Origin of the sequence: Mameliella sp. CS4 (assembly GCF_019392335.1) — a bacterium.
Classification (GTDB): domain Bacteria; phylum Pseudomonadota; class Alphaproteobacteria; order Rhodobacterales; family Rhodobacteraceae; genus Antarctobacter.
The window spans coordinates 112,546-211,469 of the sequence record NZ_JAHXRQ010000007.1 but is presented as its reverse complement, the minus strand read 5'-3'; the positions used below and the strand labels follow the sequence as shown (position 1 = coordinate 211,469).

At 66.2% G+C, this 98,924-nt stretch carries 101 protein-coding genes and 1 other RNA gene (1 of these 102 running past the window's edge); 47 read left to right on the top strand and 55 right to left on the bottom strand.

The genetic code is table 11. From position 1 onward, the window contains the following. The 14 genes from KZZ07_RS11465 to bchF form a co-directional block, all read right to left on the bottom strand. Nucleotides 1-419, bottom strand: a 419-nt coding sequence (locus KZZ07_RS11465; RefSeq protein WP_219514256.1) for an aminotransferase class I/II-fold pyridoxal phosphate-dependent enzyme, incomplete at its 3' end; no start/stop codon positions are given. Next, complete coding sequence (gene puhE, locus KZZ07_RS11460; RefSeq protein WP_219514255.1) at nt 409-1,224, bottom strand: putative photosynthetic complex assembly protein PuhE; 816 nt, start codon at nt 1,222-1,224, stop codon at nt 409-411. The genes puhE and KZZ07_RS11465, both read right to left, overlap by 11 nt. 61 nt (nt 1,225-1,285) lie before the next feature. After that, nucleotides 1,286-2,437, bottom strand: a complete 1,152-nt coding sequence (acsF, locus tag KZZ07_RS11455) for a magnesium-protoporphyrin IX monomethyl ester (oxidative) cyclase (protein ID WP_219514253.1) — start codon at nt 2,435-2,437, stop codon at nt 1,286-1,288. Further along, a complete protein-coding gene (locus KZZ07_RS11450; protein ID WP_219514251.1) occupies nt 2,434-2,730 on the bottom strand; it encodes an O2-dependent cyclase accessory protein in 297 nt (98 codons plus the stop codon). Before KZZ07_RS11450 ends, acsF begins: the two co-directional genes overlap by 4 nt. 17 nt (nt 2,731-2,747) lie before the next feature. Then, nucleotides 2,748-3,221, bottom strand: coding sequence for a photosynthetic complex assembly protein PuhC (gene puhC, locus KZZ07_RS11445; RefSeq protein WP_219514249.1), 474 nt, complete (start codon nt 3,219-3,221; stop codon nt 2,748-2,750). 10 nt (nt 3,222-3,231) lie between these two features. Further along, complete coding sequence (puhB, locus tag KZZ07_RS11440) at nt 3,232-3,873, bottom strand: photosynthetic complex putative assembly protein PuhB (protein WP_219514248.1); 642 nt, start codon at nt 3,871-3,873, stop codon at nt 3,232-3,234. 22 nt (nt 3,874-3,895) lie between these two features. Continuing rightward, complete coding sequence (puhA, locus tag KZZ07_RS11435; protein WP_219514247.1) at nt 3,896-4,663, bottom strand: photosynthetic reaction center subunit H; 768 nt, start codon at nt 4,661-4,663, stop codon at nt 3,896-3,898. Between the two features lie 42 nt (nt 4,664-4,705). Then, nucleotides 4,706-6,142, bottom strand: a complete 1,437-nt coding sequence (locus tag KZZ07_RS11430; protein ID WP_219514246.1) for a PucC family protein — start codon at nt 6,140-6,142, stop codon at nt 4,706-4,708. Continuing rightward, nucleotides 6,139-6,819: a magnesium protoporphyrin IX methyltransferase gene (gene bchM / locus KZZ07_RS11425; protein WP_219514245.1), complete on the bottom strand. Its 681-nt coding sequence runs from the start codon at nt 6,817-6,819 to the stop codon at nt 6,139-6,141. The genes KZZ07_RS11430 and bchM overlap by 4 nt, the downstream gene beginning before the upstream one ends. Beyond that, nucleotides 6,820-7,719, bottom strand: coding sequence for a ferredoxin:protochlorophyllide reductase (ATP-dependent) iron-sulfur ATP-binding protein (gene bchL, locus KZZ07_RS11420; RefSeq protein WP_219514244.1), 900 nt, complete (start codon nt 7,717-7,719; stop codon nt 6,820-6,822). A gap of 106 nt (nt 7,720-7,825) precedes the next feature. Further along, the gene (locus tag KZZ07_RS11415; protein ID WP_219514281.1) at nt 7,826-11,398 is read right to left on the bottom strand and encodes a magnesium chelatase subunit H; all 3,573 of its coding nucleotides are present in this window, start codon (nt 11,396-11,398) and stop codon (nt 7,826-7,828) included. Further along, on the bottom strand, nt 11,388-12,917 hold the full coding sequence (gene bchB, locus KZZ07_RS11410; protein WP_219514243.1) for a ferredoxin:protochlorophyllide reductase (ATP-dependent) subunit B: 1,530 nt from the start codon (nt 12,915-12,917) through the stop codon (nt 11,388-11,390). Before bchB ends, KZZ07_RS11415 begins: the two co-directional genes overlap by 11 nt. Then, a complete protein-coding gene (locus KZZ07_RS11405) occupies nt 12,914-14,191 on the bottom strand; it encodes a ferredoxin:protochlorophyllide reductase (ATP-dependent) subunit N (protein WP_219514242.1) in 1,278 nt (425 codons plus the stop codon). The genes bchB and KZZ07_RS11405 overlap by 4 nt, the downstream gene beginning before the upstream one ends. Continuing rightward, nucleotides 14,188-14,676, bottom strand: a complete 489-nt coding sequence (gene bchF, locus KZZ07_RS11400) for a 2-vinyl bacteriochlorophyllide hydratase (RefSeq protein ID WP_219514241.1) — start codon at nt 14,674-14,676, stop codon at nt 14,188-14,190. Before bchF ends, KZZ07_RS11405 begins: the two co-directional genes overlap by 4 nt. A 323-nt stretch (nt 14,677-14,999) precedes the next feature. On the opposite strand from bchF, the gene KZZ07_RS11395 reads away from it, so the two are divergent. From KZZ07_RS11395 to KZZ07_RS11375, 5 genes are all read left to right on the top strand, one after another. Further along, a complete protein-coding gene (locus KZZ07_RS11395) occupies nt 15,000-15,797 on the top strand; it encodes a cobalamin B12-binding domain-containing protein (protein ID WP_255564291.1) in 798 nt (265 codons plus the stop codon). Nucleotides 15,798-15,843: 46 nt separating this feature from the next. Next, the gene (ppsR, locus tag KZZ07_RS11390) at nt 15,844-17,307 is read left to right on the top strand and encodes a transcriptional regulator PpsR (RefSeq protein ID WP_219514240.1); all 1,464 of its coding nucleotides are present in this window, start codon (nt 15,844-15,846) and stop codon (nt 17,305-17,307) included. A gap of 66 nt (nt 17,308-17,373) precedes the next feature. Then, complete coding sequence (chlG, locus tag KZZ07_RS11385) at nt 17,374-18,285, top strand: chlorophyll synthase ChlG (RefSeq protein ID WP_219514239.1); 912 nt, start codon at nt 17,374-17,376, stop codon at nt 18,283-18,285. After that, nucleotides 18,282-19,571, top strand: coding sequence for a BCD family MFS transporter (locus KZZ07_RS11380; RefSeq protein WP_219514238.1), 1,290 nt, complete (start codon nt 18,282-18,284; stop codon nt 19,569-19,571). The genes chlG and KZZ07_RS11380 overlap by 4 nt, the downstream gene beginning before the upstream one ends. Before the next feature lie 3 nt (nt 19,572-19,574). Then, complete coding sequence (locus KZZ07_RS11375) at nt 19,575-20,753, top strand: geranylgeranyl diphosphate reductase (RefSeq protein WP_219514237.1); 1,179 nt, start codon at nt 19,575-19,577, stop codon at nt 20,751-20,753. Nucleotides 20,754-21,013: 260 nt separating this feature from the next. Here KZZ07_RS11375 and KZZ07_RS11370 read toward each other — a convergent pair whose 3' ends face one another. From KZZ07_RS11370 to KZZ07_RS11340, 7 genes are all read right to left on the bottom strand, one after another. After that, the gene (locus KZZ07_RS11370) at nt 21,014-21,709 is read right to left on the bottom strand and encodes a DUF4336 domain-containing protein (RefSeq protein WP_219514236.1); all 696 of its coding nucleotides are present in this window, start codon (nt 21,707-21,709) and stop codon (nt 21,014-21,016) included. Nucleotides 21,710-21,838: 129 nt separating this feature from the next. After that, on the bottom strand, nt 21,839-22,609 hold the full coding sequence (locus KZZ07_RS11365) for an ATP-binding cassette domain-containing protein (protein ID WP_219514235.1): 771 nt from the start codon (nt 22,607-22,609) through the stop codon (nt 21,839-21,841). Nucleotides 22,610-22,837: 228 nt separating this feature from the next. Continuing rightward, nucleotides 22,838-23,950 carry an ABC transporter permease gene (locus KZZ07_RS11360; protein ID WP_219514234.1) on the bottom strand — a complete coding sequence of 371 codons (1,113 nt, stop codon included), beginning with the start codon at nt 23,948-23,950 and terminating at the stop codon, nt 22,838-22,840. Between the two features lie 85 nt (nt 23,951-24,035). Continuing rightward, nucleotides 24,036-24,947, bottom strand: coding sequence for a sugar ABC transporter substrate-binding protein (locus KZZ07_RS11355; protein ID WP_219514233.1), 912 nt, complete (start codon nt 24,945-24,947; stop codon nt 24,036-24,038). Between the two features lie 267 nt (nt 24,948-25,214). Further along, nucleotides 25,215-26,495: a flavin-dependent oxidoreductase gene (locus KZZ07_RS11350; RefSeq protein WP_219514232.1), complete on the bottom strand. Its 1,281-nt coding sequence runs from the start codon at nt 26,493-26,495 to the stop codon at nt 25,215-25,217. A gap of 254 nt (nt 26,496-26,749) precedes the next feature. Beyond that, on the bottom strand, nt 26,750-27,625 hold the full coding sequence (locus KZZ07_RS11345) for an amidohydrolase family protein (protein ID WP_219514279.1): 876 nt from the start codon (nt 27,623-27,625) through the stop codon (nt 26,750-26,752). A gap of 26 nt (nt 27,626-27,651) precedes the next feature. Continuing rightward, on the bottom strand, nt 27,652-28,452 hold the full coding sequence (locus KZZ07_RS11340; RefSeq protein WP_255564290.1) for a crotonase/enoyl-CoA hydratase family protein: 801 nt from the start codon (nt 28,450-28,452) through the stop codon (nt 27,652-27,654). A gap of 171 nt (nt 28,453-28,623) precedes the next feature. Between KZZ07_RS11340 and KZZ07_RS11335 the strand changes: the two genes are divergently transcribed. The 7 genes from KZZ07_RS11335 to KZZ07_RS28075 all read left to right on the top strand — a co-directional run bounded on the left by KZZ07_RS11335 (nt 28,624) and on the right by KZZ07_RS28075 (nt 34,416). Then, nucleotides 28,624-29,793 (top strand): pyridoxal phosphate-dependent aminotransferase, encoded by a 1,170-nt coding sequence (locus KZZ07_RS11335; protein ID WP_219514231.1) that lies wholly within the window; start codon nt 28,624-28,626, stop codon nt 29,791-29,793. A 13-nt stretch (nt 29,794-29,806) separates the two neighbouring features. Then, nucleotides 29,807-30,754, top strand: coding sequence for a 2-hydroxyacid dehydrogenase (locus KZZ07_RS11330; protein WP_219514230.1), 948 nt, complete (start codon nt 29,807-29,809; stop codon nt 30,752-30,754). A 115-nt stretch (nt 30,755-30,869) separates the two neighbouring features. After that, nucleotides 30,870-31,403, top strand: a complete 534-nt coding sequence (locus KZZ07_RS11325; RefSeq protein ID WP_219514228.1) for a flavodoxin domain-containing protein — start codon at nt 30,870-30,872, stop codon at nt 31,401-31,403. A gap of 74 nt (nt 31,404-31,477) precedes the next feature. Next, on the top strand, nt 31,478-32,554 hold the full coding sequence (locus tag KZZ07_RS11320; protein ID WP_219514226.1) for a PLP-dependent cysteine synthase family protein: 1,077 nt from the start codon (nt 31,478-31,480) through the stop codon (nt 32,552-32,554). 209 nt (nt 32,555-32,763) lie between these two features. Further along, a complete protein-coding gene (locus KZZ07_RS11315) occupies nt 32,764-33,066 on the top strand; it encodes a hypothetical protein (RefSeq protein ID WP_219514224.1) in 303 nt (100 codons plus the stop codon). A gap of 18 nt (nt 33,067-33,084) precedes the next feature. Next, nucleotides 33,085-33,393, top strand: a complete 309-nt coding sequence (locus KZZ07_RS11310) for a PAN domain-containing protein (protein WP_219514222.1) — start codon at nt 33,085-33,087, stop codon at nt 33,391-33,393. A gap of 15 nt (nt 33,394-33,408) precedes the next feature. Continuing rightward, a complete protein-coding gene (locus KZZ07_RS28075) occupies nt 33,409-34,416 on the top strand; it encodes a helix-turn-helix transcriptional regulator (protein ID WP_219514220.1) in 1,008 nt (335 codons plus the stop codon). An 11-nt stretch (nt 34,417-34,427) separates the two neighbouring features. Here the strand turns inward: KZZ07_RS28075 and KZZ07_RS11300 are convergent, their stop codons facing one another. From KZZ07_RS11300 to KZZ07_RS11280, 5 genes are all read right to left on the bottom strand, one after another. Further along, nucleotides 34,428-35,183, bottom strand: coding sequence for an SDR family NAD(P)-dependent oxidoreductase (locus KZZ07_RS11300; protein ID WP_219514219.1), 756 nt, complete (start codon nt 35,181-35,183; stop codon nt 34,428-34,430). A gap of 102 nt (nt 35,184-35,285) precedes the next feature. Then, on the bottom strand, nt 35,286-36,248 hold the full coding sequence (denD, locus tag KZZ07_RS11295; RefSeq protein ID WP_219514218.1) for a D-erythronate dehydrogenase: 963 nt from the start codon (nt 36,246-36,248) through the stop codon (nt 35,286-35,288). Further along, on the bottom strand, nt 36,245-37,171 hold the full coding sequence (locus KZZ07_RS11290; protein WP_219514217.1) for a sugar kinase: 927 nt from the start codon (nt 37,169-37,171) through the stop codon (nt 36,245-36,247). The genes denD and KZZ07_RS11290 overlap by 4 nt, the downstream gene beginning before the upstream one ends. After that, on the bottom strand, nt 37,168-38,562 hold the full coding sequence (locus KZZ07_RS11285; RefSeq protein WP_219514216.1) for an FAD-binding oxidoreductase: 1,395 nt from the start codon (nt 38,560-38,562) through the stop codon (nt 37,168-37,170). The genes KZZ07_RS11290 and KZZ07_RS11285 overlap by 4 nt, the downstream gene beginning before the upstream one ends. Further along, entirely contained in the window at nt 38,552-39,160 is a 609-nt protein-coding gene (locus tag KZZ07_RS11280) for a LysE family translocator (protein WP_219514215.1), read from the bottom strand. Before KZZ07_RS11280 ends, KZZ07_RS11285 begins: the two co-directional genes overlap by 11 nt. A 216-nt stretch (nt 39,161-39,376) precedes the next feature. On the opposite strand from KZZ07_RS11280, the gene KZZ07_RS11275 reads away from it, so the two are divergent. After that, the gene (locus tag KZZ07_RS11275; protein WP_219514214.1) at nt 39,377-40,300 is read left to right on the top strand and encodes an NAD(P)-dependent oxidoreductase; all 924 of its coding nucleotides are present in this window, start codon (nt 39,377-39,379) and stop codon (nt 40,298-40,300) included. On the opposite strand, the gene KZZ07_RS11270 is transcribed toward KZZ07_RS11275, so the two are convergent. Then, entirely contained in the window at nt 40,297-41,301 is a 1,005-nt protein-coding gene (locus tag KZZ07_RS11270; protein WP_219514212.1) for a LacI family DNA-binding transcriptional regulator, read from the bottom strand. The two genes, KZZ07_RS11275 and KZZ07_RS11270, sit on opposite strands and share 4 nt — an antisense overlap. 100 nt (nt 41,302-41,401) lie before the next feature. On the opposite strand from KZZ07_RS11270, the gene KZZ07_RS11265 reads away from it, so the two are divergent. Further along, the gene (locus KZZ07_RS11265) at nt 41,402-42,292 is read left to right on the top strand and encodes a phytanoyl-CoA dioxygenase family protein (protein ID WP_219514210.1); all 891 of its coding nucleotides are present in this window, start codon (nt 41,402-41,404) and stop codon (nt 42,290-42,292) included. Nucleotides 42,293-42,428: 136 nt separating this feature from the next. Here KZZ07_RS11265 and KZZ07_RS11260 read toward each other — a convergent pair whose 3' ends face one another. Together KZZ07_RS11260 and KZZ07_RS11255 are read right to left on the bottom strand one after the other, a co-directional pair. Continuing rightward, nucleotides 42,429-43,127 carry an RraA family protein gene (locus tag KZZ07_RS11260; protein WP_219514208.1) on the bottom strand — a complete coding sequence of 233 codons (699 nt, stop codon included), beginning with the start codon at nt 43,125-43,127 and terminating at the stop codon, nt 42,429-42,431. Then, nucleotides 43,124-43,645 (bottom strand): hypothetical protein, encoded by a 522-nt coding sequence (locus tag KZZ07_RS11255; RefSeq protein ID WP_219514206.1) that lies wholly within the window; start codon nt 43,643-43,645, stop codon nt 43,124-43,126. Before KZZ07_RS11255 ends, KZZ07_RS11260 begins: the two co-directional genes overlap by 4 nt. Nucleotides 43,646-43,792: 147 nt before the next feature. Here KZZ07_RS11255 and KZZ07_RS11250 point away from each other — a divergent pair, with 147 nt between their 5' ends. After that, nucleotides 43,793-45,574, top strand: coding sequence for an IlvD/Edd family dehydratase (locus KZZ07_RS11250; protein ID WP_219514204.1), 1,782 nt, complete (start codon nt 43,793-43,795; stop codon nt 45,572-45,574). Nucleotides 45,575-45,698: 124 nt separating this feature from the next. After that, nucleotides 45,699-46,436, top strand: coding sequence for an SDR family oxidoreductase (locus KZZ07_RS11245; protein ID WP_219514203.1), 738 nt, complete (start codon nt 45,699-45,701; stop codon nt 46,434-46,436). Between the two features lie 115 nt (nt 46,437-46,551). Here KZZ07_RS11245 and KZZ07_RS11240 read toward each other — a convergent pair whose 3' ends face one another. The 8 genes from KZZ07_RS11240 to KZZ07_RS11205 all read right to left on the bottom strand — a co-directional run bounded on the left by KZZ07_RS11240 (nt 46,552) and on the right by KZZ07_RS11205 (nt 55,837). Further along, nucleotides 46,552-47,463, bottom strand: coding sequence for a DMT family transporter (locus KZZ07_RS11240; RefSeq protein WP_219514202.1), 912 nt, complete (start codon nt 47,461-47,463; stop codon nt 46,552-46,554). A gap of 247 nt (nt 47,464-47,710) precedes the next feature. Continuing rightward, on the bottom strand, nt 47,711-48,433 hold the full coding sequence (locus KZZ07_RS11235; protein WP_219514201.1) for an SDR family oxidoreductase: 723 nt from the start codon (nt 48,431-48,433) through the stop codon (nt 47,711-47,713). Continuing rightward, on the bottom strand, nt 48,430-49,500 hold the full coding sequence (locus KZZ07_RS11230) for a Gfo/Idh/MocA family protein (protein WP_219514200.1): 1,071 nt from the start codon (nt 49,498-49,500) through the stop codon (nt 48,430-48,432). The genes KZZ07_RS11235 and KZZ07_RS11230 overlap by 4 nt, the downstream gene beginning before the upstream one ends. Nucleotides 49,501-49,573: 73 nt before the next feature. Continuing rightward, entirely contained in the window at nt 49,574-51,070 is a 1,497-nt protein-coding gene (locus tag KZZ07_RS11225) for a UxaA family hydrolase (protein ID WP_219514199.1), read from the bottom strand. A 92-nt stretch (nt 51,071-51,162) separates the two neighbouring features. Continuing rightward, nucleotides 51,163-52,113: a phytanoyl-CoA dioxygenase family protein gene (locus tag KZZ07_RS11220; RefSeq protein ID WP_255564288.1), complete on the bottom strand. Its 951-nt coding sequence runs from the start codon at nt 52,111-52,113 to the stop codon at nt 51,163-51,165. A gap of 145 nt (nt 52,114-52,258) precedes the next feature. Continuing rightward, nucleotides 52,259-53,854: a TRAP transporter large permease gene (locus KZZ07_RS11215; protein ID WP_219514197.1), complete on the bottom strand. Its 1,596-nt coding sequence runs from the start codon at nt 53,852-53,854 to the stop codon at nt 52,259-52,261. Beyond that, nucleotides 53,854-54,669 (bottom strand): TRAP transporter small permease subunit, encoded by an 816-nt coding sequence (locus KZZ07_RS11210; protein ID WP_219514196.1) that lies wholly within the window; start codon nt 54,667-54,669, stop codon nt 53,854-53,856. The genes KZZ07_RS11215 and KZZ07_RS11210 overlap by 1 nt, the downstream gene beginning before the upstream one ends. A 157-nt stretch (nt 54,670-54,826) precedes the next feature. Next, a complete protein-coding gene (locus KZZ07_RS11205; protein ID WP_219514195.1) occupies nt 54,827-55,837 on the bottom strand; it encodes a TRAP transporter substrate-binding protein in 1,011 nt (336 codons plus the stop codon). Between the two features lie 201 nt (nt 55,838-56,038). On the opposite strand from KZZ07_RS11205, the gene KZZ07_RS11200 reads away from it, so the two are divergent. Continuing rightward, a complete protein-coding gene (locus KZZ07_RS11200) occupies nt 56,039-56,719 on the top strand; it encodes a GntR family transcriptional regulator (RefSeq protein WP_219514194.1) in 681 nt (226 codons plus the stop codon). A 46-nt stretch (nt 56,720-56,765) separates the two neighbouring features. Beyond that, complete coding sequence (locus KZZ07_RS11195; protein WP_219514193.1) at nt 56,766-57,611, top strand: fumarylacetoacetate hydrolase family protein; 846 nt, start codon at nt 56,766-56,768, stop codon at nt 57,609-57,611. Between the two features lie 85 nt (nt 57,612-57,696). On the opposite strand, the gene KZZ07_RS11190 is transcribed toward KZZ07_RS11195, so the two are convergent. The 3 genes from KZZ07_RS11190 to KZZ07_RS11180 all read right to left on the bottom strand — a co-directional run bounded on the left by KZZ07_RS11190 (nt 57,697) and on the right by KZZ07_RS11180 (nt 60,481). Beyond that, entirely contained in the window at nt 57,697-58,449 is a 753-nt protein-coding gene (locus KZZ07_RS11190) for an SDR family NAD(P)-dependent oxidoreductase (protein WP_219514192.1), read from the bottom strand. Between the two features lie 99 nt (nt 58,450-58,548). After that, nucleotides 58,549-59,604: a transketolase family protein gene (locus tag KZZ07_RS11185; RefSeq protein ID WP_219514191.1), complete on the bottom strand. Its 1,056-nt coding sequence runs from the start codon at nt 59,602-59,604 to the stop codon at nt 58,549-58,551. A 25-nt stretch (nt 59,605-59,629) separates the two neighbouring features. Further along, a complete protein-coding gene (locus KZZ07_RS11180) occupies nt 59,630-60,481 on the bottom strand; it encodes a transketolase (RefSeq protein ID WP_219514189.1) in 852 nt (283 codons plus the stop codon). A gap of 162 nt (nt 60,482-60,643) precedes the next feature. On the opposite strand from KZZ07_RS11180, the gene KZZ07_RS11175 reads away from it, so the two are divergent. The 5 genes from KZZ07_RS11175 (at nt 60,644) to KZZ07_RS11155 (ending at nt 67,214) form a co-directional block, all read left to right on the top strand. Beyond that, complete coding sequence (locus KZZ07_RS11175; RefSeq protein ID WP_219514188.1) at nt 60,644-61,804, top strand: acyl-CoA dehydrogenase family protein; 1,161 nt, start codon at nt 60,644-60,646, stop codon at nt 61,802-61,804. 57 nt (nt 61,805-61,861) lie between these two features. Then, nucleotides 61,862-63,976, top strand: coding sequence for an acetate--CoA ligase family protein (locus KZZ07_RS11170; RefSeq protein WP_219514187.1), 2,115 nt, complete (start codon nt 61,862-61,864; stop codon nt 63,974-63,976). Continuing rightward, complete coding sequence (bcoG, locus tag KZZ07_RS11165) at nt 63,966-64,877, top strand: 3-dehydrocarnitine:acetyl-CoA trimethylamine transferase BcoG (RefSeq protein WP_219514186.1); 912 nt, start codon at nt 63,966-63,968, stop codon at nt 64,875-64,877. The genes KZZ07_RS11170 and bcoG overlap by 11 nt, the downstream gene beginning before the upstream one ends. Nucleotides 64,878-64,938: 61 nt before the next feature. Then, entirely contained in the window at nt 64,939-66,039 is a 1,101-nt protein-coding gene (locus tag KZZ07_RS11160) for a Gfo/Idh/MocA family protein (RefSeq protein ID WP_219514185.1), read from the top strand. Nucleotides 66,040-66,056: 17 nt separating this feature from the next. Next, nucleotides 66,057-67,214, top strand: coding sequence for a Gfo/Idh/MocA family protein (locus KZZ07_RS11155; RefSeq protein WP_219514184.1), 1,158 nt, complete (start codon nt 66,057-66,059; stop codon nt 67,212-67,214). Nucleotides 67,215-67,394: 180 nt separating this feature from the next. On the opposite strand, the gene metF is transcribed toward KZZ07_RS11155, so the two are convergent. Next, entirely contained in the window at nt 67,395-68,264 is an 870-nt protein-coding gene (metF, locus tag KZZ07_RS11150; protein WP_219514183.1) for a methylenetetrahydrofolate reductase [NAD(P)H], read from the bottom strand. A gap of 107 nt (nt 68,265-68,371) precedes the next feature. Here metF and KZZ07_RS11145 point away from each other — a divergent pair, with 107 nt between their 5' ends. After that, complete coding sequence (locus tag KZZ07_RS11145) at nt 68,372-69,277, top strand: LysR family transcriptional regulator (protein ID WP_219514182.1); 906 nt, start codon at nt 68,372-68,374, stop codon at nt 69,275-69,277. 63 nt (nt 69,278-69,340) lie between these two features. Beyond that, complete coding sequence (locus KZZ07_RS11140; RefSeq protein WP_219514181.1) at nt 69,341-70,678, top strand: SH3 domain-containing protein; 1,338 nt, start codon at nt 69,341-69,343, stop codon at nt 70,676-70,678. Between the two features lie 3 nt (nt 70,679-70,681). On the opposite strand, the gene KZZ07_RS11135 is transcribed toward KZZ07_RS11140, so the two are convergent. Both KZZ07_RS11135 and KZZ07_RS11130 read right to left on the bottom strand, forming a co-directional pair. Beyond that, a complete protein-coding gene (locus KZZ07_RS11135; protein ID WP_219514180.1) occupies nt 70,682-70,987 on the bottom strand; it encodes a hypothetical protein in 306 nt (101 codons plus the stop codon). 246 nt (nt 70,988-71,233) lie between these two features. Then, on the bottom strand, nt 71,234-71,440 hold the full coding sequence (locus KZZ07_RS11130) for a cold-shock protein (protein ID WP_219514179.1): 207 nt from the start codon (nt 71,438-71,440) through the stop codon (nt 71,234-71,236). 228 nt (nt 71,441-71,668) lie between these two features. Here KZZ07_RS11130 and KZZ07_RS11125 point away from each other — a divergent pair, with 228 nt between their 5' ends. Together KZZ07_RS11125 and KZZ07_RS11120 are read left to right on the top strand one after the other, a co-directional pair. Then, nucleotides 71,669-71,986 (top strand): arsenate reductase family protein, encoded by a 318-nt coding sequence (locus KZZ07_RS11125; RefSeq protein WP_219514178.1) that lies wholly within the window; start codon nt 71,669-71,671, stop codon nt 71,984-71,986. A gap of 19 nt (nt 71,987-72,005) precedes the next feature. After that, nucleotides 72,006-72,374, top strand: a complete 369-nt coding sequence (locus KZZ07_RS11120; protein ID WP_219514177.1) for a hypothetical protein — start codon at nt 72,006-72,008, stop codon at nt 72,372-72,374. 4 nt (nt 72,375-72,378) lie between these two features. Here KZZ07_RS11120 and KZZ07_RS11115 read toward each other — a convergent pair whose 3' ends face one another. The 4 genes from KZZ07_RS11115 to KZZ07_RS11100 all read right to left on the bottom strand — a co-directional run bounded on the left by KZZ07_RS11115 (nt 72,379) and on the right by KZZ07_RS11100 (nt 74,988). Next, nucleotides 72,379-72,945 carry a DoxX family membrane protein gene (locus KZZ07_RS11115; protein WP_219514175.1) on the bottom strand — a complete coding sequence of 189 codons (567 nt, stop codon included), beginning with the start codon at nt 72,943-72,945 and terminating at the stop codon, nt 72,379-72,381. An 8-nt stretch (nt 72,946-72,953) separates the two neighbouring features. Beyond that, the gene (locus KZZ07_RS11110; RefSeq protein WP_219514173.1) at nt 72,954-73,700 is read right to left on the bottom strand and encodes an HvfC/BufC N-terminal domain-containing protein; all 747 of its coding nucleotides are present in this window, start codon (nt 73,698-73,700) and stop codon (nt 72,954-72,956) included. 57 nt (nt 73,701-73,757) lie between these two features. Next, entirely contained in the window at nt 73,758-74,606 is an 849-nt protein-coding gene (bufB, locus tag KZZ07_RS11105) for an MNIO family bufferin maturase (protein WP_219514171.1), read from the bottom strand. Between the two features lie 73 nt (nt 74,607-74,679). Then, complete coding sequence (locus KZZ07_RS11100; RefSeq protein WP_219514170.1) at nt 74,680-74,988, bottom strand: BufA1 family periplasmic bufferin-type metallophore; 309 nt, start codon at nt 74,986-74,988, stop codon at nt 74,680-74,682. Between the two features lie 434 nt (nt 74,989-75,422). Between KZZ07_RS11100 and KZZ07_RS11095 the strand changes: the two genes are divergently transcribed. Beyond that, the gene (locus KZZ07_RS11095) at nt 75,423-75,839 is read left to right on the top strand and encodes a VOC family protein (RefSeq protein ID WP_219514169.1); all 417 of its coding nucleotides are present in this window, start codon (nt 75,423-75,425) and stop codon (nt 75,837-75,839) included. 104 nt (nt 75,840-75,943) lie between these two features. Here KZZ07_RS11095 and thrS read toward each other — a convergent pair whose 3' ends face one another. Continuing rightward, nucleotides 75,944-77,893: a threonine--tRNA ligase gene (gene thrS / locus KZZ07_RS11090; protein ID WP_219514168.1), complete on the bottom strand. Its 1,950-nt coding sequence runs from the start codon at nt 77,891-77,893 to the stop codon at nt 75,944-75,946. 112 nt (nt 77,894-78,005) lie between these two features. Here thrS and KZZ07_RS11085 point away from each other — a divergent pair, with 112 nt between their 5' ends. From KZZ07_RS11085 to KZZ07_RS11030, 12 genes are all read left to right on the top strand, one after another. Further along, nucleotides 78,006-79,247: an MFS transporter gene (locus KZZ07_RS11085; RefSeq protein WP_219514167.1), complete on the top strand. Its 1,242-nt coding sequence runs from the start codon at nt 78,006-78,008 to the stop codon at nt 79,245-79,247. Between the two features lie 56 nt (nt 79,248-79,303). Beyond that, the gene (locus tag KZZ07_RS11080) at nt 79,304-79,975 is read left to right on the top strand and encodes a DNA-3-methyladenine glycosylase I (RefSeq protein WP_219514166.1); all 672 of its coding nucleotides are present in this window, start codon (nt 79,304-79,306) and stop codon (nt 79,973-79,975) included. 97 nt (nt 79,976-80,072) lie between these two features. Beyond that, on the top strand, nt 80,073-80,813 hold the full coding sequence (locus KZZ07_RS11075; RefSeq protein WP_219514165.1) for an alpha/beta hydrolase: 741 nt from the start codon (nt 80,073-80,075) through the stop codon (nt 80,811-80,813). Continuing rightward, nucleotides 80,810-81,775: an alpha/beta hydrolase gene (locus KZZ07_RS11070; protein WP_219514162.1), complete on the top strand. Its 966-nt coding sequence runs from the start codon at nt 80,810-80,812 to the stop codon at nt 81,773-81,775. Before KZZ07_RS11075 ends, KZZ07_RS11070 begins: the two co-directional genes overlap by 4 nt. Nucleotides 81,776-81,800: 25 nt before the next feature. After that, a complete protein-coding gene (locus KZZ07_RS11065; RefSeq protein WP_219514161.1) occupies nt 81,801-82,235 on the top strand; it encodes a VOC family protein in 435 nt (144 codons plus the stop codon). Between the two features lie 30 nt (nt 82,236-82,265). Next, the gene (locus KZZ07_RS11060; protein WP_219514160.1) at nt 82,266-82,877 is read left to right on the top strand and encodes a hypothetical protein; all 612 of its coding nucleotides are present in this window, start codon (nt 82,266-82,268) and stop codon (nt 82,875-82,877) included. A gap of 120 nt (nt 82,878-82,997) precedes the next feature. Then, nucleotides 82,998-83,960, top strand: a complete 963-nt coding sequence (locus KZZ07_RS11055) for an ester cyclase (RefSeq protein WP_219514159.1) — start codon at nt 82,998-83,000, stop codon at nt 83,958-83,960. After that, nucleotides 83,957-84,553, top strand: coding sequence for a class I SAM-dependent methyltransferase (locus KZZ07_RS11050; RefSeq protein ID WP_370631126.1), 597 nt, complete (start codon nt 83,957-83,959; stop codon nt 84,551-84,553). The genes KZZ07_RS11055 and KZZ07_RS11050 overlap by 4 nt, the downstream gene beginning before the upstream one ends. A 73-nt stretch (nt 84,554-84,626) precedes the next feature. Then, nucleotides 84,627-85,337, top strand: a complete 711-nt coding sequence (locus tag KZZ07_RS11045; protein WP_219514158.1) for an alpha/beta fold hydrolase — start codon at nt 84,627-84,629, stop codon at nt 85,335-85,337. A 47-nt stretch (nt 85,338-85,384) separates the two neighbouring features. After that, an RNA gene (rnpB, locus tag KZZ07_RS11040) (RNase P RNA component class A) lies at nt 85,385-85,810 on the top strand. A gap of 107 nt (nt 85,811-85,917) precedes the next feature. Then, complete coding sequence (gene rpmG, locus KZZ07_RS11035; RefSeq protein ID WP_043144134.1) at nt 85,918-86,085, top strand: 50S ribosomal protein L33; 168 nt, start codon at nt 85,918-85,920, stop codon at nt 86,083-86,085. A 93-nt stretch (nt 86,086-86,178) separates the two neighbouring features. Continuing rightward, nucleotides 86,179-86,685 carry a GNAT family N-acetyltransferase gene (locus KZZ07_RS11030; protein ID WP_219514157.1) on the top strand — a complete coding sequence of 169 codons (507 nt, stop codon included), beginning with the start codon at nt 86,179-86,181 and terminating at the stop codon, nt 86,683-86,685. Here KZZ07_RS11030 and KZZ07_RS11025 read toward each other — a convergent pair. The 3 genes from KZZ07_RS11025 to KZZ07_RS11015 all read right to left on the bottom strand — a co-directional run bounded on the left by KZZ07_RS11025 (nt 86,682) and on the right by KZZ07_RS11015 (nt 88,355). After that, the gene (locus tag KZZ07_RS11025; RefSeq protein ID WP_219514156.1) at nt 86,682-87,143 is read right to left on the bottom strand and encodes a cupin domain-containing protein; all 462 of its coding nucleotides are present in this window, start codon (nt 87,141-87,143) and stop codon (nt 86,682-86,684) included. The genes KZZ07_RS11030 and KZZ07_RS11025 overlap by 4 nt on opposite strands. A gap of 100 nt (nt 87,144-87,243) precedes the next feature. Next, nucleotides 87,244-88,029, bottom strand: a complete 786-nt coding sequence (locus KZZ07_RS11020) for a Bax inhibitor-1/YccA family protein (protein WP_219514155.1) — start codon at nt 88,027-88,029, stop codon at nt 87,244-87,246. 128 nt (nt 88,030-88,157) lie between these two features. Further along, nucleotides 88,158-88,355 carry a hypothetical protein gene (locus KZZ07_RS11015; RefSeq protein ID WP_219514153.1) on the bottom strand — a complete coding sequence of 66 codons (198 nt, stop codon included), beginning with the start codon at nt 88,353-88,355 and terminating at the stop codon, nt 88,158-88,160. A gap of 125 nt (nt 88,356-88,480) precedes the next feature. On the opposite strand from KZZ07_RS11015, the gene KZZ07_RS11010 reads away from it, so the two are divergent. Beyond that, the gene (locus KZZ07_RS11010; protein ID WP_219514151.1) at nt 88,481-89,326 is read left to right on the top strand and encodes a LysR family transcriptional regulator; all 846 of its coding nucleotides are present in this window, start codon (nt 88,481-88,483) and stop codon (nt 89,324-89,326) included. A 3-nt stretch (nt 89,327-89,329) separates the two neighbouring features. On the opposite strand, the gene KZZ07_RS11005 is transcribed toward KZZ07_RS11010, so the two are convergent. Both KZZ07_RS11005 and KZZ07_RS11000 read right to left on the bottom strand, forming a co-directional pair. Next, complete coding sequence (locus tag KZZ07_RS11005; RefSeq protein WP_219514149.1) at nt 89,330-89,728, bottom strand: hypothetical protein; 399 nt, start codon at nt 89,726-89,728, stop codon at nt 89,330-89,332. 55 nt (nt 89,729-89,783) lie between these two features. Further along, entirely contained in the window at nt 89,784-90,803 is a 1,020-nt protein-coding gene (locus KZZ07_RS11000; protein ID WP_219514148.1) for an alkane 1-monooxygenase, read from the bottom strand. Between the two features lie 164 nt (nt 90,804-90,967). Between KZZ07_RS11000 and KZZ07_RS10995 the strand changes: the two genes are divergently transcribed. Together KZZ07_RS10995 and ftsY are read left to right on the top strand one after the other, a co-directional pair. Continuing rightward, nucleotides 90,968-92,653, top strand: a complete 1,686-nt coding sequence (locus KZZ07_RS10995) for an NAD(P)H-dependent oxidoreductase subunit E (protein ID WP_219514147.1) — start codon at nt 90,968-90,970, stop codon at nt 92,651-92,653. A gap of 192 nt (nt 92,654-92,845) precedes the next feature. After that, nucleotides 92,846-93,964: a signal recognition particle-docking protein FtsY gene (ftsY, locus tag KZZ07_RS10990; protein WP_219514146.1), complete on the top strand. Its 1,119-nt coding sequence runs from the start codon at nt 92,846-92,848 to the stop codon at nt 93,962-93,964. 5 nt (nt 93,965-93,969) lie between these two features. Here ftsY and KZZ07_RS10985 read toward each other — a convergent pair whose 3' ends face one another. Beyond that, complete coding sequence (locus tag KZZ07_RS10985; protein ID WP_219514145.1) at nt 93,970-94,452, bottom strand: MgtC/SapB family protein; 483 nt, start codon at nt 94,450-94,452, stop codon at nt 93,970-93,972. A 71-nt stretch (nt 94,453-94,523) separates the two neighbouring features. Between KZZ07_RS10985 and KZZ07_RS10980 the strand changes: the two genes are divergently transcribed. Continuing rightward, nucleotides 94,524-95,426, top strand: coding sequence for a DMT family transporter (locus tag KZZ07_RS10980; RefSeq protein WP_219514144.1), 903 nt, complete (start codon nt 94,524-94,526; stop codon nt 95,424-95,426). A gap of 39 nt (nt 95,427-95,465) precedes the next feature. Further along, nucleotides 95,466-96,071, top strand: a complete 606-nt coding sequence (locus KZZ07_RS10975; protein WP_219514143.1) for an inner membrane-spanning protein YciB — start codon at nt 95,466-95,468, stop codon at nt 96,069-96,071. 318 nt (nt 96,072-96,389) lie between these two features. Here KZZ07_RS10975 and KZZ07_RS10970 read toward each other — a convergent pair whose 3' ends face one another. Continuing rightward, nucleotides 96,390-96,830 (bottom strand): Lrp/AsnC family transcriptional regulator, encoded by a 441-nt coding sequence (locus tag KZZ07_RS10970; RefSeq protein WP_219514142.1) that lies wholly within the window; start codon nt 96,828-96,830, stop codon nt 96,390-96,392. Nucleotides 96,831-96,936: 106 nt separating this feature from the next. Here KZZ07_RS10970 and KZZ07_RS10965 point away from each other — a divergent pair, with 106 nt between their 5' ends. Together KZZ07_RS10965 and KZZ07_RS10960 are read left to right on the top strand one after the other, a co-directional pair. Next, the gene (locus KZZ07_RS10965) at nt 96,937-98,058 is read left to right on the top strand and encodes a type III PLP-dependent enzyme (protein ID WP_219514140.1); all 1,122 of its coding nucleotides are present in this window, start codon (nt 96,937-96,939) and stop codon (nt 98,056-98,058) included. 106 nt (nt 98,059-98,164) lie between these two features. Beyond that, on the top strand, nt 98,165-98,924 hold the start of the coding sequence (locus KZZ07_RS10960; RefSeq protein ID WP_219514139.1) for a xanthine dehydrogenase family protein molybdopterin-binding subunit. It continues 1,538 nt past the right edge of the window; 760 of the gene's 2,298 nt are visible here — the first part of the coding sequence; its start codon is at nt 98,165-98,167; its stop codon lies beyond the right edge, outside the window.

Genomic DNA, 98,924 nt, shown 5'->3' with positions numbered 1-98,924 from the left:
TTTGACGCGTCCGAGAGGATCACCGCATCCGCCAGTCGGCTGCCGAGCGTCGAGAGCGCGGCCCAGTTCGAGACGTAGCCGGAGGTAAAGAGCAGCGCCGCCTCCTTGCCGTGCAGGTCGGCCAGTTCCGCCTCCAGCGCGACGTGGTGGGAATTGGTGCCCGAGATGTTGCGCGTCCCGCCCGCCCCGGTGCCGCACTGGTCCACCACTTCCTTCATCCGTGCCCGCACCGCCGCGTGCTGACCCATCCCAAGGTAGTCGTTGGAACACCAGACGGTGACCTCGTCCGGGGCGTCGGCGTCATGGCTGCGCGCGGCGGGAAAATCCCCGCAGCGGCGCTCGAGTTCCGCGAAGATCCGGTAATTGCCCTCACTCTTGAGCGCGTCGAGCTGGGCGGTGAAAAGGGCGTCAAATTCCATGAGGTTCCTCCGGGGGTCTTGTCGTCGTGGCAGGTCGGGGCGCGGGCAGCATCCAGCGCCAGAGTTTCGCGTCGGGCAGGGGCAGCACCATCAGCCAGTGTTCCAGCAGCGCCAGCGCGGTGATGGCGGTGAGCAGGGCAAATCCCGTGGCCTCCCCCGGTGTCGGCGCCGCCACCAGCCGTTCCAGCCAGCAGGCGGTGGCCAGGCTCAAGCCCGTGACAGAGACCGGGAACAGCCAGTTGAGCCGCTGGATGCGGAAATGGCTGGCAAGATGCGACAGCGCCTCGGGGATGAACTCGGTGTTGATCCGGGGCACGCCGAAATAGAGGTTCAGCTTGGCCGAGATGCGGGCGAAATAGAGGATCGTGAAGGTCCAGAGGCCCACGCCATTGGCGGCGTCATATCCGTGCAGCCAGATCAGGATCAAGGCCCCGACCAGCAGCATCTCGTGATAGGCGATGGTGCCCCAGGCGCGGATGAACCGCTCCCATTCGGGCAGACCCCCGGGGCAGGCATAGGGGTTCGGCCCGGTGATCGCGCCAGTCATGAAGGACAGCTCGATCCAGCCCCAGACCGCCAGCGCCGACAGGAAGGCCCAGTAGGCGGCCCCGGGGCCGGTCAGGCCCTGCGTGGCGTGCATGCCCCAGGCCCCCAGCGCCAGCAGCGGCAGGCCTGCCAGCGTGACCGCGCGCCGTGCGCGCGCGCCCCGCCGGTCCGCCATCCGGACGACAACCAGGATCGCCCCGGTGGAAAACCACCAGAGGAACAGCGCGGCCAGCGCGGCGATCCAGGGAGCGCCCGTCATGACGGGCACACCCCAGGTGCACGCAGGGCGCAACCGCGACGGGGGATATGCGCCCGGCTATTCAATAGGCCGGCTCCAGCCGCGTGCTTTCCGGCTGGCGGTGCTTTTTCGAAGGGATGAAATAGAGCCCGGCAAAAGCCGTCACCGCTCGCATCTGCGCCGAGATCCGCCGTGCCAACCCTGTTACGCCGCCCTGTTTGCGGGCGCGGTCAAGGTCGGCATTGGCCTTTTGCAATCGTTTCAACCCGGCTGACCAGCGCGGGCTGTCGATGTCCAGTGTGATCGGAAAGATCTGTTTCGACAGGGTGCTTGTCTTGGCAAAGACCTCTTGCCCGTACCAGTCCGGATCGACGCCCAGGGCCTTGTGAAAGGCCGGGCGCTGGTGGTCGCGGACATACATGGTCGCAAAGACCGCCGTGAGAAAGAACTTGATCCACAGCACATTGACGCCCGAGGTCAGTTTCGGATCGGTCTTCATCAGCAGGGCAAAGGCCTCGCCGTGGCTGAACTCGTCGTTGCACCATTCATGGAACCACTTGAAAATCGGGTGAAAGCGGTGCTCTGGGTGCTTTTCGAGGTGGCGGAAAATCGTGATGTAACGCGCGTAGCCGATCTTTTCCGACAGGTAGGTGGCGTAGTAGATGAACTTGGGCCGGAAGTAGGTGTATTTCTTCTTTTGCGTCAGAAATCCTAGGTTCACAGCCACGCCCGCCTCGCGCAGGGCATCGTTGATGAACCCGGCGTGCCGCGCCTCGTCCCGCGCCATCAGCTGGAACAGCTGCGTCACGTCCTTGTTGGTGCCGCGCCGCTTCATCTCCTTGTACAGCACACAGCCCGAGAATTCGGCGGTGCAGGAGGAGATCAGGAAGTCGATGAACTCTTTGCGCAACTGCGGCTCCATCCCATCCCAGTCGACATGGTCCCAGTCCTCGGTCTTGCGGAAATGGCCCTTGTTCGGGTCGCTGACCATCTGCGCAATCAGTTGGTCCCAGTCGTCGCGCACCGGGCTGACGTCGATGGCGTCCAGCTCGTCGAAATCGGTGGTGTAAAAGCGTGGCGTCAGCAGCGTGTTCTGCATCGCCGTTTCGGTCGCGGCCTTGCTGTCGAATTTCGCCTGTTCCTCCTGGATGGCCAGGCCTTCCTCGGCGGTGGTGGCATCGGCGGTATGTGTCGCCCCGGCAGTGCGCAGGCCGGTCTGGTTCTGGGCGTTCATAGCGTGACCTCCTCGGAGAAGGAGAATTCACAGAGCTCCATCACCTCGAAATCGCCGGTCAGGCGGGTCCAGAGCCGTTCAAGCCCCGAGGCGCGGGTGATCGTCGCCTCGCGCGCCTCGCGGATCACCTCGCCATAGGGCGCCATGATCTCGGGTCCGTGGACCCGCACGCTGTCGCCGGGGTAGACGGTGGTGCCGTTGTCGAAACGCACATGCGCGTGAAGGCTCTCGAACTTGTGCGAGATCTCTACCGTGCAGGGCGCCCTTTCCAGTTCATGTGTCAGCCATCCCATTTATTGGCCTCCTTCCCTCATTGCGCCAGGAGTTGCCCGAAGGCCCTGGCATTGTCTGCGCCGAACCCCATCAGGTCGGCGCGCCACCCGGTGCTGCTGTCGTGCAGCTCGAGTCTTCCGGTATCCCTCTGCAAGAGCGTGACGGGGGCGTCAGGCGCGACACCATGTTTGCCACGCTCATGCAGCAGGACCCGGTAGACACCGGAGATGAATCCACCCTCTTCGGGCGTCAGATCGGCGATCAGAACGCCCTCGGGCGTGTGGACCCGCGCGGCGCCCGCCATGTCGCCGGACAGCACGATCTCGCGGCTGAGGGTCACGGCGCCGCCGGGCGGCACTGCGTCCAGCGGGCGGTCGGTCAGGCGGGCGGCGGTCACCAGCGCCAGCACCGTCAGCATCAGCGCCCCGACCAGCCGCACCATGACACGCGGGACAAGCTCCTTGTCGTCGGCGGGGCGTCTCAGGCGCGGGGGGGTGGCGGTGCGGGACATTGTCAAACCTCTATTCGGCGGCCAGGGTCGCGGCACGGGCGGGGGTGCCGCGTGCCACGCGGGGCGTCGCGATCTCGGCCTCGGCCTGGTCTGCCAAAAGGCGGGCGACGGTTTCGGCCTCGGGGATGCAGCGCAGGGCGGGTTGGGTGCGGCGCAGGACCCAGGGGCGCACATGCGGCCAGCACACCAGGTAGGACAGGCGCACGTCCCCGGGCAGCAGGTCCAGGGTGATGGTCCCCGTGCCGCGGCGGCGCAGCGACAGGTCGGCGCTGCGGATCTGGCTGTAGGGCAGGTTCAGCGTCACGGTCAGCGCGGCGCCGATCCGCATCGCCACGCGGCGGTTGGTGATCGTGTAGACCGTGGCGTGGGCCTGTACGGCCCCCACGATCATCAAGAGCGCGCAGACGATCCCGCCCAGGATCAGAAAGGGCGAGGAGGCGGCAAAGGCCTGACCCGCGCTGCCCTGATCGACCAGGGTGACAAAGCGCCAGACCGACAGCCCGGCAAAGTAGAGCGCCACCCATTTCAGGTTCAGCGCCTCCACCGTCAGCGCCCACCAGTCCGGGCGCCCCTGCCAGAGAATGTGCTCTCCCTCTGGCGGGCGTTCGGGCAGGCCGGGGACCGGCTCGAAGGCGAAATCGTCGTGGCTCATGGCGCTCTTCCTTTTTTCGGTCTCAGCCCAGTTGCGGTTCTTGCCGCGCGGCGCTGGCGTAAAGCGTGCCGCCGCCGAACCAGGCGCAGATCTTTTCCTCTTCCAGCAGGGTCACCTGCCGGGGCGAGGCATGTTGCGGCACGCCGGGGAACTGCGCGCCAAAGATCGAGCGCACCTTCACGCCGTCCTTGCGGATGCGGGCCATCGTCATCGGGATCAGCCGCTTGCCCGCCTCGTCGTCCAGCGTCACTTCCAGGTAGCGGACCAGTTGTTCCGGCGCGTCGATCCACATGTCGGAAATCTTCCCCACAACGGCACCGTCACCGGCCACCACCGGCAACCCGCGCGGGTCGCGCCCGGCGGCGACGTGAAAGGTGCCGGTGGCATTCATCGGCACGATCTTGGGGTGGCCGTGACCATCCAGTTCCGGCACATCGCGCCGCGCCGCCCAGGAGGCGGGGCCGACGCCATCGGCCATCGGATCGCCCGTCGGCTCGAACGGAAAGCCGTCAGAGGCGGCGGTGCGCGCCAGCGCGAGGTCGGCCCGTTCCCTGTTCTGACCCGACGGGACGGTGACGGTGCCGCGCCCGTGAGGCAGTGTGAAAGTCTTGTCGTCGGGAACCGGGAACATGCCCTGGTTGGGTGCCAAGTCGCCGTCGTCGTTTTCCAGCGGATAGCCTTCGCGCATGTTCTCGCGCTGGATGTAGAAGATCAGCAGCGCGAAGAAGACGAGAAACAACCAGAGCGCCAGGCTCGCCAGGTCGAAATTGCCGAAGAAGGGGTCTGCCATTGGTCTGTCCTTTCCAGGGTGTCCGTGGTCTCGTCTCGGGTCTCAGGTGGGGAAATCCGCAAGTCCGATGCGGGTCTCGGTTTGTGGGGTGGGGGCGGACCTGCGCAGGCGCACCAGCGGGCCAAGCGCCGCCAGGGTCACAAAGAGCAGTCCGATTTCCAGGTGGTAGACAAAGGCATAGCCGGTGGCGGGCGATTGCAGCGCCTCGCCCAGCCTGCCCGAGGTGGCCAGAGCGCCGATCCAGTCGCGCAGACCGCCGCCCAGGGCGATGGCCAGTCCCGCGCCGGTGGCCTGTGCGGCCCCCCATGCGCCCAGGGCCAGGCCGTGCCCGGCCCGGCCCGTGGCAGGCATCCGCATCGCCGCCAGCAGGGTCGAAACCGCGAAGAGCCCGCCGCCGAACCCGATCAGACCGGCCCCGGCAAAGAACAGCGCGGGCGCCTGCATCGGAGCGGCAAAGATCACCACGCAAAAGGCGGCGATCCCGGCCAGCATGCCGCTGCCCGCCATGCGCATGGCGTCGCGACCACGGGCAAGCGCCCGGCCCGCCAGGGCGAAGCCGGCCAGCGCGCCCGCCGCCCAGATGGCGGTCAGCAGCGTCGTGGCCGAGACACTCAGGCCCAGGATCTCGCCGCCGTAGGGTTCCAGCAGGATGTCCTGCATGTTGAAGGCCAGCGTGCCCAGGAAGACCACCGCCAGCAGCCGCCCGGCCTCTCCGCCGGCCAGCAGGTCGGCCCAGGCTTCGGCAAAGCGTGGCCGGGGCGCGGTGCGTTCGGCACGCGACATCGGGCGCATGTGCTCTTGTTTCCACAGCGCGACCAGGTTCAGCAGGATGCCGACGACCGCCGCACCCTGGACCACGCGGACCAGCACCAGCGGGGTGAAGTCCTGCAACAGCCAGCCGATGACCACCGCCGAAACGCCCATGCCCAGCAGGAACATGACGTAAAGCAACGCGACCACGCGCGGACGGGTGTCTTCGTCGGCGCGGTCCGTGGCCAGCGCCAGCCCGGCGGTCTGCGTCATGTGCAGCCCCAGACCTGTCATCAGGAAGGCCAGCGCCGCCAGCACCTCTCCGGCAAATGGCACGTCATGAACGGCGTCACCCGACAGCACCAGCAGCGCGAAGGGCATGACGGCCAGCCCGCCCATCTGCCAGAGCGAGCCGAACCAGAGATAGGGGATTCGCTTCCAGCCGATGGCGCTGCGGTAGGTGTCCGATCGGAAGCCAAGCAGCGCCCGGAACGGCGCGATCAGCACCGGCAGGGCGATCATCACGGCGACCACCGTTGCCGCCACCGAAAGCTCGACGATCATCACCCGGTTCAGCGTCCCCAGCAGCATCACCGTCGCCATGCCAACCGACACCTGGAACAGCGACAGCCGCAGCAGCTGGCCCATCGGCAGGCCGGGGCTGGCAGCATCCGCAAAGGGCAGCAGCCGCGCCGTCAGCGCCTTGAGATGAGCCGGGCGCAGGATCATGAGGCCAGCTCCATCGCCTGGCTGATGTAGAACCCGACAGAGACCCGCTCGAGCACAGCCAGTTGCCCCGGCGCCCCGGCGCCCCCCAGCGCCCGCGACAGGCGGGCCGGGGCATGCGGCACCATGACCGGAGAACGGTCATTGCGCGGGAACAGCTGCCCCATGCGCCACATCGCCATCAACAGCGGTGTGCGCGGGGCCACGGTAAAGACCACCCGGCCTTCGGTGCGGCGGGCCAGCCCGTGCAGGGCGCCGGCGATGTCGGCCTCGGCATAGTAGATCAGGCTGTCCATCGCGGTCACATGGTCAAACCGGCCAAGCGCCGGGTCCAGCATGTCGCCGCTGGCGAAATGCACCCGCCCCTGCAGGTCGATGGGCAGGCGGGTGCGCGCGATCCCGACCAGGGCCGGGGAAATATCGACGGCCACCACCTCGGCGCCCCGGGCCGCCAGTTCGGTGGTCATCTGGCCGGTGCCACAGCCCGCGTCCAGCACCCGCGCCCCGTGCAGATCGGCGGGCAGGCGCGACAGGATCTGCGCCCGCATCGCGTCCCGTCCCCGCCGCACGGTCTCGCGGATGCGGCTGACCGGTGCGTCACTGGTCAGCCGCTCCCAGGTGCGGGTGGCGGTTGTGTCGAAATAGGTCTCGACCCGGGATCTGGTGGCCTCGTAGCTCATTCAGTCGAACCCCAGCATTTCAAAGATGTCGCGGTCTTCCATCGGCGCCGGGGCCAGCGGCTCTGTCCCGCGCCACAGCGTCTCGGCCAGCCGCAGGTATTCGGCGCGGCATGCGACAATGTCCTCTTCGTCGTCCATTTCGAAGAGCGTCTTCTTTTTCAGCCGCGAGCGGCGGATGGCGTCCACGTCGGGCATATGCGCGATGCGGTCGAAGCCGACCCTGGCGCAGTAGCGATCCACCTCGTCGGTCGCCTTCGACCGGTTGGCGATACAGCCCGCCAGCCGCACCTTGTAGTTGGCGGACTTGGCCTGAACCGCCGCGATGATCCGGTTCATCGCGTAGATGCTGTCAAAATCGTTGGCGGTCACGATCACCGCCCGGTCGGCATGCTGCAGGGGCGCGGCGAACCCGCCGCAGACCACGTCGCCCAGCACGTCAAAGATCACCACGTCGGTGTCCTCCAGCAGGTGATGCTGTTTCAACAGCTTCACCGTCTGGCCCACCACATAGCCGCCGCAGCCGGTCCCGGCGGGCGGGCCGCCCGCCTCGACACAGTGCACGCCGCCCCAGCCCTCGGTCACGAAATCCTCGGGGCGCAGTTCCTCGGCGTGGAAATCCACCTCCTTGAGGATGTCGATCACCGTGGGCTGCAATCGGCCGGTCAGGGTAAAGGTGCTGTCATGCTTGGGGTCGCAGCCGATCTGCAGCACCCGTTTGCCCATCTTGGCAAAGGCCGCCGAAAGGTTGGACGAGGTGGTCGACTTGCCGATCCCCCCCTTGCCATAAACGGAAAAGACCTTTGCCCCCTCGATCTTGGCGTCGGCATCCTGGTGCACCTGCACCGATCCCTCGCCGTCCTGACCGCGCCGCAACTGCGGGATGTCGTCTCTCGGGCTCATGAAGTCCTCCAAACGGGGCGCAGCGCCCCTTGTTTCTTTGGGCTGCAAATACTCCGGGGTCCGGGGCAGAGCCCCGGTCCGACCGTGCCGGATGCGCAACGCCCACTCATTCCGCGGCCACGCCTTCCATCCGGTCTTCCAGCGCGTCCGCAGCGTCGCGCAGTGCGGCGAGGGTTTCGGCGCTGGTCTGCCAATAGGCGCGGTCATGCGCCTCCAGCAGGCGGTTCGCCATTCGCGACGAGGCCGCCGGGTTCAGCGCCGCCAGCCGGTTGCGCATCTCTTCGTCCAGCACGAAGGTCTCGGAAATGCGCTGATAGACCCAGGGCTCGACCGCGCCGGTGGTGGCCGACCAGCCCATCGTGTTGGTGACATGGCTCTCGATCTGGCGGACGCCCTCGGCACCATGTTTCAGCAGGGCTTCGTGGAATTTCGGGTTGAGCGAGCGGGCGCGGGTTTCCAGCGCCACCTGGTCCGACAGGCTGCGCACCTTGCCGGCGCCTCGTGTCGTGTCCGAGATGTAGACGGCGGCGCTCTGGCCGCCGCGTGCGCGTTTCACTGCGCGGGAAATGCCGCCCAGCGTGTCGAAATAGTGGTCCACCGTGGTCACGCCCAGCTCGACGGATTCGAGGTTCTGATAGGCCAGGTCCACCCGCGCCAGCGCGCGCTGTAACAGCGCCGGGCTGGCCTGTGCCTTGCCATCGGTGCCATAGCCGAAACTCTTGCGTGTCTCGTAGGCGTCGGCCAGCTCGTCCTCGTCGCCAAAGGCCGAGGAATCCACCATCAAGTTGACGTTCGACCCATAGGCGCCCTCGGCGTTGGAAAAGACCCGCAGCGCGGCCTGTGCCATGTCGCAGCCGGTCTCCTCGATGCAGGCCAGCGCATGAGCGCGGATGAAATTGCGGTCGGCGGGTTCGTCGGCCTCGGCCGCCTTCAGCGCCGCCTCGGCGAGCATCCGGGTCTGCAGCGGCAGCAGATCGCGGAAGATGCCCGACAGGGTCATGATGACGTCGATCCGGGGGCGGCCCAGCTCTTTCAGCGGGATCAACTCGGCGCCGCAGAGCCGTCCGAACCCGTCGAACCGAGGCCGCGCGCCCATCAGCGCCAGCGCCTGCCCGATCGGCGCGCCGTCGGACTTGATGTTGTCCGATCCCCAAAGGACCACGGCGATGCTGCGCGGCATTGTCCTGTGCGTGTCCAGCAAAAGGTCCGCCTGCGCCGCGCCGTCGCGGCAGGCCAGGGCGCTGGGCATCCGGAAGGGATCGAAGGCGTGAATGTTGCGCCCGGTCGGCAGGATCTCGGGTGAACGGATCAGGTCGCCGCCGGGCACCGGCGGGGTATACTTGCCTGCCAAAGCGTTCATGAGCGCGGGCAATTCGCTGTCGCAGCCCAGCTGCGCCGCGATCCGGTTGCGGTCGGCCTCCGGCGGCAGCAGGTCCAGGTAGCTGTCGCGCGCCTCGGGCGACATGGCGCGACCGACCACATGCAGCCCCTCGGGGATCAGCGCCTCTTCCATTTCCAGCAGGCGCAGCCACAGGGCCTCGGGCTCGGCCCCCTTCATGTCGACGGCCTCGGCCTGATCCGCGATCAGCGTGGCGATCTCGTCCCGGGCGGGATCGCCGGGCGCGGCGCCGCGCCAGCGGGTCAGGCTGTCCTTCAGCTCGGCCAGCCCCTTGTAGAGTCCCGCCGTCGCCAGCGGCGGCGTCAGGTGGGTTACGGTCACGGCCCCGCTGCGCCGCTTGGCCAAGGTCGCCTCGGAGGGGTTGTTGGCGGCATAGAGATAGACGTTGGGCATGTCGCCGATCAGCCGGTCGGGCCAGCAGGCGGGGCCGGGGCCGGCCTGTTTGCCGGGCATGAATTCCAGCGCGCCGTGCATCCCGAAATGCAGCAGAACATCGGCGCGGAACTGCCCCCGCAGCCAAAGGTAGAACTGCGTAAAGGCATGGGTGGGGGCAAAGCCGCGCTCGAAGAGCAGGCGCATCGGGTCGCCCTCGTAGCCGAAGGCGGGTTGCAACCCGACAAAGACCTTGCCGAACGTAGCCCCCAGGATGAACACCCCGCGCCCGTCGCTCTGGACCTTGCCGGGGGCAGGGCCCCATTGTGCCTCGATCTCGGTCAGCCAGGGGGTGTCGGTCACGATCCGTTCGGCGCCGACGTGGTCGGCCACGTTGGCCTCTTGCCCGTACTGGCGGGCATTGCCCCCCAGCACCGCCTCGCGCAGCGCCTCGACGCTGTCGGGCGGGGTCAGGTCATAGCCGCGGTCCGCCATCGCGTGCAACGTGTTGAAAAGCGACTGGAACACGTCCAGATAGGCCGCCGTTCCAGCGGCGCCCGCATTGGGCGGAAAGCCGAACAGGACGATGCCAACGCGCCGTTCGGCGGCCTTCGAGCGGCGGAGTGCCGCCAGCCGGTCGACCCGGGCGGCCAGCGCCTCGATGCGGTCGGGGCAGGGGGCCAGCGCCTTGACGGTCGAGGCCGCCTGGCAAGCCCGCGCGCAGCCGTCGCAGCCCGACGGCCCGTGCCGCCCGGCAAAGATCGTCGGGTTGGTCGCCCCGTCCAGTTCCGGCAGGGCGATCAGCATGGTCGTCTCGATCGGGCCCAGCCCCTGCGCCGAAGCGGCCCATTCCCCCAGCGTCTGAAACTCCAGCGGATGCGCGGCGACATAGGGGACGTCCAGTGCCTGCAACAGCGCGGTGGCGGCGGCGTTGTCGTTGTAGGCCGGTCCTCCGACCAGCGAAAAGCCGGTCAGCGACAGCAGGGCGTCGATCTTTGCGCCGTGCTGGTCCTGGAAATAGTTCTCGATGGCCGGGCGCCCGTCCAGCCCCCCGGCAAAGGCGGGCAACACCCGCAGTCCCCGTGCCTCCAGCGTGCGGATCACCGCGTCGTAATGCGCCGTGTCGCCGGACAAGACATAGCTGCGCATCATCAACAGGCCCACGGTGGCGCGCGGCGCATCGGGGGCGGGCAGAGTGGCGGGATCGGTGGTGATACGCGCGGGCAGATCCGGGTGGTACAGCCCGACCTCGGGGTAGTCCTGTGGCGCCGGGGCTTCGGCCCCGCGCCAGTCCGCGTGACGGCAATAGCGTGAGAGCAGGAAGCGGATCAGCGCCTCGACATTGTCGTCGGACGCGCCCAGCCAGTACTGCATGCAAAGGAACCAGGCCCGCAGGTCCTGCGCCTTGCCGGGGATCAGCCGCAGGATGCGCGGCAGGCGGCGCAGCATCCGCATCTTGCGGGCGCCGTCCTGTACTCCGGACTTGCCGCCGCCGCGCAGTTTTTTCATCAGCTTCGACACGCCGCTGTCGGGGGCGGCCATGTCCAGCCCGCCCATGCGTGTCAGCTTGACGATGCGCGCGTCCGAGATCAGCCCGACCATCGCGTCGCAGGTTTCGCGCCGCGCCTGCAGGTCGGGCAGGATTGCGCGGATGTGCTCGTCGAGGAACAGCAGGCTGGTGACGATGATGTCGCCCGAGGCGATGTCGCGGCGGGCGGCCTCCAGCGCCTCGGGGTGTTCGCCCCACTCGGCGGCCGCATGGATCGCGACGCGCAGGCCCGGGAACTCGCCCCGCAGCCGCTCGGCTGCGCGGGCGCAGGGGCCGGCGGCATGGGCGTCCAGCGTCAGGATGACGACGCTGTAGCCGTCCGGGGCCCCGGGGCCGCCTATGAACCCGTCATCGCGCATAATGGGCCTTTGCGTCATACAGCGTGTCCAGCCCGATCCGGGTCAGCCCGCGTTCGCTGGCATAGGTCTCGGTGTTGCGCCGTGCCTTGCCGCGCACGAAGAAAGGCACCTTGCGCAGCTCGCGCTCCGCCTCGTCCAGCCAGATGACCTCGGCGCCGGTTTCGGGCGCCTCGGCGGGAGCGGGGGCGGGATCGACAACGCGCGGCGTGGCGGCGCCGCCGTGGTGGCTGGCCCCGGCATCGTCGTGAAACTCGAAATCCTCGCGGAACATGGTCAGCAGGTGTTCCTCCAGCCCCATGACCAGCGGATGCACCCAGGTGTCGAAGATCACGTTGGCGCCCTCGATCCCCATCTGGGGCGAGTAGCGCGCGGGAAAGTCCTGGACGTGCACCGGCGCGCTGATGACGGCGCAGGGAATGCCCAGGCGCTTGCCGATGTGGCGCTCCATCTGGGTGCCCAGGATCATCTCGGGGGCCAGCTCGGCGATGCGGGACTCGACTTCGAGGTAGTCCTCGGTGATGAGCGCCTCGACGCCGTAGTCGCGCGCCAGTCCACGGATCATCCGGGCCTGTTCGCGGTTGTAGCAGCCCAGTCCCGCCACCTCGAACCCCATCTCGTCGCGGGCGATGCGGGCGGCGCAGGCCACATGGGTGCCGTCACCGAAGATGAAGACGCGCTTGCCGGTCAGGTAGGTGCTGTCGACGCTGGCGGAATACCAGGGCAGGCGCAGGCGGCTTTCGTCCAGCGCGACGCTCCGACCGGTGAGGGCTGCAACCTCGCCCAGGAAATCGCGGGTGGCACCGACGCCGATGGGCACGGTCCGTGTATAGGGCTGGCCCAGCTCACGCTCCATCCAGCGGCAGGCGGCCTCGCCGGTCTCGGGGTACATCAGCACGTTGAAATGAGCGGCCCCCAGCCGGGTCAGATCCTGCGGCGTGGCGCCGTAGGGCGCGCAGACGTTCACGCCGATCCCCATGTCGCCCAGAAGGGCGGTCAGTTCGGTGATGTCGTCACGGTGCCGGAACCCCAGCGCCGTGGGGCCGATCAGGTTGCAGGTGACATGGGCCGACCTGTCCATCGGGCGGGAGAGGGCGCGCACGAGTTGAAACAGCGTCTCGTCGGCGCCAAAGTTCTCTTTCCTCTGGTAGCTGGGCAGCTCCAGCGGGATCACTGGTACCGGCAGGCCCATCGTCTCGGCCATACCGCCGGGATCGTCCTGGATCAGCTCGGCGGTGCAGGAGGCGCCGACGATCATCGCCTGCGGCTGGAAACGCTCATAGGCGGCCAGGCAGGCGGTCTTGAACAGTTGCGCCGTGTCGGCGCCCAGGTCACGGGCCTGGAAGGTGGTATAGGTCACGGGCGGGCGATGGTTGCGCCGCTCGATCATGGTAAAGAGAAGATCGGCATAGGTGTCGCCCTGCGGCGCGTGCAGGACGTAGTGCAGCCCCTTCATCGCCGTCGCGACCCGCAGGGCGCCGACATGCGGCGGGCCTTCGTATGTCCAGACCGACAGTTTCACTCTGCCGCCTCCAACCTGAGGGCTGCACGGCGGCGCAGAGGGCGCGAGAAGAGCCCGGCCAGGTCGCCCGCCTGTTCGTAGAAATGCACCGGGGTAAAGACCAGTTCGATGGCCCACTTGGTGGCCAGCCCTTCGGCCTCCAGCGGGTTGGCAAGGCCAAGGCCGCAGACCGTCAGATCGGGGCGCGCGGCGCGGCAGCGGTCCAGCTGGCGTTCGACGTCCTGTCCCTCGGCCAGCAGCGGGCCGCGATCCAGCAGGTCCAGTTCCGGCCCGACGACACCGCGATGGATATAGGGCGCGCCGACCTCGATCGCCCGCATCCCGCATTCGCGGGTCAGGAAACGGGCCAGCGGGATTTCCAGCTGGCTATCGGGGAAGAAAAAGACCGACTTGTCGCGCAGGCCCTCGGCGGCCTGTGCCACGGCGCGGGTGGCGCGGGCACGGGGCGCGGCGGTCACGGCATCGAAATGCGCCTGATCAACGCCGAATTCCCGCGCCACGGCGGCCAGCCACGCGGTGGTGCCTTGCTCGCCAAACGGGAATGGCGCGGGAATGTGCCGCGCCCCGCGCCGTTCAAGGGCGGCAAGCGTGCCTCCCAGGAACGGCTGTGTGAGGGCAAAGACGGTGTTCGGTCCCACCGCCAGGCCGCTGTCGGCGTGGCGCGCGGGCAGAACGGCGACGTCCTCGATCCCCAACTTGCTCAGAAGGTCCAGCGCCTGATCCTCGACCACGTCGGGCAGGGCGCCCACCATGATCAACTGCCGCCGGTCGGTGTCCGGCAGGGCCGGGGCCATCGCGGCAAGACAGGCGTCTTCGCCTTCGGTGAATGTCGTCTCGATCCCCGAGCCGGAATAGTTCAGCACCCGCACCTTGGGCGCGTGCCGCGCCGAGAGCCGTTCGGCGGCGCGCGACAGGTCCAGCTTGATGACCTCTGACGGGCAACTGCCCACCAGGAACAGCTGGCGGATGTCCGGGCGCCGTGACAGCAGGCGGTCGACCTCGCGTTCCAGTTCCTCCTGCGCGTCGGCCAGCCCGGCGAGGTCCGTCTCTTCGAGAATCGCGGTGCCAAAGCGCGGTTCGGCAAAGATCATCACCCCGGCGGCGCTTTGCAGCAGGTGGGCACAGGTGCGGCTGCCGACCACCAGGAAAAACGCATCCTGGATCTTGCGGTGCAGCCAGATGATGCCGGTCAGCCCGCAGAACACCTCGTGCTGGCCGCGTTCGGCCAGCACGGGGACGTCGCGGCATCCGGTGGCGGGGGCGGGTGCACTCATGCCGGCACCGCCGATTGCAGCCGGGCGGCCCGCAGTTTCAGCAGGAATTGTCCGGCGTTGATGACGTAGGCGGCGTAAGCCGCCAGCGCCAACAGCATCAGCCCGCCGGGCGCCAGGCTGTCCGCCAGCAGCGCCCAGACATAGGCGCTGTGCAGGGCGATGACGACAAAGCTGAAGACATCCTCCCAGAAGAAGGCGGGCGCGAAGAGATACTGGCCAAAGACGACCTTTTCCCAGATCGCGCCTGTGACCATGATCAGATAGAGAAAGCCGGTCTTGACCAGGATCGAGAGGGTTGCCGCCTCATAGCCCGCACCCGTTGCCATGTAGCGCAGCACCAGCACCAGCGAGACGAGAAAGGCCAGGAACTGCAGCGGCGCCAGGATGCCCTGCACCAGGGTCCAGGCGCTCTCGTCGCGGCGTTGCTTCTGCGCCTGCGTGTAGAGCGTCTCGCGGCCCGGGTCCTCTTGGATCTGTCGCAGCATCTTCGCCCTCCCCAGCGGAGAAATCACCCCCGATGCTAGGGTCCGACATCGCGAAGTGTCAATTAAAACTTACACTGAGAGTGACAGATTTTTCGGACATCGGTGGGCGGTCCCGAGAAGGCGCGATGCGGGACTTGCCCTGTGAAAAAGCGCGCTATCTCACATAATGTTCGGTCTTATCATCTGCTTGACGATCGTGAGGGGAGCTTGATGTCAATAAAAATTGACAGCTGTCTGTGTCGCCCGCACACTCATAGGATGCGTTGGCGACTCGTTTCAGGCGAAAGCCGCCACCGCCACCATCCGGGAGGGGGGATGGTCGCATGGAGCACAACATGAGTGGGTACGACCAGTCCGACGACAGGGATACGGCGATACGGTTCCTCGTGGAGGCTGCGCTCAAATCCGTGGCGGACAAACGCAGGACAGAGTCTCCGAAAACCAAGGATGACTGGATCGACCGTCTCTGCGAAGAGATCATGTCAGAGTCCGAAACCAGCCACCACGCGGTCATCTCGTCGCTGATGGCAACCGGCGTCAGCTCGGACGAGGTGCTTGGCGACTACGTGCCCGCCGTGGCGCGGAGGATCGGCGAGCTCTGGGTTCAGGACAAGGCCACCTTCGTCCAGGTGACGATCGGTGCTGCGCGTCTGCAGGCCCTTTTCCAGAACCGGACCGACCTGCCCAGGGGCACCTGGCTGGACCGCACGGTGCCGCTGGGCCAGTCGCTTCTGATGATTCTCCCCGCGGTCGAGGACCATACGCTGGGCGCCTTCGCGGCTGCCGACCAGTTCCGCCGGCATGGCCTTTGGGTGCGCATGGCGATCCGTCTTTCGAACGCCGAATTGCTGCATGTCGTCGAAGAAGGCCGATTCTCGATGCTGGGGATCTCGATGGCCACATACAAATCTGTTGAAAACGTTAAGGAAATAATCAAGAATCTGAAGTCCGGCCTGGAAAGGTGCCCGCCCATCGTCGTTGGCGGCAAATATGTTGCTGATTCCGACGGTGTCGAGATTCTGACCGGGGCTGACCTTGCGGTTCGGTCCGCGCGTGAGGCAATAGAGGCATGCGGCCTGGCGTCTGTGGCCAAGTCGCTTGCCGTCGACTCGCTTACGTAGCTACTGCGTTGGGGGCTGACGCATGTAAGACAAGTGAGGGTGAACATTGACACGGCAGGATGCGTCATCGGAGTTCGAGCACGTCGGCGTCTTGCCGGACGCGGCTTCGGTCGACCAGATCATCGAACATTCCTCCGACATTGCCGTGCACGTCGACGCCCAGGACACGGTGATCGGCATCTTTGTCAGTCCTGAATGCCCGGCCTTCGGGTGCCTTGATCACTGGGTGGGGCGCAAGTTCGAGACCTTCCTGAACGTCGAGAGCAAGGTCAAATACGCCGCTCGCCGTAAGAACCTGGCCGAAAGCCCGCATCATTTCGGCGGCCCGCTCGAACTCAATCACTTCGACAACGCCGACTGGGAATTCCCGGTGCGTTACGTCCCGCTGCCGGTGAACGGGGGCGAGACACTGTTGCTGATCGGGCGCGACATGCAGCCGGTGGCCGAGGTTCAGCAGCGGCTGGTCAATGAGCAACTGGCCCGCGAACGGGACAAGCAGCGCATCCGCAGCGCCGAAACCTTTTTCCGCGTGGTGCTGGAGGCATCCGAGACGCCGCTGATCCTGGTCGATCCAGAGGCCGGACGCATTCGTGACGCCAACCGCGCCGCCGCCGCCCTGTTGGGGGCCAAGCCCGACACGCTGACCGGCAGCGCGCTGAACCAGGCCTTCGAGGGCCGCCGCCGGTCCGAGTTGATGGAGGCGCTGCAGGCAGCCGGGTCCCAGGACGACCGTCCCGGCGTCGACCTGGTGGCACGCCGCAACGACAAGCCCGTGGTTCTCTACCCCGAGTATTTCCGCGCCGCCGGAGAGCTGGGCCTGCTCTGCCGCCTTGCCTCGACCCGGGAGGAAAGCGCGGACGGAACCGAGGTGGCAGTGGCGCTGTCGACGCTCTTCGATGCGACCAGCGATGCCATCGTCCTTCTGGACTCCAACGGCATGATCCGTGAGGCGAACGAGGCCTTCCTTGTCATGGCCGATGCGGCGCAGCTGCGTGATGTCAGGGATCGTCCGTTCTCGGATTTCCTGGTGCGCGGCGGGGTGAACAGCCGCCTGCTGATGGACAGCACCCGGCGCGAGGGACGTATCCGCAGTTTCATGGCGCAGTTCCGCAGTGTCGTGGGCTCCCGGACGACCGTCGATATCTCGACGGCCCAACTGACCAAGGGCGGGCGTGACCAGGGGGTCGGGCTGATCCTGCGCGATGTTTCGGGCGGCGATCTGGCGGTCGAGGGCGCGGCAGGTGCGGCGGTCAGCGAAGAGGCGCTCAAGAACGTCATGGACCTGGTCGGCACCGCCTCGCTCAAGGAATTGGTCTCGGCCACGTCGGACGTGATCGAACGTATGTGCATCGACACCGCGCTGCAGCTGACCAAGAACAACCGCGTCGCCGCGGCTGAAATGCTGGGCCTCTCGCGGCAGAGCCTTTACGTCAAGCTGCGCAAGTACGACATGCTGAACGGCGAACCCTCGGACACCGGTTCGGGTGACCAACCGGGCCGCTCCGTCTAGGGCGCGCAGGCCCGCGGGCAAAGAAAACCCTTTCTCCGACTCGATGTGTGTAGTTTACTTGACGGTATGGATGTATCGTCAAGTTTACACATTGCGCGCCGAACTCCGCAGCCTCGGGCGGTGCTGACCCTGGTCAAGCCGATCACCTGGTTTCCGCCGATCTGGGCCTATCTCTGCGGCGCGGTCTCCTGCGGGGTTGCCCTCACCTCGGCGCCGGGGCAGGTAATCCTGGGCATGGTGCTGGCCGGACCCGTGGTCTGCGGCATGAGCCAGGCCGCGAACGACTGGTGCGACCGCCACGTCGATGCCATCAACGAACCTGACAGGCCGATCCCTTCGGGCCGTATCCCGGGCAGATGGGGGCTGTGGATCGCTTTGGCGATGACCGTGCTGGCGCTCTGGATCGGCTCCTTTCTTGGGCCTTGGGGCTTTGGCGCGACCGTCTTTGGCGTGCTGGCCGCCTGGGCCTATTCCGCCGAACCCGTGCGGTTGAAACGCTCGGGTGTCTGGGGGCCGGGGCTGGTGGCGCTCTGCTACGAGGGCCTGCCTTGGTTCACCGGCGCCGCCGTTCTGTCCGCCGGGGCGCCCTCGGGCCGGGTGATCCTGATCGCGGCGCTCTACGCGCTGGGCGCACACGGGATCATGACGCTCAATGATTTCAAGGCCCTGAAGGGCGACCGCCAGATGGGCGTGAACTCCTTGCCCGTCACCCTGGGGCCAGAGCGCGCCGCCCGCGTGGCCTGCATCGTCATGACGCTGCCGCAGGTGGCGGTGATCGCGCTGCTGACGCTCTGGGGCGCGCCAGTCTTTGCGCTGGCCATCGCGGCGCTGCTGGTGGGACAACTCTGGGCCATGACCGTCCTCTTGCGCGACCCCGAGGGCCGCGCGCCCTGGTACAACGGCACCGGCGTGCTGATGTATGTCAGCGGCATGATGGTCGCCGCCTTCGCGCTGCGCATGGTCGAGGGCGGCGCATGACCCTGGGTTGGCTGTCGATTGTCCGGCTCGGTCTGGTGCAGATGTGCCTGGGCGCCATTGTCGTGCTGACGACCTCGGTCCTGAATCGGCTGATGGTGGTGGAACTGGCCTTGCCGGCGGTGCTGCCGGGGCTGCTGGTGGCGCTGCACTACGGCATCCAGATCACCCGTCCGAACTGGGGCTTCCTGTCCGACATCGGCGGGCGGCGGACGCGCTTCATCATCGGCGGCATGGCGGTCCTGGGTCTGGGCGCCATCGGGGCGGCGCTGGGCGTGGCCCTGTTTGAAACCGCCTTTGCCGCCGCCTTGGTCCTGTCGATCCTGTCCTATGCGCTGATCGGGCTGGGGGTCGGGGCCTCGGGCACGTCTTTGCTGGCGCTGCTGGCCACGGCGACAGAGCCGCGCCACCGCGCCGCCGCTGCCACCATCACCTGGTTGATGATGATCGCGGGCATCGCCCTGACAGCGGGCGGCATCGGCGCGCTTCTGGATCCCTATAGCCCGGCGCTGCTGCTGCGCATCGTGGCGGGTGTCACGCTGGGCGCGCTGGTGTTGACTGCGCTGGCCACCTGGGGAATCGAACGCCGCCTGGGGCCGCCCGTGCCGCAGCCCGCGCCGCCCTCTCTGATCGAGGGCCTGCGCGAGGTCTGGGCCGAACCGGATGCCCGTGACTTCACGCTGTTCGTCTTTCTCTCGATGACGGCCTATTTCATGCAGGAGCTGATCCTCGAACCCTATGCGGGTCTCGTTTTCGGCTTTACGCCCGGCCAGTCCACCACCTTGAGCGGCGCGCAGAACGGCGGTGTCTTTCTGGGGATGCTGGCGGTGGGCGTGGCGGCGACCGGTCTGCGCATCGGCAGCCTTTGCACCTGGGTCGTGGCGGGGTGCCTCGGGTCGGCGGCCAGCCTGGCGGCGATAACCCTGACCGGGGCCACGGGCAGCGCGGCGGTGCTGATGCCCGCTGTCGTGGCTTTGGGCCTGTTCAACGGCATGTTCGCGGTGGCGGCCATCGGGTCGATGATGGCGCTGGCCGGGCAGGGGCGCGGCGCGCGCGAAGGCACACGCATGGGCCTCTGGGGCGCGGCGCAGGCCATTGCCGCGGGCTTTGGCGGGCTGACAGGGGCGGCGGCGGTCGATCTGCTGCGCCTGACCCTGGTCCCGGATGCCTCTGCCTTCGGGTTCGTCTTCCTGGCCGAGGCCGGGCTTTTCATCCTTGCCGCGCTTATGGCGCTGCGGGTCATCCCGGACCGTCGCCGCACGGCGGTCCAGCTCACTCCGGGGGAATAGATCATGTTCGACGTCATCGTGGTGGGCGGCGGTCCCGCCGGGGCCACCGCCGCCGAGGATCTGGCCCGCTCGGGCCACCGGGTCGCGCTGCTGGACAGGGCCGGGCGGATCAAGCCCTGCGGCGGGGCCATCCCGCCCCGCCTGATCGCGGATTTCGACATCCCCGATGACCAGCTTGTGGCGCGGATCACCACGGCGCGGATGATCTCTCCCACCGGGCGGCGGGTGGATATCCCGATCGAGAACGGCTTTGTCGGCATGGTCGACCGCGAGCATTTCGACGCCTTTCTGCGCGCCCGTGCCCGCCGGGCCGGGGCGAGGCTGCTGTCCGGGACCTTTCGCCGGATCACCCGCGACGCTGAGGGCCCTCAGGTCGTCTACCGCGACAAGGCCAGCGGCGAGGAACGCCGCCTGGCAGCCCGGCTGGTCATAGGCGCCGACGGCGCGCGCTCACTTGTGGCGCGGGCCGAGGTGCCTGGCGGGGACCGCATTCCCTATGTCATGGCCTACCACGAGATCATCGCCGCACCAGAGGCCACCGGGCAATACGATCCGGGCCGCTGCGACGTGGTCTATGACGGGCGGATCTCACCGGATTTCTATGGTTGGGTCTTTCCGCATGGGGCCTCTGCCAGCGTCGGCATGGGGTCGATGGTGCAGGGGGTGGACCTGAAACAGGCCACCGCCGATTTGCGCGCCGCCTCGGGGCTGAGCGGCTGCCGCACCCTGCGCCGCGAGGGCGCGCCGATCCCGTTGCAGCCGCTGGCGCGCTGGGACAATGGGCGCGATGTGGTGCTGGCGGGCGATGCCGCCGGTGTGGTTGCCCCCAGTTCGGGCGAGGGGATCTATTACGCGATGGTCGGGGGCCGCGTGGCCGCCACCGCCGCCGCCGCCTGCCTGGCGAGTGGCCGGGTGCGCGACTTGCGGCTGGCCCGGCGTCTGTTCATGCGCGAGCACAAGACGGTGTTCCGTGTCCTGGGGTCGATGCAGCGGGCCTACTACCGCTCGGACGAGCGGCGCGAGCGTTTTGTCTCGCTCTGCCATGACGTCGATGTGCAGAACCTGACCTTTGAGGCCTACATGAACAAGAAGCTGGTCAGTGCCCGGCCCCTTGCACATCTCAAGATCGGGCTGAAGAACCTCGCCCATCTGACCCGGCTGGTGCCGTCCGGTTATACTTGACGTGAAACAGCGCCTTTGCCCGCCATCGGCGCACTGGCCGGGCGGGGGAAGGGTCCTGTTCAGGGAATTCTGAAAACGGCGGCCGCCGGACGGATCGTGCCGAACCGAGGTGTCAGTCCCGGTCCTTTCGGGGCGTCGCCCCCTTGTTCCGCGCAGATCAAAAGGCCCCCGATCGGGGTCGTGATCCGGGTTTTCAGTGCTAGCGGGGCAGAGGATGCGACGGGCGGATTGACGAAAGATGAGCGCAGCGTTCGGTGCGCTTAGCGGGCCCAGTCAAAGGCTCGCGTCAGCAACCGCGCCGCGTCGCGCGTGACCACCGGCCCATGCGCCATGACGACCTGGCGCACCGGCCAGGTCCGCATGTGCGTCAGCGTGCTGCGCAGGGCGCGCCGATTGGTAAAGGCGACGCGGAACTTGCGCGGCACCGAGGGCGCGGGCGCGGTCATCAGGTCGATGCGCGCCACTGCCCCCCGCCAGCCGCGGTTCATCCCCTCGGGCAGTTGCTGCAAGAGATCGGTGAAGATCGCGGTGCCGCTGGGGCGATGGAAAAAGACCACTTCGGTGGTGATCCTGTTGCCGGCAAAGATCAGTTGATTAAAGGTGCCGGCCCAGTCCGCCGGTGTGTCTCCGTCCAGCGGGTGGTCAACCACCACGCCGGCGGATTTCGCCTGCACGCCCGATGCCGCGTGGACCCGCGCCACCGGGTAGGTCGAGGCCCAGTCGGCCAGAAAGCTGTGGTGCAGGTCGTTGGGCGCCACCAGGTGCCGCACCGGGCCAAGCGCGGCCAGCTCCTTGGCCAGAGCGGCATCTGGCGCGATCGGAGAGTGTATCCACAAGCCGCCTTCGGGCAGGCGGGCGACACACATGCGGGTGGGGAAATCGAAACCGGCGGCGCCCCGGATCGGCGGGCCATCGACGGTCCAGAGGTCCTCCCCCAGCGGGATGAGCCTTGTCATCACTTGCCTCTAGCGGATGAAATCAGCGAATGGCTCAGCCTATGGATGTATGATTGACTTTGCAACGGTGTTGCGGAGAAGGTGGCAGGGACCCGCCACTGTGCGGGCGGGTTCCTGCCGGGGGCGGCGTCAGATTGCCGCCAGTTCGCCTTCGAGATCCTTCATCTCGGCCCCGCCGGCCATCAGGCGGCGTATCTCGTCATGGCTGAGTTCGCCCGCCTTGCCCGCGCCGATCACCTGTCCCAGCGCGAGGAAGGTGTAGCGGTCCGCCACCAACTGAGAGTGGATCTCGTTGTGGGTGATGAAGATGATGGCGATGTCGCCGCGCTTGCGCACGCGCTTGATCGTCTTCAGGACCTCCATCTGCTGTTTCTGCCCCAGCGCGCTGGTCGGTTCGTCGAGGATCAGAACCTTGGCGCCAAAGTAGATGGCGCGCGCGATGGCCAGCGTCTGGCGCTGGCCACCGGACATGGTGCCCACCGCCTGGGTCGGATCGCTGAAGTCGATGCCGATCTTCAGCATCTCGTCATGGGCGATCTTGTCCATCTCGGCCATGCGCAACGTGCCCAGCGGGCCTTTCAGCTCGCGCCCCATAAAGAAGTTGCGTGTGACGCTCATCAGCTGGTTCACGGCAAGATCCTGGTAGACCGTGCCGATGCCTGCGTCCGAGGCATCCCGGGGCGAGCGGAAGTTGACCGGCTTGCCCTCGATATAAAGCTGGCCGGAGCTGGGTTGGTGCACGCCCGCCAGCGTCTTGATGAGGGTGGATTTTCCGGCCCCGTTGTCGCCCAGCAGGGCGTGGACCTCGCCCGGGTAGACCTCGAGGTTGACGCCGTTCAGGGCCATGAAGGGGCCGAATTTCTTTATGAGGTTTTCGACGCGGAGATAGGGTTCAGCCATTTTGGGCGCCCTCCGTGATCCGGGGTTGGGTTAGCAGTGAGACCTTTGCCGTTCCGAGCAACCGGCGCGCATGTGCCAGCCCCGACCTCCCCCCCGGGAGGGGCTTTTGGCGAGAAGGTCCTGGCTCATGCCGCGCCCGGGCTATTGAGTGGGGCCGCCGATAGTGGCTCGACCGCCCTCCCGAGGTCGGGGCCGGCGCCTGCGCGCCTTGGCAATCGTTGGCCATCATCAGATCCCCCCCGTGATGCGCTTGCGGATGCGTTCGTTGGCAAAGACCGCCGCCAGCAGGACCAGCCCCACGAAGACACGGTAGAACGACCCGTCGAGCCAGGGGATGTAGAAGACCGCGTTGGCCACGAGGCCGAAGGTCACGGCGCCGAAGGCTACCCCGATCACCGAGCCGAAGCCGCCGGTCATCAGCGTGCCGCCCACGACGGCGATGGCGATGGCGTTCAGTTCCATCAGGTTGCCCTTGGCCGCGTCCGCCGTGTTGGTGTCGAACACCTGACAGGCGGCGAACATGGTGGCGCAGAAGGCGGTGAACATGAACAAGCTGATCTTGACCTTGTTCACCGGCACGCCGTTGGCGCGCGCGCTGTCCTTGTTGTCGCCGGTGGCGTAGATCCAGTTGCCTTTCTGCGTGCGCGCCAGCACGAACCAGGCGCAGAAGGCGATCACCAGCCACCACAGGAAGCGCGAGTCGAATCCGTCGACCCATTGTTCTCCGCGGCGGTTGATGTTGCCGCCCAGCTGGAACCAAAGGTCGTAGACCCAGCCGAAGACCTCGCCGCCCAGGATCCAGGCGACCCAGCTTTCCTCCTTGAAATCGGGCAGGCCCGAGATCTGGGTGGACTGGTTGATGAGGCGGAAACAGACCTCTGTCACGCCGCGCAGAAAGAACAGGAAGGCCAGCGTCACGATAAAGCTGGACAGGCCCGAGCGCACGACGATGGTGCCGATCACCCAGCCGATGAACAGCGTCATGCACATGGTCAGGATGAAGGCGGTGAGCGGCGTCGCCTCTCCCAGGCCGAAGGGCAGGCCCCATTTCAGCATCATGGCCATCGACATGCCGGCAAAGCCGATCATCGAGCCGATGGACAGATCGAATTCCCCGGCGATCATCAGCATGGCGGCCCCGGTGGCGATGATGCCGAACTGCGAGATGATGGCGATGTTGTTTTTCAGCCCCAGGGCGTTGAACGCCTTGAAGTCAGAGGCAAAGGTGATCGCGGTCACGACGACGAGCATGACGATGAAGGCCCCGGCCTCGGGACGGCGCACAAGGCGCATGAAGGCGGATTCCTGAGTCAGCCGGTCCGCTTCGCTGCGGTCAGACATAAGACCCCCCATTATGTAAGGATATATCGAAAAAGGGGACAGGTGTTGCCGCCTGTCCCCGCGATGTTTCCGAAACTGCCCGCGATCAGCGGTTCACGCCCGCCTGCGATTTCACGTCGGCGGCGTTCGAGGCATCCACGAAGCCCGGGCCGGAGGTCACGTTGGCACCCGGCAGCATCCCTGCGTTGGTGTTGTAGAGGTGCAGGACGATGACCGGCATGTAGCCTTGCAGGCGCTGCTGCTGGTCGATGGTGAAGGAGACGTGGCCCGCCTCGATCAGGTCCATCACACCGGGCGAGAGGTCAAAGCAGGACAGGTGCACGTCGGCACCCACTTCCTCGACCGCTTGCCAGGCCGCTTCGCAGACATGCGGGCCAACCGCCAGCAGACCGTCGATGGTCTCGTCCGCCTGCAGGGCGGCGGCGGTGCGGGTCTTGATCTGGGTGACGTCGTTGGACACGTCGATCTGGTTCAGCTCCTGCCCGAAGGCATCGAAATAGCCGGTGCAGCGGTCCACCAGCGCGGTGTTATAGGCTTCCTGGTTGAGGCAGAGACCGTTGGTCACGCCTTCTTCCTTGGCGCGCTCACCGGCGGCCTTGCCAGCGTCGTATTCCGGCTGGCCGACGTGCATCAGCGCGCCGACGTCCTTGGAGGATTCAAGACCCGAGTTGATGGTGATGACGGGGATGCCCGCGTCGACGGCGTCGCGGATCGCGCCGCCAAGCGCATCGGCATCGGGCAGCGAAACGATGATGCCGTCCGGATCGGTTGCGGCGGCAGCCTCGATCAGCTTGGCCATGGCCGACATGTCGCCCGAGGGGTCGAAATTGTACTCCAGCGTTGCGCCGACGGCGGCGGCGGCATCCTTGGCGCCTTTCTCGACCACCGGCCAGAACGGGTCGGTGCCCTGGGTGTGGGTGATCATGACATAACGTTCGGCGGCAGCGGCAGAGGCCATCGCCGCAAGGGCTGCGGTGGCAAGCAGGATCTTTTTCATGGTGTCTCCTCCATTGGACAATTGCCCGTTTTTCCGGGCATTTGGTGCGGACCGGCTCTCTTCCGGAGCTGTATTCCGGTTGAAAGCCTAGCAACGCCCCGGGGAGTTGTCAGCAATGGATTGATGCCTCCTCCCGTCCCCCCGCGGCGGGTGTCGTTATCGCTAACGACCGGGACGGGTTGCGTCGAGGATTTCGACCGTTTCGGCGGCAAAATTCCCTCATGGATGAGGGGCTGTGACCCCGCATCCTGAGAGAATCCCATCATTTTAGGCAGAGGTGGCGGAAATCCTTGCCTCGGGCCCGATGATCGGCGGCGCGGCGTTCAGGGTCTCGATGGCGAAACCGGCCGCGGCCTTGTAATCGGCCAGAAAGGCCTCGCGCTCCTCGGGCGGGATCACCGCGTCGATGTCATCGAAATGCCCGCCACAGCGTTCGTCGACGAGGTTCAGCAGGCCGAAGGGGCCGGCGCCGCGATTGCGCAGGATCAGCTTGGACACCGGCGCGCAGAGCTTGTCGTCATAGGCCTTCAGCGCGGCGGGGCCGCTGCCGTGTTCCAGCAGGCTGGCGCCCAGCGTGCGGGCGTCGATCACCGCCTGGCTGGCCCCGTTCGAGCCGGTGGGATACATCGCATGCGCCGCGTCCCCCATGAGCGCCACGCGGCCCTGGACCCAGGTGGGGATCGGGTCACGGTCGATCATCGGGTTTTCGAAGGCGCGCGAGGCGCCCCGGATCATCGCGGGCACGTCCAGCCAGTCATAGCGGAACTGGTCGAAGTGATGCACGAAACTGTCGATCGGCACCTCGCGGAACCAGCCGGTTTCGGTCCAGTCCTCATCCTCGCCCAGGGTGCGTTCGGCGATCCAGTTGATCTCGGCCAGCCCGTTCTCGTCGGGGGCGGAGATCGGGTAGATCACCATGCGGTGCCGGTGCGTGCCCAGACCGACAAAGCTGGACCCGGTGCGGATCGGTTTCGCCCGCGTGGTGCCCCGCCACATCAGCGCACCGCCCCAGTGGATCGGCGGCTGGTCGGGGTGCATCTGGGCGCGGATCGCCGAGTGGATGCCCTCGGCCCCGATCAGCAGGTCGGCGGTGTCGGTGCGCGCGCCATCGGCGCATTCCAGGTGCAGGGTCGCGCTGTCCTCGTTCTGGGTATAGCCCGCCGCGCGACAGCCGGTCTGCACCGCGTCGGGGCCCAGCCGGTCCAGCACGAGGTCATAAAGCGCCATGTGGAACCGGCCCCGGTGGACGGCGTATTGCGGCCAGTTGTAACCGGCTTCCAGCCCGCGCGGCTCGGCATGAATGTCGGCACCGCTGAGGCCCACCAGCGCCCATTCGCGGGCCGGGACGCCGCAGCGGTCCAACAGCTCTTCGCCGATGCCGAGGTCGAAGAGTTCGCGCACCGCGTTGGGTTGCAGGTTGATGCCCACGCCCAGCGGTTTCAACTCGCGCACCGCCTCGTAGACGGTGCAGGACAGGCCGATCTGGTGCAGCGTCAGCGCGGTTACCAGACCGCCGATGCCGCCGCCTGCGATGATGACACGGGTCATTGCGCTCTCCGTTGCTGGGCGATGATCTGGTATGCCAAAATGCCTGTGGACGCAATTGTCAGCTGGCCTCGGGCGAGCGGGGCGCCACAGGTGCATCCGATGCGTGTGCCGCCATTGGCTCTGTCTTTGCCAGCCTCTCCCTTCTGCCGACCGCCGGAGCCTGTCGGCCCCGCGGAGGGGGCAGGGCCAAAGGCGCAGGCCGCGCCTTTGGGGGCTCGGGGGCATTTGCCGCCAAGAAGAAGCGCAGGGGCGCGTCAGAGGCTCAGCAGGCGCTTGGCGTTTTCCTTGAGGATCAACGGGCGCACCTCGTCACGGATGTCGAGGTCCTCAAAGTCCTTCAACCAGCGATCCGGCGTGATGGCGGGCCAGTCCGAGCCGAAAAGCATCTTCTTCTTCAGGATCGTGTTGGCGTATTGCACAAAGATCTTGGGGAAATACTTGGGCGACCAGCCGGACATGTCGATGTAGACGTTGGGCTTGTGCTGCGCGACCATCAGCCCCTCTTCGGTCCAGGGGAACGAGGGGTGGGCCAGCACGATGGGCGTGTCCGGGAAATCCACCGCCACGTCATCCACATGCACCGGGTTGGAATATTTCAGCCGCATCCCCATGCCGCCGCGCATCCCCGATCCGACGCCGGTCTGGCCGGTGTGGAACAGCATCACGGCGCCTTCCTCGGCAATCGCCTCATACAGCGGATAGGCCCAGCGTTCGTTGGGGTAGAACCCCTGCATCGTGGGGTGAAACTTGAACCCCTTGACGCCGAACTCCTTGACCAGGCGCCGCGCCTCGCGGGCGCCAGCCTTGCCCTTGGAGGGGTCGATGCTGGCGAAGGGGATCAGGATGTCGTCGTTCTCGGCGGCGATCTGGGCCACTTCCTCGTTCGAGTAGCGGCGAAAACCGGTCTCGCGTTCGGCATCGACGGGGAAGATCACCGCGCCGATCTTGCGTTCGCGGAAATACTCGGCCGTCTGCTGGACCGAGGGCAGCATCCCGGAGGCGCCCGCCGGGTTCTTGAAATACCTGGCCATGCCGGCCTGGAACTCGTCATAACCGTCGTCGCGGGGGCCGCAGCAGGGTTCCTCGGCATGGGTGTGGATGTCGATGGCAACCAGGTCGTCGACGTTCATCATGGTCTCTCTCCTTTGGCCTTCGGTCAGCTTGTCGGGGCCTGCACCTTGGCGGCGCGCTTTTCCAGGAAGTCCTTGAGGCGCTGTTTGGCCTCGGGCGTCATGGTGGCCAGCGAGGCAACCATCGCCTCTGTGAACAACCCGTCGTCGGCGGACATGTCGCTGATGCGGGGCAGGGCGTTGAGGATGGCGTAATTGGTGAATTCGGCGTTTTCCGCCATGCGGTGCGCGATCTCACGCGCGCGGGTCAACGCCGTGCCGTTTTCGACGACGTAGGACACGCCGCCCCAGCGTTCCATGTCACTGGCCGAGACAGAGCGCCCGGTCAGCATCATGTCCCCCATGCGCGCGGGGCCGATCAGCCGGGAAATGCGGACAGAGCCGCCGCCGCCGACGAAGATGCCGCGCGTGCCTTCGGGCAGGGCGAAAAAGGCGCTCTCTTCGGCCACGCGGATATGCGTGGAGGCGGCCAGTTCGAAGCCACCGCCCACCGCCGCGCCGGTGATGGCGGCGACGAAGGGGATCTCTCCCATCTCGATGGTTTCGAAGGTGCGGTGCCAGAGGCGCGAGCCCTTGACCGCCTCGAAGAGCGGTTTCTCGGAATGTTCGGCCAGGTCCAACCCGGCGCTGAAGTTCTTGCCGTGACCGTGGATCACGCCCGCGCGGGCCTCTGCCGTGGCGCGGGCCACCGCCTGGCCCAGCGCGATCACAAAGCGGTCGGACAGCGCGTTGCGCTTGTCCGGGCGATTCAGCCCGATGACGGCAATGTCGCCGTCCAGTTCATAGGTGATCAGGCCGTCGCCCATTGTTTCCGGTTGCGCGGTCATGTCGGAAAACTCCTCCCCAGGGTGCCGCTTGGGCGGCAAATTCGTTTCCAAGTAAACAATTATCGCGGTCGGAGTCAATCGGGCTTGCGCTGTCGGGCGGTGGCATAACCGCTTTTCCTTGCGGGGCTTCTGGTATACCAAAATGACGAAACGAGGCGCCGGGGAGGACGCATGAGTGATCTGAAACTTGCCGCGGGCATGTCGCGGCTGGGCACCGAATCCGCATTCGTGGTGCTGGCACGCGCCGGAAAACTGGCCGCCGAGGGGCGCGACATCATCAACCTCGGCATCGGCCAGCCCGATTTCGCCACGCCCGACCATATCGTCGAGGCGGGGATCAAGGCGCTGCGCGATGGCCACCACGGCTATACGCCCGCCAATGGTATCCCGGCGCTGCGGCAGGCGGTGGCCGCCGACCTGCACCGCCGGCATGGCGCCGAGGTGAACCCCGACAACGTGGTGGTGGTGCCGGGCGGCAAGCCGACCATGTTCTTTGCGGTGCTGATGTTCGGCGAACCGGGGGCGGAGATCATGTATCCCAATCCGGGGTTCCCGATCTACGAAAGCGTCATCAAGTATTCCGGCGCCACGCCCGTTCCCATCGCGCTGAAAGAGGAAAACGATTTCGCTTTTTCCGCCGAGGAAGTGCTGGGCCAGATCACCGACAAGACCCGGCTGATCATCATCAACTCGCCTGCCAACCCGACGGGCGGGGTGACGCCCAAGGAAGAGATCGACAAGCTGGTCGCCGGTCTGGCCGATTTTCCGCATGTCGCCCTGCTGTCGGACGAGATCTATTCCAACATGCTTTACGGCGGGCGCGAACATGTCTCGCTGCTGAACTATCCCGAGATCCGTGACCGGCTGATCCTGCTGGACGGCTGGTCCAAGACCTATGCCATGACCGGATGGCGGATCGGCTACGCGGTCTGGCCCGACAGCCTTGTCGAGCACGCCACCCGGCTTTGCATCAATGACCATTCCTGCGTGAACGCCGCGACCCAATATGCCGGGATTGCCGCCCTCGAAGGGCCACAGGACGCGGTGCGCGACATGGTCGCCGCCTTTGACGCCCGGCGCGAGGTCATCGTACGCGAGCTCAACGCGCTGCCCGGGGTGCGCTGTGCCGATGCGGCGGGCGCCTTCTATGCCTTCCCGAATGTGGTGGGCACGGGGTTGACCTCGAAAGAAGCCGAAACACGCTTTCTCGAAGAGGCAGGCGTTGCGACGGTGGCGGGGACATCGTTCGGCGCCTGGGGCGAGGGCTACCTGCGGTTCTCCTACGCCAACTCGACCGAGAACATCCTGGAGGCGCTTTCGCGCATCCGTAAACTTTTGTGAAAGGGCCCATGTCATGAGCGATACGCAACTGCTGATCTGCGGCAAAAGCTTCAAGCAAGACGAACGTGACCGGCTGAGCACGGCCTTTCCGGCGGTCTTTGTCGACGGGCCGGACGATATGGCCGGTCTGGATTCGACCCTGCGCGCCAGCATCCGCGCGGTGGCTTACAAGGGGCACGCACCCTTTGGCGCCGAGCAGATGGACTTGTTTCCGCAACTGGGTGTGATCGCCAATTACGGCGTCGGCTATGACGCCATCGACGTCGAGGCTGCCAGCACACGCAGCATCGCCGTGACCAACACGCCGGATGTGCTGTCGGACGACGTGGCCGATCTGGCGGTGGGCCTGATGATCGCTCAGGCGCGGACGATGATCCGGGGCCATGCGCATGTCGCCTCGGGGCGCTGGGCACAGGAGGGGGAGATGCCTCTCAACCGCAAGGTTTCGGGCTCGACCGTGGGGATCGTGGGACTGGGCCGCATCGGGCGCGAGATCGCGGACCGGTTGGCCGCTTTCAAATGTCAGATCCACTATTCCTCGCGCTCCGAGAAAGAGACACCGGGCTGGACCTATCACCCGGATGTGGTGTCGCTGGCGAAAGCGGTGGATTTCCTGGTGATCGCGCTGGTGGGTGGCCCCGAGACCAAGGGCCATGTCACGCGCGAGGCGATCCAGGCGCTGGGGCCGCGCGGTGTGGTCATCAACATCTCGCGCGGGACAACCGTGGACGAGGGCGCCTTGCTGGACGCGCTGGAAGCGGGCGAGATCGCCGGGGCGGGGCTGGACGTCTACGAGAACGAGCCCAACATCGACCCGCGTTTTCTGAAGCTGGATACCGTGGTGTTGCAGCCGCACCAGGGGTCGGGCTCCGTCGAGACGCGGACCGCGATGGCGGAGCTGCAACTGGCCAATGTGGCGGCATTCCTGAAGGGGGAGCCGCTGGTCACGCCCGTGAACTAAGGGCTGTCAGCCAAGGGGCCGGGCGGCGGGGCAAGCCCCGCCCTACGCCATATGACCTGGGTCAAGGCAGGGCCACGGGCGTTTCGGCATCCTTCGCGCGACAGGAGGGACGCCCATGAAATTGCTCATCGCCTATGCCTCGACCGAGGGGCAGACCCGCAGGATCGCCCGTTTTCTCATGGACCGGCTGGCCGATTTGGGCCATTCGGTCGAGCTGTTGCCCGTCGGCGAGGCCGGGGACATCGACCTGGCGCGGTTTGACCGGGTGATCCTGGCGGCCTCGGTCCATCTGGGCCACTATCAGAAAGACATGGGCGAATTCGCGGCCCAAAACGGCGCCGCGCTGGACCGTCTGCCGGTGCTTTTCGTCTCTGTCTCGCTGGCGGCCGCCGGGCATGATGCCGAGGATTGGGCCGACCTCGACCGGATCGTGGCGGATTTCGCGCAGGCGACCGACTGGCACCCGAAGAAGGTTGTGCAGGTTGCGGGCGCCTACCGGCCCTCGGAGTACGACATCTTCCGTCGCTTCGTCATGCGCCGCATCGTGACGGCCAAGGACCCGGAGGCCGATCCGGACAAGGATCACGAATACACCGACTGGGCGGCACTGGGCACGGCGCTGGATGACTGGTTGACCGCGAAGGGCTGACCACGAAGAGACAGAATCTGTTAGTCTTCCTTGCAATGGCCCGCGCCAGTCGGGCGAACCAGGGGAGGAAGACAATGACACAACGCAGCACCGAGGGTCGGGGGCGCCGCTATGACAGCGTGCTCGACACCATCGGCGATACACCCGCGATCCGCATCAACCGCATCGCGCCGGACCATGTCACGGTCTACGTCAAGTTCGAGGCCTTCAACCCGGCGGGATCGGTCAAGGACCGTCTGGCCATCGGGATCATCGAACAGGCCGAACGGGACGGTACCCTGAAACCGGGGCAGACCGTGGTCGAGGCGACCAGCGGCAACACCGGCATCGGGCTGGCGATGGTCTGCGCCGCCAAGGGCTATCCGCTGGTGGTCACGATGGCAGAGAGTTTCTCGGTCGAACGCCGCCGGTTGATGCGCTTCCTTGGGGCCAAGGTGGTGCTGACGCCCAAGGCGCTCAAGGGCTTTGGCATGTATTCCAAGGCCAAGGAACTGGCCGAGGCGAACGGCTGGTTCCTGGCCAGCCAGTTCGAGACCGCGGCCAATGCCGACATCCACGCCAGCACCACCGCGCGCGAGATCATGGGCGATTTCGACGGTGAGCGGCTGGATTACTTCGTGACCGGCTACGGCACCGGAGGCACCGTGACCGGTGTCGCGCGGGTCCTGCGCCAGGAACGCCCGGACACCAGGATCATCCTCAGCGAACCGGCGAATGCGGCGCTTGTCGGATCTGGCTATACCAACACCCGCAACGCGGCGCATCAGCCGACCGAAAGCCATCCGAATTTCGAGCCGCACCCGATCCAGGGCTGGACGCCGGATTTCATTCCCTGGGTGTTGCAAGAGGGGCTGGACATCAACTGTTACGACGAACTGGTGCCGGTGCCCGGTCCCGACGGCATCGCCTGGTCGCGGCGGCTGGCGGCGGAAGAAGGGATCTTTACCGGCATCTCCGGCGGCGCCAGCTTTGCCGTGGCGATGAAGGCGGCAGAGAACGCGCCCGAAGGCTCGGTCATGCTGGTCATGCTGCCCGACACGGGCGAACGCTATCTGTCGACGCCTCTCTTCGAGGGGGTGCCGGAGGACATGACCGAAGAGGAACGGACAATCTCGCTGTCGACACCCACAGCACAGATGGCCGCGGAATAAAAACGCGACGCGCGCCCCGGGCAGGACTCGGGGCCGCCCGGATACGGTGAGGTCCCGGCGCGGGGGCCGGGACTGGGGCGTCGGCGGATTGCCGCAGACCTTGGCCAAAAGGCGCGGTTTGTCCAAGTCTGAGGCGAGGCCCGTCCAAGACGGCCTCTTGGCCGCCCGAATATGCTCTGGGAACCAACTCATCGTTCCCAGGAGTATTCATGCAACGATTTTCGATACTTGCCGCCGCGACCCTGATCTGTTTGTCCGGCGCGGCCCTGGCGCAGGACGCGCCTGAGAACTGCTGGCAGTCGGCGGTCAGTACCATCCTGTCCAATGACAACGACAATCACACCGGATACGAGACCTGCCTTGCGGCCTGCGAGGCGGATGAGGCCTGCGCGGCCTGGAACTTCCGGCCCCACAGCTTTGACTCCTCCATGGCCGGGCACTGCCAGCTCTTGGGCGATGTCTACAAGACCGAGGACTCCGACCGCGCCTTTTGCGGCAAGATTGCACGCTGAACCGAAAGGAACCTGACCATGTTGCGCACGCTTTTCATGACGGCGGCGGTCTGCTTGACCGCTGTACCTGCCCTCGCCGAGGACTACGAACACTGCAAGCTTCTGCCCGGCTCCACCTCTGCGGTTTTCAACTACGAGCAGGTCGGCCCTGCCGCCTGCGAGCAGCTTTGCCGGGATACCGAGGGCTGTATCGCCTGGTCCTACACGCCGCACAATTTCAATCCCAAGTCAGCGCCCGGCGAGTGCCGGACCCTTGCGGACGTCTCGGATGACGAGGGCAGCGACAAGGACTACTGCGGCTTCCTCGACCCTGATGCCAATATCTGAGACGGGGACCGCCCGGTGTCGTGGTACTGTGGCACCATGACAGAGAGTCGGCCCGACACGAAGCTGGCCGGGGCGCCATATGTGCGGTTCTCGGCCAGTCACCTTCCGCCCTCGCACCGGATGGAGATCTGGCGCGAGGTTTTTGGGCGCGAGGTGATCCGGCTCGATATGGCGCCGCTGGAGGACGGGCCGATCTTTCACGACGCGGTGTTTCGGGACTTCGGCTCTGCCGCGCTTGGGCTGGGCGTGGTTTCCTCGATCAGTTGTGAACGGACAGCCGAACTCTTGGGCGATGGCAACAACGATATCATCCTGCTGATCCCGATCGAAGGCACCGTCAGCCTTCAACAGCGCGGGGCGGAACTGGTCGCGCATTCCGGCGATGTTCTTGTCCGGCGGTCCGACGACGCGGGGCGCACCCTGTCCAGCAGCGGTCGCTACATGACCGTCACCCTGCCAGCCAGAGTGATGGAATGCCGCGTGGCCGACATTGACAGGCTGACGATGACCGTGCTGCCCCGTGGCACCAACGGGCTGAGCCTGCTGACCGGCTATGTCCGGATGCTGATGGCAGAAGAACGGATCGACCCCGCGATGCTGGAGATGATCAGCCTGCATATCGCGGATCTGGCCGGCTGCGCCATCGGTGCCCGCCGCGAGGAATGGCATGTTGCCAACCAGCGTGGCCTGGCGGCGGCCCGCCTGCGCCAGATCCATGCGGCGATCCGTTTCGGCGCGGCGAACGAGGGGTTCTCGATCGCCGAGGTGGCAGGCGCCATGCGCGTGACGCCAAGCTATATCCGCAAGCTGTTGGCCAGCGAGGGCGATACCTTTACCGCGCTTGTGCTGCAGCGCCGCCTGGACCTGGCGTTCGAGGCCCTGTCGGACCCGGCCCGGGACACCAGCCCGATCAGCCGGATCGCGCTCGACGCCGGGTTCGGGGATGTCTCTTGTTTCAACCGGGCTTTCAGAAAGCGCTATGACGCCACGCCGCGCGATATCCGCGCGGCGCGCGAGGCCTAGGGCTCAGGCGATCAGATGGACCCTGCCTCGACCATGAAATTCGACGCGGTGCACATGGCGCTGTCGTCGGAGGCCAGGAACAGCGCCATGCGCGCCAGGTAGACCGGTTCGATCAGATCCGGAAGGCATTGCCGCTGGCGGTGCTTGTCGATGGCCTCGGGCGTCACCCAGAGCTCTTTCTGCCGTTCGGTCATGATCCAGCCGGGGACGATGGCATTCACGCGGATATTGTGTTCGCCCAGGTCGCGGGCCATCGTCCGGGTCAGCCCGTGCACGGCGGATTTTGCGGTGGTGTAGGCGGGCATGCCGCCGCCCGCTTCCCACCAGCTGTTCGATCCCATGTTGATGATCGACCCGGTCCCGGCCTTGATCATGCCCGGCGCGACGGCCTGGATGGCAAAGAACTGGTGCCGGATGTTGGTGGCCATGCGCTCGTCCCAGTAGTCGGGCGTCACGTCCTGCCAGTTGTGGCGGTCGTCGCGGGCGGCGTTGTTGACCAGCACCGTGGCGGGGCCAAGCTTTTTCGCAAGACGGGCAAAGCTGGCCTTGAGCTGGTCGATCTCGCGCAGGTCGCAGAAGTCGAAGAGGACCTCTCCGCCGGTCTCGGCGGCAAGTTTTTCGCTGGCCTCGCGGTCGAAATCGACAAAGCCGGTCCGGGCGCCCTGCGCGGCGAAGGCGCGGACCATCTCGGACCCGATGCCCGAGGCGCCGCCGGTGATGAAGACGGTCTTGCCCTTGAGGCTGGGGTAGATTGCGAAATCAGGCATGCTGTTCTCCGTGGTTGGGGGGCAGGGGGCTTTGCCCCCTCTGCGCGTGCCGCGCATTCACCCCCAGAGGTATTTGAAGCCCAAAGAAACCCGGGGCCGGTCTCAGGCGGGCAGGTCGTCCTCGAGGAAGTAGCGGATATTGTCCTCGAAGCTGGCGTCGGGTTCGAGGCCGAGGCGGGCGGCTTTTTGCGGGCGGATGTCGTTGCGCCAGCCCTTGAGGATGTGGTCGATCTCGGGCTGCGGTTCCCAGGTGATGAGCTTGGCGGGCTCCGGCCCGGCGACGGCGGTCATGGCGTCGATCATCTGGCGGATGGTCCACATCCGGCCCGGCATGGTCATGCAATGGTTCATCCCGAGGTCCTCGCGCGGGATCTCGGCGCCCTTGACCAGGTTTTCGACGCATTTGCGGGGGCTGAGGTAGAAATGGTGGAAGTCCGGGTCCACCGGGCAATTGGCGGTCTGGCCCTGCAGGGGTTCACGCAGGATCGAGGACATGAAGCCCGAGGCGGCGCGGTTGGGTTTGCCGGGCCGGACAGAGATGGTCGGCAGGCGAAAGCCGCGTCCGTCGATGAAGCCGCGGCGCGAGTAGTCGTTCAACAGCAGCTCTCCGATGGCCTTCTGCGTGCCGTAGCTGATCTGGGGGTTGAGGAAACTGTCGTCGGTGAAGGGCTGGGGCACCTCGCCGCCGTAGACGGCGATGGAGGAGGTGAAGACCACGACAGGCTGGGTGCCGAGCGCGCGGGCGCGTTCCAGCACGTTGAGGTGCCCGTGCATGTTGACCTTGTAGCCGAAGTCGAAATCCTCTTCGGCATGGGCCGAGACGACCGCCGCCAGCAGGTAGATCACGTCGGTGTCCGGCGCGATGGCCTCGGCGGCGGAGGCCGGATCGGTGATGTCGGCGGTCTGGTACTGCACGTCGAAGGGCGCGTCGATTCCGGCCGGGGTGACGACATCGGCCAGGGTCAGGCGGGTGATCGGCTTGCCGCGCAAGGTGCCGCGCGATGCCAGCAGGCGGGCGAGTTTCTGGCCGATGAGACCGGCGCCGCCGATGATGAGGATGTTCATGGGGTCTCTCCTTGGTCGAAGATCTGCGGCGCCAGTGCGCCGGGGTGCTGGATGACCTCTGCCGCCAGGTGGGCGGCGCGGGACATGGCGGTGCCGAGGCTGGCGCCGGTGGCGCGGGCGGCCAGGAAACCGGCGCCGAAACTGTCGCCCGCCGCGGTGCTGTCGGTGATCCTGTGCACCTCGGGCGGTGTGGTGGTGACGGTTCCGTCCGACTCGGACCAGCCGTGGCAGGGGGCTGCGCCGTTCTTGATCACCACGCAGCTGGCCCCGGCGGCGCGGTAGCGTTGCAGCGTGTCCTCGGGCGTGGCGTCCTGAAAGGCTAGCTGTTCCTCGTCGAAGCTGGGCAGGACGGTATCCGAGACGGCGGCGCCCATGAGCAGGCCCGAGCGCATGGCCTCGGCGCTTTCCCAGAGCGCCGGGCGCAGGTTGGTATCAAAGGCGATCATGGCCCCCGCCGCGCGTGCCCGTCCCAGCGCGGTGCAGAGCGTCCGGCGCGCCTCGGGCGCGAGGATGGCCAGGGTGATCCCCGAGAACTGGATCACGTCGCGTTCCGCCATGATCTCGTCCAGCCAGTCCGGGTCATCGGCGAGGGTCCTGGCCGCCGACTGGCCGCGCCAATAGGAGAAGCTGCGCTCTCCCTCGCGGGTCTGGATCATGTAGAGCCCGGGCGTTCGGGTTGGGTGGCGCCGGATTGCGTCGTTGGACATACCCTGCGCACCGATGAAGCGGGCCAGGTCGTCGGACATGGCGTCCTCTCCCAGAACGGTGCCATAGCTGACGGTCCATGTGGCGGGCAGCAGGCGGCGCGCGTACCAGGCCGTGTTGAAGGTGTCCCCGGCATAGCCCAGGCGGAAAAGCCCGGGATTCTGCGGCGCCGGGGCCATTTCGACCATGATTTCGCCAAGGGAAAGAAAGCGTGTCATTCGGCGGCCCTTGCCTGCGGTTGGGCGGGCAAGAGCTTGCCCGGGTTGAGGATGCCCTTTGGGTCGAAGGCCTGCTTGATGGCCTGCATGTAGGCCAGCGCCGCGCCATGTTCGGCATCCATGAAGCTCTGCTTGCCGATGCCGATGCCATGTTCGCCCGACACGGTGCCGCCCAGCCGCAGCGCGGTTTCACCCAGGGCATGGGTAAACTCATGCGCGCGGGCCATTTCGTCGGGGTCGTTCGGGTCGACGGACAGACCGGCGTGGAAGTTGCCGTCGCCGACATGGCCGACGATGGTGGCGGTCAGGTTCAGGCGGTTTGCGTCGGCCTGGCTTTGCGCCACGGCTTCGGCCAGGTGAGAGATCGGCACGCAGACATCCGTGGGCCAGATGTGCTTGCCCTTGCCCAATGCGGCAGAGGCGTAATGCGCGTTGTGGCGCATCGCCCAGAGCGCGTTTCGGTCCTCTGTCGTGCTGGCCGTCTGCCAGCCCTCGGCGCCGAACTCGGCCGCGATCTCCTCGAATGTCTCCATCTGTTCGGCCACGGCCTTTGGCGCGCCGTGGAATTCCAGGAAGAGATGCGGTTTTTCCGGCAGGCCCGCGTCCGCATAGGCGTTGAAGCCGCGCACCATCATGTGGTCCAAGAGCTCGATCCGGGCCATCGGGACGCCGCATTGGATGGTGGTGATGACGCAGTGCACCGCCTGTTCGACATCCTCGAACCGGCAGGTGGCGGCGGTCACGGTCTCTGGCGTCCCGTGCAGGCGCAGGGTCAGCTCGGTGATGATGCCCAGTGTGCCTTCGGAGCCGATCATCAGGTGCGTTAGATCATAGCCGGTCGAGGATTTGCGCGCGCGGCTCCCGGAGCGGATCACCGTGCCGTCGGCCATGACCGCCTCCAGCGCCAGCACGTTGTCGCGGATGGTGCCATAGCGCACGGCGGTGGTGCCCGAGGCGCGGGTGGCCGCCATGCCGCCGATGCTGGCATCCGCGCCGGGATCGACCGAGAAGAAGAGGCCCGTGGCGCGCAATTCCTCGTTCAGGGCCTTGCGGGTCAGGCCGGGTTGCACGGTGCAGGTCAGATCCTCGGGCTGGACCGACAACACGCGGTTCATGCGGCTCATGTCCAGGCTGATGCCGCCATGCAGGGCCAGGTGCTGGCCCTCCAGCGAACTGGCGGCGCCATAGGCCGTGACCGGACAATCCCGGGCGTGGCAGATTTTCAGGATCTGCGAGACCTCTTCGGTCGTCTCCGGGTAGGCGACGGCATCGGGGGGCGTGTTGGGGTAATAGGTTTCGTTCTGACCGTGCAGGGTGCGTTCGGCGTTCGAGGTGCTCAGCCGGTCGCCCAGCAGGTCCTGCAGGCTTCGGATGGCGGTGTCATGGGGCATTGGCGGCGTCTCCGGCGGCGAAGATGGCAAGAACCACGACCGCCAGCATCGAGGCGGCCATGACGTAGTTGATCCGGCGCTGGGTGGTGTCGGGCAGGTTCAGCCGGTGCAGCGTGGCCCCGGCCAGCAGCCAGCCCAGATGGATCGGAATCCAGATCGTATTGACGATGATCAGCTTGGATACCGTCTCGAACATGATGTTGTCGGGCGCGTAGGGGAAACCGGCAAAGAGCGTGGTGTTGACCGCGTAGGCCTTGGGGTTGATCGCCTGAAGCAGGATGCCCGAGAGCACGGCGGGCGGGGCCTTGGCCTCGATGAAGGCGATCTTGCTGCCGGCAAAGGCGATCCGCGCGGCGAGGTAAAGCAGGTAGGCGATAGAGGCCACCATCAGAACCGTGCGCACCACCGGCACCGATAGCACGATGGCCGCCACGCCCGAGATCACCGCCAGCGCCACCAGGTTGGTGCCGATAAAAAGCCCCAGCACATAGGCCAGCCCGGGGCGAAAGCCATAGGCCGCCCCCAGCCCGGCGGTCGACAGCACGCCCGGTCCCGGCGTGATGATCAGAAAGAAGACGGCCAGCGCAAAATTCAGCATGGGGCAGGCGCCCGTGTTGCTGTCATGTTCTCCTCCCGGTCAGGCTGATGCCCGGCCTGCTTGCGTGGCGGCCGGTTTGGTATACCATCTGCAATCAAACCAGCCGGGGCGGGAATGTCAACGGCGTGCGGGACGGCGAAAGGCCGTTTGCGGCCAGGTGCCGCCTTGCCCCGTGCGCCGTCCCGCCCCGGCGCGCGAAAGAACGGGAGGAAGCGCATGTCTGACAAGGTCAAGGTCGGGTTCATCGGGGTTGGTCTGATGGGCCACGGGATGGCAAAGAACCTGCTGGAAAAAGGCCACCCGCTGGTCGTCAAGGGCAACCGCAACCGCGCACCGGTCGATGACCTGGTGGCGCGCGGCGCGGTCGAGGTGGCGACGCCGCGCGAGATGGCCGCAGCCTGCGACGTGATCCACATCTGCCTGTCGAACGCGCCGCAGGTCGAAAGCGTGTTCCGCGGCGAGGACGGGATCCTTGCCGGGATGCGGGACGGGCTGATCGTGGTGGAATGCTCTACCTCCGATCCCAACGTGACGCTGGCGCTGGCCGCCGAGATGGGCGAACGCGGCGGGCACATGGTGGACGCGCCGCTGGGCCGCACGCCCAAGGAGGCCGAGGCCGGCACGCTGGACGCGATGGTCGGCGCCGACCCGGAGGTGTTCGAGCGAATCCTGCCGGTGCTGGACTGCTGGGCGGGCAACATCAACCATGTCGGCCCCGTCGGCGCGGGTCACAAGATGAAGCTGATCATGAACACCATCGCCATGAGCTATGCCGCGCTCTACGGCGAGGTGACATCGCTGGGGGCCAAGGTGGGCATCCCGCCCGCCACGATCCAGCGCGTCATCGGCTCGTCCCGGCTGGGCAACGGGTTCTTCGACACTTTCATGGATTACGCGGTGAATCGGAACCGCGACGCGCACAAGTTCACGGTGGCCAATGCCTCCAAGGACGTGCGCTATGCCCTGTCGATGGCCCTGGAGGCGGGGGCGCTGACGCCAATGGCTTCTGCCACGCGGCAGTATTTCGCCCAGGTCGAGGCACAGGGCCATGCCCAGGATTACGTGCCCTGGATTGCCGATCACATCGCGCGGATGAACGGGCTGGACCTGGAAGAAGAGGCAAAGAAGGGGCGCGACTAACCCGTCGCCCGGCGGATCAGCTGGTAACCCAGGTCGATCCGCCTGCCCCGAATGTCCTCGCCGTCGCAGGCGGCGAGGGTCAGGCGCGCGGCCTCGCGTCCGATGGCCGCGCCGTCGATGCGGATGGTCGTCAGGTCCAGCGCGGCGGCCCCCGCCACGTCGATGTCGCCAAAGCCGGTCACGGCCAGCGCGCCGGGCACGTCGATGCCCCGGCGGCGCGCCTCGCAAAGCGCGCCCACCGCCAGCGCATCGCTGACACAGATCACCGCGTCCGTATCGGGCCAGCGTTGCAGGACCTGCGCCAGCCCCTCGGCCCCGTAGTCCGGCCCGCCCTGGTCCTCGCGGGGCGGCAGCGAATGGATGCGCGGCGCGTGCCCCTCCAGCGCATCCAGATAGCCTTTCTCGCGCATGTCGGCGCGGGTGTCGCTGGCGCGGTCTGTCCGCAGGAAGACAGGCGCGCGGCGTCCCGAGGCGATCAGATGGCGCGCCATGTCATGCCCCGCTGCCCGGTTCGAAAATCCGACGGCGGCATGGATTGGCGTTTCCGGCAGTTCCCAGAGTTCGATCACCGGCAGACCGGCGCCGGACAACAGGCGGCGGGTGTCCTCGGTGTGGTCGCTGCTGGTCAGCACCAGCGCATCCGGGCGGCGGCCCAGCAGGGTCGAGACCATCAGCGCCTCTTTCTCTGGCTGGTAGCGCGTGCTGCCCAGCAGCAGCTGCAGCCCGCCCGCGCTCAGACCCTCTTCCAGTCCCCGGATGGTGGAGGCAAAGACCGGCTGTTCCAGCGTCGAGACCAGCGCCCCCACAACCCGAGAGCGCTGGGACGACAGGGCGCCCGCGGTCTCGTCGCGGACATAGCCCAGCGCCACCACCGCCTTTTGCACCTTTTCCAGCGTGTCGGCGCTGACCTTGGACGGGGTGCGCAGGGCGCGGCTGACAGTGATCTTGCCGACCCCAGCCGCGCGCGCCACATCGCCCATCGTCACCCACTTGCGGTCCATGTCGATCCCTTCATTTGACAGCACTCAGGATAGGGTGGTACCGATACCATGCAAGTGGTGGTATCGATACCATAGGGCGCGCAGCAGGGGAGGACAGGCGATGCTGAGCCGCGAACAAAAGGACTTCTACGCCGATAACGGTTATCTCAAGGTCGACCAGGTGGTGACGCCCGAGGAACTGGCAGAGCTGCAATCCGTCACCGACGGGCTGATCGACGCCTCGCGCGCGGTGACCGAAAGCGACGAGCGTTTCGACCTCGACACCGGCCATTGCGCCGAAACCCCGCGCCTGACCCGGATCAAGCTGCCGCACAAGCAGCACCCCGTTTACGACCGCATCCTGAAGCAGTCGAAGGTGACGGAGGTGCTGAACGACCTCCTCGGCCCGGACACGGTGCTGAACACGGCCAAGCTGAACTGCAAGGCGCCGGGCGGCGGCGCGGCGGTGGAATGGCACCAGGACTGGGCTTTTTACCCGGCAACGAATGACTCTCTGCTGGCCTTCGGCCTGATGCTGGAGGATGTGACCGAGGACAACGGCCCCCTGCTGGTGATTCCGGGATCCCACAGGGGACCGGTGCTGAGCCACCACGCGAATGGCGTGTTCTGCGGGGCCATCGACCCGGACGATCCGCTATTCGAGAAGGAAAAGATCGTGACGTTGACCGGCAAGGCCGGGGACATGACGGTGCATCATGTGCGCCTTCTGCACGGATCGGCACCCAATGTCTCGGACCGGGCGCGCAAGATCCTGTTCTACGAATGCGCCAGCGCCGATGCCTGGCCGCTCTTGGGCGGGTCGAGCTATATTCATTCCCTGGGTCAGCGCAGGTTCTGGGAGGATTTCCAGGACCGGATGATCACCGGCGCGCCGGTCTTCACGCCGCGACTGGCGGATGTTCCGGTGACGCTGCCCTTGCCGCCAGCGCCGGACAATACCTCGATCTTCAAGACCCAGATAAGCGGCGGCGCCAAGAGCGCCTTTGCCTAAGTCCGCAGCGGACCTCCCGCTGTCTTGTTTTTTGAGTATTTCCGGAGAGAAGAAACCCGGGGCGGACCTCCTGTTTCTTCTCTCCGACAAATATCTCCGGGGGTGAAGGCCGCAGGCCGAGGGGGCAGCGCCCCCTTTACCCGATTTCCACCGCAGAACCGTCCGCCAGCATCGCCTCGATATCGAGCGGCGTCTTGAAGCCATCCTTGACCTTGGCCTCCAGCTCGGCCTCGAGGTGCTGGACCTCTTGCACGGCGGCGATGACTGCGTCGATCTGCGCGAATGGGATCACCACGACGCCGTTGCGGTCGGCCACGATCATGTCGCCGGTGGCCACCTGGCAGCCGCCGACCACGGCTTTTCCGCCCAGCGTGCCCGGCCCCGAGGTATAGGGCGAATTCGGGTTGAGGCCGGTGCACCAGGCGGGCAGGCCGGCGGCGACGATACCGGCGTAATCGCGCATCGGGCCGTCGGTGACGAAGCCGGCGGCGCCCGCGTTCTTGAGCATGCCGGACAGCTGGTCGCCGATGGTGGCGCGGTCCTGGTTGCCGTGGCCGGCATGGACCACAACGTCGCCGGGCGTCAGCAGGTGGACCGCCGCCAGCGTTGCGATGATGTCCGCCGGGCCGCTGTCGGCCACCAGTGCGGGACCCACCGCGTGACAGTCGAGGTCACGGCCAAAGCCGATCGGGGCTATCGGTGTGGCCATCGCTCCCATGCCGCCCATCGCGTCACAGAGAAAGGCGGTCTCGACTCCTTTCAGGGCGGCGATCTGGGCCTCGGTGGGGCGGGGGGCGCCCTTGACGATAGTCAGGCGGGGCGGTTCTCCGATCATTGGTCAGTCTCCTTTGCAAGCGGGGTGTCGGGATCGGGCAGGCGCCAGAGCAGGCGGATATAAGCCAGCCCCGAGGCGGTGGCAGTACAGCGGGCTTTCTGAAGCTGGATTTCCTCGGCGGACAGTTCGCGCAGCAGCGCCAGCTCTTCCATCCGGTCGCATTGGACCAGGGCCGACAGCAGGTCGTATTTCACCTCGATCCCGGCGAGCGCGGCGATGCGTTCCGGGGCCTTTTCGCCCAGGTCCGCCATGCGCGCGGCGATGGCGTCGGACCATTCCTGCCGCGTCTCGGCAAAGCACAGGCCGGCCACTGCGGGGGTTTCTGTCGAGACCTGCAGGCAGGGCGCATGTGCGTCGTCGACGCAGGTGGTGGGTTTCCGGCCAAGCTCCGCCGCCGTCTCGACGCAGCTGCGCACAGCGTCCAGATCCAGGCGCGGCTCTGCCTGTGCGGGGGGCGCCAGCACAAGTGCGGCCAGCATCATCGGCGCCGCGCGGTGCGCCGCGGATCGTGTGGTCATGGGTCTTGTCCTCCCGAAACGGGGCGGTTTCCGCCTTCTCTCGCCCGGCCTCCCGCCGAGCGGCTTGCATTTGGTATACCAAATTGGAATGCTCGCACAAGTGAACAGACCTGCCAGAATCGGCAGGCGTGCCAGGGGAGGAAGGATATGTCCGATACACGGGCCAACAAGCGTTTCCGCTCGCAGGAGTGGTTCGACAACCCAAACAATCCGGGCATGACGGCGCTTTATGTCGAGCGCTACCAGAACCAGGCCTTTACCCGCGAGGAACTGCAGGGCGAAAAGCCAATCATCGGCATCGCCAATACCGGCAGCGACCTGGCGCCCTGCAACAAGATCCACGTCTTCCTGATGGACCGGATCAAGGCGGGCATCCGCGAGGCGGGAGGCATTCCGATGGAATTCCCGGTCCACCCGATCCAGGAAACCGGCAAGCGCCCAACGGCGGCGCTGGACCGCAACCTGGCCTATCTGAGCCTCGTCGAGGTTCTGCACGGCTATCCCATCGACGGGGTCGTGCTGACAACGGGCTGTGACAAGACCACGCCCGCCATGCTGATGGGGGCGGCCACGGTCGACATCCCCGCCATCGGGCTGAACGGCGGGCCGATGCTGGACGGCTGGTGGAAGGGCAAGCGCGCGGGCTCTGGCACCATCGTCTGGGAAAGCCGCCGCCTGCTGGCCGAGGGCAAGATCGATTACGAGGAATTCATGGGCCGCGTCTGTTCCAGCGCGCCCAGCCTGGGCCATTGCAACACGATGGGCACGGCGAGCACCATGAACGCCATGTCAGAGGCGCTGGGCATGACCCTGACCGGCTCCAGCGCCATCCCCGCGCCGTTCCGCGAGCGCATGGCCATGGCCTATGAGACCGGGCAGCGCATCGTCGAGATGGTCTACGAGGATCTCAAACCGTCGGATATCCTGACACGCGAGGCCTTTGAAAATGCCATCGTGGTCAATACGGCCATCGGTGGATCCACGAATGCGCCGCCGCACTTGCAGGCTATCGCGCGCCATGCCGGCGTGGAGCTGAACGTGAAGGACTGGGAGACCATCGGGTTTGATGTGCCTTTGCTGGTCAACATGCAGCCCGCGGGCGAATACCTGGGTGAGAGCTTTTTCCGCGCGGGCGGCGTGCCTGCGGTCATGGGGGAACTGATGGCCGCCGGGCGGTTGCACGCCGGGGCGATGACCGCGACGGGCAACAACGTGGGCGTCAACCTTGCCGGGTGCGACAGTCTCGATACCGACGTGATCAAGCGCTACGACGCGCCCATGCGCACAAATGCCGGGTTCAAGGTGCTGTCGGGCAATCTTTTCGACAGCGCCCTGATGAAGACCAGCGTGATCTCGGACGAATTCCGGCAAAGATTCCTGTCAGAACCGGGCAACGAAGGCGTGTTCGAGGCGAAGGCCGTGGTTTTCGAAGGACCCGAGGATTACCACGACCGCATCAATGATGCCTCGCTGGAAATCGACGAACGCACGGTTCTCTTCATCCGCAACGTGGGATGTGTCGGCTATCCGGGCTCGGCCGAGGTGGTGAACATGCAGCCGCCCGATGCGCTGATCCGGGCGGGGGTGACCCACCTGCCGACGGTGGGGGACGGGCGGCAGTCCGGAACCTCGGAAAGCCCGTCGATCCTCAACGCCTCGCCGGAATCGGTGGTGGGCGGCGGACTGGCCTTTCTGCAGACCGGCGACCGGGTCCGGCTGGACCTGAACGCCAGCCGCATGGATGCGCTTGTCCCCGACGAGGACTGGGCGGCCCGGCAGTCGGCCTGGGAGGCGCCGGAGATCGTCAGCCAGACACCCTGGGAAGAGATCTATCGCACCCATGTCGGACAGTTGGGCGACGGCGGCTGCCTGGAACTGGCGACGGCCTACCAGCGCATCGCCAAGGATCTGCCGAGGGACAACCACTGAGCGCGGGTGCGGGCGGAGGGGCCGGAAGGGGGGCATCATGCCAGAGGCATGCTCTTGAAACGCCCCCCGCCGTCGGCGCCTCCCGGGACAATTCTGCCAAGAAGAAACATGGGGGAGGGACACCATGAGCCAGACAATCATCATCACCGGCGGCGCGCGCGGGATCGGCAAGGCCTGCGCAGAGGCCTTTTTGGCGGCGGGCTGGAAGGTCGGGATCGTGGGGCGCACCGAGGCCACGGTGGCCGAGATGGCCGACAGCCACGAGAACGCGCTGGCACTGCCCTGCGACGTGGTGGACGAGGGGCAGGTGGATGCCGCCTTCGACACCGCGCTGGCGGAATGGGGCCGGATCGACGCGCTGTTCAACAATGCCGGGGTCTCGGTCATGGGCGGGACCATCGACGAGACCAGCGTCGAGGATTTTCGCCGCTGCATCGAGATCAACCTGACCGGATCATTCATCTGCGCCCGCGCCGCCTTTGCGCGGATGCGCAGGCAGGACCCGCAGGGTGGGCGGATCATCAACAACGGCTCGGTCTCTGCCCATGTGCCGCGCTGGGGGTCGGCGCCTTACACGGCCTCGAAACATGCGATCACCGGGCTGACGCGGTCGCTGTCGCTGGACGGGCGGCCCTACAACATCGCCTGCGGGCAGATCGACATTGGCAACACGCTGACCGACATGGCCGAGAAGATGACCAAGGGCGTGCCGCAGGCGGATGGGTCCATCGCGGTTGAACCGGTGATGGATGTGTCGAACGTGGCAAAATCGGTGCTGCACATGGCGTCCCTGCCGCTGGAGGCGAATGTGCAGTTCATGACCGTCATGGCAAGCGCGATGCCCTATATCGGGCGCGGCTGATCTCTGGGTGAGGCCCATGTTTCTTTGGGCCTGAAATACCTCCGGGGGTCCGGGGGCAGAGCCCCCGGCGGATCGCCGGACCGCAGGTCCGGCGAAACCCGATAAGGTGTTCTATCTAACGGGTATGCGGCAAAGGACGGCGGACACGACCGCGCAAGGCGCGCTCGCGCTGCCAGATGTAGAGACCCGAGACGATGATGATCGCCCCGCCGCCCAGGGTCCAGACGGTGGGCCAGGTGTCGAAGAGCAGGATGCCCGCGACGGCGGCCAGGAAGATCTGGATGTAGATCACCGGCGCGAGGATCGAGGCGTCGGCCCAGCGGTGGGCGGTGACCGCTGCGATATGGCCCGATGCGCCGAAACAGCCGATCAGGACGAAGGCGATCCAGGCATTGCCTTCGGGCCAGACCCAGTTGCCCAGCACGAAGGGCATCAGGGCGCAACTCGCCACTCCGCTGGACCAGACCTGTTGCGTGGCATTGCCCTCGATGCCCGCCAGCAGGCGCGTCATGATGAAATAGAGCGCCGCCATGCAGAGCGCCGCAATCGACAGGAACATGGCCGGGTGAAAATCGACGCCCCAGGGCTGCATCACCACGATCACGCCCAGAAAGCCGACGCAGACCGCCACGATCCGGCGCAGTCCGACCTTTTCCCCCAGGATCGGGATCGCCAGCAGGGTGACGACGATGGGACCGGCGAACATGATCGTCGTCGTCACGGTGATCGGCAGGTACTTCAGCGCGGTGAAATTGCAGACCGTGCTGCCCAGCAGGAAGAGGCTGCGCAAGAGCTGGCGGAGGGGGGCGTTCGAGACAAAGGCCTGCCGGCCTTCCTGGACGCCGTAAAGGACCACGGCGATGATGAAATGTCCGGCGTAGCGGGCAAAGACCACCTGCAGCGCGGGCAGGCCCGCGAGGATCAGCCACTTGGCCGAGCTGTCGATGCAAGTAAAGCCGAGGACGGCCAGCGCCATCATCAGCACGCCGGAGGCTGTGCGGTCTTCGCGGGGTTTGGCTTCGGACATGGTGCGTTCTTGGGACCTGGACGGGGTGGCGTCAATGGGGGTGTCCACGCGTGGACAGGAGGATGACGCAACAACATCAAGAAGTTACAGGAAATATTTGCCTTTCGTCAGGACTTGTCGCGTTGCGGCGGGGATCGGGAGCGGCGGGGTGAACCCCGCCCTACGGCGCTCCGTTCGGGCCGGGGCTCTGCCCGTTCACGCCTCAACCTCTCCACTGGAGAGGTTGCCGCCTCCGGCGGATCGGCATTTAGCCAACCGCCCAGCCGCCGTCGATCACATGGGCCTGGCCGGTGGTAAAGGCGCTTTCGTCCGAGCCGAGGTAGATCGCCAGATGCGCGATCTCTTCGGGCGTGCCGATGCGGCCCATGGGCTGACGGGCGTTGAACGCCTTGCGCGCTTCCTCGTAGTCGCCCATCGCCCGCAGCCGGTCGTGCAAAGAGGGACTGTCGACGGTGCCGGGACAGATGCAGTTCACGCGGATGCCTTTGGTGACATAGTCCAGCGCCACGGATTTTGTCAGGCCGATGACCGCCGCCTTGGAGGTGCCATAGATGCAGCGGTTGGGCGCGGCCACGATGGACCCGGCGATAGAGGCGATGTTGACGATGGCGCCGCCGCCGCGCTCGATCATGCCGGGCAGGGCGGCCTGCATGGAATGGAACTGCGACCGGACGTTCAGCATCATGGCGAAGTCGAAATCCTCGTCCGTCGCCTCGAGCAGGGAGCCCGCGTGCACGAAGCCCGCACAGTTGACCAGGATATCGGGCTGCGCGGTTTCGATGGCGCGGGTCAGCACCGGTTTGTCGGTCACGTCCAGCGCGAAGGTGGTGCCGCTCAGACCCTCCAGCAGGTCGGGGTTGAGGTCGGTCGCGGTCACGTCGGCGCCCTCGCGGGCATAGCCCTCGGCGATGGCGCGGCCGATACCCTGGCCCGCAGCGGTGATGAAGGCACGTTTGCCGGCTAGTCTCATGTCAGAACTCCTGTGAAATCTCCGGGCACCTCGCCGTGTTTCACGGGGTGGTGCCTCTGTCCGGAAAGGGCGGTGGCCAGTGTCATTTCCAGGGCGGCGATGCCGTCCCGGGGCTGGCAGAGGATGTCGTCGCTGCCGATCTCGAGGAAGGCCGCGAAGCGGTCGATCTGAACCAGCAACGGGTCGACCTTGTCGAATCTCGGCGGGTCAAAGCGTTTGAGCGGTTTCGACCATTCCACCTCTCCCGGGCCGGAGGCGCCCCAGCGGGTGAGCGACGGAAAGGAAAGCGCGCCCAGCGTCCCGGTGATGCGGATGTAGTCTTCGCCGCTGGCGGCGATGGCCGGGTTTTCGGCGCTGGCGGCCTCGAAGGACCAGGGCGATGCGCCCGCGTCGGAAATCAGGAAAGACCCCAGCGCGCCGCTGTCGAAGCGGAAGGCCAGGGCGGCGGTGTCCTCGATCACATGGCCGCGCGTGGTGTTGGAGGTCAGCGCCGTGACCTCGACCGGTAGGCCGGCAAAGACGTTCAGCAGGTCGATCTCATGGCTGAGGTTGGTGGCCAGGGGGCCGGCGCCGGGCAGGCGGCGCCAGGGCACGTCATAGTAGGTGTCATGTTTGCGCAGCGACCACAGGCCCTGCAGCCCGACCAGTTGCCCGATTTCTGGCAGGGCGGCGCGGGTGGCCATGACGAAGGGATGGCAGCGGCGGTGGTGGCCGACGATCAGCGGCAGGCCCTTTGCGGCGGCCGTCTCTGCCATGAGCCGCGCGTTGTCGAGCGTGTCGGCGATGGGCTTTTCCACCAGCACCGCCCAGCCCCGCTCCAGCGCGGCGAGGGTCGACGGGCAGTGATCCGGCGTCGGCGTGGCAATGACGCAGGCGCGTGTCTCTGCGGGGGCGTCCTCGACCATGGCGACGGCGGGCAGGCCCTCGGCGGTGAGCGCCGCGCGTGTGGCCGGATCCGGATCCACGATGGCCGTGATCCGTACGGTGGGCGAGGCGCTGGCCACCTCGATATGGCGGCGCCCGATGGAGCCGGCGCCGATGATGCAGAGGGGGAGGGGGACACTCACGCGGAACCTCTCCGCTTGCGCGGGCAAAGCGATTTGGAAATCGCTTTCAAGCCTTTTGGAAAAGGCTTGCCCATCACATCACCGCCCCGATTTGCCAGGGCACGAATTCGTAATCGCCCAGGCCCTGCGCCTCTGACTTGGTCTGTTCGCCGGAGGCCATCCGCAACCACATCCGGTAGATCTCACGGCCCACCTCCTCGACCGATTTGCCCTCGGTCAGGATGGTGCCGGCGTTCACGTCCATGTCCTCGGTCATGCGGGTGTACATCTCGGTGTTGGTGGCGACCTTCATCGAGGGGCTGGGCTTCGCGCCGAAAGCCGATCCGCGCCCGGTGGTGAAACAGACGAGATTGCAGCCGCTTGCGATTTGTCCCGTGACGCTGGCCGGGTCGTAACCGGGGCTGTCCATGAAGGTGAAGCCCTTGGCGGTCACCGGTTCGGCGTATTTGTAGACGCCGGTCAGGGGCGTTGTGCCGCCCTTGGCGGCCGCGCCCAGCGACTTTTCGAGGATCGTGGTCAGCCCGCCCTTCTTGTTGCCGGGCGAGGGATTGTTGTCCATCGAGCCCTTGTTCCGGGCGGTGTAATCCTCCCACCAGCGGATCAGGTCGACCAGTTTCTCGCCGGTGGCGCGGTCCACGGCGCGGGCGGTCAGCAGGTGTTCGGCGCCGTAGATCTCGGGCGTTTCGGCCAGAACGCCAGTGCCGCCCTGCGCCACCAGGAGGTCGCAGGCGTAACCGACGGCGGGGTTGGCGGTGATCCCCGACCAGGCGTCCGAGCCGCCGCATTGCAGGGCGACCATCAGCTCGGAGGCGGGGCATTCGCTGCGCTGCGCCTCGTTCACCAGGGGCAGCATTTTTTCGATCTTCTGGATGCCCAGGTCCACGCACTTGCGCAGCCCGCCCACGTCCTGGATGTTCATCGACTGGAACAGCGGGCCGGGTTTCAGGCCATAGGCCTCGACCAGCCAGTCGATCTGGTTCATCTCGCACCCCAGCCCGGCCATCAGCACGCCGCCCACGTTGGGATTGCGCGCATAGCCCCACATGACCCGCTGCAACGCCTCGAACCCTTCGGAGCCCTGGCCCGCCATGCCGCAGCCGGTGCCGTGGACAAAGGCCACCACGCCATCGACATTGGGATAATCGGCCAGTTTCTCGTCGGTGAAATGCGCCGCGATCTTACGCGCGGCAGTGGCCGAGCAGTTCACGGATGTGAGTACGGCGATGTAATTGCGCGTGCCGACCCGGCCGGTGGCGCGGCGGTAGCCCATGAAGCTGTCGGGCGTCGCGGCCGGGGCGGCGGGGCGAATGTTCGTCGCATATTCGTATTCGGTGTCGACGTTGCGAAATTCGAGGTTGTGGGTGTGCACATGGGCGCCCGGGGCGATGTCCTCGGCGGCATATCCGATCACCTGCGCGTATTTGATGACCGGCGCCCCCTGGGGGATCGCCTGGGTCGCCATCTTGTGCCCGCGCGGGATCAGCTGGCGCGCCCCCTCCTGGCCGATTTCCAGCGGGGTGACGGCGGTGACGACATTGTCGGCGTCGGAAAGGCGGACTGTCTTGTTCATCTCGATCTCTTGGCGGCTTTGGTCCTGCCCCGGTGCCGGGGCCTTGGGTCGCGAGGTCCCGGCGCGGGGGCCGGGACAGGGGGCTGGGGGTGTCAGGCGCAGACCGGGCTGTCGCCCGACCAGCGGTGAATGGGGATATGCGGTTCCGGCGCCAGGCGGGCGCGGGCCTCTTCCCACATGGTCTTCCACTTCTTCCAGTCGCGCAACTCGGCTTCGGGGGCGCTGCGCGAGCGGGCGATGAAGGCGGGGAAATGGGCGCGGCCCGTGGGTTGGCCGGTGACATTGTAGCGGATGTCAAAGCTCCAGCGGAAATCACTGCTGCGGTTTTCCAGCGAGGCATGGGGCGTCAGCGGATGGAAGAGCACCGCGCCGCCCGCCTTGACCGGCAGGGCCAGGGCCTTGTCCTCGTCCAGGTAGCCCGGCGCGATGGCGGTCTGTTTCTGCGGGCAATGCGGGTACATCCGCGGCTTGCCCGGCACCACCTGAAGGCAGCCGTTTTCCTCGGTCGCGTCCGAGATCGCCAGCCAGACGGTGACCATGCGGGTCTCGTCACCCTCTTCATGGGCCACGGCGCGGTCCTGGTGCCAGGCGGTCGCGGTGACATGGGCGCGCGGCTCGTCCGCGTGCAGGTGGGTGGCGGGGGGCTTCAGCCGGACGTGCTGGATCGGGTTCGAGGTCAGCTCGGGGCCGATCAGGTCCTCGACCATGTCCAGCAGGCGGGTGTCGGTCAGCATGTCGAAGACGGCAGGGCCGAAGTGAAACGGCGTATCAGCAGCAATCTCGCCCCCGGGCAGGGAGATATCCATCGGCTGGAACCAGTCGCAGCCCGCACTGTAGGAGGTCAGCAGTTTCTGCCAGAAGTCCATCCCTTGGGCGGGAGGCACGCGGCCCTCGTCCTGCCAGAGGGCATAGAGCGCATCCAGCAGCGCGGCATATTCCGCCTTTACCGCCGACAGCCGGTCCTGGGTCAGGACGTCCTCGACCACGAGAAATCCTTGGGTGTCGAACTGCGCGATCTGGTCCTGGGTCAACATCAGCGGCATGGGCTGTCCTTTCGCTCCGGGGCGGGAGGGGGCTTTGCCCCCGCCGCGGCAGGGCCGCGGCCCCCCGGGGTATTTTCGCCAAGAAGAAGCCCGGGGGTCGCAAGGAGACCGGACCGGGGCGCGGGGGCCTCGGTCCGGTCCGGGGTCACAGGAAGATCGTGACGATGGGCGGCCAGGCCAGGAGCACCGCCAGCGCGCAAAGCTGCAGCGCGATGAAGGGCAGGAAGCCGCGGAAGATGTCGGTGAGCGAGATATGCGCCGGGGCCACCGATTTCAGGTAGAAGGCGGCGGGTCCGAAGGGGGGCGAAAGGAAGCTCACCTGCATGTTCATGCAGAAGACCACGCCGAACCAGATCGGCACATAGCGCGCATCCACATGGGCGAACCAGCCGATCTCTTCCGCCGGCAGGCGGACGACGATGGGCAGGAAGACCGGCATGACCAGCAGCACGATACCGACCCAGTCCATGAACATCCCCATGATGAGAAAGATCAGCATCATGACGAGGATCACGGTCATGGTAGGCATGTCGGCGCCAACGATCATGTTGGCGACATATTGCGGACCGCCCGCCAGCGTGTAGGCGGCGGCCAGCGCCGCGGCGCCGATGGTCACCCAGATGATCGTGCCGGTGGATTTCAGCGTGCGCATCAGGCTGTCATAGACGATGTCCCAGGTCATTTCGCGCCGGATCAGGCCGATGACGAAGACCGCCACCGCGCCCATGCCGGCCGCCTCGGTGATGCCGGTGATGCCACCGTAGATCGACCCCAGGACAACGCCGATGACGACGATGGGGGCGATCAGGCCCTTGCCCATTTCCCAGCCCGCGGCGGTGCGTTCGCGTCCGACCACGAAGAAGACGATCACGGCAAAGAGCACCAGCGCGCCTACCAGCCAGGGAATGTCCGAAACCATGCCCAGCAGGATCGGATCGACCCCTTCGAGGATCTCGTTGGCTCCGGTCACGGTGAAGAAGAGCGCGCGCAGGATCAGCACACCGGTGATCCAGATGCCGAAACGGGATATGAACCCAAGGAACATCAGTCCCTTTTCGCCCCCTTTCGGCGCGTCCGGGTCCTCGGGCGGCAGCGGCGCCTTTTCGGGCGAAAGCTGCGTCGTCACGATGATGTAGATGATGAAGAAGGACGCCAGCATGAAGCCGGGCAGGAAGGAGGCGGTGAACAGCGCCTTGATCGAGGTTTCGGTCACCAGCCCGTAGAAGATCAGAACGATCGAGGGCGGGATCATGGTGCCGAGGCTTCCGGAGGCGCAGATCGTGCCGATGGCAAGATTCTGGTTGTAGCCCAGCCGCAGCATCTGGGGCAGGGCGATCAGGCCCAAGAGGACAACCTCGCCGCCGATGATACCGGACATGGCGGCCATGATGACGGCCATGACGGAGGTCACGATGGCGATGCCGCCGCGCACCCGGCTGAGCCAGACGTTCAGCGAGGAATACATGTCGCGCGCGATGCCGGATCGTTCCAGCAGCGCGGCCATGAAGATGAAGAGTGGTACTGATATCAGCACGTAGTTCGTCATCTGTCGGTAGACGGCCTGGCCCAGCACGCTGAGCGGGCCCTGTCCCCAGGTGCGGAACAGGATATCGACGTCGAATTTCAGGACCAGCGTGACCACCGCGAGGAAGGCCGAGGCAAAGCCCAGGGGCATCCCGATGGCCAGCAGCGCGAACATCGCCAGCAGAAGGATCAGGGAGAGGGTGCCGATGTCGACCATTACTTCTTGTCCTCTTCCAGGGTGCGGCGCAGGGCCTCGATCTCGTGCTCGTCGATCTCGTCGGCCGGGTTGTGGTGTTCGGGTGCCTTGTTCCAGTCGGCGATCAGGTTCGACAGGGCCTGGATGGCGACCAGCACGATGATGATCAGGATGGCGGGTTTCACGGTGCCGGGGATCGGCGGATCCCAGGCGGTGCCAAAGGTCTCCATCCGCAGCATCCGGCGCATGGCGTCGTTGTAGCCGCCCCAGACGAGGCAGAAGGTGAAGAGCCAGATCAGGAAGACCGAAACGCAGTCCGAGGCCTTCTGCATCCAGCGGGGCATCATGTCGTAGATGACGTAGATGCGGATGTGGCTGCGCTGTTGCATCGCGTAGAGCCCGGCCAGCAGGAACAGGAAGCTGGCGATCCAGAGCGACAGTTCATTGGCCCACATGGTCGGCTGGGTGAAGACGTAGCGCGACACGACCTCGTAGAACATGACGATCACGATATAGGCGATCGACATCATGGCCAGTCGGGCGCAGACCAGCGAGAGGATGTCGAAGGGGCCTGTGCGGTCGACTTCGATCGTGCCCTTGTCATCGCTGAGGAACAGCGCGGCGAAAAGCAGCGCAAGCGCCAGGCTGACCAGTGTCACCAAGACGATGGGTTTGCCCTGCGGGCGGATCATGTCGTGCATGCCGATGGCATCGGGCGACATGAACTGGTTGAAGACGAGAAAGATGAAGAGAGCGATGGTCAGGCCCGAAAACCCGATCATGGCCATTTGAACCGGCTTCCTGAGCGGTCCCAGCCAGACGCTGTCCTGTTGCATGCGCGGTCACCCCGTATTGAAGAGTGGCAGTTGGCCTGCCGCCCGTGCGGTTCCCTGGGCCGGTCCGCGTCCCGTGGTCGGGCGCATGGTCCAGAGACGAAAACGGCGAGCCTTGCGAAAGGCTCGCCGCGATGTCACGAGGCGGTCAGCCCGGCGATCACTCGGCGATCAGGCCAAGTGCCGTCAGGTACTCGCGGTGGCTTTTCACCAGGGCGGCCGCTTCGGGGGTCTTTTCGGCCCAGCGGTCCCAGGCAGTCTGCGCCGCCTTGCGGAAGTCCGCACGGTCCTTGGCCGACCAGTTGTGCAGCGTCACGCCCTTGGCCTGCAGCTCTGCCGCGGCTTCGGCGTTCTTCTTCTCGTTCGACAGGGCGGTGTGCAGGGTCAGTTTCTGCATCGCGGTGTCGATGATGCGCTGATGCTGTTCGCTCAGCCCGTCCCAGACGGCCTGGTTGCAGGCCAGGTGGTCCGACGGCATCGAGTGGAAGCCGGGGTAGGTGGCATGGCTGACGATGTCGTACAGACCCAGACCCACGTTGTTGTAGAGACCCGAGGCATCGGCACCGTCGATGATGCCGGTTTCCAGCGCGGTGAAGATCTCGGTGAAATCCATCACGATGGGCGTGGCGCCCAGCTCGGTGAAGATCTCGGTTTCCAGGCCCGGGGGCGACCGGAACTTCCAGCCCTTCAGGTCGTCCGGGCCGGCCAGCGGCTTGGAGGACGAGAGCGATTCCTGGCCATACAGCCACCAGCCGATCAGCTGCATGCCCTGCGCATTGTAGAGCTCTTGCGCGGCATCGTAGCCACCGCCGTAATACAGCCACGAGATCTGCTGCCACGGGGTGTCGTAGCCGCCCATGATGTCGCCGACGAACTGGAACGCCGGGTTCTTGCCGGTCTGGTATGCGCCGCCGGTCATGTCGCAGTCGAGGATGCCGTTGATGGCGGCGTCGAAGGTTTCGGTCGTGGCCACGACGGACGAGCTGTAGAACATCTCGATGGCGATTTCGCCGCCGGACATCACCTGCACGTCATCCGCGAACTGCGCTGCCAGAACACCCGAGGGGTGCTCGGACGCATAGTGTGTCTGGATGCGCAGGGTCACGTCCTGCGCGCTGGCCGCGGATGCAGCAATGGCAACGGCCGCGGCCGTCGTCAGGATCTTTTTCATTTGTTCCTCCCTGTGGCGGGCTCCCCCCCGCCGATGGTTATCGGGGTCGGACCCCGTCCCCGGATGGTATACCATCCCGTGAGGGCAAGCTAACCAAAGCCATGTCGACAGGCAAGGATTTTTGGTATACCAAATTTGCTTCATGGGAGGCCGCCCTTCCGGGTGGAAAAAAGGTGCGGATTCAGGGAGGTGAACTGCGCCATGACGGATGAGACTCTGCCCGAACAGATCGCGACTCGGCTGCGCCGGGACATTCTGCGCGGGGTGCTGCCGCCGGGGACCGCGGTCAAGGAACGCGACCATGCCGCCGAACTCGGCGTCAGCCGCACACCCCTGCGAGAGGCGATTCGGATCCTGGCGAAAGAGGGGCTGGTGCAGCTGCGCCCGGCGCGCTCGCCGATCGTGGCCAAGCCCAGCTTCGAGGAAGTGGCGGACAACATCGAGGTCATGTCCGCGCTCGAGGTGCTGTCGGCGCGGTTGACCTGTGAACGGGCCAGCGACGCCGAGATCGAGAGCATCGCCGAGGTCGCGGATCGCATGGCCGAACTGTACGACAGCCTCGACATGCTGGACATCTTCGAGATCGACATGAGCTTTCACCGCGCCATCGCGCGGGCGGCGGGCAACCCCGTGCTGGCAGAGGTTCACCAGTCCTTGCTGGCGCGTCTGTGGCGGGCGCGGTATCTATCGGCCAGCCGCAAACGCTCGCGCGAGCGGGTGCTGCGCCAACATGCCGAGATCGTTGCCGCGCTGCGGGCGCGCGATGCCGAAACCGCCCAGGCCCAGGTCCAGGCGCACCTGGATCACCTGCTGGTCAACGTGGCCGATTTCTTCGAGTCCGTGAAGGACGAGGATGGCGAGGCGCCCGAACCGGTCGAATGAGCGGCCAGACGACACGCAAGACCCTGGAACAAGGATTGGGAAGTCAATGAAACTACTGCGTTTTGGCCCGGCGGGCCAGGAAAAGCCCGGGATGCTGGACAGCGACGGCCAGGTGCGTGACCTGTCGGCCCACGTGGCGGATTTCGCCGGTGCCACGGTCTCGCTGGAGGCGCTGGAGGCGCTGCGCGCCATCGATCCCGCTAGCCTGCCGCTGGTGGCCGAGCCGGGGCGGATCGGGTCCTGCCTGGCCTCGGTGCCCAACTTTTTCTGCATCGGGCTGAACTATGCCAAGCACGCCGCCGAAACAGGGTCGCAGCCGCCGAAAGAGCCGATCCTCTTCTCCAAGGCCTCCTCGGCACTGTCGGGCCCTTATGATCCGGTGGTGATCCCGCGCAATTCGGTGAAAACCGACTGGGAGGTCGAACTGGGCGTGGTGATCGGCAAGGCGGCGTCCTACGTCAGCGAGGCGGATGCGCTGAGCCATGTCGCGGGCTACTGCGTCATCAACGACATGAGCGAGCGGGAATTCCAGATCGAGAAGGGTGGCCAGTGGGTCAAGGGCAAGTCGGCCCCGACCTTCGGCCCCACCGGTCCCTGGCTGGTCACGGCGGACGAGGTGCCGGACCCGCAGGCGCTGAAACTCTCGCTGGATCTGAACGGTGAGACGGTGCAGGACAGCGATACCTCGGACATGATCTTTGGCGTGGCCGAGATCATTTCCTACATGTCGCAGTTCATGATGCTGCAGCCGGGTGACATCATCGCGACGGGTACCCCCTCGGGCGTGGGCATGGGCATGAAGCCGCAGCGCTTCCTGAAGCCGGGTGACGTGATGGAAGTGCGCGTCGAAGGCTTGGGCGAACAGCGCCAGGAAACTGTCGCCGCCGGATGAACCGGGGCAACCAAGCGGCTTTGAAGCCGCTTGGAAACGCTTTTGAAAAAGCGTTGCGAAAGGGCCTTTGAAGGCCCTTTCTTTTTCAGTGGATCAGCGACCCACCGTTCACGTCCACCTCGGAGCCCGTGACATAGGCCGACAGGTCCGACGCCAGGAACAGGCAGCAGCCGGCCACGTCGCTGGCCTGACCCGCGCGGCCCATCGGGATGCCCGACAGGATCTGCTCCATCATCTCGTCCGTCAGTGCACTGCCGGTGATGTCCGTTGCGATGAACCCCGGGCAGATCGCGTTCGAGCGGATGCCGTCGGGCGCCAGTTCACGGGCCATCGCCTTGGTCAGCCCGAGGATGCCCGCCTTGGCCGCCGAGTAGTGCGGCCCGCCGAAGATGCCGCCGCCGCGCTGGGCCGACACGGACGAGATATTGACGATGGAGCCGGTCTTGCGGTTGCGCATGTGCGGGATCAGGGCCTGGCTCATGTAGAGCGTGCCGCGCAGGTTCACGTCGGTGACGGCCTCGTAGTTCTGCGGCTCGATCTGCATCAGTTTGAGAGGCTGGGTGATGCCGGCGTTGTTGACCAGGATGTCGACCTGGCCCAGTCCGTCGATGGCGGCCTTGGCTGCCGCCTCGCATTGCGGCTTGCTGGTGACGTCGCAGGCCAGACCAACGTGCCCTTCGCCCGGCAGGCCGGCGGCAGCGGCGCGTGCGGCCTCTCCGTCGAGGTCGAGGATGGCGACGCGGGCGCCGTGTTCGGCAAAGAGCTGGGCCGTGGCCTTGCCAAGACCCCGGGGGCTGGCGGCGCCGGTGATGATGGCGGTGCGGTCTTTCAGAAGCATGCGGCGGATCCTTATTTTGAGACCGGGGAGGGGGCGCTGCCCCCGAGGTGCCAGGGCACCTCCCCCCGGAGGTATTTGAAGGCCCAAAGAAACAGCGGGTCAGAGCCGCGATTTCACCCGGTCCGTGATGGATTTGACGGAGAGCCCGTATTGATCGTGTAAGGTGGGCAGGGCGCCGGCGTCGAGGAACTCGTCCGGAAGCGCGATGCTGTCGAAAGCGGGATGGATGCCGGCACGCATGAGGTCCGCGGCCACTGCCTCGCCCAACCCGCCGGTGATGGTGTGGTTTTCCAGCGTGACGACAAGGCGTCCGGTCTTTGCCGCCTCGGCGCGAATGGTTTCGCTGTCGAGCGGTTTCAGCGTGGGTACATGCAGCACGGCGCAATCGGTGCCCTCGGCCTTCAACGCCTTGGCAGCATCCAGCGCCCGCATGGTCATGAAGCCGGTCGAGATGAAGAGCACGTCGTTGCCGCCGTGGATCACCTGCGCCTTGCCCAGCTGGAACTTGTAGCCGTATTCGCCCAGCACGTCGGGCACCTTTCCGCGCAGCAGGCGCATGTAGACCGGGCCGGGAAAATCGGCGATGGCATGGGTCGCCTGGGTGATCTCTGTCGCGTCGCAGGGATCGACGATGGTCAGGTTGGGCATGCCGCGAAAGATCGCCAGATCCTCTGTCGCCTGGTGGCTGGGGCCGTAGCCGGTGGTCAGGCCGGGCAGGGCGCAGACGATTTTCACCGGCAGGTTTTCCTCGGCAATCGCCATGATGATGAAGTCATAGGCGCGGCGCGAGGCGAAGACCGCGTAGGTGGTGGCGAAAGGCGTGAACCCTTCGCGCGCGAGGCCGGCGGCGGCAGAGATCATCACCTGTTCGGCCATGCCCATCTGGTAGAACCGGTCGGGGTAGGCCTCGGCGAAGACATGCAGGTCGGTGTATTTCGACAGGTCCGCCGTCAGGCCGACGATGTCGTCGCGTTTCGCGGCCAGGTCGCAGAGCGCGTTGCCGAAGGGGGCGGCGACGGTGTCGCGGCCCTCGGCATCCAGCGAGGCGATCATGGCGGAGGTGGTCAGGCGCTCTCCGTCCTCGGAGACGGGGACGGCGCGGGGGGTGTATTTCGATTTGCGGCGCGAGGTCGGGCCGATGGGGGCGTCGTGCATGGGGCTGCTCCGTGTCAGGCCGGGCTCAGGCCGGGATGGTGTCGTCGAGGATGGCGATGGCGCGGGCCCATTCGGACGGGTCCACGCGGACGAAATGGGTGATCTCGCGGTCCTCGAGAAAGGGCACGCCCTTGCACATCTGGGTCTTGCAGATGATGACGCGGGGGCGCGGGTCGGCAAGATTGCGGGCAGTGTCGAAGGCTGCCACCAGTGCGTCCAGGTCGTTGCCGTCCACCTCTTGCGCGTGCCAGCCGAAGGCGGCCCATTTCGGCGCTTCGTCGCCCTTGGCCAAGGCCTGCGTTGTTGGCCCGTCGGCCTGCTGGTCATTGAAGTCGACCACGCAGATCAGGTTGTCGAGGCTGTGGGCGCTGGCCGCCATCACCGCCTCCCAAGTGGATCCCTCGCCCAGTTCGCCGTCCGACATCATGTTGTAGACGAAGGCCGGGTTCTGCTTGCGCTTCAGCCCCAGCGCCGCGCCCACGGCGATGCCAAGGCCATGGCCCAGCGAGCCGCCGGTGATCTCCATCCCCGGGGTATAGGCGGCCATGCCCGACATGGGCATGCGGCTGTCGTCCATGCCATAGGTTTCCAGCTCGTTCTCGGGCAGGATGCCGGCCTCGATCATCGCGGAATAGAGCGCGATCGCGTAGTGGCCGATCGACAGGTAGAACCGGTCGCGCCCTTCCCATTCCGGCTGGCCCGGACGGTAATTCAGCGCGTGGAAATAGCTGACGGCCAGAACGTCGGCCACGCCAAGCGCTTGCCCGATATAGCCCTGTCCCTGCACCTCGGCCATGCGTAGCGCCAGCCGCCGGATGGACCAGGCCCTGCGCGCGAGGCTGACATTGGTGCCCGCGTGTTGCGTTTCGGTGGACATGGTCTCCTCCCTCGTCCGATTTGGTATACCATTTGCCAATGGACGTCGCGTCAAGGCAAGAGGTCTTCGCAGGCTTTGTCGCATTCAGGAGAGGATCGGGCGTTTTCGGTTTGAGGCTCGCGCCAAACTCGACTTGGATGGGGCCAAAGCAGGGAGGGCGCGATGCAGTTCGGATTGAGCGACGAGCAGGAGATGATCGTCTCCACGGTGCGCAGCTTTGTCGAAAAGGAGATCTATCCGCACGAGGCCGAGGTCGAGCGCACAGGCGAGGTGCCGCCGGGTCTGGGCGAAGAGATCAAGCGCAAGGTCATCGACCTTGGCTTTTACGCCTGCAATTTCCCAGAGGAGGTGGGTGGTGCCGGGCTGTCGCATCTGGATTTCACGCTGGTCGAGCGCGAGCTTGGGCGCGGCAGCATGGCGCTGACGCATTTCTTTGGCCGTCCGCAGAACATCCTGATGGCCTGCGAGGGCGATCAGCGCGACCGCTACCTGCTGCCCGCGGTACGAGGCGAGCGGATGGATGCGCTGGCCATGACGGAACCGGAGGCGGGCAGCGATGTGCGCGGCATGAAATGCACCGCCCAGCGGCAGGGCGGCGACTGGCTGGTGAACGGGACGAAACACTTTATCTCCGGCGCCGATCACGCGGATTTCTTTATCGTCTTCATCGCAACGGGGGTGGACGAGACGCCGAAGGGGCCGAAAAAGCGGATCACCTGTTTCCTGGTGGATCGCGGCCATCCGGGGTTCGAGGTGCGCCCGGGCTACACTTCGGTATCGCACCGGGGCTACCAGAACTGCATCCTGGACTTCACCGACTGCCGCCTGCCGGAGGCTCAGGTGCTGGGCGAGGTCGATGGTGGATTCGAGGTGATGAACACCTGGCTTTACGCGACACGCCTGACCGTGGCCGCCTTTTCCGTGGGCCGGGCGCGGCGCTGTTTCGACATGGCGGTGGACTACGCGGCACAGCGCAAGCAGTTCGGCCAGGCGATTGCCAAGTTCCAGGGGGTGTCCTTTCAGGTCGCCGACATGGTGACAGAGATCGACGCGGCGGACTGGCTGACGCTGGCCGCGGCCTGGCGTCTGGACCAGGGCCTGCCGTCGAACCGCGAGATTGCCTCGGCCAAGGTCTATGCGACCGAGATGTTGGCGCGGGTGACGGACACGACCCTGCAGATCTTCGGCGGCATGGGGCTGATGGATGATTTCCCCATCGAACGCTTCTGGCGCGATGCGCGGGTGGAGCGGATCTGGGACGGCACCAGCGAGATCCAGCGCCACATCATCGGGCGGGAGATCTTCCGCCCCCTGGGGGCGTGATGGCGGCGGGGATGGCGGGGTGGAACCCCGCCCTACAGATGCGGACAGGGCAAGCGCATGGCTGACCTGTCCCGCCTTCTGCGCCCGCGCTCCATCGCCGTGATCGGCGGCGGGGCGTGGTGTGCGAATGTCATCCGAGAGTGCCGCAGGATGGGCTTTGACGGGCCGGTCTGGCCGGTGCATCCGACGCGCGCCGAAGTGGGCGGGGTGCCCGCGTTCGCGCGGATCGAGGACCTGCCGCAGGCCCCGGATGCGGTCTATATCGGCATCAACCGGGCGGCCACGGTCGAGGCGGTGCGGGTGCTGTCGGCGGCAGGCGCCGGCGGGGCGATCTGTTTTGCCTCAGGCTTTGCCGAGGCGCAGGCCGAACTGGCGGATGGCGTGGATATGCAGACGGCGCTTTTGGCGGCGGCGGGGGACATGCCGGTGCTGGGGCCGAATTGCTACGGGATGCTGAACGCATTGGACCGGGTCGCGCTCTGGCCCGACCAGCACGGACTGGTGCCGGTGGCGCGCGGCGTGGCGATCCTCTCGCAAAGCTCCAACGTGGCGCTGAACCTGACGATGCAGCGGCGTGGCCTGCCGATTGGCTTTCTGGGAACCGTGGGCAACCAGGCACAGGTGGACCTGAGCGCGCTGGGCATGGCGCTGTTGGAGGATCCGCGGATCACGGCACTGGGGCTCTATATCGAGGGGATCGCGGATATTCGCGGCTTCGAGGCGCTGGCGGCTCGGGCGCGGGCCCTGGGCAAGCGCATCGTGGCGCTGAAATTGGGGGCCTCGGATCAGGCGGGCGCGGCGGCGGTGTCGCACACCGCCTCGCTGACCGGCAGCGATGCGGGCGCGCGGGCCTTTCTGCAGCGGATCGGCGTGGCGCAGGTTTCTTCGTTGTCCGCGCTGCTGGAATGTTTGAAGATTCTCCACGTGGCAGGGCCACTGGCGTCGAACCGGCTGGTCTCGGCCTCTTGTTCGGGGGGCGAGGCGAGCCTGATGGCGGACACCGGGCTGGGCTACGACATCTGTTTTCCGCCCTTGGGGGCCGCGCAACGGGAGGCGCTGCGCGCGGCGCTGGGCCCGAAGGTGGCGCTGGCCAACCCGCTGGATTATCACACCTATATCTGGGGAGACGTGCCCGCGATGGCGGCCTGTTTCGCCGGGCTGACGCAAGGCGAGGACCTGGGCGCCGGGGTTGTTGTGCTGGATTTTCCACGCGCCGACCGCTGTTCGGTGGTGGATTGGGAACCGGTGATCGAGGCGGTGGCGCAGGCACGGGGGCCGGTGCCGCTGGCGGTGCTGTCGAGCCTGGTCGAGACGCTGCCGGAGGATCTGGCCGCGCGGCTGGTGGCGCTTGGGGTTGTGCCGCTTTGTGACCTGCCGGCGGCGCTGGAGGCGCTGGCGGCGGCGGCCTTCCTGGGCCGCACGGTGGACCCGGCGCCGGTGCTTTTGGCGCGGGAAGAGGGGGCGCTGCCCCCGTCTCCCTCCGGTCGACTCCCCCGGGAGTATTTGGACAGAGAAGAAGCCGGGCAGGTCGTGCAGGAGGCCGAGGCCAAGCAGGCATTGGCGGCGTGCGGCCTGATCGTGCCGCGCAGCGCGCGGGCTGGGACGCCGGATGAGGCGGCGGCGGCGGCGGCGCGGATCGGCTTTCCGGTGGTGCTGAAGGGCGAAGGCTTTGCCCACAAGAGCGAGGCCGGAGCGGTGAAGCTGAACCTGGTCTCGGCCGAAGAGGTGCGGGCGGCTGCCGAAGCCATGGGCGCGCGGGGCTACCTGGTCGAGGACATGGTCGGCGGCGCGGTGGCGGAACTGCTGGTGGGCGTGATGCGCGATCCGGCGCATGGTTTTGTCCTGACGCTGGGGGCGGGTGGTGTCTGGACCGAGATCCTGGGCGACACGCAGGTGCGGTTGTTGCCGGTCACCGCAGCGGATGTGAGTGACGCACTGGCCGGCCTGCGGATCGCGCCGCTGCTGGCGGGCTATCGCGGCGCGCCGGGGGCGGATGAGACGGCGGTTGTGGAGGCCGTGCTGGCGGTGCAGGCTTTCGTCGCGGCCCATGCCGGTGAGATCGAGGAACTGGAGATCAACCCGCTGATCGTTACGCCCGACCGGGCGGTGGCGGCTGATGCGCTGATCCGCTTGAAAACGGACCAACAGGAAGGAGAGGGCGATGCCGCTTGAGATGAACAGAGAGGTCTTTATCACCTGCGCGGTGACGGGATCGGGCGGAACGCAGGACCGCAGCCCGCATGTGCCACGCGCGCCGAAAGAGATCGCCGACAGCGCCATCGAGGCGGCCAAGGCCGGTGCGGCGGTGGTGCATTGCCATGTGCGCGACCCGGACACCGGGGTGCCGTCGCGCCGTCTGGACCTGTACCGCGAGGTGACGGAGCGCATCCGCGATGCGGAGGTGGACGTAGTGTTGAACCTGACGGCGGGCATGGGGGGCGACATAACCTTTGGCTCGACCGAGGCGCCCTTGCCGGTCAACGAGGCCGGGACCGACATGATCGGGGCCGAGGCGCGGGTGGCACATATCGCCGAATGCCTGCCGGAGATCTGCACGCTGGATTGCGGCACGATGAACTTTGCCGAGGCGGATTATGTCATGACCAACACACCCGGCATGTTGCGCGACATGGGGGCGCGGATGACGGCGCTGGGGGTCAAGCCGGAGATCGAGGCCTTTGACACCGGCCACCTGTGGTTCGCCAAGCAGCTGGTCAAGGAAGGCGTGCTGGAGGGCCCGGCGCTGGTGCAGCTGTGCATGGGGGTGCCCTGGGGGGCGCCGGATGATCTCAATACCTTCATGGCGATGGTCAATAACGTCCCTAAGGACTGGAATTTCAGCGCCTTCGGGCTGGGGCGCAACCAGATGCCCTATGTGGCGGCCTCGGTGCTGGCGGGGGGCAATGTGCGCGTCGGGCTGGAGGACAACCTGTTCCTGGACAAAGGGGTGCTGGCCACCAATGCGCAACTTGTGGACCGGGCCGTGGGAGTGATCGAGAACCTCGGCGCAAAGGTGATCGGTCCCTCAGCGGTGAGAGAAAAACTGGGGTTGACCAAGCGCGCGCCACAATAAGTCTTGTTCCGCCCGGGCCGCCCGCGCAGTTTTGTCGGGCGCTAACAGGGGAGGGGTGGCCATGGCACGCATCGGAATCGGCATCGTCGGTGGCGGCTATATGGGCAAGGCCCACGCGGGCGCCTTTGCCGCCGTCGGCACGGTGTTCGAGACTGGGTTGAAGCCGCGGCTGGTTGCGATTGCCGGGTCCTCTCCGGAAAGCGGGGCGCGTTATGCGCAGGCGTTCGGGTTTGATCGTGGCGCGCCGGACTGGCGGGCCTTGGTCGAGGATCCGGAAGTCGAGGCGGTGGTGATCGCCGCGCCGCAGGCCTTGCACCGCGAGATCGCCGAGGCGGCCTTTGCCCAGGGCAAGCCCGTGCTCTGCGAGAAGCCGATGGGGCTGACGCTGGAGGACGCCCGGGCCATGCTGGCGGCGGCGGAGCGGGCCGGCGTCGCGCATATGGTCGCCTTCAACTACAGCCGCACACCGGCGACCCAACAGGCGCGCAGGATGATCGCCGAGGGCGCGCTGGGGCGCCTGCATCACCTGCGGCTGGAACATACCGAGGATTTCCACCTGACCTCGATCCTGCCACCCTGGCGGTCGCAGGGCGGGGCCAACGGCTGTCTGGGCGACCTGGCACCGCATCCGATCAATGCCGCGCTGGCGCTGGGCGGGCCGGTGACCGAGGTCTTTGCGGTGCTGGACACGGTCTTTCCCGAGCGCAACGGCGTGACGGTGACCAATGACGACCAGGTCGCGATGACGCTGCGCTTTGCCAGCGGCGCGACCGGGCAGCTTTTTGCCAGCCGCGTCGCCCATGGCCGCAAGATGGGCTATGCCTATGATGTCATGGGGGAAAAGGGCGCCTTGCGGTTCGACCAGGAAGATCAGAACAGCCTGTGGTACTGCGACGGCAGCCTGCCGGCGGAGCGCGCGGGCTTTACCCGCATCCTGACCGGGCCGGCACATCCCGATTACGGGCCGTTCTGCGCGGGGCCGGGACATGGCACCGGGTTCCAGGACCAGATCATCATCGAGGCCAAGGATTTTCTGACCGCCATCGACGAGGGCCGCGCGGTCTGGCCAAGTTTTGCCGAGGCGGTCGAGGTGCATCGGGTGGTGGCCGCGGCGCGGGCCTCGGCGGTGTCGGGCACCTGGGCGCGGGTGGCGGATTTCTGAAACCGGGAGATGCGGGAATGGGACAACTGAACTGGGGCATGATCGGCGGTGGCGAGGGCAGCCAGATCGGCCCGGCGCACCGGCTGGCCGCCGGGCTGGACGGAGCGTTCGATTTCGTCGCCGGGGCACTGGACCACCGGGCCGACGCCGGTCGTGCCTACGGTCAGCGGCTGGGGCTGACACCGGACCGGGCCTATGGCGACTGGCGCGAGATGCTGGAGGGAGAGCGTGCGCGTGCCGACCGGGTGGACCTGGTGACCGTGGCCACGCCCAACGCCACGCATTTCGAGATCACGAAGGCCTTTCTGGAGGAGGGATTCCACGTTCTGTGTGAAAAACCCATGACCATGACCGTGGCCGAGGGCGAGGAGATCGTGCGGCTGTCGCAGGAGACAGGGCGCATCTGCGCGGTGAACTATGGCTATTCGGGCTATGCGCTGGTGCGGCAGATGCGGGCGATGGTGGCGTCGGGGGACCTGGGCCGCGTGCGTATGGTGGTGGCGGAATTTGCCCATGGCCATCACGCGGATGCGGGCGACGCTGACAATCCGCGCGTGCGCTGGCGCTATGACCCGGCGCAGGCGGGGGTCTCGGCGCAATTCGCCGATTGCGGCATCCATGCGCTGCACATGGCCTCGTTCGTGATCGGACAGGAGGTCGCACGGCTGTCGGCGGACATGGTCAGCTGTATCGAGAGTCGCGTTCTGGAGGATGACGCGCAGGTGAATCTGCGCTTTGACGGCGGCGCGGTGGGGCGGCTCTGGACCTCGTCGATCGCGCTGGGGCGGCAGCATGGGCTGACCTTGCAGGTCTTCGGCGAAACGGGCGGGCTGCGCTGGGCGCAGGAACAGCCGAACCAGCTGTACTGGATGCCGCTGGGCGGGCGGCTGGAGGTGATCGAACGCGGCGGGCCGGGCCTGTCGCCCGAAGCGACGCGAGCCAGCCGGGTGACGGTGGGCCACGCCGAGGGGATGCCTCTGGCCTTTGGCAACATCTACGCCGATCTGGCCGAGGCGATCCGGGCGCGCGCCGAGGGCCGCGCGATGGATCCGGCGGCGGATCTGTATCCGCGGGCGGAGGACGGCTTGCGCTCGATGGCGGCGGTCTTTGCGGTGGCGGAGAGCGGCAAGGCCGAGGGCGCCTGGGTGGAGGCGCGCCCGCCGATGATGCGCTGAGGCACGGTGGACGGACGCTGTTCCGCGCCTGCGGCGCGAAAGACGCCCCGCCCACCGTCCCTTTGGGCGTGCCTCTGGCACAGTCTTCCGCTTCGGGTCTCAGCAAGGCAAAAAGCCGGGAATGAAAAACCCCGCCGCGGCGAAGCCGGGCGGGGCGGTTTGTCCTACGAGGGAGGGTGGTCAGGCCACCTGTTCCAGGGCCACCTCGGGCGTGACGCCCAATGCGAAACAAACGTCGCGGGTCAGTTCCGGGCGGTTGAGCGTGTAGAAGTGCAGCTTGTCCACGCCGCCTTCGAGCAGGTCCGAACAAAGCTCGGTGCAGATCGCCGTGGCCAGCAGGTCCTCGCGCCCGTCGCGCTGCGCCTTGTCGAAGGCATCCGACACCCATTGCGGGATGTAGGTGCCACAGCTTTCGGCAAAACGGCGCGCGCCGTTCCAGTTCTCGATCGGCAGGATGCCGGGCACCAGCTTGTCGCCGTCGATCCCGGCCTTCTGGCAGGCGTCGCGGAAGCGGAAGAAGGTGTCGGCCTCGAAGAAGAACTGGGTCAGCGCCTCATCCGCGCCGGCGTCCAGCTTGCGCTTGAGCCAAGCGATGTTGGCGTCCATGTCTGCGGCCTCGGGGTGGCAGTCGGGGTAGGCGCCGACGCGCTGGGTGAACTTGCCGGTCTCGGCCAGCGCCTCGATCAGCTCTATCGAGTTGGCAAAGCCCTCGGGATGCTGTTCAAAGCCCGCCGCGCCCTTGGGCGGGTCGCCGCGCAGGGCGACGATGTCGGTCACGCCCGCCTCGGCAAAGCCTTCGGCGATGGCCAGCGTTTCGGCGCGGGTGGCGTTGACGCAGGTCAGATGCGCCGCGGTGCGCAGGCCGGAATGTTTGTGCAGCGTGGCCACCACGTCGCGGGTCAGGTCACGGGTGGTGCCGCCCGCGCCGTAGGTCACCGAGACGAAGCGCGGCGCCAGCGGGGAAAGAACCTGCACCGCGTCCCAGAGGCGAAAGGTGGCCTCGATGTTTTTCGGCGGGAAGAATTCGAAGGAGATTTCGGGGCGCTGCATGATGCGGAGAGTCCTCTATGGCGTTGGGGACCTTGTCGCACGTGCAGCATTGTGAGACAAACTCATAAATCTCAAGATCAACATGAGGCGAATGAGGGAAAGCCCCCATGCATATCGAATTCCGGCATCTCCGGACCATCAAGGCGATCCATGACGCGGGCGGCGTGGCGCGGGCGGCGGAGATGCTGAACATCACCCAGTCGGCGCTGAGTCACCAGATCAAGGGGCTTGAGGATCAGGCGGGGGTCGAGCTTTTCGTGCGCCGGTCCAAGCCGATGAAGCTCTCGGCGGCGGGGTTTCGCCTGCTGCGGCTGGCGGAACAGATCCTGCCTCAGGTCGAGGCGGTGCAGGCCGAGTTCGAGGGCCTGCGCGAGGGCAAGTCGGGCCGGCTGCATATCGCCATCGAATGCCACGCCTGTTTCGAATGGCTGTTCCCGGTGCTGGAAGGGTTCCGCAAGAAATTCGGCGACGTGGACGTGGACATCCGCCCGGGGCTGGCCTTCGACGCGCTGCCCGCGCTGATGAAGGAAGAAGTGGACGTGGTCATTTCCTCGGATCCCGAGGACCTGGCCGGTGTCACCTTCGTGCCGCTTTTCGACTATAGCCCGGTCTTCGTGGCCTCTGCCCAGCATCCGCTGGCGGAGAAGGACTATATCGAGGCCGAGGATTTCCGTGGTCAGACGCTGATCACCTACCCGGTGGACCGGGCGCGGCTGGATATCTTCAGCCAGCTCCTGTCGCCCGCCAAGGTGGAACCGGCGGCGATCCGGCAGGTGGAACTGACCGCTGTGATCCTGCTGCTGGTGGCCTCGAACCGCGGTGTCACGGTGCTGCCCGACTGGGTGGTGCGCGAGGTGAAATACAGCTCGGACTATGTCACACGGCCCCTCACGAAAGAGGGGCTGACGCGGCGACTTTACGCGGCAGTGCGGACCGAGGACCTTGAAAAGCCCTACATGCAACTGCTGATCCAGCTGGCAGGTGAGGAGGCGCGCAGGCTGCAGGCGGCGTGACGGGCTTGTCCGGTGACGGGACCTTCTCCTAGGCTTGGGCAAATTGACCTGGAGAAATTGATCATGCGGATTCTTGCAGTCATCGGGTTTTTCCTTTTGCAATCAACTGCCGCCATGGCGGCGACCGTCGAATTGCGACCGGATCTCGCCCCGCGGCTGGAGGCCTTGCGTCCGGTCTATCCGAATGAAACGCCGGTGCTGGAGGTGCGGGAGCTTTGGGGCACGGACGACTGGCAGGGCGGGATCATCCGGATTTCCGGCACGATAGAGGCTGGTGATCTGGACAAGTTGAAGGCGCTTGCGGGATCACCCAACGGCGAAGTCAGGCTGTCCCGGCCCCTGCACGTGGTGCTGGACAGCCCGGGCGGCAGTCTGACCGAGGGCATCGCCATCGGCGAGTACCTCCAGCAATGGCGTGGAGGGAACTTTGCGCCGGGGCTGGGGGGCGTCTTTGTGCTGAAAGGCGACCGTTGCCTTTCGGCCTGCGCGCTGGCCTTTGCGCTCTCGGCACTGCCGCGGGACAAGGGCGCCCAGGAACGGTTTGTTGAGGTCGGGGCAGAGCTTGGCTTTCACATGCCTTTCATCCGGCCCGAATTGGCGACCCGGCTGGCAGAGGCCGGCGAGACGATGGAGCTCGCCTTTGACACGATGGCGCTGTTCCTGTCGCTGATCGCGAACGGGCAGACACCCCCGGCCCTGGCGCAGAATGTGATACATTATCGCGGCGCGGAACAGATGTTCATCCTGCGCGGCGGACTGGTCACGCGGGTTTTGGGATTTGATCCCGTGGCCACGGGGGCCTTGGTCGCCCCGGTGACGCGGGACGGTCTGACCGACGAGGATGTCCGGATCATCTGCGGCTTGCTGGACCAGACCCGGCAAGGCGGATTGCCGACGCGTGACAGCTATGAAACCTGGATGTTCGTCGAGCCTGATTGCCGTGAGCTGGGCGGGTTCGCGGCGGCGCTTGCGGGTGACGGCCCGGCCATCACCGCGGCGGTTCTGGCGGATGTTCTGGGGTGCCACGGCGGCCGCCTGACCACTGAGTATTTCGGCTGGGACTGGGACAACGCGTTCCTCGAAGAGGAATTCCTGGAGGAAAGGCAGGCGCAGATGCAGGCCTACGGCTTTGACTACCCGCGCAGGATCGATTGGCAGCGCGAGACCCTCGCCACCGTCCGGCTGCGCGATGCGCCCGGGCTGGCGGGCGCGACGGTGGGACGCGTTCAGGCGGGCAACAAGGTCACGGTTACCGAATGTGCGGTGACCGAAGACGCGCAGGGCGTCTGGTTCAAGATCTCGGGCAGCCGGCAGGATGGCTGGGTCAGCGCGCGCTTTGTCAGCCGCCGGGAAAGAGAGGCAAACCTTTTGAACCTGATCCGCCCGATCGGGTTCGAGTGACGTTCAGCACCCCGCGCCGGCCTGCGCGCGCGCAAGATCCCATCGGTTGGCATAGCTCAGCCCTTGCAGGCGTTCATGCGGGGCGCTCATGACCTCGTCGGCCTTTTGTGCGAAACAGCCGCAATTCACGTCGGAAAGGTTGGCCCGGCACCAGGCCGCGGGATCGGCGGGGGCGGAAACCGCGCCAAACGGCGGCGGGCCGCTGCGCGGCAGGCCCCCCTGTGTCAGCGGGGGCAGCTGGTTCACGCCGACGACCAGCAAGGCGACGGTCGCCAGAACTGTGGCAGCGGTGATCCATCTGATCGGCATCACGGGTTCCAAAGGGGTGCAGAGATACGCGGGCGTATCGCCCGTGCCGGACCCCGCACCGGCCCCGTGAGGGTACTAGAATTTGTGTCGGCGTCGAAGCGCCAAGTGCCTGGAATTTTACGAGATTTCTTGGAGTTTCCTGCCTTGACCTGGTTGGACTCGACGACAACAAGGAGATGTCCGGGCGTGACCGCCCGGCCGGTTCGGTGTCGATCGGAAAGCCGGTGCCCGTGCCCGGCGTCCAGGTCAGAGGATCTGGAGGTCCGAGGCCATCGTTCGGCCGTCGCGTCCCTCTCGCAACTCGTAGCTGACCTTCTGATTGTCGGCGAGCCCGGTCAAACCCGAGCGTTCGACAGCGGAGATATGAACAAAAACGTCTTTCCCCCCTTCGTCCGGCGCGATGAATCCATAGCCTTTCGTGGTGTTGAACCACTTCACGGTGCCGTTCGGCATAATCCCCGTGCTCCTATTCAAGTCCTAGCGTTCATCCCCGTGCAGATCGGAGAAGGTCACATTCGCCATTCAGAGCCGCAGGACGCCGGGGCGCCAAGCATCCGAAGTACGAACATCACGCAGGGGAGTTTAGCGCAGATAGGCGAAATACAAGAGTCACACCCTCGCATTTCGACGAAAACTTGCCTATCTGACGATCCTGAACCGCAGACTGCCAAGGGATTGTGCATGATCATCTACGGGTTGAAGACCTGCGACACCTGCCGCAAGGCACGCAAGGCGCTGCCGGCGGCAACCTTTGTCGATGTCCGCGAAGAGGGTCTGCCGGGCGAGGTCCTGGACCGCGCGCTGGCGCTGTTCGGGGACAAGCTGGTCAATACGCGGTCGACCACCTGGCGGGATTTCGACGAGGACACGCGCGCGATGGATCCCGCCGCGCTGATCGCGGCCCATCCGACGGTGATGAAACGCCCGCTATTCGTCGAGGATCAGCGCATGGTGCTGGGCTGGGACAAGGCGGCGCAGTCCGCCCTGGGCGCGGTATGACAGGGCAGGAGGCAGGACTATGCGCAACGCGGCACTGACATTGGGCATCATCGCCGGTGTGATCGGCATGATCGTCGGGTTCTTCGGCTTCGGCTACACGGAGCTGGTCAAGAACGTGGGCGAGGTCGAAGAGATGTTCGGCATGTTTGACGACCCCGAGACGGTGCGCATCGTCTCGATCCTGGCGCCCCTGCTGGCCATCGCGGGCGGTGCCATGGCCAAGGCGCGCGCGCTTTGGGGCGGGATCCTGCTGCTGCTTTCGGCGGCGGCGATGTTCTATGCCTTCGGCTTTAACGTCTTCACCATGTTCCCCATCGCCTTCGCGGGCCTGGGCGGGGTCCTGGCGCTGGCGGCGGGCAAGCCCGACGAGCCCAAGGCGCATTTCTGATCCGTCAGGCGGGGAGGTGGCGCGCCGCAGGCGCGAGGCCGAACAGCCGGTCCAGCGACAGGACGCCCGCGCCCCGGATCACGATCACCAGAAGCAGAAGGACCCAGAGCGCCCGCTCGTCGATCAGGCCGTAACGTGTGTCGAACAAGGTGCCCAGCGCGCCGCCATGCCCGGTCACGTCGACCCAGGTCTGCACGGTGATAAAGCCGATCATTCCCAAAGCCGCCAGTCGTGTGAACAGGCCCAGGACGATCAACAGGGGCAAGAGCCATTCCGCGTAGGTCCCGGCCAGGGCGATGATGTCGTAGTGAATCCCCATGTTGGCGGTATTGTAGCCCGCCGCCTCGAAGGCCTTGGGGAACATCTGCGCATAGGTGCCGGATTCCAGCGTGAAGAAATCCAGGATCCCCTCTTCGCCCTTGCGGTCCCAGACCTTGGTTCCGGCGGAATTCCAGTAATACCGCAGGAGCGTCGCCGCAAAGACAAGCCGCGCCAGCAGCGGGATCAAGTGATCGCCCAGCCGTTCGACAGGGGCAAAGATCGCATTATGCAAAGAGATGAGACGGTCCATCGGGTCCTCTAATCGGTGAGCAGGTCGGAAAAGGCGCCCTGCCGCAACAGGAGCGAGAGCGTGGCGGAAAGGTCGAAACCGGGGCCTGCGGCCTCGACCGCCGCGCCGAATGTCTCGCCCCGGGTCAAGGCGGCAAGAAAGCCGGCACCGCCCGGCGGCAGAAGATGCGGCACGGGATCGAAATCCGGGCGGGTGATGACAACCGCCTCGGCGCGGGCGGGGGGCTTGGGCCGGCCCGTCTCGATCGTGAAGCGATAGATCGACAGCAGAGGCCAGGAAGAGCACAGCAACCGCAGGGCCGGCGCCGGAACAAGGCGCGCGCCCATCAGCGCAACCTCATCCATCCCGGCCAGTCGCGTGGCGTCCAGCTTAGGCGCGTCGGCGGCGTGATAGCTCTGCCGCAGCGCCAGTTCCAGCCGGGCGACATCGCCCAGGTAGCCGATCCCGCGCAGCGCCTCGATCCCCTCGAGGAACTCGGGGAAACCCGCGCCGTATTCCATCATCACGGGGCTGGTGGGGGGATGGCTGCGCAGGAACATCCCCGCCGCGCGGGCAAAATTCTCGGGTCCGATCAGCCTGGCCACCGCGGGAAAGCCCGTCTCCAGCGCCTCGCGCAGGGCCACGGCCACGTTGTTGCGATAGACGTCATAGCGCCGCCCGGCGGGCCGCCCCGCGCCATCGGTCAGGCCCTCGGGTACGGGCGCATCCCCGCGCAGCAGAGCGCTGCGGAAACCTGTCTCGGCATAGCTGGCCATTACGCGCTCCCTTGTGTTTCTTCCTGGTCCGAATACCCCGGCATGACGCCCCCAGCTTCAGGCCGTCACCCTGTCCAGCGCCCGCGCGGCGCGCGCCGCCTCTGCCGCCAGCACCGGCCAGTTCGGCACGTCATTGTCCCATTCGATCAGCAGGGGCAGTGGCCCGGCGCGGTCCAGCACCAGCTCCAGCAAGGCCCAGACGGGCTCGGCCACCTCGCGCCCGTGGCTGTCGATCAACAGCGGCGCGCCATGATCATCGTGGTCCTCGTCATGGCCCGCCAGGTGGATCTCACCCACTGCATCCATCGGAAAGCGCGCGATGTACTCCTGCGGGCTGTAGCCGAGGTTGGTGGCCGAAACGAAGACGTTGTTCACGTCCAGCAACAGCCCGCAGCCGGTGCGGCGGACGACTTCGTGCAGAAAGCCCGTCTCGTCCAGCGTGCTTTCGGCAAACGCCAGGTAGCTGGACGGATTTTCCAGCAGCATTTGTCGTCCCAGCGCCTCTTGAACCTCGTCGACATGATCGCAGACACGGGTGAGCGTTGCGGGGGTATAGGGCAGCGGCAGCAGGTCGTTCAGAAAGGCGCTGTCATGGGTCGACCAGGCCAGGTGCTCGGAAAAGCTCGCCGGGTTCAGCCAGCCGACAAGATGTTTCAGCCTTGCAAGGTGGTCCGGGTGCAGCCTGTCCGGCCCACCGATGGACAGGCCGACACCGTGGACGGAGATCGGAAAGCGTTCAGACAGGGCGCGCAACTGTGCCAGCGGCCTGCCGCCATTGCCCATGTAGTTCTCGGCGTGGACCTCGAACCAGCCAACGGGGGCGGGATCGTCCAGGATGGCCGAATAATGCTGCGGCTTGTAGCCGACGCCGGGCAAGGGGGGGAGGGGGCTGGTCGTGTCGAACATCGCTCTGACTCGGATCGGGACAGGAAAAGGACAGTCGCCACGGGGCGCGCCGGGGCGCCCCGTGGCACGACCCTTACGAGTCCATCGGCAGGTCGCGCTCCAGCGCGTCCAGCGAGCCCATGCGCTCGGTGCCGTCCGCCATTGCCGGCAGCTCGATCTCGGTGCAGGTGCCCGCGTCGACCAGTGTCCAGGCGTTGCCCTGGTAGTCGACCTTGGAGGTGCCGGCGCAGGTGGTGCCGGGGCCGGCGGCACAGTCGTTTTCGCCGGCGAGGCTGACGCCAAAGCATTTTTCCTGTGCCATTTCGTCGGCATGGGCGCCGGTTGCGGCGATGGCGGCGGCGACGGCGCCGACGAGGGCGGCGGATTTAAGAGTGTAGGACATTGGGTTCCTCCGGTGATTGGACGTTGTGAAACTTGGCCGCGGGCCGATTTGCCCGTCGGTAACTGCAGATTGCCGCGCTGGAAGGTTTGCCGCGATACACGGGCCTGTGCATCACGCGCCCATCAGCCCGCGTGTCACGCCTGAGAGGTCAGAGAGAGGATTCCGGCAGGTGGACGGGGGGATTTGTAATGAAAATCGCCGCCGCGCCTGTGCTGCATGGCAGAATGTTACAGGGTGCATGGCCCGTACGGGCTGTCGGTCGGGTCTCTTCACGGCTTTTGTCAGGGCTGTAACGTGTCAAGTCGGGGTTTCCGTCGCTTGGCCCCGTGAAAAACGCGTCGGCGCGGCGCCTCCGGCTCTGGCGCGGGTGTTGAGCCGGGGAGGCCGTCGGCATAAGATCCGCAAGCCCCGCCTTACGGAAGGTATCACGCCGCATGATTGCCTATGTCACGGTCGGCGCGGATGACATCCCGCGCGCGAAACGGTTCTACGACGCCGTCCTGCCGCCCCTCGGCTACACCCTGACGGAAGGGCCGGAGGGGCTGAGCTACGCCTTGCCCCAGGCCCCTGGTCAGTCGCCGGTGCTGCCCGATTTCTACGTCAAGCCACCGTTCGACGGGCGCCCCGCGACGGGAGGTAACGGCGCCATGATCGCCTTCGAGGCGCGGGGCCAATCCCAAGTCCGCGACCTGCACGCCGCCGCGCTGGCCGCTGGCGGCTCTGACGAGGGCCAACCGGGGTTTCGCGCCAGCTACGGAGCGCATTTCTACGTGGGCTACCTGCGCGACCCGCAAGGCAACAAGATCGCGCTGTTCTCATGCGATCCGACCGAACCGGGGCGGGACGGGTAAGGCGGGCGGCGTGCCCCGTCAGGACGTACCGCTCCGCCATGCCTGACCGGAAAAGGCCGCCCCCGGGGGGACGGCCTTTGTCATGTTTCCAATCGGGACGGCTGTCAGCCGCGCAGGTCGGGCGGGGTCGCGTCGCGGCCAAGCTCTGCCGTGATCTCATCCAGCGAGGCGACCTGCGTCTGCTTCTCGCCCAAGCGGCGCACGGTGACGGTCCGCTCTTCGACCTCGCGGTGGCCGACGGCCAGGATCACCGGGACCTTGCCGACCGAATGCTCGCGCACCTTGTAGTTGATCTTCTCGTTGCGGATGTCGGCCTCGGCCCGGACACCGGCCTTGGTCAGCGTCTCGACCACATGGGCGACGTAGTCATCCGCCTCCGAGGTGATCGAGGCCACGACCACCTGGCGCGGAGCCAGCCAGAAGGGCAGCTTGCCGGCGTGTTCCTCGATCAGGATACCGATAAAGCGTTCGAACGACCCCAGCGTCGCACGGTGCAGCATCACCGGGCGATGCTTGGCGCCGTCCTGCCCGATGTAATGCGCGTCCAGCCGCTCCGGCAGGACAAAATCCACCTGGAAGGTGCCACACTGCCAGTCGCGCCCAATCGCATCGGTCAGCACGAATTCCAGTTTCGGCCCGTAGAAGGCACCTTCACCCGGGTTCAGCTCGATGTCGTTGGTCACCTTGCGCGTGGCGCTCAAGAGCGCCTCTTCCGCCTTGTCCCAGATCTCGTCCGATCCGGCGCGCGTGTCCGGCCGGTCCGAGAACTTGATTTTGTAGGACGGGAAACCGAGGTCGCGGTAGATGCCGGCCAGAAAGCCGATGAAGCGCTCGGTCTCGGACGCGATCTGGTCCTCGGTCGCAAAGATATGCGCGTCGTCCTGGGTGAACCCACGCACCCGCATGATCCCGTGCAGCGCGCCCGAGGGTTCATAGCGCGCGCAAGACCCGAACTCTGCCATCCGCAAGGGCAAGTCGCGATAGGACTTCAGCCCCTGCTTGAAGATCTCGACGTGGCAGGGGCAGTTCATCGGCTTCAGGGCGTTGATCGCCTTTTCACGGGCATGTTCTTCGTCCACTTCGACGATGAACATGTTTTCCTGGTACTTTTCCCAGTGGCCCGAGCGTTCCCACAGCTTGCGGTCGACGACCTGCGGCGTGTTCACCTCGACATAGCCGCCGCGCGTCTGCTGGCGGCGCATGTAGTCCTGCAGCGTGGTGTATATGGTCCACCCGTTCGGATGCCAGAAGATCTGCCCCGGCGCCTCTTCCTGCATGTGAAAGAGTTCCATCTCGCGGCCCAGCTTGCGGTGGTCGCGCTTGGCCGCCTCTTCCAGCATGTGCAGGTGTTTCTTGAGGTCTTCCTTGTTCTTGAAGGCAACACCGTAGATGCGTTGCAGCATCTGGCGGTTGCTGTCCCCGCGCCAGTAGGCGCCCGCCACGCTCATCAGCTTGAAGCTGTCGCCCGGGACCTGCCCGGTGTGCTGCAGGTGCGGGCCGCGGCAGAGATCCTGCCAGTGGCCGTGCCAGTACATGCGGATCGGATCGCTGCCGGGAATGGCCTCGATCAGCTCCACCTTGTAGGGCTCGTTGTTGGCCTCGTAGAATTTCACCGCGCGCTCACGCTCCCAGACCTCGGTGGTCACGGGATCGCGGCGGTTGATGATCTCCTTCATCTTCTTCTCGATCGCGCCCAGATCCTCGGGCGTGAAAGGCTCTGCCCGGTCGAAGTCGTAGTACCAGCCGTTCTCGATCACCGGGCCGATGGTGACTTTCACGTCGGGCCAGATCTCCTGCACGGCGCGGGCCATGATATGGGCAAGGTCGTGCCGGATCAGTTCCAGCGCGGGCGCGTCATCGACCATCGTGTTGATGGCGATGCTGGCGTCCTGCTCGATGGGCCATTGCAGGTCCCAGTGGGCATCGCCCACGGTGGCGGAAATCGCTTTCTTGCCAAGCGATTTGGAAATGCTCGCCGCGATCTCGGCAGGGGTCACGCCCTTGTCGAAGTCACGTTTCGAGCCATCTGGAAATGTCAGGGAAATCTGGCTCATCGGCCTAGTCTCCTCGTCGGTTTGGCGCCCACGGAACGCCCGGTTGCGGGTATGTGTTGTGCCAGTGGCAATGGCCCCCGAGGTCGGTGAAGTCAAGCGGGAAGAGGGCGGGATGAGCGATAGCACGACAGAAGTCTACGAAGGGTTGACCGGCGCCAAAGAGGTGGAGGCGCGCGAGGCCCGCAACGGGTTGCGCCATGCCACCAGCCTGACGATGACAAAACTGGCCGATGGGCTGATCGACCCCAAGCTGGTGCTCAGCTGGCTGGGCGGGGCCTTGGGCGTGCCAGCGGGGATCGTCGGGCTTTTCGTGCCCATCCGCGAGGCGGGGGCGCTCTTGCCGCAGATTGTGCTGGCGGGCCGCGTGCAGGCGATGCGGCACCGCAAATGGGCCTGGGTTGCCGGTTCGGCGGGGCAGGGGATCTGTGCCGCGCTGATCGTTCTGGCGGCTCTGACGCTTTCGGGCTGGGTGGCCGGGGTGGCCATGGCTCTTGCGCTGGGCGGACTGGCGGTCAGCCGGTCACTCTGTTCCGTCAGCTTCAAGGACATCCTGGGCAAGACGGTGGGCAAGACTCGGCGCGGCGCGGTGACGGGCATCGCGGGGTCGATCTCGGCGCTGGCGGTGCTTGGGTTCGCGCTGATCCTCATGGTCGGGCCGGGGCAGGCGCTCTGGCCGGTGATGGTGGCGATTGGCCTGGCTTCGGCGCTCTGGCTGCTGGGGGCGATCCTGTTTTCGACGCTGGAAGAAACGGCCTCGGAGCCGGAGAAAGGCGCGGGCCTCGACCTGTCGCCATTGCGAGAAGATGCGCGCCTGCGCCGGTTCGTGGCCGCCCGCGGCGCGCTGACCGTGACCGCGCTGGCGCCGCCGTATTTCGTGCTGCTGGGCGGGGGCCAAAGCGCGCTGCAGGCGCTGGGGGCGCTGGTGCTGGCCTCTTCCGCCGCCTCGTTTCTTTCCTCTTATGTCTGGGGCCGCCTGGCGGATCGCTCGTCTCGGCTGGTGCTGGCGGCCTCGGGGCTGCTTGCGGCGCTGTTCATGGCGCTGGCGGTTCTGGCCGACCTTGCGGGTTGGGCGGGTGCCCCCTGGGTGATCCCGCTGGTGCTGTTCGGCTTGATGCTGGCCTATCACGGCGTCCGGCAGGGACGCTCGGTCTACCTGGTCGATTTCGCGCCAAAGGACCGGCGGTCGGCCTATGCGGCACTGGCCAATACCTCGATCGGTCTGCTGCTGCTGGCGGTGGGGGCCCTGGGCGGGGCGCTGGCCGCGCTTGGGCCGCAGGTGGCGCTGGCGGGCTTTGCCGTGCTCAGCCTGCTGGGGGCTGCGCTTGCGCTGAGCCTGGACGAGGTCGAACGATAGGCGCTTGCCTGTCCTGCCTGTGCGGCGCAGTCTGCCCGCGCAGAGGGAGAGGCGACATGCGGACATACGAAGAGATTCTCGAGCTTGCGGCGGACCGCAAGGGCGGGCGCGCGGCGGTCATGGCCGACATGCCGCCGGTGCTGGATGCCGACGCGCTTGCCGCCATTCCTGACGATCGCTGGCTGGCGCAGATGGCGCGCGGCATCTTTCAGGCGGGCATCAGCTGGCAGGTGGTCGAGAACAAGTGGGCGGGCATCGAAGAGGCGTTTTACAATTTCGACGTGGGCCGTGTGGCCATGATGTCCGAGGACTGGTTCGACGAATTGCTGGACGATCCCCGCATCGTCCGCAGCCCGCCTAAGGTGCAGGCGATCCAGCAGAACGCGGTCTTTATCCAGGAGGTTGCTGCCGAGGCGGGCTCTTTCGGGCGCAAGGTGGGGGATTGGCCGGCAGAGGATTTCGCCGGGCTGCTGGAGTGGCTGAAAAAGAACGGCTCCCGCCTGGGCGGTTCCACCGGGGCCTACACGCTGCGCTATCTCGGCAAGGAAAGCTATGTCCTGTCCCCCTCCGTCATCGCGCGGCTGGAGGCCGAAGGCGTGGTCGACCAGGCCCCCACGTCGAAAAAGGCGATGCAGGCCGTGCAAGAGGCTTTCAACACCTGGAAGGACCAGAGCGGCGAGAGCCTGACGGTCATCAGCCGCGTCCTTGCACAGAGCATCGACGGTTAGGGGCGCCTGTGTCGGCCTCTTGAATGCGAAACCGGAAAGCCGATTTTTATCCCGACGCACCGGCGCTATGGTCCGGGACAAGGAGAAAGGGGGCTGAATGACGGTCGTATCCCATGTCGAAGGTCCGCGCGGCGACAGGCTGGTCTATGCAAAGACCTCTGGCCGGGGGCCATGCGTGGTCTTCCTGTCCGGCTACCGCTCGGACATGGAGGGCACCAAGGCGGTGCATCTCGAAGGCTGGGCCAAGTCGGAGGGCCGGGCCTTTCTGCGGCTGGATTACGCCGGGCACGGTCAATCCGGCGGCGTCTTTGAAGAAGGGTGTATCGGGGACTGGGCGGCGGACGCCGAGGCGGTGATCGCCGATGCCGTCCCGGGGCCGGTGGTGCTGGTCGGCTCTTCGATGGGGGGCTGGATCGCGTCGATCCTGTCGAAACGCCTGCCACAGATCGCGGGCTTTGTCGGCATCGCGGCGGCTCCGGATTTCACCGAGGACGGGTTCTGGGCCGGGTTTTCCGAACAGGCGCGGCGGCAGGTCATGCAAGAGGGCAAGATCCTGATGCCCTCTGCCTACGAGGACCCCTATGTCGTGACCCGCAAGCTGATCGAGGACGGGCGGCGGAATCTGGTCTTGCGCTCACCCCTGCCGATGAATTGGCCGGTGCGGTTGTTGCAGGGCACGCAGGACGAGGCCGTCAGCCGCGAGACCGCGCTGCGCCTGCTGGACCATATCGAGGGGCCGGACGTGCGGCTGACGCTGGTCAAGGGCGCCGATCACAGGTTTTCGACGCCAGCCTGCCTGAGCCAGATCGAAAGAGCCATCCGCGAGGTCCTGGGGTGAGCGCGCTGCTCTGGGGGCTGGGGACGTTGGGCGCAATGGGCGGCGCCTACGGCGTGTTTGCCCCGCGCGAACCCGTGGTCACGGATGTGCGCTTTGACGCGGCACAGCTTGAGGGCGGTGTCGATGCCTTCCTGGCAAGGAGCGAGGCAGAGGTCCCCAACCTGCGGCCCGGCGCGCAGAAACAGGTGATCTGGGCTGGCGCGCCGGAGGCGCAGACCGACTGGGCGCTTGTCTACGTGCACGGGTTTTCCGCCGCCCCGCAGGAAATCCGGCCGGTGCCGGATCTCGTGGCCGAGGGGCTGGGGGCGAACCTGGTCTTTACCCGGCTCAAAGGCCACGGCCGCGACGGCCCCGCGATGGCGGAGGCCACCGTCGAGGGCTGGATGGAGGACATGGCCGAGGCGCTGGCCATCGGACACCGGGTCGGGCGGCGCGTGCTGCTCATGGGCTGTTCCACGGGGGCGACGCTTGCCACGCTGGCCCTGCACGAGGCGATGGGCGCGGAGGTGGCGGGGGTCATCCTCGTCTCACCCAACTACAGGCTGGCCGACCGCAAGAGCGCGCTGATCACCTGGCCGGGCGCGCGCTGGTGGGTGCCCCGGTTGGCGGGGCGCGAAATCGGCTTTGAACCGCGCGGTGAGACCCACGGGCAATTCTGGACCTCGCGCTATCCCAGCCTTGCGGTCCTGCCGATGGGGGCGGCGGTGCGAGAGGTGCACCGGCGGCGACACGAGGACCTGTCCGCGCCCGCGCTCTTTGTCTTCGACCCCGGCGACCGGATCGTCGATCACCGCGTCAGCCGCCAGGTCGCTGCGCGCTGGGGGGCAGAGGCCGATCTGCACGAACTGGACCTTGGGCCAGAGGACGACCCCTCGCGTCACCTGGTGGCCGGAGATGTCCTGTCGCCGCGCCTGTCGGCGCCGGTGGCCGGGGCCATGCTGGAATGGGCGCGCCGCCTGTGACGTTGTCTGGAAAAAGGAGTGAGTGATGGACCAGAGGGTCAGCCTGATTACGCTGGGGTGCCGGGATGTAGAGCGTGCCAGGGCCTTTTACACGGCGCTGGGATGGCAGCGGGTCGAGACGCCCGAGGGCATCGTTGTCTTTGATCTGATCGGGCAAGCGCTGGGCCTTTATCCGCTGGAGGACCTGGCCCGTGACATGGGCCGCGCGCCCGAGGACCTGGGGACAGGGGCAGCAACGCTGGCCTGCAATGTGCGTGACAGGGCGGAGGTGGCCAAGGTTCTGGCAGCGGCCAAGGCGGCGGGCGCCACGATCCTGAAAGAGGCGCATGATGTCTTCTGGGGCGGGCACATCGGCTATTTCGCCGATCCCGAGGGCCACGTCTGGGAAGTGGCGCACAACCCGTTTTCCGTGCTTGGGCCGAACGGCGAATTCCGCTGGGAAGGGTATGGCGATGGCTGACCGGGCCGCGCGATGAGGCGTCCGCGTTCCATGTGGTCCCTGGAAACCCTGGGGCGCGAACGCCTGTCGCGGCATTTCTGGATGCGGGAGTTCCTCTGTTCGGAAATTGGAAACCTCCACGAGATCAGCAACATCCCGGACAATCCCGATCTGGCGCTGGATCGCGGGCGGGTCTTTGCCACGACGCTGCTGGACCCGCTGGAAGAGACCTTTGGCCGGGTCTTTGTCCGGTCGGGGTATCGTTCGGCGCGGTTGAATGCCTATGGTAACGCTCAGGGGCTGAACTGCGCGCGCAACGATTATCCGCTGGAATGCCATATCTGGGATCTCCCCGATCGGCCCGTGGCCGGCGCCTCGATCGTGATCCCCTGGTTTGCGGACCGCTACGCGCAGGGGCGCGACTGGCGGGACCTGGCCTGGTGGCTGCACGACCACCTCGACTATTCCGAGATCTGGTTCTTTCCGAAACTCTGCGCCTTCAACATCGCCTGGCGCCCGGAGCCTTTGCGCCGGATCGACAGCTACATCGCGCCCAAGGGGGGCTTGCTGAAACCCGGCGCTTTGCCCGCCGAACCGCCCGAGGTTCGGGCAGCGCGTTACGATGATTTCCCACCTTTCCGCGGCATCGCTTTTCCGGGCTGAGCCGCGCTGGACACTCCCGCAGGCGGGGGCTAGCGTGCGGCAGACACAACCAAAGAGAGATGCGATGGCGCCCGCGCCTCAGATGTCCGATACGCCGACCCGTCCGGGAACGATTGCCTGATGCATGGCCTCGATCCACAAAACCGCGATTTCGCGGATTTCCTGCTGACCGCCACCCGCGAGATCTGGGAGGGGCGCGGCCTGACCGCGCGGGCGCAGGCCTATTACCATCCCGACGTGATCCTGCGCGGTGCCGAAGGGGTGCAGTTCGGCGCCCGCGCCGTGGCCGAGGACGCGATGGCCACGCTGGTCAGCCTGCCGGACCGGCGCCTGCTGGGCGAGGACGTGATCTGGTCAGGCCATGACCGCGTGGGCATGCTGGGCTCTCAACGCATCCTGACATTGGCAACGCATACGGGCGACGGCCCCCTTGGCCCCGCGACGGGGCGCACGTTGAAATACCGCGAGATCGTGGACAGTTACGCCAAGCGCGACCAGATCAGCGATGTCTGGCGGGTGATCGACAGCGGTGCGCTGCTGCGCCAGCTGGACCGCACGGCAGAGGACTGGGCGCGGTCCCGGCTGCCGCATCTGGACCCCGATACGCAGCCCTTTACGCCCCGCGTCGACGTCACCGGCCCCTATACCGGGCAGGGCAACACCGACCAGTGGGGAGAGGGCTTTGCCAATGTGCTGATCCGGGTGATGGAGGGCGACCTGTCGATCATCCCCGACCAGTACGACCGCGCCTGCCACCTGCACTATCCCTGCGGGGTCGAGGCGCATGGGCCGGAGGCGGCGGATCGCTTCTGGCTGGGGCTGCGGGCGGCGCTGCCCTCGGCCCGGTTCGAGGTCCATCACCGGATCGGCATGGAAGAGCCGCTGATGCCGCCGCGCGCCGCGCTGCGCTGGTCGCTCAAGGGCCGGCACGAGGGATGGGGCGCCTTCGGGGCCCCCACTGGGGCGGACATCTACGTCATGGGGATCAGCCACGCGGAATTCGGTCCGGGCGGGCTGCGCCGGGAATGGACGCTTTATGACGAGGCGGCGGTCTGGACGCAGATCGTGGCCCAGACCGGGTGAGCCTGCGCGACACCTACGAACGGCAGGCCGCGCGCTACGACGCGGACCGGGGAAAGTCCCTGTTCGAACGCGCCTGGCTGGACCGCGCGCTGGCGGACGTGCCGGAGGGTGGGGCGGTGCTGGACCTTGGCTGTGGCGCGGGCCGGCCAATCGGGGTCTACCTTGTCGAACAGGGCTTTGCCGTAACCGGCGTGGATTTCTCACCGGCCATGCTGGCGCTGTTTTCGCACCACGTCCCCGGGGCGAAGGCCGTGTTGGCAGACATGCGGTCGCTGGATCTGGGGCATGGTTTCGATGCGATCATCGGCTGGGGCAGCTTCTTTCACCTGACGGAAGCGGAACAGCGCGTCGCCTTGCCCCGCATCGCGGCGCATCTGGCGCCGGGCGGGCGGCTCTTGCTGACGGTTGGTCCGGGGGCCGGAGAGGCCTGGGGTACAGTCGGGGATGAGCGGGTCTACCACGCCTCGCTGTCGCAGCCGGACTATGCCGCACTGCTGTCCGCCGCGGGCGCCCCCGTCGAGGATTTCGTGCCCGAGGATCCGGCCTGCAACGGCCATTCCCTGTTGCTTGCACGGCGCCCGGTCGGGTCATAGGGTGCCGCCGCAGGGGCAGGGGTAAAACGAAACAGATGCAGGACATGCAGCACAGACGGGGTGCCGCCCTTTCATGACGGAGCCGGTGGTCTTTCTGCCCGGGATGATGTGTGACGCGCGGCTCTTCGGGCCGCAAATCGCGGATCTGTCCCGCGATCACGCGGTGATGACGGTGCCGATCACGCAGGGCGAACGGATCGAGGAGATTGCCTCGGGTGTGCTGGACGTTGCGCCGACGCGCTTTGCCCTGGCCGGGTTCAGCATGGGCGGCATGGTCGCGATGGAGCTGTATCGCCGCGCCCCCGACCGGGTGACCCGACTGGCGCTGATGGACACCAGTCCGCTGCCCGAGCCGCCCCAGATGGCCGCGATGCGCGATCCGCAGATCATCCGCGCGCGCTCGGGCACGCTGCGCGAGGTCATGGCCAATGACCTGCTGCCGCAATACCTGGCGCATGGCCCCCATAACGGGGAAATCGGCGCGCTGGTGATGGACATGGCGCTGGGCCTTGGGGTGGAGGTCTTTGTCCGCCAGTCCCGGGCGATGCAGCGGCGGCGCGACCAGCAGGGTACGTTGCGGCGGATCAATGTGCCGACGCTGGTTCTCTGCGGGGCAGAGGATTCGATCTGCCCGATCAAGCGTCATACCTTCATGGCCGAGATGATCCCCAAGGCCGAATTGCGCGTGATCGAAGATGCGGCCCACCTGCCGACCCTGGAACAGCCCGAAGAGGTCACGCGCGCGCTGCGCGACTGGCTGGCGAAACCGTTGCTCTTGCGTTGAGTTTGCGGGATTGACCGGCGCCTGCGGCGTCCCTATGTGGGGCGGGCGCGGAAGGCCGGACGGCCGCTTGCCATTGGCGAGAGGAAAGTCCGGACTCACCGAAGCACCGGTGCCGGGTAACGCCCGGGCAGGGCAACCTGACGGAAAGCGCCACAGAAAACAGACCGCCGTCGCACCGGAGGTGCGCACTGGAAGTTCGCTTCTTGTGAGACCGAAGGGGATTGTGGCGGTAAGGGTGAAACGGTGGGGTAAGAGCCCACCGGGGGGCTGGCAACAGCGCCCGCATGGCAAGCCCCACCGGGAGCAATGCCGAATAGGGATCGTGCGCGCCCACGGGCGCAGGGCTGCTTCGGCCTTGGCGATCCGGGTTGGCAGCTAGAGCCGCGTGGCAACACGCGGCGCAGAGGAATGGTCGTCTGAGGGCGGGGAAACCCGTCCAAGAACAGAATCCGGCTTACAGGCCTTCCGCGCATGAGATTTTGGCCCGATCCCGTGTTGACTCGGGGGCGATACGCGGTAAAAGGCGGGCTTCATACAGATTTCACACCGGGCCATTTTCCGGTGTTGCAGGAGACGACCCATGGCGAAGCCGACCACAATCAAGATCCGCCTGAACTCCACCGCGGGCACCGGCCACTTCTACGTGACCAAGAAGAACGCTCGGACCATGACCGAGAAGATGACGATCAAGAAGTACGACCCGGTTGTGCGCAAGCACGTCGAGTACAAAGAAGGCAAGATCAAGTAAGCCATTCTGGCCGAAGGTCTTTTTTCGGGTCGCGCGGGGATTGCCCCACGCGGCCTTTTCGTCTTTGGGACCGGCCCTTGAAGAGGTCATGCCATGTCCGGCCAGACCACGCTGCGTCCCGCCCGGCAAGAGGACATCGGCGCGCTCGATCACCTGTTTCAGCGCAGTTACGCGCGGCTTCTGGCGCCGGACTATCCGCCTTCGACCCTTTTGACGGCGGTGCCAGTGATCGGGCGGGCGCAGCCCGCGCTTGTCGCCTCGGGCCGGTTCTATGTTGTCGAGGATGACGCCGGGCGTCTCTTGGGCGCGGGGGGCTGGTCCCTGCAGGCGCCGGGTGCGCGGCCTGCGTCACCGGGCATCGGTCACATCCGACATGTCGCCACCGATCCGGACGCGACCCGGCGCGGTGTCGGTCGGCAGGTGTTGGGCCATATCCTGCAAGAGGCGCGGGCCGAAGGGCTGCGCGACATGCATTGCCAAAGCACGCTGACCGCCCGACCTTTCTATGAAAACATGGGGTTCCAGCCCCAGCACGAGATCACCGTGCCGCTGGGCGGAGGCATCGCCTTTCCGGCGGTCTTCATGACCCGCGCGCTCTAGCCCTTCAGCGGATCCGCTGGCGCGCCGTTGGCCTTGGTCCAGCGGCGCTCCTCGCCGTGGCTGCGTTCGATCAGTTGCACCCGGTCATGGCCGGGGTAATGCACCCGGTCGCGGGGCGCGCGGGTGCCGATCACCAGGATGCGGGCGGGGGTGTCGCCCCGGTTTTCCAGGCGATGCGCGGTCTCGACCCCGGCGACAAAAGTGGCGACGGTGCCTGCGCCGATCTCCTGCTCGCTGTCGCCTTCGACCAGCGTCACCGTGCCGTCGAGGACATAGATCATCTCGTCCTCGGCTTCGTGCCAATGCGCGTAGGAAGAGGCGGATCCGGGCGCCAGGATTTCCACCAGCGCCCCGAACTGCGTCAGCCCTCCCGATTCGCTGAACAAGAGCGCCTCGTAGCTGCCGAGCGCGCCGTCGCCCGACCGCCTCTGAACGGAGTCTTCGGTGATGATCGGCATGTTGTCCCCCACGGCCCTTTGGCCCAACACGAAAAAAGGGCCGGTCAGATGACCGGCCCTTTCCCTATAGCATGTTTGGGTCGCGTTGTTGCCCGGGGGCTTATTCGCGGCTGCCCAACAGTTGCAGCAGGAACATGAACATGTTGATGAAGTCGAGGTAGAGGTTCAGCGCGCCCATGATGGCGGCCTTGCCCAGCCACTCCTTGTCGCCATGCGCGGCATGGGCGATGTAGGTGTTCTTGATCTTCTGCGTGTCATACGCGGTCAGGCCGGCAAAGATCAGCACACCCAGGATCGAGATCGCGAACTGAATCGCGGGCGAGCCGAGGAAGATGTTGATGATCGAGGCGACCAGCAGGCCGATCACACCCATGATCAGGAACGAACCCCAGCCCGAGATGTCCTTTTTCGTGGTGTAACCCCAGAGCGACAGGCCGGCGAAGGCGATCGAGGTGGTCAGGAAGACCTGGATGATCGAGAAGCCGGTGAAGACCAGGAAGATCGAGCTGAGCGACAGGCCCATCAGCAGGGCAAAGCCGTAGAACACCAGCTGCACGCCGGCAGCGGAGAGACGGTTCACGGCCGCGCCGAAACCAAAGAAGATAAACGCCAGCGGGGCGAACATGATCACCCATTTCAGCGGCGACAGGTAGATGGCCGAGCCCAAGCCGGTGAGCATAGTCCCGTTGGCCAGTTGCGCAGCGGCCACGGAGGGATCGCTGGTGACCGCAAGCCCGGCAATTGCCCAGGCAGCGAGGAATGTGATGAAAGTGCCCACGGACATGGTGCCGTAGACCTTGTTCATATGGGCGCGCAGCCCTTCGTCAATCTGGGCAGCGCGTGCGCCGGAGACGCCAGCTGCCCGGACTGTATCATATTCTGCCATGTAAGCCTCCGATGTTGATAAAGCTTTGGGGGCCAAAGGCCCCCGTACTTCCGTGTAGATATTGGAGGATCTAGGGCGATTTTCAAGAACTTCGGACCGAATTCGGCGCAATAACATGCACCGATTGGTCACCATTGGCGCTCGGGCTCGATCCAATGGGCCGGTGCGTCCCAGCGCGGCGCCTCTGCCAGTGGTTCCCCGAGGGCAGCCGAAGCAGGGGCACGGCGCCGCAACCGGGCAGGGTGCCGGGACGGTTCGGCGGCACGAGCCGAACGGTCAGCGCGGAAAAACGAGGGCGGGAACAGGGCGGGCATGGCGCGGATCATGATGGCATCCTTCACGAGAATTGATTGGAGTCGAGGTTTGCATGTTCTTCATTGATGAATGTGGCGATCCATGCTTGATATTGGAAGTGAATGTATGTGACCTCTCTCATCACAAGGGGTGATGAATGCGAAATCTCGACGTAACGACACTGCGATCCTTCGTGGCGGTGGCCCAGGCGGGGGGCGTGACCCGTGCCGCCGGGTTCCTGAACCTGACGCAATCGGCGGTGTCGATGCAGATCAAGCGGCTGGAAGAAATGCTGGGTCTGCAATTGCTTGACCGGACAGGGCGGGGTGTGACCCTGACGCCCGCGGGCGGGCAGCTGCTGGGATATGCGGAAAAGATGGTGTCGCTGAATGACGAGGCCTATACCCGCCTGACCGACCAGAGCTGGGAGGGCGAAATTCGTCTGGGCGTCCCGGTGGACATCGTCTACCCGGTGATTCCCCTGGTGCTGCAACGCATGGCGCGCAGCTTTCCACGGGTGAAGGTCCAGCTTGTCAGCTCATTCACCCGCGTGTTGAAGGCGCAGTTCGCCCGCGGTGAGATGGACGTGATCCTGACCACCGAATCCGGGCTTGAGGCAGGGGGTGAAACGCTGCTGGACGTGCCTGTGCGCTGGGTGGGGGCGCCGCAGGGGCAGGCCTGGCGCGAGCGCCCGCTGCGGATCGCGATGGCGCGCACCTGCGTTTTTCGGGACGAGGCGATGCGGCGGCTGGACGAGGCGGATATTCCCTGGGAGCTGGCGGTGGATTCCGACAGCGAAACCACGATCGACGCCACCGTCAGCGCCGACCTGGCCATCGCCGCGCGGCTGGAAGGGCACCTGGCGCCCTACCTCTCCTATGTCGATTGCCACAACCTGCCTGACCTGGGGATGATGAAGGTGAACCTCTACCAGGGCAGCGGGCAGGCGGCCTACACGCGCGCGCTCTGCGAGGATATCCGGCAGAGCATGGCGTCGCTTTAGCGCTTAGACACCAACGTCCGGCCCGTGGCACAGCATCGGGTCGTCGTTCTGCTGCGCCTCGTAGAGCACGGTGCTGGAAGGGTCGTTTTCAAAAACGGCCCTGAGGCCCGAACCTTCGCGGAAAAAGCTCCAGCATTGGGGATCGGGGTTGTCCTCGTAGACAAAGCAGATCTGCCCGGCCTGTTCGTACCAGAAGCCGTCCTTGCACTTGCCGTCCAGGAAGGACCACTGGACCTTGCGGTCCGGCAGGTATTTCTCGACCCCGTAGGCCTCACCGTTGAGGCCGAAATACAGCGTCTTTCCGTTGACATAGTCTTCGAAATCAGTGGCCGACATCGGCTCGGCCGCCAACGCGGGCAGAGCGGTCAGGCAGGTCAGGGCAATGGCGTAGATCTGTTTCATGCGCCAGAGCCTGCCAGAATCGCCGCACTACCGGAAGTCGGGTATTAATGAATGGTTAACCATAGGCGGGCTCCGGCCTGTGCCATTTCCGCGCGCGCCTGTCCATCAGGCGGCGCCAGAGCGGGGGCACCAGGGCGATCACCGCCATGACCGGCAGGGAATGCGGCAGGATCGGCATCCTTTCCCGATCAAGGTCCAACCCCGGGTAGGGCCTAGCAGGGTGCGCGTGATGATCCGAGTGGCGGGGCGCGTTCAGCATCAACGCCGAGGAAAAGCTCTGCGGGGCGTTCCAGCTGTGCTGCGGCCCGACCGGTTCGTATTTTCCTGGGGCGATTTCGCGCCTGCGCAGGCCATAATGCTGGACATAATCGCTGAGCAACAGTTGCGCCTGGGCATAGGCGGCGATTGCCAGCAGCGCGAGAACGCCAGCAGCGCCGCCGATGAGCGCCGCCAGTGCAACGGAAACCGCCGCCCCGCCGAGGTATCCGACGTAGGGGTGCCAGCCGCGCCCTTGCCGCAGCCGCGATTCGGCGCGGACCCCGTCCCGAAATCCACCGATCCAGGCACGCGGCGCATAGGCGTAGAAACTCTCACCCTGTCGGGCAGAGTTCGGATCGCGTGGCGTGGCGGCGTGGACATGGTGGACCCGGACATGGGCAGAGGCGTGGTGCCCGAAGAGGAACGAGGTGTAGACTGCCACGCCAAGGCGCCGCAGGACGCGGGACGAGCGGTGGATAAGCTCATGCGCGTTGGAGTTTCCAACTTGGCCAATAAACAGAGATAGTGACAGGAATATCAGTATCTTGTCGACCGTTGTTGCGGTACCTTGCGTCAAGGCCCAGATCCCGCCGTAGAGCAGTGGGAAATGCGCCAGTGCCAGCAACACAGACAGTCCGTTCCCGGCGGGAAATTCTTGTCCGGGATGATCGGGTGCGGCCAGTGCCGACAGCCGATCCATCGCGTAGGTGAACACGGTGATGTAGATCAGCGCCAGCGCGGGAAAGGGGCCGCCCGCCGCCAACGCAAGCGCCAGCAGCACGACCATGCCCAGGGTTGCCAGTGTGAAACGCAGCATCACCGCTCCTATACGATCCGGAATTTAACATATCGGAACTTTCCGTTCCCGTTGCGACGAAACCGAGGGAATTTCTGGGCGCTCACCTGCCCAATTCGGTCGTTTTTCACCCCTTGCCCGGAGGCTTTCGGCGTTAGGGTCTGCCGGAACGAATGGAGGCATGCATGGCACTCGACGAACGCAAGGGCGTCTGGAAATCGGGCAAGGGCAAGGGGCGGGTCACGCCGAAAGGCCGCCAGGTCGATGACACGGCCCAGGCCGAGGTGCGGGCGCTACTGGGCGACCGCCCGCGCAACCGCGACCTGCTGATCGAATTCCTGCACCTGGTTCAGGATGAATATGGCCATCTCTCTGCCGCGCACATGCGCGCCCTGGCCGAGGAAATGCGCCTGAGCATGGCCGAGGTCTACGAAGTGGCCAGCTTCTACGCCCATTTCGACATCGTGAAAGAGGGGGAGACGCCGCCGCCCGCGCTGACCATCCGGGTCTGCGATTCCCTGTCCTGCGAGTTGGCGGGGGCCGAGCAGCTGCGCGCGGCGCTGGAAGAAGGCATGGACCCCGCGCAGGTTCGCGTGTTGCGCGCGCCCTGCATGGGCCGCTGTGACACGGCGCCGGTTCTGGAACTGGGGCACAACCATATCGACCATGCCGATGTGGACAAGGTGCGCGCCGCGATCGAGGCGAACGACACACACGCCCATGTTCCGCAATATCAAGGGCTTGCAGTCTATTCCTCAGACTGCGGATATGCTCGACTGAAGGATCTGCGCGAAAACGGCAACTGGGAGGAGGTGCAGAAAACCGTCCTGTCCTCCGGCCTGCGCGGTCTTGGCGGGGCGGGGTTCCCGTCCGGCCGCAAATGGGGCTTCGTGCGGGGCAATCCCGGCCCCCGCTACCTGGCCGTGAACGGCGACGAGGGCGAACCGGGCACCTTCAAAGATCGCTTTTACCTCGAGCGTGAACCTCATGTTTTTCTTGAGGGAATGCTGATCGCGGCCTGGGCTGTCGAGGCGGATCGCTGCTATATCTACATGCGCGACGAATATCCCGCGGTGCTGGAAATTTTGCGCCGGGAAATCGCCGCTCTGGAGGCGGAGGGCATCGTCGCACCCGGGTATATCGACCTGCGCCGTGGGGCCGGCGCCTATATCTGCGGCGAAGAAAGCGCGATGATCGAGTCGATCGAGGGCAAGCGCGGATTGCCGCGCCATCGTCCGCCCTATGTCGCGCAGGTCGGTATCTTCGACCGCCCGACGCTGGTTCACAACGTCGAGACGCTGTACTGGGTTGCGAAGATCTGCCGCGAAGGCCCTGAAATCCTGTCCGGAATCGAAAAGAACGGCCGCACGGGCCTGCGCTCCTACTCGGTCTCGGGCCGGGTTGCGCAGCCGGGCGTCTACCTGTTGCCCGCAGGGTCGACCATCCTTGACGTGATCGAGGCCGCCGGAGGCATGGCCGAGGGACATGCCTTCAAGGCCTACCAGCCCGGCGGGCCGTCTTCGGGCCTGTTGCCTGCCTCGATGAGTGATGTGCCGCTGGATTTCGACACGCTCCAGCCGCACGGGTCCTTCATCGGGTCCGCCGCCGTTGTCGTGCTGTCGGATCAGGACCGCGCGCGGGACGCGGCGCTCAACATGCTGCGGTTCTTCGAGGATGAAAGCTGTGGCCAGTGCACGCCTTGCCGGGTCGGCTGCGAGAAGGCGGTGAAACTGATGAGCGCGGAGAGCTGGAACACGGACTTGCTCGAGGAACTCTGCCAGGCGATGGGCGATGCCTCGATCTGTGGCCTGGGCCAGGCGGCGCCCAACCCGATCCGGATGACGATCAAGCATTTCCCGGAAGAGGTCTGAATTCCTGAACAATGTCGGGAAGGTGAAAGCGAAAATCATCCACAGGTGCCTGTGGATGATTTTTTTGTTGGGTTCTGGCAAGCGGGAAGGCGTGGCAGTCCGGTGTCGCGTGTGCGGGCCGTTTTGAAAGCCACCTTTTATTGCGCGCGCAAGCGTATTAGGTGAAGACAACTCAAGCATCAGGCGCGGCCCATGTCCTTTTTCGGCAAGCTCAAGAACAAGTTGTTCAAATCCTCTTCCAAGCTGGATGAGGGGCTGGACGCGATTGTGCAGGACACTGACGAGGAAGAGGTCTCCGAGGCCCCGGAACCGCAGGCCGCGACAGAAGAGCCGGCCCCCCAGGCCCCGGCTAAGGAACCCGCGCCGGTCGAAGCGACCCCATCTCCGAAACAGGAGGCTCCGGCCGAGGAAAAACCCGCTGGCGGTCTGCTGGGCCGGATCATGGGACGGCCGCAGGGCGAGGGCGCGGTGGCGCGCCGGGTGCTGGACGACGAGATGCTGGAACAGCTCGAAGAGCTGCTGATCGCCTCGGACATGGGTGTGGACACGGCGCTGCGCGTGACCTCGAACATTGCCGAGGGGCGGTTCGGCAAGCGGCTATCCTCGCTGGAGATCAAGCAGGCGCTGGCCTCGGAGATTGCCCGGGTGATGGAGCCGGTGGCGCGCCCTCTGCCGCTCTACCCGAAAAAGCCGCAGGTGGTTCTGGTCGTCGGCGTCAACGGGTCGGGAAAGACAACAACCATCGGCAAGCTGGCGAGCCAGTTCAAGGCAGCGGGCAAGCAGGTGGTGATCGCGGCAGGCGATACCTTTCGCGCTGCCGCCGTCGAGCAGCTGCAGGTCTGGGGCGACCGGGCCAATGTGCCGGTGCTGACCGCGCCCGAGGGCAGCGACCCGGCCAGCTTGGCCTTTGACGCGATGACAAAGGCCCAGGCCGAGGGCGCGGATCTTTTGATGATCGACACCGCCGGCCGGCTGCAGAACCGCCAGGACCTGATGGAGGAACTGGCCAAGATCGTCCGGGTGATCCGCAAGAAGGACCCGGATGCGCCGCACAACACGCTTTTGGTGCTGGATGCGACGACGGGCCAGAACGCGCTCAGCCAGGTCGAGACCTTCCGCAAGCTGGCCGATGTGTCGGGCCTCGTGATGACCAAGCTGGACGGCACGGCCAAGGGCGGTGTGCTGGTGGCCCTGGCGGACAAGTTCGGCCTGCCGATTCATGCCATCGGCGTGGGAGAGCAAATCGACGACCTGGCCCCCTTCGACCCCGAGGAATTCGCCGCTGCACTGACCGGCCTCGACACGGAATGACCGGCCTAGCGGCCGTGGGTGATGTCCTCGATCCATTTTATTGCGGCGAGGACGGTGACGACCATTGCGGTGGCCATTGCCGCAAGGGCCAGGCGCCCCGCGCCGCAGCCCAGCCCGACGGCACCCGCCAGCCAGAGCGAGGCGCCGGTGGTGATGTTGTAAACCTTGTCCGCCGAGCGAAAGATCACGCCCGCCGCCAGGAAGGCAACGCCAGCCGTGACCGCCTCGATCATGCGCAGGGGATCGTTGCGTTGTTCACCGGCGCCGCCGAAGTTCAGCGCACTCAATTCCTGCCCGATCAGCACAAAGAGACAGGCGGCCACCGCCACCAGCATATGCGTGCGCAGGCCCGCCGGTTTGTGATGCCATTCGCGTTCGAACCCGATGACGGCGCCAAGCAGCAGCGCCCCGCAGAGCTTTACAAAGGCGGCCCAGGCCGGGACAACGGCGAATTCGCTACCCAGTTCGGAAGTCAGGCTGTCGAGCATGGCGGCCCCTCCTGGTCGGTGCCGAGGGCAACGCGCCGTCGGCTGGAGGAGCCTCGCACGGAGGCGCGCCAGTGAGCAACTGGCTGATTTCCCTCGAAGGTACGGAGGCGGGCCACCAGGCGGCGCTGATGCTGGCTCTGCTGGCGGCCTTTCTGCACGCGGTCTTTGGCGCACTGCAGAAGGGGCGGCATGATCCCTGGGTGTCGCGGGCGGCCATAGACGGCTGGCTGGTCGTGCTCAGCTTTCCGATGCTCTTCCTTGTTCCCTGGCCGGAACCGAACATGTGGCTGATCTTTGCCGGGACCTTGGTGATCCATTTCACCTACAAGCTGTTGCAGGCGATGGCCTATACCCGTGGCGCCTACACGGTGGTCTACCCGGTCGTGCGCGGCACCGGGCCGCTGTTCACGGTGATCGGTGCCTGGCTGATCTTTGGTGAGAGTTTTTCGGGCGTGCAGTGGCTGGGGCTGGGGGTGCTGCTGGCCGGGATCTTTGGTCTCGCGGTCTACAACTTCGTCTTCCTCGAAACCGCGCGCGAGACGCTGGGCCCGGCCCTGGCCTATGCTCTGGCGACGGGGCTTTTCGTGGCGCTCTATACCACCTACGACGCCTATGGGATCCGTGCCACCGCCGACCCTTTTACCTTTCTGGCCTGGTTCTTTTTCCTGTCGGCGCTGGATTTCCCGGTCCTGGTGTTCCTGACGCCCATGCGACACCGGATCTCGGGGCTGCCCTTGCGGCCCCTCGTGCTGCGCGGGCTGGCGGGGGCGCTGGTGGCCTATGGGTCTTTTGGCTCGGTGATGATGGCCACGCGGCTGGACAAGGTGGGCGAGGCGGCGGTGCTGCGCGAAACCTCGACCGTCTTTGCCGCGGTCATCGGCTGGCTGATCCTGCGTGAAACGGTGGGGCCAAGGCGCATCGCGCTGATGGTGCTGATCGCGGCAGGTGCGGTGATCGTTGAGGTTGGCGGGTGAAAGGCCTAAGTGGAACAGGCAACCGCAGAGGAGCGCGAAATGGAAAAACGGCAGGTCAACCCGATGCTGAAGACGGCGCTTGAATTTGGCCCGATCATCGGGTTCTTCGCGGCCTACCTCTGGCTAAAGGACCGGGTCTTTCTGATCGGGGGCACCGAATACGACGGGTTCATTGTGGTGACCGCCGGGTTTATCCCGGTGTTCCTGGCTTGCATGGGCGTGCTCTGGGCGCTGACCGGGCATCTGAGCCGGATGCAGGTTGTCACGGCGGTGCTGATCGTGGTCTTTGGCGGCCTCAGCGTCTGGTTGAACGACGACCGTTTTTTCAAGATGAAGCCGACCCTGATCTACCTGCTGTTCGGTGGCGCACTGGCCATCGGTCTGATGCGGGGCGAAAGCTGGCTGCAATATGTCATGGATGGGCTGGTGCCGCTGCAGCGGGAGGGATGGATGATCCTGACCAAACGTGTTGCCGGATTCTTTCTGGCGCTGGCCGTCCTGAACGAGGTGATCTGGCGCACGATGGACACAGAGATCTGGGTCTATTTCAAGACCTTCGGTCTGACAGCCGCGATCTTCCTGTTCTTCATATTCCAGGGCGGGCTGTTCAAGCGCTACGGCACCGAAGACGCCGAGGGGGAATAGAGGTCGGGGGCGTTCGGGACTCGGGCTCCTTGGGCCCATCGCCCGCCCGCCACCCCTCCTTTGCGCTCTTGCCTGTTGTTTGGAGTGGATCGAAGGCGTTCTTTCGCTTCCGGACTCACCCAGAAACAGGCACGGGCCTGTTCCCCGGCCCCACCCATCGCTGAAAGATGCCCGAGGCAAACATCCCGGCCGCGCAAGGGCAAGCCGCCTGTCGGCGGGGCTGCGCCCCCTTGCGCGGTCGGGATGTTCCCCTCTATTCGGCATCAGCGATGGACGGCTCCGGGAAACAGGCCCTGCGGCTGAATTGCCAGAACCCGCTCAGGCGCCCCTGTCGATCTTCGTGCTGAGGTGAATCAGACTTTCCGAGGCCTTGACGCCCTTCGCCTCGCCGATGGTATCCAGCGTGCGGTCAAGCGCCTCTGTTGTCTCTGCGCTGAGCTGGGCGATCATGTCGAAACGGCCCGAGGTCGTATGAACCGTCTCCACCGCCGTGAGGCTTTTCAGCCGGGACAGGACCGCCGGCGTGGCGCGCGGCTCGACCGAGATCAGCACCGTGGCGCGCAGGGCAGGGCGCAGGCCCGGGCCGCGTTTGAGCGTGTAGCCGGCGATCGCGCCGCGCGCTTCCAGCCGGTCCAGCCGGGCCTGGACCGTGGTGCGCGCCAGTCCCAGCCTGCGGGCCAGATCGGCCACCGGGGCACGGGCATTTTCAGACAGGGCGGCCACAAGTGCGCGGTCTGTTTCGTCGATATGGTCATCCATGTCGTCACTTCGCCTGAAAATGGCACGCATTTCGTACAGAGTTTCAGGTGAATCCGTCCATTGCAAGGCCCAGACTGGCCACACAGGCGAACAGGAGGCACGAGCAATGGTGCTGCACGAGGCATTTCAGCGCGATCCCGCGCTCTGGCTGGCGCGCGAGCGTCCCGATGAGCCGGTTTTCTTTCACGATCCCAAGAGGCTGCGCGAGGTGGCGCAGCTGTTCCTCGACCGGTTTCCCGGCGAGGTGACCTATGCGGTCAAGGCCAACCCCGACCGGGGTGTGATCGAAACGCTGGCGGAGGCGGGAATGGAGGCCTTTGACGTGGCCTCTCCCGAGGAAATGGCATTGGTGCGGGAGGTCGCGCCGCGCGCGCGGCTGCACTATCATAACCCGGTCAGGGCATGGTCCGAGGTGGCGGCGGCACGCGGCTTTGGCATCACCTCCTGGTCCGTCGACCGCATGGCAGAACTGAATAAGCTGGGGCCGCTTAAGGGCGCCGAGGTGGCGGTGCGGCTGAAGCTGCCGGTTGCCGGGGCGGTTTATGACTTCGGGTCGAAATTCGGTGCTGGCCCCGAGGCCTGCGGGGACCTGTTGCGGGCGGTTGTCGCCCGCGGCGGGCGCCCCTCTCTGACCTTTCATCCCGGCACGCAGTGCCGCGCCGCGGGCGCCTGGGTGTCCTACATCCACGCCGCGGCCGAGATCGCCCGGGCCAATGGGATCCGCCTGCACCGGCTGAATGTTGGCGGCGGCTTTCCTGCCTATCGTGAGGAACCGGCCCCCGATCTGCCCGCGCTTTTCACCGCGATTGACGAGGCCGTCGGGGCCGCTTTCGGCACGGACCGCCCGGCGCTTGTCTGCGAGCCGGGGCGGGCGATGGTGGCCGAGGCGTTCGAACTGGCCTTGCAGGTCAAGGCGCGGGATGGTGACGCGGTCTTTCTGAATGACGGGATCTATGGCGGGCTCAGCGAATGGCGCGATCTTGGCCCCGCGACGCGGATCAGCGCCTTGGCGCCGGATGGCAGGCCAAGGGCCGGAGCCTTGCAGGCGACCGAGGTTTTCGGGCCGACCTGCGACAGCCTCGACCGGTTGTCCGACATGGTCGACCTGCCTGCGGACCTGGCTGAGGGAGACTACCTGCTGTTCCACGCTTGCGGCGCCTATTCGACGGCGCTGGCCACCCGCTTCAACGGGTATGGGGCCCGGCGGATCGTGACATTGGCGCGATAAGCGGCCCTGCCGGGAAATCTGGTCGCGGGGCGTGGTGCGCCCTCTGGACACTCGCGCCATGACGACTAATCTCCGCCGCGACAGGACAATTGCGAGGGAGACACTCATGGACAAGTTCGGCAAGAGCCAGCCGGTGAAACGGGTCGAGGATGTGCGCTTCCTGACCGGGCACGGGCGCTACGTGGATGATGTCGCACCGGACGGCGCGCTGAGGGCCTTTGTCTTCCGCTCTCCCGTCGCCCACGCCGAGATCACCACGCTGGACGTCGAGGCCGCCCGAGAGGCCGAGGGCGTGCACCTCGTTGTGACCTCCGAGGATCTGCTGGCCGCCGGCATCGACACCGGCATGTCCGGCGCACTGGCGCCAAACCGCGATGGCAGCAAGGGCGCGGCGCCCAAACGCCCGGTGCTGGCCGAGGGACGCCTGCGCTATGTCGGAGAGCCGGTGGCTGTGGTCGTGGCCGAGACGCTGGAACAGGCCCGCGACGCGGCCGAACTGATCGAGCTGGATTACGACGAACTGCCGGTGGTCATGGCGCTGGCACCCGGAGACGATGCGATCCACCCCGAGGCGCCCGACAATCGCGCCTATGATTTCGGCATCGGCGACGAGGAGGCCACGAACGCGGCCTTTGACGCGGCGGCCAAGACCGTCAAGCTGGAGATCGGCGACAACCGGATCATCGTCAACTCGATGGAACCGCGCGGCGCCTTTGCCGAGTGGCAGGACGGGCGTATCCACCTGGCTTTTGGCGGGCAGGGCGTCTGGGGCATGAAGGAGGAACTGGCGCGCGCCTATCACATGGAGCGCGATCAGATTCACACCACCAACCCCGACGTGGGTGGCGGCTTCGGGATGAAGGGAT

What these genes read in the sequence shown, in the direction of transcription:
- puhE (WP_219514255.1), bottom strand. Translation starts at nt 1,224, where the DNA reads ATGACGGGCGCTCCCTGGATCGCCGCGCTGGCCGCGCTGTTCCTCTGG.
- acsF (WP_219514253.1), bottom strand. Translation starts at nt 2,437, where the DNA reads ATGAACGCCCAGAACCAGACCGGCCTGCGCACTGCCGGGGCGACACAT.
- KZZ07_RS11450 (WP_219514251.1), bottom strand. Translation starts at nt 2,730, where the DNA reads ATGGGATGGCTGACACATGAACTGGAAAGGGCGCCCTGCACGGTAGAG.
- puhC (WP_219514249.1), bottom strand. Translation starts at nt 3,221, where the DNA reads ATGTCCCGCACCGCCACCCCCCCGCGCCTGAGACGCCCCGCCGACGAC.
- puhB (WP_219514248.1), bottom strand. Translation starts at nt 3,873, where the DNA reads ATGAGCCACGACGATTTCGCCTTCGAGCCGGTCCCCGGCCTGCCCGAA.
- puhA (WP_219514247.1), bottom strand. Translation starts at nt 4,663, where the DNA reads ATGGCAGACCCCTTCTTCGGCAATTTCGACCTGGCGAGCCTGGCGCTC.
- KZZ07_RS11430 (WP_219514246.1), bottom strand. Translation starts at nt 6,142, where the DNA reads ATGATCCTGCGCCCGGCTCATCTCAAGGCGCTGACGGCGCGGCTGCTG.
- bchM (WP_219514245.1), bottom strand. Translation starts at nt 6,819, where the DNA reads ATGAGCTACGAGGCCACCAGATCCCGGGTCGAGACCTATTTCGACACA.
- bchL (WP_219514244.1), bottom strand. Translation starts at nt 7,719, where the DNA reads ATGAGCCCGAGAGACGACATCCCGCAGTTGCGGCGCGGTCAGGACGGC.
- KZZ07_RS11415 (WP_219514281.1), bottom strand. Translation starts at nt 11,398, where the DNA reads ATGCGCGATGACGGGTTCATAGGCGGCCCCGGGGCCCCGGACGGCTAC.
- KZZ07_RS11405 (WP_219514242.1), bottom strand. Translation starts at nt 14,191, where the DNA reads ATGAGTGCACCCGCCCCCGCCACCGGATGCCGCGACGTCCCCGTGCTG.
- bchF (WP_219514241.1), bottom strand. Translation starts at nt 14,676, where the DNA reads ATGCTGCGACAGATCCAAGAGGACCCGGGCCGCGAGACGCTCTACACG.
- KZZ07_RS11395 (WP_255564291.1), top strand. Translation starts at nt 15,000, where the DNA reads ATGGAGCACAACATGAGTGGGTACGACCAGTCCGACGACAGGGATACG.
- chlG (WP_219514239.1), top strand. Translation starts at nt 17,374, where the DNA reads ATGGATGTATCGTCAAGTTTACACATTGCGCGCCGAACTCCGCAGCCT.
- KZZ07_RS11380 (WP_219514238.1), top strand. Translation starts at nt 18,282, where the DNA reads ATGACCCTGGGTTGGCTGTCGATTGTCCGGCTCGGTCTGGTGCAGATG.
- KZZ07_RS11375 (WP_219514237.1), top strand. Translation starts at nt 19,575, where the DNA reads ATGTTCGACGTCATCGTGGTGGGCGGCGGTCCCGCCGGGGCCACCGCC.
- KZZ07_RS11370 (WP_219514236.1), bottom strand. Translation starts at nt 21,709, where the DNA reads ATGACAAGGCTCATCCCGCTGGGGGAGGACCTCTGGACCGTCGATGGC.
- KZZ07_RS11365 (WP_219514235.1), bottom strand. Translation starts at nt 22,609, where the DNA reads ATGGCTGAACCCTATCTCCGCGTCGAAAACCTCATAAAGAAATTCGGC.
- KZZ07_RS11360 (WP_219514234.1), bottom strand. Translation starts at nt 23,950, where the DNA reads ATGTCTGACCGCAGCGAAGCGGACCGGCTGACTCAGGAATCCGCCTTC.
- KZZ07_RS11355 (WP_219514233.1), bottom strand. Translation starts at nt 24,947, where the DNA reads ATGAAAAAGATCCTGCTTGCCACCGCAGCCCTTGCGGCGATGGCCTCT.
- KZZ07_RS11350 (WP_219514232.1), bottom strand. Translation starts at nt 26,495, where the DNA reads ATGACCCGTGTCATCATCGCAGGCGGCGGCATCGGCGGTCTGGTAACC.
- KZZ07_RS11345 (WP_219514279.1), bottom strand. Translation starts at nt 27,625, where the DNA reads ATGAACGTCGACGACCTGGTTGCCATCGACATCCACACCCATGCCGAG.
- KZZ07_RS11340 (WP_255564290.1), bottom strand. Translation starts at nt 28,452, where the DNA reads ATGACCGCGCAACCGGAAACAATGGGCGACGGCCTGATCACCTATGAA.
- KZZ07_RS11335 (WP_219514231.1), top strand. Translation starts at nt 28,624, where the DNA reads ATGAGTGATCTGAAACTTGCCGCGGGCATGTCGCGGCTGGGCACCGAA.
- KZZ07_RS11330 (WP_219514230.1), top strand. Translation starts at nt 29,807, where the DNA reads ATGAGCGATACGCAACTGCTGATCTGCGGCAAAAGCTTCAAGCAAGAC.
- KZZ07_RS11325 (WP_219514228.1), top strand. Translation starts at nt 30,870, where the DNA reads ATGAAATTGCTCATCGCCTATGCCTCGACCGAGGGGCAGACCCGCAGG.
- KZZ07_RS11320 (WP_219514226.1), top strand. Translation starts at nt 31,478, where the DNA reads ATGACACAACGCAGCACCGAGGGTCGGGGGCGCCGCTATGACAGCGTG.
- KZZ07_RS11315 (WP_219514224.1), top strand. Translation starts at nt 32,764, where the DNA reads ATGCAACGATTTTCGATACTTGCCGCCGCGACCCTGATCTGTTTGTCC.
- KZZ07_RS11310 (WP_219514222.1), top strand. Translation starts at nt 33,085, where the DNA reads ATGTTGCGCACGCTTTTCATGACGGCGGCGGTCTGCTTGACCGCTGTA.
- KZZ07_RS11300 (WP_219514219.1), bottom strand. Translation starts at nt 35,183, where the DNA reads ATGCCTGATTTCGCAATCTACCCCAGCCTCAAGGGCAAGACCGTCTTC.
- denD (WP_219514218.1), bottom strand. Translation starts at nt 36,248, where the DNA reads ATGAACATCCTCATCATCGGCGGCGCCGGTCTCATCGGCCAGAAACTC.
- KZZ07_RS11290 (WP_219514217.1), bottom strand. Translation starts at nt 37,171, where the DNA reads ATGACACGCTTTCTTTCCCTTGGCGAAATCATGGTCGAAATGGCCCCG.
- KZZ07_RS11285 (WP_219514216.1), bottom strand. Translation starts at nt 38,562, where the DNA reads ATGCCCCATGACACCGCCATCCGAAGCCTGCAGGACCTGCTGGGCGAC.
- KZZ07_RS11280 (WP_219514215.1), bottom strand. Translation starts at nt 39,160, where the DNA reads ATGCTGAATTTTGCGCTGGCCGTCTTCTTTCTGATCATCACGCCGGGA.
- KZZ07_RS11275 (WP_219514214.1), top strand. Translation starts at nt 39,377, where the DNA reads ATGTCTGACAAGGTCAAGGTCGGGTTCATCGGGGTTGGTCTGATGGGC.
- KZZ07_RS11270 (WP_219514212.1), bottom strand. Translation starts at nt 41,301, where the DNA reads ATGGACCGCAAGTGGGTGACGATGGGCGATGTGGCGCGCGCGGCTGGG.
- KZZ07_RS11265 (WP_219514210.1), top strand. Translation starts at nt 41,402, where the DNA reads ATGCTGAGCCGCGAACAAAAGGACTTCTACGCCGATAACGGTTATCTC.
- KZZ07_RS11260 (WP_219514208.1), bottom strand. Translation starts at nt 43,127, where the DNA reads ATGATCGGAGAACCGCCCCGCCTGACTATCGTCAAGGGCGCCCCCCGC.
- KZZ07_RS11255 (WP_219514206.1), bottom strand. Translation starts at nt 43,645, where the DNA reads ATGACCACACGATCCGCGGCGCACCGCGCGGCGCCGATGATGCTGGCC.
- KZZ07_RS11250 (WP_219514204.1), top strand. Translation starts at nt 43,793, where the DNA reads ATGTCCGATACACGGGCCAACAAGCGTTTCCGCTCGCAGGAGTGGTTC.
- KZZ07_RS11245 (WP_219514203.1), top strand. Translation starts at nt 45,699, where the DNA reads ATGAGCCAGACAATCATCATCACCGGCGGCGCGCGCGGGATCGGCAAG.
- KZZ07_RS11240 (WP_219514202.1), bottom strand. Translation starts at nt 47,463, where the DNA reads ATGTCCGAAGCCAAACCCCGCGAAGACCGCACAGCCTCCGGCGTGCTG.
- KZZ07_RS11235 (WP_219514201.1), bottom strand. Translation starts at nt 48,433, where the DNA reads ATGAGACTAGCCGGCAAACGTGCCTTCATCACCGCTGCGGGCCAGGGT.
- KZZ07_RS11225 (WP_219514199.1), bottom strand. Translation starts at nt 51,070, where the DNA reads ATGAACAAGACAGTCCGCCTTTCCGACGCCGACAATGTCGTCACCGCC.
- KZZ07_RS11220 (WP_255564288.1), bottom strand. Translation starts at nt 52,113, where the DNA reads ATGCCGCTGATGTTGACCCAGGACCAGATCGCGCAGTTCGACACCCAA.
- KZZ07_RS11215 (WP_219514197.1), bottom strand. Translation starts at nt 53,854, where the DNA reads ATGGTCGACATCGGCACCCTCTCCCTGATCCTTCTGCTGGCGATGTTC.
- KZZ07_RS11210 (WP_219514196.1), bottom strand. Translation starts at nt 54,669, where the DNA reads ATGCAACAGGACAGCGTCTGGCTGGGACCGCTCAGGAAGCCGGTTCAA.
- KZZ07_RS11205 (WP_219514195.1), bottom strand. Translation starts at nt 55,837, where the DNA reads ATGAAAAAGATCCTGACGACGGCCGCGGCCGTTGCCATTGCTGCATCC.
- KZZ07_RS11200 (WP_219514194.1), top strand. Translation starts at nt 56,039, where the DNA reads ATGACGGATGAGACTCTGCCCGAACAGATCGCGACTCGGCTGCGCCGG.
- KZZ07_RS11195 (WP_219514193.1), top strand. Translation starts at nt 56,766, where the DNA reads ATGAAACTACTGCGTTTTGGCCCGGCGGGCCAGGAAAAGCCCGGGATG.
- KZZ07_RS11190 (WP_219514192.1), bottom strand. Translation starts at nt 58,449, where the DNA reads ATGCTTCTGAAAGACCGCACCGCCATCATCACCGGCGCCGCCAGCCCC.
- KZZ07_RS11185 (WP_219514191.1), bottom strand. Translation starts at nt 59,604, where the DNA reads ATGCACGACGCCCCCATCGGCCCGACCTCGCGCCGCAAATCGAAATAC.
- KZZ07_RS11180 (WP_219514189.1), bottom strand. Translation starts at nt 60,481, where the DNA reads ATGTCCACCGAAACGCAACACGCGGGCACCAATGTCAGCCTCGCGCGC.
- KZZ07_RS11175 (WP_219514188.1), top strand. Translation starts at nt 60,644, where the DNA reads ATGCAGTTCGGATTGAGCGACGAGCAGGAGATGATCGTCTCCACGGTG.
- KZZ07_RS11170 (WP_219514187.1), top strand. Translation starts at nt 61,862, where the DNA reads ATGGCTGACCTGTCCCGCCTTCTGCGCCCGCGCTCCATCGCCGTGATC.
- bcoG (WP_219514186.1), top strand. Translation starts at nt 63,966, where the DNA reads ATGCCGCTTGAGATGAACAGAGAGGTCTTTATCACCTGCGCGGTGACG.
- KZZ07_RS11160 (WP_219514185.1), top strand. Translation starts at nt 64,939, where the DNA reads ATGGCACGCATCGGAATCGGCATCGTCGGTGGCGGCTATATGGGCAAG.
- KZZ07_RS11155 (WP_219514184.1), top strand. Translation starts at nt 66,057, where the DNA reads ATGGGACAACTGAACTGGGGCATGATCGGCGGTGGCGAGGGCAGCCAG.
- metF (WP_219514183.1), bottom strand. Translation starts at nt 68,264, where the DNA reads ATGCAGCGCCCCGAAATCTCCTTCGAATTCTTCCCGCCGAAAAACATC.
- KZZ07_RS11145 (WP_219514182.1), top strand. Translation starts at nt 68,372, where the DNA reads ATGCATATCGAATTCCGGCATCTCCGGACCATCAAGGCGATCCATGAC.
- KZZ07_RS11140 (WP_219514181.1), top strand. Translation starts at nt 69,341, where the DNA reads ATGCGGATTCTTGCAGTCATCGGGTTTTTCCTTTTGCAATCAACTGCC.
- KZZ07_RS11135 (WP_219514180.1), bottom strand. Translation starts at nt 70,987, where the DNA reads ATGCCGATCAGATGGATCACCGCTGCCACAGTTCTGGCGACCGTCGCC.
- KZZ07_RS11130 (WP_219514179.1), bottom strand. Translation starts at nt 71,440, where the DNA reads ATGCCGAACGGCACCGTGAAGTGGTTCAACACCACGAAAGGCTATGGA.
- KZZ07_RS11125 (WP_219514178.1), top strand. Translation starts at nt 71,669, where the DNA reads ATGATCATCTACGGGTTGAAGACCTGCGACACCTGCCGCAAGGCACGC.
- KZZ07_RS11120 (WP_219514177.1), top strand. Translation starts at nt 72,006, where the DNA reads ATGCGCAACGCGGCACTGACATTGGGCATCATCGCCGGTGTGATCGGC.
- KZZ07_RS11115 (WP_219514175.1), bottom strand. Translation starts at nt 72,945, where the DNA reads ATGGACCGTCTCATCTCTTTGCATAATGCGATCTTTGCCCCTGTCGAA.
- KZZ07_RS11110 (WP_219514173.1), bottom strand. Translation starts at nt 73,700, where the DNA reads ATGGCCAGCTATGCCGAGACAGGTTTCCGCAGCGCTCTGCTGCGCGGG.
- bufB (WP_219514171.1), bottom strand. Translation starts at nt 74,606, where the DNA reads ATGTTCGACACGACCAGCCCCCTCCCCCCCTTGCCCGGCGTCGGCTAC.
- KZZ07_RS11100 (WP_219514170.1), bottom strand. Translation starts at nt 74,988, where the DNA reads ATGTCCTACACTCTTAAATCCGCCGCCCTCGTCGGCGCCGTCGCCGCC.
- KZZ07_RS11095 (WP_219514169.1), top strand. Translation starts at nt 75,423, where the DNA reads ATGATTGCCTATGTCACGGTCGGCGCGGATGACATCCCGCGCGCGAAA.
- thrS (WP_219514168.1), bottom strand. Translation starts at nt 77,893, where the DNA reads ATGAGCCAGATTTCCCTGACATTTCCAGATGGCTCGAAACGTGACTTC.
- KZZ07_RS11085 (WP_219514167.1), top strand. Translation starts at nt 78,006, where the DNA reads ATGAGCGATAGCACGACAGAAGTCTACGAAGGGTTGACCGGCGCCAAA.
- KZZ07_RS11080 (WP_219514166.1), top strand. Translation starts at nt 79,304, where the DNA reads ATGCGGACATACGAAGAGATTCTCGAGCTTGCGGCGGACCGCAAGGGC.
- KZZ07_RS11075 (WP_219514165.1), top strand. Translation starts at nt 80,073, where the DNA reads ATGACGGTCGTATCCCATGTCGAAGGTCCGCGCGGCGACAGGCTGGTC.
- KZZ07_RS11065 (WP_219514161.1), top strand. Translation starts at nt 81,801, where the DNA reads ATGGACCAGAGGGTCAGCCTGATTACGCTGGGGTGCCGGGATGTAGAG.
- KZZ07_RS11060 (WP_219514160.1), top strand. Translation starts at nt 82,266, where the DNA reads ATGTGGTCCCTGGAAACCCTGGGGCGCGAACGCCTGTCGCGGCATTTC.
- KZZ07_RS11055 (WP_219514159.1), top strand. Translation starts at nt 82,998, where the DNA reads ATGCATGGCCTCGATCCACAAAACCGCGATTTCGCGGATTTCCTGCTG.
- KZZ07_RS11045 (WP_219514158.1), top strand. Translation starts at nt 84,627, where the DNA reads ATGACGGAGCCGGTGGTCTTTCTGCCCGGGATGATGTGTGACGCGCGG.
- rpmG (WP_043144134.1), top strand. Translation starts at nt 85,918, where the DNA reads ATGGCGAAGCCGACCACAATCAAGATCCGCCTGAACTCCACCGCGGGC.
- KZZ07_RS11030 (WP_219514157.1), top strand. Translation starts at nt 86,179, where the DNA reads ATGTCCGGCCAGACCACGCTGCGTCCCGCCCGGCAAGAGGACATCGGC.
- KZZ07_RS11025 (WP_219514156.1), bottom strand. Translation starts at nt 87,143, where the DNA reads ATGCCGATCATCACCGAAGACTCCGTTCAGAGGCGGTCGGGCGACGGC.
- KZZ07_RS11020 (WP_219514155.1), bottom strand. Translation starts at nt 88,029, where the DNA reads ATGGCAGAATATGATACAGTCCGGGCAGCTGGCGTCTCCGGCGCACGC.
- KZZ07_RS11015 (WP_219514153.1), bottom strand. Translation starts at nt 88,355, where the DNA reads ATGATCCGCGCCATGCCCGCCCTGTTCCCGCCCTCGTTTTTCCGCGCT.
- KZZ07_RS11010 (WP_219514151.1), top strand. Translation starts at nt 88,481, where the DNA reads ATGCGAAATCTCGACGTAACGACACTGCGATCCTTCGTGGCGGTGGCC.
- KZZ07_RS11005 (WP_219514149.1), bottom strand. Translation starts at nt 89,728, where the DNA reads ATGAAACAGATCTACGCCATTGCCCTGACCTGCCTGACCGCTCTGCCC.
- KZZ07_RS11000 (WP_219514148.1), bottom strand. Translation starts at nt 90,803, where the DNA reads ATGCTGCGTTTCACACTGGCAACCCTGGGCATGGTCGTGCTGCTGGCG.
- KZZ07_RS10995 (WP_219514147.1), top strand. Translation starts at nt 90,968, where the DNA reads ATGGCACTCGACGAACGCAAGGGCGTCTGGAAATCGGGCAAGGGCAAG.
- ftsY (WP_219514146.1), top strand. Translation starts at nt 92,846, where the DNA reads ATGTCCTTTTTCGGCAAGCTCAAGAACAAGTTGTTCAAATCCTCTTCC.
- KZZ07_RS10985 (WP_219514145.1), bottom strand. Translation starts at nt 94,452, where the DNA reads ATGCTCGACAGCCTGACTTCCGAACTGGGTAGCGAATTCGCCGTTGTC.
- KZZ07_RS10975 (WP_219514143.1), top strand. Translation starts at nt 95,466, where the DNA reads ATGGAAAAACGGCAGGTCAACCCGATGCTGAAGACGGCGCTTGAATTT.
- KZZ07_RS10970 (WP_219514142.1), bottom strand. Translation starts at nt 96,830, where the DNA reads ATGGATGACCATATCGACGAAACAGACCGCGCACTTGTGGCCGCCCTG.
- KZZ07_RS10965 (WP_219514140.1), top strand. Translation starts at nt 96,937, where the DNA reads ATGGTGCTGCACGAGGCATTTCAGCGCGATCCCGCGCTCTGGCTGGCG.